The organism is Paenibacillus sp. SRL342, from assembly GCF_984798905.1.
This window is the reverse complement of sequence record NZ_OZ481790.1, coordinates 7,028,178-7,143,520: the sequence shown is the minus strand read 5'-3', so window position 1 is coordinate 7,143,520 and position 115,343 is coordinate 7,028,178. Positions and strand designations below refer to the sequence as shown.

Here is a 115,343-nt window from a genome sequence, read left to right as displayed (position 1 = left end):
CGATTGAGCTTTATAATGGCCACCTAGTCACAACAAAAACCCTCTATTCCAGAGTATTCAGCCTCATTTGTTATAGTGCAGTGGTTATATGCCTCTACTATTTATTTCAGTATGTAAGGAATATTAGGAGTGATTATCGTAAGCCGGGAATGTGGGTTCTCCTTCTGGCTACATTACCGTTTGTCCTGGAGATTATCAAATTTGTGAATCCTGAGTGGTCATCATGGTTACTTCCATTAACAGTTTACTGCGGATCTACAGGGACAATTATGCTGGTGATTATTTTGAGGATTAAGTTCTTCTCTACCGTTCCGATTGCCAGGAATATTGTACTTGATACGTTGCAGGAGAGTATTGTGATTGTGAATGGTTCGGGAAAGGTTATTGATAGCAATAATCGAGCTTCACAATGGTTCTCAGAGTTAGGCTACACCAATATTTCGGGTCGGAATATATCGGAAATCCTAGCGTCCTGGCCAGAATGGTATAAGCTGAGCAAGTCTATGCAACCGGGTAGTGTAGAGATTGATCAGTGGCTGGATGGAGAAAGAAAAATATATAGTATAAACGTATATCCGTTATATACACTGGGTAAGGCACAGGGTAATATTTCTCTTATTTTTGATATTACAGAGAAACAACGGCATCTGGAGCAGATGGCACAGTTGAACCAGCTGAAGGATCAATTGTTTACAATTATATCGCATGATATTCGCAGTCCGCTAGCGCTGCAGTTTCAACTCGTGGAGTTACTGGAGGCGGACAGGCAATCCTTCGCTGCGGATCATCAAGAGATCATTGAGCAGCTGGGTGACCAGATTCGTAATACACTTGGAATGGCTAATAACTTGTTAGAGTGGTTTCGCAGTCAGGTTGAAGACATGACACTTCGTCCAGAGTTACTGGAGCTTTCGGAGGTTGTTGAGGACTGTTGTCATATGTTACACATCAAAAGTGAGAGTAAACATATCAGTGTGATGAATAAGATTGCCATAGGCACCCATGTATATGCAGACCGGGAAACAGTTGGTTTAATTATTCGTAACTTATTAACCAACGCCATCAAATTTTCCGAATTGGGTGGTTTAATCGAAGTGTACGCTCAGTTGTCGGGAGACATGGTGATCGTGTCCGTTCGTGATAACGGAGTAGGTATGGAAGAGGAGCGAATTCGTCAGCTATTTAACGAGAAGCAACTCAACTCCATGGCGGGTACATTAGGGGAAAAAGGGGCAGGGCTTGGATTGCTCGTAAGTCGGCAGTTCGTACAACTAAGTGGTGGAGATATGTGGGCAGAAAGCACGGTGCGACAAGGAAGCGTATTTCACTTCACTTTGAGAGGCGGAACAGAGAGATGAAAGTTCTCATCGTTGATGATGAGCCTGCCATGCTGTTGGCAATGAAGCGGATGCTGTCGAATATGCAAGATGTGGAGATTGTCGGAAGCTTTCAGAATGCGGCAGAGGCACTCGATTTCGCTAAGAACAGGGAAGTGGATCTCGCATTCCTGGACATCCAGATCGCTGAGGACAATGGATTAGAGCTTGCACGTAGCTTGATCTCAGTTTGTAATGATCTTGACATTGTGTTTACCACTTCGCATGCAGAATATGCGATTCACGCTTACGATGTTTATCCGTTGGACTACATGGTTAAGCCGATTTCCAGAATGCGACTGGCTCAGACGCTCACTAGGGCGGCCAGCAGACGCAGATCTTCTTCTAATCTTGCTGACGACCTTGTGCCTAATCGGCTGACGGTTCATGGACTGAGTTGCTTCGAGGCTAGCAGCAAACAAGCGGGTACAGTGAAATGGAAATCCAAGAAAAGCATGGAGCTATTTGCCTATCTGCTTGTTCATCAGGGTCGAAGTGTGGCCAAATCCCGAATCCTGGAGGATCTCTTCCCAGGGAGGCCTCTCAAGCAGGCGGAAGTGTACTTGAATACAATTGTCTATCAGCTTAGAAAGGTGTTATCCGAGCATGGGTTCAAGGAGATGATCCTATCAGCGCAAGAGCAATATCGGGTAGATTTAGATCAAGCCGATGTTGACTTTATTCGATTCGAACAGACCATATTGGAGTTATTCGAATTCAATATAACTAATGAAGAAGCGGCCATAGCGTTAGAGAAACAGTTCGTAGGCGAGTTGTTTGAGGGTAAATCTTTTGATTGGGCGACAGGGGAACGTGAGAGATTGTTAACTGTGTACGTTTCCTATGCCAAGCGTCTTGCAAGCTGGTTGCTGGAAGGGAATCAATATAATGAAGCAGCACGCATTGCCAGAAGAATTGTATCCCGCAATGAGTTTGAGGAAGAGTCAACATTACTGTTATTAAGTATATTGGGAGCCATGGGAGATCGAAAATCACTACATAACCACTATGAGCAATATACGCAATTACTGCTTCATGAACTTGGATTACAGCCTTCGCTGTCTATTCAACAGCAATATGAACAATATCAATGATATCCTCCTGATAAACAAAAAAGAGCCGCACACCATGCGGCTCTCCATCTACTTTTAACGCCCACCCGTATTTGAAGCCCAGACAGGAATCCAACTATTCGGATAATTGCTATTGGTCAGGGTTGTGTTATAGAGAACTAAATTCCCATCACTTTGCATGACCAGTGTATCACCTGTTGTGTTAGCCGGTAAGTTGCTCCCGTGATGACCTGGAATCCATGAGGTGGTATTGGGAGACCAAGCAGCTACCTGTACGGAAGTATCAATCATCAAAACTTTATCCCATCCCCAACCGGTGTAATATTCGAATTTACCTGTAGCCGGGTTGAAACCATAACGATAACCATATTGGTAAACGTTTTGATATTTCATGCCATATTTATAGATGACAGGCTTCCCGTACTGTGATTCAAAATTGAACGAAAGAGCCCCACTGTTACTAGTTCCGCTACTCCAGAGAGAAGAACCGTTTTGATAGATAACGAAGTTCCCATCATTCTGCCAAATGGCTGAAAATCTACCATCTTGGGAGGTGAGATAGTCACCCTTCGCCATGCTTTGGCCGATCGTGAGCTTATCCCCAAGATAGCCAGCAGAAGCTGTTGCTGGTACGGCAAATGCAAGAATCAACAAGCAAGCCATCAGAATGCGAAATGATCTGGGGAAAAGTTGTCTGTTCATTGGACACGCTCCTATGTTTTTATAATGGTTAAAGCTAAATGCATAGAACAACAAACCCTTACAGTTATCGCGTATTTCTGCACAGCGTTCGGTTAGGAGTGGTGAAAGAGCAATCAGCACATCCCCCAGTGGTAGTTATAGGGAAAATCGATTTACAATGCTCTTCGGGGTCACCTCCTTTAATAGACAATACATAGTATGAAAATGATATGTGTTAACTAAAGTTGAGGGGTTTGAGGTCCGAGGAAGCTTACTATCATAACTGCCGTACATGTGATCACAAAAACGAATATGACTTTTTATCCCATTATATCAACTTAAAAGATAAAATACATAATTTTCTATTAAAATCTTTCCGGGCGATAGTGGAAGGCATAAATGAATACTTTTAACTAGTCTTACTCTCGATTTACAGTTAGTAGTTCAGCTGTGGCAGACGATTTATTTTTATTTGTGGATATAGGAATTTGAACGAATGTGTCGAATGAATGATTAGATTGATTTGAAGTATTTCAGAAGGGTTTCAGATAAGTTTTTCATCCAGAGGAAAGATACGAGGAGGGTCATATGTATTTTGTCAAAAAGATAGGGAGCTTGGTTCTGGTATTATCTCTCATTACAGGGTTGTTGTACTTAAAACCATCGGATAAGGTGTATGCTGCGGCTCCAACGTCAACAATCACAATGGATAACACGCTGCTGAGAATTGGCAGCACATCACAGGTAACCTTTACGTTCTCGGAAGCGGTACAAGGGTTGGATACGGGAGACTTAACGGTTCCAAACGCTACAGTGACTGCACCTTCATCTTCAGATGGAGGCACTACGTGGACCGCCACTCTTACACCTAAACCCGACACTACAGATGCAACCAACGTCATTACTCTCGACAACGCGGGTGTGATGAATCAAGACCGTACTGTAGGTGTAGGTATAACCACCTCGAGTAATTATGCGATTGATACAATAAGACCCACAGCAAATATTATCATAGCTGGTACGGTCCTTACTGCCGGGGAGACATCACTGGTTACTATTACGTTTTCCGAAGCAGTGACAGGTTTTGACGTCGCTGACCTTTTAGTTGAGAACGGTACGGTGAGCGACCTTAGTTCCTCCGATGGAGGTATTACATGGACTGCGACATTGACGCCAGCTTATGGTATCACTGATGAAACCAACATCATCACGCTTGATAATAGAGGCATTAGCAATGATGTAGGCAATGCTGGCATAGGGACAACGATCTCGAATAATTATGAGGTCTATACCGCCCGGCCAACGGCAACGATTGTAGTAGCCGATACAACACTGATCATTGGTAAAACATCACAGGTCACCATCACATTCTCTGAACCAGTTACAGGATTTACTGTTGCAGACCTTGCAGCGATGAATGGAACCATTAACAATCTGGCTACTAACGATAATATTATCTATACAGCAGAACTAACCCCGACTGTCGGCATGACTGCTGGAACCAATAAGATTACACTCGACAATACGGGTGTGATGAATCAAGGCGGCATAACAGGTACGGGTACAACGGATTCCAATAACTACGCCATTGATACGGTTAGACCTACAGCAACGATCGACGTCACCGAAACGAAACTGACTGCCGGGAAGACATCGGAGGTCACCTTCACGTTTTCCGAAGGAGTTACAGGATTTACCAATGACGACCTGACCGTTGCAAACGGTACGCTGAGTGCCGTTAGCTCTTCCGATGGAGGCATTACATGGACCGCGATATTGACGCCGGCTGTTGGCACCACGGATGGCACGAATATCATTACGCTTGATAATACAGGCATCAATGATATTGCCGGCAATGCCGGAACGGGTACGACGGATTCGAATAATTATACGGTTTATACCGCCCAACCAACGGCAACGATTGTTGTAGCCGATACAACGCTGACCCGTGGCAAAACATCAGTGGTAACAATCACATTCTCTGAGGCTGTGTCGGGTTTTGATAATGCAGATCTGACGGTTGCAAGTGGTACACTGAGTGCTGTTCATTCATCCGATGGGGGTGTGACGTGGACCGCAACGTTAACACCTCAAGCTAACGTGAACAAATCGGTCAATGTCATCACCCTTCAGAATAATGGAGTGTCCAATGGTGCCGGTAATGCAGGACAGGGTATAACGGAGTCCAATCCGTATTCAGTTTCCACTGTACAGCCCGTACAAACAACAAGTCCGAGTACTCCTTCAGCACCAATGGCTACAATAGACAATACAGTCACTTCAACAACGGGTAAAATAACCGTTCCGGTGGGCAAATCAGGGTTGGTTAGCTTGGGCAAAGAGATTCAAATTTCAATTCCAGCAGGGGGATCACCTCAAGAACTGACTTTATCGATTGATAAAGTGTCGAATACCGAAACTTTGCTAACAAATAAAGAGATTCTGGCCAGCCCAATATTTGAGCTTCTGAAGAATTTTCCGGAGAACTTCCTCAAGCCGGTAAAAATGACCTTTACATTTGATTCATCAGGTCTTGAGAATCATCATTCGACAGCTGTATATTATTATGATGAAGTGAACAAGGCATGGGAGAAAGTGGACGGAGGCATTATAAAAGGGAACCAAATCATAGTCGAGGTCAATCACTTTACGAAGTTCGCCGTCCTTGTTGTAGACAAAACCAGTGGAAAGCCGGTCTTGAATAATCCAGTTGAACCCACCACGGAACCTGGTTTTGGCGATATCTCGGGACACTGGGCTGAAGCAAGAATTAACCAAGCTTCAAGCAACGGCATCATCAACGGTTATCCGGATGGAACGTTCAATCCAGGGAAGAACATCACACGTGCCGAGTTCTCAGTCATGCTGATGGGTGCGTTGAATTCACAAAAAGCAGAAGTGGAACTGGTATTCTCAGATAAAACCGAGATCGGAACTTGGGCCAAAATGGCAGTCTCGCAAGCCGTGCAAGAAGGCATTATTAGCGGTTATCCGGATGACACGTTCCGTCCGAACACCAACATAACACGTGCCGAGATGGTAGTGATGGTTGCGAATGCGCTAAAGGTATCTATTACAGGCAATGCTACAACGTCTTTTGCAGATGACAAATCTATTCCTCTTTGGGCGAAAACCTCTGTGGAAGCTCTGAAGGAACTTGGTCTTGTAGAAGGCATGGGTAACAACGATTTCAAACCTAAAGCACAAACCACCAGAGCAGAGGCTGTAGTTATATTAATGAACATGATAGATAAAACCAAAGCAGAATAGTAGTTAACCGAGAAACATCTCTACCTCTATAAAGAGGAAAGCAAGTTGGAGTAAGAGATAGATACCTCGTCGTCTGAGTGTTTTGAGATATTATATGAAGAAACTAAGGCACCCTGCAGGGTGCCTTTTTTTAGCTAGTGCCATTGTACTATGTTGAACGTACCCAGTAGGTGATAGCGTAAGAAGAATTGAGCTGCGTGTCAGAGCACCCATAGTGAAGTTTTGGCTGAAATGTAACATGTCATGTTGTTGTTCTATCAATCTCTCAACTTTTTACATCCATTTTATATATTTAATGATTTTTATGAATTGAACTATGGTAAAATATCTCAGGATCTAAAATTGGAGAGGGGTTTTTTCATTCATGTTTTGGAAAAAAGTTTTGGGCAAAAGCACACTGCGTGTAGCTACTGCTGCACTATTACTCACGCAACTATTGGGGGCAGCAGGTTCTGTCTCTGCCGCAGGTAACGATGTAGAAGTACACTTGATTGGAATCAATGATTTCCACGGTCAGTTAGATACGACATCAATCGTGGGTGATAAGAAGGCAGGAACGGCTCCAATTCTAGCAACCTATCTCAAAGAAGCTCAAGCCAAATATGAACACTCCCTACTCTTCCATAATGGGGACTCTGTTGGTGCATCTGCTCCAGCCTCATCTTTGGATCGTGATGAGCCTACCATGGAATGGATGAATATGATGGGCTTTGATGTAGCATCTCTGGGTAACCATGAGTTCGATCAAGGAATTGCAGCATTAAAAGCACAAATCTTTGGTGGCCTCGATCCAAAAGAAGGTAAAGTAACGCATGCCGGTGCAAAATTTGATTACGTCAATGCAAACGTGATTGAAACTACCACAGGAAAAACATTGATTAAGCCGTATGTGATTAAAGAAGTGGGCGGAGTCAAAATTGGATTTATTGGACTAGTGACGAAATCCACACCTGCCAAAGTATCTCCATCTGGGACAGCTGGCGTACGTTTCTTAAGCGCAGAAGAAGAAGTGGAAGCTGTTAATAAATATGCCAAAGAATTGCAAGACCAAGGCGTAGAAACGATCATTGTTTTGGCACATGATCCAGCAACAACCAAAGAAGGCGTAACCACTGGAGAAGCAGCTGATCTGGCAAAAGCTTTACCGGCGGACTCCCCTGTTGACGTTATCGTTGCAGGTGACAATCATGCTTTGGCTAACGGTGAAGTGAATGGAAAGTTGATCGTTCAAGCTTATTCCTATGGTACGGCGTTTGAAGATATCAAGCTGATGATTGACCCTGCCACCGGGGATGTAACTGAAAAATCAGCGACTGTTACAACGACTTTCCAAGAGGGTGTAAAAGAAGACCCTGAGACGTTGGCTATTATTAAAAAATCATTGGACAAGCATCCTGAGCTGACGAAGCCAGTAGGTACAACGGATGGTTCTGTTACCCGTACAGATGCTTATAATAACGAGGCCCCTCTAGGCAACCTCATTGCAGATTCAATGCGTGAAGCAGACTTTGGGGATAAGGCCAGTGCTGCTGACTTTGCATTTATGAATCCAGGTGGTATTCGTGCGGATCTGCCACAAGGCGATGTGACCTTTGCTGATCTTGCCAAAATCCAACCGTTTGGTAATACTCTAGTAAAACTTGAGCTGACTGGCGAACAGGTTAAAACCTTGTTGCAGCAGCAATGGGGTACCAATGCTGACGGGACACCTAATACCAAAACACTCCAAATCTCTGGTTTGAAATACACTGCAGATTTCAATAAGCCTGTCGCAGAGCGTGTTACTGGTCTCAGTCTTGAAGATGGAACAACGATTGATCCTGCAAAAACATATACGGCTGTAGTTAACAACTTTATGGCTGCAGGTGGAGATAACTATAAAGTGCTGCTGGATGCTAAATCATCCCTGGCAGGTCCTATCGATCTGGATGTATTCTACCAATACATCGTAGACACGTATAAAGGTGGTAGCATCGTAGCTAAAAATGAAGGACGTATCACAAACCTGGCTGCATCTACCGAGCCAACAGAAACACCTGTAACAACAGAAGTCATTTCTCGTGCTGAATTTGTAAGTGCTCTGGTCGACATGTTGAAACTTAACGAAGTAGCTACAGCACCTGCATTCAAGGATGTTGCGGCTAATGCTGCATATGCAGATGCGATTGCTGAAGCTACGCATGCTGGATTCATTCAAGGTTATGGTGGAAACTTCTATCCTGATCGGGATATTACACGTGAAGAAGCAGCTACCATTCTTGCTAAATTGGTAAAAGATCAAGCGACTGATAAAGACGCTGCTACGATTATTGCTAGTTTCGAAGATGGTAAATCCGTGTCTGCCTATGCAATTAAACCTATGGCAAAACTGATTGACAAAGGTATTTTTGCTGGAACAGATAAAAAATCACTTCAACCTAAACAAGGTCTGACTACTAACGATGCAAAAGCATTAATTGAAAAAGCTGTTGCAGCAAAAGCTTCATAATGTAGAACTTATTCAAACTTTATATTAAAACAGAGAAACACATCCTATCGGGCGAATGAGCATTCCTCTACGGATAAACCCTCTCATCAAGTAGTTCTTTAATTGGTGAAAAGGGTTTATCCAGGAGAATGCCATATCCCAATTTAGGATGTTTTTTTATGCTTATAATCCACGATTCTATGGAGAAATCCATGTCTGAATTGGCTCTATGCTCTGGTTACCGCGTAGTGTTCAGAATTTGGTAAGGGCTCTAAAGTAAAATGGTAAGGCAAGCCATATGAACTTGATGAATTTTATCAGTTTCTGTTGTAAGGATGGAATGGCCAAAGGAAAGGGAAAAAGTTTCTGGTTGCTGCAAAAATTTTAGAAGTGGAGGAGATTTTCGTTTGAAACAAAAACGCAATATAGGTAAACCGTTATTGTCTTTATTTCTGGCAATGTTGCTCGTCTTGCAGACAGTGATATACTCCACCGCCGCATATGCGGAGAGTGTGCCAACCGATTCCGGAATGGAAGCGGTCAGTGAATCTGACTCGCCGAGTGCCGATGAACCACTTTCGGTACCTGAGGCAGTGTACGAAGCACCGAACAATTTCGTAGCGATGGCGGCAGTCCCAACGGACAAAACAGCGGTATTTATGGAATCTAATTCAACCTTTCCGCTGGAAGTGACACAGGGGAATGTTGTTATTAATCCGAACGGTATTATTCAGGGTAGACAGCCCTTTACTCTCAAATCGGAAGGTCTCAAGGTACCAGTGAATGGTGATGACCCAAATCCAACTAATGCAGATCCTGAGAAATACATCCAAAAGGGTGACTGGATCGAGCTGAAAAGAGAAGATTACTTCAAGGAAGTGATGCTGCCAACAGCTACTAAAACCTTGAATGCACAGACGGAATCAGGTACAAAACAGCTGGGTACCGCCTATTTCACTCCAAATAGCATCAGGATTGTATTTAACGGTGATGATTATTTTTTCAATGGTGTTGGACGAGGCATTGCCTTCAGCTTTGAATCTACTGCCAATGCAGATATAACGGGATTGGCGTATGGCGATAAAAAGCCAATCAACATCTTTGGTGGTGCATATCAGCTAGAGAACCCAGATGTTACAGCAGAGTATAACATTACTTTAAGCTCGCCTGGAATGATCAGGTGGGATCAGTATAGCTATCGCGGAATTCAACCAGCACAATTTGTTGAGGGAGCTGTTACCTGGCAGTCAACCGTATCTACGTTTGATCAGTTTGATAAAACAATCAAATTGCCACTAGACGGAAAGACCTTTTATACGAATCCCTCAACGTACAATACCAGCCCTGGAAATTCCCGCGGCACCTATATGGAGAATTCATTTAAAGTAAATGATCAAAATGTAACTCCAGTCGTTGGTCCAGACGGATCACTGACTTACACTTTTCCACAGGGAACCGGTCTAGATCCAAAGGTTGAATATAAAACATGGATTTCTAAGGAAGCTTATTATTATGAGTATCGGAATCCGCCAGCCAATCTTGGTCGCGGCCATCGGGATATGAATGGCAAGGTGGAACTGAGAAAAGACAATGACATGTTGGTACAGTCAGGTTTGGAGATTTCCTTTGCTCCCGACTGGATTCAAGCCAGCGCTTCGTATGACCATGCGAATGAAACCATTACATGGAAGGTCACGGTTAACCAATATAACAAAAAAGGGTTAAAGGACTTTACCATCACAAATGTATTACCGGCTGGGCTAGAATTTGAATCAGCTGCATGGCAGACATGGGTAGATGGCGCTGTATCTGAAGAAACGCCAATTACACCAGATTCGAACGGCGTTTATTCCTTCGGGGATATTAATGGAAAAGTCGAATTGTTGATTAAAAGCAAGGCGATAAGTGGTTCCAGCTTCCAAATTGACCCTCGTGCCAACTGGAATTTGGATACACCAGGTGGTATACAGAACAACGATGTAATGACGGGTAAAAGACCAATTGCCGTGACGGATGAGGCAAGCGTCAGCATTGGCGCACACACGTTTACAAAAACAGGCACAGTATCACCCGAGGATTATAACCTGGGTAGTATCACGTGGACCGTTAATCTAGCACCACAGTATGCTTTACCTAACGCGGCAATATACGATGTCCTTGTGCATGGCGGTGACTTGAACGTCTTGGACAACGCTGTAGATGAAACCAGCGAGGTGAGTGCGGATACAATTGCGAAAATTAAAGCAAATATCACTTCTGCGCAGCTTTGGAAGCAGTACAAAGCGGGAACTCTGAAGTCGAATGCAACCGGTTTGACGATGAAAGCTATTCCATTAACCGTGGACGGTAAAGTGGTGGCGGATTTGATCAAGGTGACCGGATACACCGAAGAAGCTGCATCCTTCAGCTTCCGTGCACTTGAGACCAACCCGAACATTCTCTTCAGACAGGAAATTAACGCAGGGAAAGCAAGCTCGAATCGGGCTTTGCTGATTGATGGCGAAAGCGTAAAACAAGCAAATAACAGTGCCAACCTACACCTGCGTATGTTGAACAAAGATATGCTCTTTGCTTCGAAGCCATTAAAAGTAGATGGTACCTTTGAAAATGTGACGCCGAATAACGTTAGCAGTTACATTAGAAATGATAACAGTGAAGCATGGACAATTTCTGGCTATGACAGGACAACCAAAACGGTCACATTCCGTTTAGGGGTTAATATGCCAGGATATAACACAGAAGAAATGGCTAAGGATGGCGGTAATCGAGTCATTAGTGATATTAAGCTAGTAGATACACTTCCCGAAGGCTGGGAATTCGTTCCTTTCTCTGAAACTAAGGACTTTGAGCTGTGGAAAGGATTTTCGGACAATGGTGCAGGAACAGAATATGGTGTTAGAAACGATGCTAGAACTCTAATTGAACCAGGTACTAGTTCTCATGTAGTCCAGTTTTCACACATTGGAAACGAGGGTACTTTCACCTTCTCCAAGTTGGAAAGTCCTTATGTCATTCTGGTGAAGGCAAGACCTTCCAATGATGCTCTGCAGAAGTATTTAGAGGAATACACCATCAACGGCACGGACAAACAGGTGCTGTATAACAAAGCCGACCTTCATATGACATGGGGTGGAGTGGAGAAGGTTGTCACCGAACAGCGCAAAGTTATTGTACCTATTCAGACCCTTGGAAAGTCGGTAGCTAAGCCAGTTCCAGGAGTGCTGGAATGGACGGTGAACTATACCCCGCCATTTAACATGAAGCAGGGTGTTTATTTGCAGGATACCCTGGGTACAGGCATGAATTTGCGTTATGAAGAAAACGGGAAGCTTGTGCTGACATCACCTAGTATGGCAGTCTATCCTGCTAAATTGACCGCAAGCGGCACTCTGGAACGAGAGGGCGCAGCACTGGACCTCAGCGACCCGAATGCTGAAGTTCAAGTAGAAGCTGCACCAGGCGCGGGTGGCACTACGGTTCTAACATTTAAAATGGACGACCCTAATCAGTTGTACCAGTTTGTGTACCAAACAGAAGTTGATCCATCTAAAGCGAAAGCTGGAGACACAATGGGCAACGAGGTAAAACTGGAGGGCGATGACAATCTGAAATCTGTCAGTGCCAGAAGTGAAAGCACACTGGACAGTTCGGACGTGGCCGGCAGTTCAAGTTCCAATGCTCTGTTGCCTCTGAAAAAGGTAGATCCCAATGGCAATCCGCTAAAAGACGTAGAGTTTACACTCTATAAGAAAGACGGCGGAACTATAATCACCAAAGGAAAAACCGATAGCGGAGGGAAACTTAATCTGCTATTCCCTGATCCAGGGTATTATGAGCTGAAAGAAACTTATATTGACACCAATACTTGGCTGCCAACTACAAGGGTATACCAAGTATATGTAGGGAATACGCCAGGGAAGCCCATCTGGGTAGACGGGGTGAAATTAACCTCTGATAATCCGCTGATCGTGCCTACACCGGCCCAAGGCAAGCTGACCATTACCAATAAGGTGGAAGGCAACGGCAGTAATCCGGACAAAGAGTTCGAGTATACCGTGACCATCACTGGCGAAGGTAAGGACAGAGAGTATACCTATAAGAGGTCAGATGATACGTTTGGCAAGATCAAGAGCGGAGACAAGATTGCTCTCAAGCACGGGGAATCTGTGACGTTCCCAGCATTGCCTGCGGATCTGGTCTATACCGTAACCGAGGACGATTATACATCCGTTGACGGTTATACGACGATACCGGGTACGAGAGAACTGTCTGGCTCAATCATGAATAAAGGTGATCACAAGGCGGACTTCATCAACGAACGGACCGTTAACAAGCTGACCATCAGCAATACGGTCATGGGCAACGGCGGCGATAAGACGAAGGAGTTCGAGTACACCGTCAACTTTGAGGATGCAGGCAAAGAGGAAAGCTACACTTACGTGAAGACGGACGGTAGCACAGGTACGATCAAGTCCGGCGATACTTTCCGCCTCAAGGATGGAGAGACACTGGATATTCTGGGCCTGCCTAAGAATCTGAAATACACCGTTACCCAACAAGACTACACAACCGATGAATATATGACTACTCCTGAGGAACGGTATTATGCCGGATTCATGAAAGGCATTGATGAAGATGCCCCATTCACGAACGTGCGAGTTTTGAAGGGCGGCCTATTAATCAGCAACACAGTTAAAGGCAAAGATGAAGACAAGAAGAAGCTGTTTAAGTACACGGTTGCCTTCACAGGCGAGGGATCGGACGAATCCTACGTCTATGAGAAGTCAGACGGCAGCAAGGGCATGATCAAGAGCGGTGAGAGCTTCGAGCTTACAGATGGACAGACGCTCATTGTCCAAGGGCTTCCAACCAATCTTCAGTATAAAGTGACCCAAGATGACTATACGGAAGATGGCTATGTGACTGATCCAGAGAGTCTCATTCACATTGGCACTATTCCAGAGAAAAAATGGTCTGAAGCACATTTTGCCAATACCCGACCGTATCTGGAAGGCGTGCTGCGTAACAATAACACAGGAGAAGTCATTCCGAATGCACCGATTACGGTAACCGATCTGAAGACAGGTGAAGAGATTCAGACGCAAACGAATGAGAAGGGTGAATATTCAATCCCAGCCGTAGCGGATACCGACTATACGATCAGATATACAAAGATGTATCGGGTAGGCGGTAAGGATGTACCTGTTGAGTTTACGCAGAAAGCAAATGTGAAAAGCAGTGTAACGGACGAGACTGTTCCAGCGGACATTACGGCCGTGGGGATCATTCTGTTCAAACAACTGGATGGAACAACAGTGCTATTCAACGATTTGTTGACTAGCCAGATGCATATCTATTTGAAAGACAAGGATGGCATTTATATTAAGGAAAACGGCCAACCTAAAGCATTTCCTATGGCTACGAATGGAACTTTCTCTGTGGAAGGGCTAAGCGAGCAGAAGTACACAATGGAAGTTCGCTATCAAGCTGAGACCGGCGAGGAATTGCTCCTCAAAGTGGCGCAACTTGACGTTAAAGCTAACGGAGAGCTGAATATTTCAGAGGAATTAGTCGACCCTTATGGTACGGTCTATGATGAAACGACAGGAGATGCCGTCACTGGCAAAAAAATTGATGGAGCCAAAGTTACACTGTATTATGCGGATACGCAGCGGAATAGAGATAACGGCCGCATTCCGGGTACGAAAGTAACGCTTCCAAAGGTTCCAAATTTCCCGCCGTACGACAACGAGAGCCCGGAGCAGAGTAGTGATGCAGATGGCTTCTATGCGTACATGGTGTTTCCTGAAGCGGATTACTATCTGATCGTAACGAAAGACGGATACGAAACGCACACAAGTGGTACGATTTCAGTTGATTTTGACATTGTCAGGTACGATGTGCCAATGAAGCCGATTAGTTCTGGAGGCGGCACCGGCGGCAATGGTAACAACGGAGGCGGCACCGTAACACCTGGTCCAGGTACCGTAACGCCAGGTCTAGGAACGGTAACGCCAGGTCCAGGCACGGTAACGCCAGATCCAGGCACCGTAACGCCAGATCCGGGCACTGTAACGCCTGAACCGGGCACTGTAACGCCTGAACCAGGCACGGTAACGCCTGAACCGGGCACGGTAACGCCTGAACCAGGCACTGTAACGCCTGAACCAGGCACCGTAACGCCTGAGCCAGGCACCATAACGCCAGATCCGAGCACTGTAACGCCTGAACCAGGCATCGTAACGCCTGAACCAAGCAATGGTAACGATCAGCTTAAGAACGATAGCAACGAGTTGGACGATGCTCCGAAAACTGGAGATAACAGCGTATCGCCATTCTTGTATATGATTTTGGCGCTGATGTCCTTAATGACGATCGGGTTCTGTCTGCTTGGGTACAAGAAGAAAAAGCACATCCAGTAATGGAAGGGAAGGCGGTAAGAAAATGAGCAAAACTAAAAAAATTCTTATCGCTGTTTCCTTGCTTGTGTTGGTATTTTCACTTGTCAGTCTTGCGAGGACTTTCTTGCGAGATTATGCCGAGAAGCAGAAAATCGAAGAGTTAACAAAGGTTTGGAAAGAAGGATCAGAACAAGGTGGAGGGGATGTATTCCCCTCCACCTTGTTCAATAAAGGCAATGAGCCGGTTATGCTTCCCGAATTTCGAGATCTTTACGAGAGGAACTCAGACATCGTCGGCTGGCTGAAGATTGACGGTACCCGAATTGAGTACCCGGTCATGCAGAGCCCACAGGATTCGGAGTACTATCTCAATCATGATTTTGATAAAAATGAAAACCAAGGCGGGCTTCCTTTTTTGGACGAGTCTAGTACGACCAACAATTCGGACATTTTGCTGATTCATGGTCATCACATGAAAAGTGGTTGGATGTTTAAAGATTTAATGAAGTACAAGAACAAAAGCTTCTATCAAGAACATGCGACGTTCCAGTTCAGCACGCTTTACGAGAAGGAAGAGTATGAGATTGTTGCCGTTATTCTGTCAAAAGTTTATCGCAAATCGGACGACGTGTTTAAATACTACCAGATTGAGAATGTAAGTACGCCCGCCGAGTTCGATTCATATGTTCAGAATATCCAACAACTCTCTCTTTATGACACAGGCGTAACAGCACAGTATGGTGACAAGCTTATTGTACTGTCCACATGCGAGTATTCGACCGAAAACGGTAGGCTAGCGGTGGTGGCCCGAAAGCGTTAATTGACGATGCTGAAACACAAAATCAATCTGCTTTATTTTGCGTTCTCTCCTTAGAGGACGCGATTTTTCTTTTTCTCGAAATAAGGTGCTCATGGACATGAAGGCCTGTTCCAGTCGTCAAAATGGGAAATGGCGTGTTAAATCGACAAATCGATGTTTCTATGATAGGGTTGAAGCATCCCATAGGCATTCTACTCTTCGGAGTAGAGTGCCTTCATGTATATTATGGTTGCTTACATTAAATGTATTTTAAAATCAATTGGATCGTATATGGAGGTGGTGATGCTATGTTTCTCTCTTTAGCCCCAACAGGGGATGGTTGGATGAGTATAAAAAATGTGAAAATATCATTTAATAAAGAGGAGCGAACATAGCATGACTACTAGTTTTCAAGCGGAGAACCGCAGTCCATTAAATACATCCCGACTTAGGGATTTACGTAAATCCGGGCGTTTGCCAGGTATTGTTTTTGGCAAAAATACGGAGAATGAAATGATTCATATTCCAACAATACAATTTCAAAAATGGTTGAAGCAGGGTACGTCTGGTTTTATCGAACTGCAGTTTGAAGAGAAAGACTCATTGACTGTATTGTTGGAAGATCTCCAGCGTGATCCAGTTACACGGGATTTACTTCATGTGGATTTTCAACAGGTGCAGACCAATGAGATCCTGCGTACTAAAATTCCTGTGAAGTTCAACGGCACACCGATCGGTACAAAACAGGGCGGAGTCGTGCAGGTTCAATTATCTTCTATTGAAGTGGAGGCATTGCCGAGACACTTGCCAACGTCGATTGAATTTGACATTAGTACTATGGAACTTGGAGAAACGTTACATGTAAGTGATGCAACGTTTGCACCAGATGTGACGGTGATCTCTGAGGGGAATGAGTCTCTTCTCTCTGTAGTTAAACCTTAACAATTCCAAATTCGCAAAGCTGAATAATTCAAAATTAGCCGTACGGGTGATCATCCGTACGGCTAATTTGTGCTGATTACGAGATGTTGGCGTGCTCCCAACCTCACAAGGCGGGTAGTCTGGAATTCACCTCACGTATGTTTTTTGCTCGCGTACAAGCGCAATGATCCTTATATTTCGCTACCTTTTCAAAGTTCATTCGCAAAATTCAGGTGTAAAGTAGGTAGACTCAGGAAAGGTAATCACTATAATGGAAATAAGATACATATATAGTTGAACCTGAACCGCTAAGGTCATTGGCATAACATTTCTAAACAGGGCGGTGAGCGAAAAGAAATGGACAAATTAAAGAATAGCGGATTCTATAAACTGAGATTCTTCATCACTCCTGAAGAGTTTAAAAGCCTTTTGCAGCTTTTGGAGCATCGGCAAGCGCAATTCTATCGTACCAATGCTGCCCGAACAGAGCATGATTATAATCAGGTGTACGAGGAGTATCAGACGTTCTATCAGTATTTTGTGGCAGGAGAAAAGAGAGATGACATCCATCCCTTCTTTGTTTACTCTATTTCTATTGCATCAGATCAAGAAAGTTCAGGATTTTTTGTAAGAAATGAAGGGGTTTCTTTTCCATATCACGGACAATGGGCAGAGGATGAACTGCCGTGTATCTTGCTTTCATTTCCGAAAGGTTTTCAAGTTAATTTGGAAGATGAAAAAGGAAAGTACTATATTTATGAGGATATCCGGGACCATAAGCCGCTGACCTATGCATTTTTCGATGAAATAAGAGAAACTATCAAAAAAATGACCAAACCCCTTCGCTTCTCAGCCCTTGATGCAGATGCGATGAAGGAGCAAAAGCCCTCTGTGCGTATAAGCCATGATGCAATGCACGAATTGAGCCAATCGTGGATCTTCAGTAAATATAGACTTGTGATTCATGGCAAATAGGAGGGGGACGAAATGACGTTCGCCCTAAATATTATCTGTACCTGGGTACTGCTAGTTGCCTCATGTTCCGCAGTGTGGTGGAGTTTCAGAACAGAAAAGCTTATAACCATCTCCTGGCTGGCATTTTTGCTACCGGCTGTCTTCCAGCTTGTTACGGCTTTCCGGATTGGTCCAGGCCAAGCAAAGTCACTCATCGTGTTTGGCTGCATCAATCTGGTGTCTGCTGCCCTTGTGGGTGCGGGTGTCTGGTATCTAGTCCAAATAGCCAATTCATATCGAAGGGGCAAATGATCAACGAATGGAAAGGGGAACTCTATTCATGAAGCCAATGCAAGAAATAGAGACACTGGCCATAGAGATCGCTGCTGCCGCCAGAAAGTCTTTTTGCACCCTTTTTGAAAATGGTGAACGTTACTATTATTGTACGTTATACACTACTGGCGAAGGACATGTGCCAAGCATTTCTGCATGGTCGTGGGAAGCTTTGGCGTTGGAATCGGCTAGACAAGCAGAGGAAAGTGATACGCCGGTATCCACGATTGCGGATCTCATCAAATGGTCGTATGCGGATTCGCCCTATTGTTGTTTTGGGGATGATCACTTTGACGGTGTCAAACAACGATATAACGAGCGTCCTTTCATTGCGGAACTGGAGAATGATGATTGGAATCGCGAGTTGGATGTGAGGCTGAAAGCCATGGAGCTGGCGATGAAAATGCTCGATGATGAAGGCATATTTGCCTTAAATCAACCGCGAGAGTCCGTATGTGTCCTTGTTGAAGTCATGCCGCCGGATAAGATCAACACTGAAATCGCCTTACGTTTGAATCGGGCGGAATCTCCGGCTATGCAAGCATGGTTGGCGAAGCGGCAGAGTAGAAGCATCTGCAATTTGGAGAGTTTTGACCGTCTATGATGTACTGTTTCGACGGAATTAGTTCATTAAAATGATACTAACAGTAGGTCTATAATTCGCAAACCACCTTTGTACATTAAAGGGTGGTTTTTTTCGTGTTTGTCAACAGTGTACAAACACACTTTTTCTACCTTGTCCACATTTATACCTCACCAAAACTATTTAATTGCATTTAATAGACTATCAATAAAAAAGGAGGTTTTGAGAATGGGAAATAGAAGACCTGGAGCACCTAGAGGTGGTTATGACCCTGTTCAGATCTATAACTCGACTTCGTTTAATGCGAGTGGAGTAGTGGAGTATGCATCCATCTTTTGTAGCAACGACAGATATAGTGTTCAGCGTGACGAGACTTGGAGATCTTCCGACCGTGGTGTGTGCCTGGTAACTAGAATCACCGCGACGGTTAGAACACCGAGTGGAAATATTGAGGCTGAACCGTATACCTCTTCTGGTACTTCGTACAGCCAGTTCGCCATTATACAGGTAGGGGTAAATCAGTTCCGAGTGACACGTGTTACAAGTACGATTAGAAAATGCCGGAAATAACCGAAGAGGATTAATATCGAGATTAGGTACGAAACATGAAGAGACGACTTGCCCGGGCTAGCAGGCAGGTCGTCTTTTTTCGTTTTAGTGTTTCTTGTACCATAATATTCTGCGGTGCATCGAGGAGTCTTTCATAAGTCGGAAAGGGCGCAAATCCGGTTGATAATTGCCTTCGATAATCCAAATTCGCCGTTTCTTGTCGATGGCTATATCGAACCCAACTTGTCTAAGCATGGGGTAATGCTCTCCCAATCGTTTGGCAGCTAATCGTGCAACTTGTTCCGCTTTGACAAGTAAGCGCCGATCTCCAATTCGAGCTAGTCTCAGTGCTTTAATAACGGGAATGGGGCGGTTATTCACATTGGTGACTTGGTATCCTTGTGCTGCGACTTTAGCATAGGAACCTGTCACGTTCCAAGTGGACGAGGAACCCTTTTTGCGCTGAACCATAATCCGAATGTCGAACGGCCTGTGTTTAATTTGAGCAAGCTGCAGACGCTTTTGGATAATATATTCATCACTTTTGATTGTTTGTTCGAACCATTCGACTAACTGCACGTTGTCTCTCATGGTGACTGAGTTATTTTCATTTTGAATACGATAAGCATTTGCACCGCTTCGTTTAATGAACAGGATACCCCTTCCGTAACTGCCATTACGAGGTTTCAGTACAACGCTGGAATACTGAAGAAGCATCTTCGTTAGCGTATCCTTCTCAAGCAACTGTGTCTCTGGCAACAGTTCTGCAAGAGAGGGCTCATCGCGCAGAATGCCATACTGCAACCATTTGTCTCTTTCGAATAACATTGGAATCACAGCCTTTTTCAATCGTCTACGGTCATTCTAATTCAAATTCGTGATCCGCATAAGTGGCCATTCGTCTAGATTTGTAAGTGGGAAGCATGTCCAATCGGTCGATGGAGACAGAAGATGAACTAATACGAGGAACGACTGCATTCTGGGGAGGCGTTCATTCACGCCATGCTGGTACATGTGCTGAAACGAGAGCCAAATGTGCAATTGTTTGAGTAGTGCTAGACTAACCCTCTACTAGTATTTTTCGCCTATGAATTAGCTTATAAAAGAGTGCAACTTTTTTACCAATATATATACAAGTTATTCGTTTACTGTATGCCTTTTCGGTGTTATACTCACAATATTCAAAAAAGAATCTGTGAAAATATGTCGAATTGAGGCTTATCAGGATGATTATAGGTAGACAAAACGGCGAAACGATCATCCTCATTCCATCGCTTGAACCGGATGAGAGACTTCCAGCCTATGTAAGGCAATTGCGAGAGTATGGATTTACTAATATTGTTATTGTGGACGACGGATCTGGTGAGGCCTACCAGTCGATTTTCGAGGAGCTTCGCGAGAACGGTTGTGCTCTGATGACACATGCGGAAAATCAGGGGAAGGGTGCGGCACTCAAGACCGGATTTGAGTATATTGGTCAGCAATTCGACGCATCTTCCTTCGTCGTAACCGCTGATTCAGACGGACAACACGCAGCTGAGGATGTATACCGCATAGCCCAAGAAGCAAGGCTTCATCCGGATTCGTTGGTGCTCGGGGTAAGGAACTTCAGCGAGGGGAATATACCCCCAAAGTCCCTGTTAGGCAATCGGATGACCTCCTTTATTTTTGCCATGCTGTATGGTAAAAAGCTGTCAGATACCCAGACTGGGCTTCGTGCCTTCGGTCCAGGGTTACTTGCGTTTATGCAGGATGTTCGCGGCACTCGATTTGAATATGAGCTGCAGATGCTCATCTCGTGCATCCAATCGGGCATTCCGATTCATACCATGCCAATTCAAGTCATTTATGAAAATGGCAATGCGGGCACTCATTTTAAAGCGATCCAGGATAGTGCTCGGGTCATGGGGGTGTTGTTCTCCAATTTCCTGCGGTTCATCTCATCGTCGGTGGCGAGTTCGGTCGTGGATTTGGGCATCGCCTGGTTTTTGATCGACGCATTGCGGCCCATGTTGGGTGAGCAGCACTATTTAAGAATTCTGCTGGCAACCGTGATTGCGAGAATTATTTCCATTGTAGTCAACTATGTACTGAACAGACACTTTGTATTCCGCAAGGAGGATAGCCAGGGCAGTCTATGGCGCTATCTAACGTTATGCGGAGTAGTGATCTTGCTGTCCAGTACCGGTGTTTATATATTCCATACCGTTCTCTTCGTAGATGAGAAATTGGCGAAATTCGTCTGTGATGCCTTGCTGTTCCTGCTCAGTTTCCAATTGCAGCGAAGATGGGTATTTGCAGCAAGGAGGAAGCAGTTGTAGTGCAAAACGAAAAAAGGCAGAATATCTTTTTTGTCATCACGATGATCCTGATGTCGATTTATTTGGTATGGCGTACGTTCTTTACGTTGCCATGGGGTGAGGGCGTTCTGAACGTCATTTTTGGTATGCTGCTGATTGTGGCTGAGACGGTCACCGTACTGACAACCTTTGAATTATTCTTTCAAAAAATGCAAAAAGAACGTACACAGCTCGATTTTCCAATCGTTCCGCCGGAGTATTATCCGGATGTGGATGTATTTATTGCTACGCATAATGAGCCTGTTGATCTGTTATATAAAACCGTTAATGCCTGTACGTTCATGGATTACCCGGACAAACAGAAGGTTCATATCTATCTCTGTGATGATGGAGCAAGACCTGAGGTGGAGGAGCTTGCCAAACAGTTTGGTGTGGGATATCTGGGGTTCCCCGGAAACAAGGATGCCAAGTCTGGTAATCTGAACAATGCACTGAGCAAAAGCTCTTCGCCGCTCATTGCAACGTTTGATGCGGATATGATTCCACAGCACACCTTTTTGATGAAAACGGTACCCTATTTCATGCTCTCCACGTTTATTAAGGAGAATGAGGTATGGCGTCCTCGCCGAGAGGACGAGATGGACCCTAAGTTCAAGCTTGGTCTGGTACAGACCCCGCAAAGTTTCTACAATCCGGATCTATTCCAGTTCAACCTGTATGCAGAGCAAGGTATTCCGAATGAACAGGATTTCTTCTCCAGAGAAGTGAACATCCTGCGTAATGCCTCCAATGCGGTAGCCTATACAGGAAGTAATACGATCATTTCCCGGCAGGGCATGGAAGACATCGGAGGTTTTCCACTCAATACAATCACTGAGGACTTTGAGACAAGCATCCGCTTGCAGCAGGAAGGTTATATTACCTACGCAACTCAAGAGGTTCAAGCTGCCGGGCAGACGACAACAACAGTGAAGAGTATGATTAAGCAACGGATTCGCTGGGCAAGGGGTATCATTCAGAGCCTGCAGAATACGCGTGCACCCTTATCTGGCAAGCTTCCTTTCTGGACGAGGGTGACCTACTTAAGCAGTTTCTTATACTGGTGGTCCTTCTTTAACCGGTTGATTTTCATTTTGGCACCTATTTTGTTTGCGTTATTCGACTTCCAGATTGTGAATACAACCTTCTGGCAAATCCTAATATTCTGGCTTCCATCTTATTTCTTCTATAGTGTATCCATGCGATATCTGTCCAGCAATATTCGGAATCAGCGATGGAGTCAGGTTATCGATACCATATTCATGCCTTACTTGATCTGGCCGGTTCTCCTGGAGACGCTGGGTATTCGTGAGAAAAAATTCAAGGTCACCAACAAAAGCAGAGCAAGCGGTCGACAATGGATGTCTGCTCTGTTATATGCACTTCCGCATATCTTCTTGCTGTTGCTTTCCATTGCAGCCGTGATTCGGTATGTGAATGGCAAGTACGGCATTGCGCTGTTCTTCAGCAGTATCATTATTTTCTGGCTAATTCATAACATGATTGCGCTATGTTACGCCCTGTTCTTCATGGTTGGCCGCCGTGCGTATCGGGAGACAGAACGGATTCGGGCGCAGGAAGATGTCACGATTCACGACCAAGCCAACAATCTGCGATATCAGGCCAAAACGGTGGATGTATCTGAGCAAGGTATTGCCTTCTATGTTCCTTATCCCATTTATTTGGCTGAGCAGAAGATCATCTCTCTGGTTGTCAAAACCGACCGGTATGAGGCCAATCTCGATGCAGTCATCGTTTATGTGAAACAGGATGGGGAGGGCTGGCGTTACTCCGCAACGGTTCAGCCGATTGATGAGAATGATAACCGCCAATACATGCAAATCATCTACGACCGTAAACACTCATTGCCAGAGCAGATGAATCTGTGGGATACGGCTTATGACGATATGTTACGTAATGTGAAAAAACGGATTGTTCAACCCAGATCGGATCAGCGAAAAATGCCGCGGCTATCCCTTCAGCTTCCAGTTCATTTCACCAATGATGCTAGCTGTACACTGCGCAGCTTCAATTATCGTTTCTTCTCCGCGACGGGTTTCCATGGTGATATTGCGGCAGGAGCGGTCGTTACCTTTTATACGAAGAGTAATATTGAAGTCATTTTGCAACATACGGGAAAAACGACAGCCCGTGAGCGTGAAGTGCTTCTCTCGGTGGAGAATATCGATGATATTGTGGAGAAGGGCCTGATCGACCAATTGCTGACTGATTTGATTCAGCCACATTCCGATCGTTCCACCAGAGAGGGTTAGGAGAGATAGAGATGCTCATTGTGCTTCATTTTGTGATGGGAGTTTTATTGATATTCTCCTTTCTTGGTTATATGCAGTTTGTACGGAAGGCTCTTTCACTACGTTGGGAGTTCATCCCTGTATTTGTGTTTTCCTCGATTGCTTGCTTTGTTTTTCTGAGTGGTTTGGCAGGGCAGCTCTTTACGGGCAGCCTTGTCATCCTGATTGCAGGTTTGCTTTTATATGGGGGAATGTTGTTTCTCAGGTTGCGCCGAGGGGCATCATTAAGGATGTCCTTTTCTATATTCCAATTTTCATTCCTGGCAGGGACTTTTGTTTTCTTGCTGGTGCTCTTTCAGAACCAATTAACACATTACGATAATTTCTCACACTGGGCTATCGTACTGAAGCAGATGCTGAGTACAGATGCCTTTCCAACGCCAGACTCCAACCTGATTGATTTTAAAAACTATCCGCTTGGGACTTCGTCTTTCATTTATTATGTCTGTCGCTTCATGGGGCACTCCCAGTCCGTAATGCTCTTGGCACAGGGATTACTTATCTTCTCCTGTTTTTATGCCATGTTTGGCATTGTTTCGGAGAAGAAACGCTTTCTTCTGTACGCTTTTCTCGGGCTCGGGTTATCTACACTTTCGTTTTTCAATCTTACGATTCGGATCACCAACCTGCTCGTGGATTTCTTGCTTCCGATCTACGCGCTCGCAATCCTGGCGGTGATCTACCAATATCGTAATGAGATCAAAAAGGCATGTATTGTTGTTCTTCCGCTTGCGGGATTACTGACCATCATCAAAAGCACGGGTATTATTTTCGCTGCGATCGGTCTGATTTTCCTAGTGTATACATGGCTAAAACATAAACAAAAGTTCGATTGGAAAACAGCGCTCGCTGTAGTGGGTACGATCTGCGGTGCGCTGATTCCCTACTTTGGCTGGAGCTGGCGAATGGCGACGGTGTTCCAAGGGATTGATAACAAGTTCGATGTGGCTACCTCGGGGATTCAAGCCGGCAAAACGCCAGAGCAGATGCGTGAGATTCTGTGGACTTTCCTGAAGGCCAGTACGGATCTGACGACACGGCCAGTGATCGGCATTGTTATTTTCCAGCTTATCGCGATTGCAGCATCTGTATTTGCCATCGTTGTGCTCAAGAAGAAGTGGAACTTGTGGAAAGCATTAATTGCTTTGGACGTTGTGCTGTTACTGTACTATGCGGGTATTCTGGCGTTGTATCTCTTCTCCATGCCATTGGATGAAGCAATTGTCCTGGCTGGATTTGAGCGTTATGCATCAAGTATCGTGGTGCTATTCGCCGGTGGGCTGGTGTTGTGCGCTGCGATCGACCTGGAGCGATCATTCCACTATCGGATCGGTGAAGTACCAGATTATCAGTCCTTTAAGACAGTTGAGACAAAAGGTCATTATCAAAAAGGCATTATCGGCTGTATGGCGGTTGCAGCCACCATCCTTTTGTCCGAATACAATGGTATCGTGTCTATCGCCCAAAGCTATGATACAACGCTTCCTTACAAGATTCATGCGGTTACTGGTGATCGGTGGTACTCAGGTGGGCAGGAGGATAACAACAGATATCTCTTCTACGCCTCAGACAGGGACCAACAGGTCACGAACTATTACATGCAATATGTAGGGAAGTATTTCTTGTATGCTCCTCATGTGGACGGGATTGTGTTGTTCTATGAGGATAATATGGATAACCTTCTGAGCGGCTACGATTATCTGGTGGTTGTCGAGACCGATCTCAACGCCAAGTGGTTGCTGAAAAAGCATTATGGCATCGACATGCAGGAGGGTATCTACAGAATCACCCGTTCCGGGGATCAGATCGTTCTTACGTTGACTTGAGATCATCGATGTTGAGATCCTGTTCCGGACATCTGGTCAGGTAAGATTGAATACATGATTGTATATAGATTCTCCTTAAATATAGCCCGCTATAGCTAATACCTATAGCGGGCTATAACTCTTTCGTAGAACAGCTATTCCGATCGGATATGTTATATTTAATTCTATAATGATAAACGGGGAGATTAAACTATGAGCGTACAAACAGGACCTAAACAACGAACAGTCACTCCATTTCGATATGATATTGTGGGCAGTTTCCTGCGCCCGAGTGCGTTGAAGGATGCCCGATTAAAATACCAAAACGGCGAAATTACCACGGAACAGTTGAATGAAGTGGAGAACGCCGAGATTGTGAAACTTGTACAGAAACAAAAAGAGGTTGGCCTTCAGGCTGTAACGGACGGCGAATTCCGCCGCTCTTGGTGGCATCTGGACTTCTTCTGGGGACTGGATGGTGTAGAGCGGACAATCATTGAGGAAGGCTACCGATTCAACGGTGCGACATCCAGACCGGAAACAGCTCGTCTGAGCGGCAAAATCAGCTACAGCAGTCATCCATTTGTAGCTCATTATGCCTTCTTGAAAGAAGCGGCTGGGGAAGACGTTGTTGCCCGTCAGTCCATCCCAGCAGCTGCACAGTTCCTATTCGAATTGGACCGGGCAGATAATAAGGAAAGCACACAGGCCATCTATCCGAACCGCCAAGAGCTTCTCTCGGACATTGCTGGGGCGTACAAAGCATCCATTCTGGCTTTTTATGAAGCCGGCTGCCGCAGCATCCAGATTGATGATTGTACGTGGGGTGCATTGTGTGACCAACAGTTCATCACAGTGATGGAGCAGATTGGTGTCAATGTGGAAGAGTACGCAAACGAACTCGCAAAACTGAACGAAGATGTGGTATCTGGCCTGCCGGAAGACCTCGTGGTAACCACTCATGTCTGCCGCGGTAATTATGTTTCGACATTTGCAGGAGTCGGTGGCGGTTACGAGCCGATTGCGCAGACACTTCTGAGCATCGATAACTACTCTGGTTTCTATCTGGAGTTTGATACGGAACGGGCTGGTGACTTCAAACCACTTCGTTTCCTGAAGGACAATCAGCAGGTTGTACTTGGGCTCTTCTCTTCCAAATTCGGAGAGTTGGAGAACAAGGAAGATATCCTGAAACGGATTGAGGAAGCTACACAATATGTTGATCTGGATCGAATCTGCCTGAGTCCACAATGCGGCTTCGCTTCCACGGAAGAAGGCAACCATCTGACCGAGGAACAGCAATGGCGCAAGCTTGCCTTCATTAAGGAAATTGCCGAAGAGCTTTGGAAGTAAGGAAGTAAAATTTCTTATCTTCATTCGTCACTAATCACATGTTGTGTATGAACAAAAACAACTGCGAAATAGCTGTACGGACAACATCCGTATGGCTTTTTAGTGTAATCTTTTTCGAAGTGAATGTTAATATTAAATGTGCTCATCCGCTTCAATAATTTGATCAGAATCCATAGTATGCAGGTCACCAAATAAGATACAATGATACTGTAGAAATACTGTAGAAATCCATTCAAAAGTGGTGAATTCATGAAAGAATTGCACAGTCAGATGAATCGGAAAACGTATTATATTTCAATGCTAGCGATTATTGCTCTGATGTTATCGGGATTAATCCTGTCCACGACAGAATTGAATGGGATTACCGTGGGTTATATGATCCATTGCTTATGCGTAACCGTTCTCACTGTATGTTTATTGATATATCCCAAGTTTGAGACGTTTCCCTTCAGATTGAGCATCATTCTGATCGGATTTGCATACTTCTATACGCTTGCTCTTTTATATCCCCAGTCTTGGACAACCTACATTCTCATAAGTCTACTTCCAGCCCTCGCCATCCTGTTCTATGATCTGAAATTATTTTATTTCTCGTTAATTCTCAATGGAATATTGCTCCTCATTACGTTTGGTTATAATCTTCTGTATAACCAAGGGAATGAGTATGCATATATACATACAGATGTGGTAGGCAATTTTATCAATATTATGGGAAGTCAGGTCATTTTATTTCTTATTTTTCATCTGAGCGTTTCTCGAATGAAAAAGCAGGAACTTTATTTTGAGCAGCTACAACAAACAGAGCGTTTGAAGATGATCGCTCATCTAACAGCTGCTGTCGCTCATGAGATTCGTAATCCAGTGACGGTGGTGCGAGGTTTTTTGCAGCTATATCGAGAGGATCACTCTTTTGAGCAGCCGGTGAGGAATAAGTTTGCCTTAATGATTGATGAACTGAATACTGTCGAACAGGTGACCTCTCAATTTCTGACCCTTGCCAAACCCAATAGAGAACTGAGACCAGAGAAGGTCGATGTAAGGGAGGTCCTTGAAGGTGTGACGGGTCTGCTCAGCTCCTATGCGATGTTATCGGACAAACATATGGATGTGAAGGTGGATGAGGATTGCATAATTCTCATTAATACAATTGAGTTCAAGCAGTTGCTGATCAATCTTATCAAAAATGCATTAGAAGCTTCGGATGCGGGTACAACCGTCCACGTAACAGCGAAGCGAGTGAAGCAATGGGTAGAGATAAGGATCTCGGATCAGGGAAGCGGCATGACGGAGGAAGAGGTGAAGTCACTGGGGACTCCGTTTTATTCATTGAAAACAAATGGAACGGGGCTTGGATTGATGATCTGCTATAATATCGTGGAAAAGTATGAGGGAACGATCGAATATCACAGCGCAAAAGCTCAGGGGACCTCGGTGACGATTCGCTTTATAGCTAAAATGGATTAGACCAAAATAAAATAGCGACAGTAGGACAAAGGGATCTTTGTCGCAACTGCCGCTATTCGTCTATCTAGCATGATATCGCCCTTTCGGCACCACCATCGGTGATCCCGAGACGGGGTCTTCTATGACCGTACATTCCAATCCAAAAATGTCTTTCACTTGTGTTGCGGTTATCACCTCTGCAGGTTTACCCTCAGCAACAAGTTTTCCGGTATGAAGTGCAAAGATATGATCTGCATACCGTGCTGATAAGTTGATATCGTGTAGTACCATTACAATGGTCGTTCCGTGTTTGCGATTCAGCTCGGTAAGCAGATCCAGAATCTCAACTTGATACGTGATATCCAAGAAGGTTGTAGGCTCATCGAGAAAAAGGATATCCGTCTGTTGCGCTAGCGCCATCGCAATCCACACACGCTGACGTTGGCCGCCCGAGAGTTCATCAATATTGTGATTGGCAAACTCGGTAATGTTCATGATGGTCATGGCTTCAGCGACAGCCTCGTAATCCTTCTTGGTCCAGCCACTGAACAAGGATTGGTGTGGAAATCTTCCACGCCCCACCAGATCCGCTACCGATATGCCTTCCGGAACAATGGGAGACTGTGGGAGTAATCCGATCACACGAGCCAATTGCTTGGGCGGGATCTTGCTGATGGCTTTGCCGTCCAGCGTAATGCTGCCAGATGTAGGCTTAATGAGCCTAGCCATGGTTTTCAAAAGGGTAGACTTTCCGCAACCATTAGAGCCAATAATGACGCTTATTTGGTTACTCGGTATTACGATGTCCACACCGTGGATAATGGTTTTATTTTCATATCCCGCAACCAGTTGTTTCGCTTCAAATACATGTGTCGGTTTCATTATAACTCTCCCTTACGATTCATTCGGATTAACAGGAAGATCAGATACGGTGCTCCGAGCAATCCGGTAATGACGCCTACGGGGAATCTGTACTCAAAAGCAAACTGTCCGATGAGATCTGAGGCTAGAACCAGATTAACGCCAACCAAACCAGCCGGGATGATGTTCGAGGAGCCAACACCTACGAGCCTCTTCGCGATAGGTCCCGCAAGGAAGGAGACAAAGGCGATCGGACCTGTAGTCGCGGTAGCAATGGCAACCATGCAGACGGAACTCACAATAAGTGCAATTCTGGTTTTGTCCGTATCCACACCTAGGGAGAATGCCGATTGTTCTCCGAGTTCCAATATACTGAGGTGTTTGCCCAACATCATGATGATAGGTGTGCAGATCAGTACGGTAATCACGAGAGGCGGCAGTGCACTCATCTGAGAACCGTTCAGACTGCCTGTGAGCCATCGGATTGCAGCAGGAATATCCTTTTCAGAACTAACCAGTAAGAGATAGGAGATTACTGCATCAAGCATAGCTTGAATACCAATCCCGATAAGTATTAACCGTCCGATGGAGAACACTTTTCCTCTGGAAAGTACATATATGAACAATACCGTAGCCAGACCTGCAATCACTGAAGCCAAGGAAACCATAGCTCCGCTTGCATGAAGTACGACGATACAAAACACAGCAGCAGCGCTTGAACCTGACGTGATCCCGATAACATTAGGATTGGCCAGCGGGTTCCGCAACATGGTCTGGAAGGTATAACCTGCAATGCCGAAGGCAAATCCGGCAAAGAGACCTGTAAGCATTCTTGGTAGACGTATCGTATTCACGGCAAAAGACACACCTTTGATCTTCTCTCCCGAAAGGGAGCTAATGACATCTTTGACCGGATAGATTGTGTTGCCGAGCAAAAGCATGGCGCAGCAAAGAGCACATGCAAGTATGGCAAGGAGACTGGTGACAAGTATCCAGCGGCGACGTCGATGACGTCTGCCCGCCATAATAAATTCAATCGATTGATCTCTCATAATGAACGCACTTTCGATCGCATCGCGAGGATGATTAATATTGGAGCACCTATAAAGGCAGTAACGACACCGACTTCAAGCTCTCCAGGGTTGCTGATGAGTCTGCCACCAACATCGGATATCGTTAGAATGATCGCTCCAGCTATGGCTGACATGGGTATGACAAAACGTAAGTCGGGCCCCAGTATAAGGCGTATGACGTGGGTGGATAACAATCCGATGAAACCAATCGGTCCAGCAAGAGCAGTAGCTGCTCCGCATAATAAAACCCCTGCAAGGGCTGCAATGAATCGAAGTGTTCCTGTGCGAACACCGAGTCCTGTTGCAACATCATCACCCAGCGCCAGCGCATTTAGTGCCGGAGCCGTAAGAAATGCAATGAGTACGCCGATGAGCAGAAACGGGATGAACGTACTGATTCCACTCCAGGTTGCCGATCCTACGCTGCCCACTTGCCAGAACCTGAACTGGTCCATGACATACGAACGAGGGATCATAATGGCGGTGACGAGTGAGGAGAGCGCGGCGCTAATGGCTGCTCCGGCCAAAACAAGCTTAATGGGCGTAGCTCCGCCACGCCCCATTGAGCCGATTCCGAATACAAACACAGCCGTTATTGCAGCCCCGGCAAGTGCCAGCCAGATATATTGATTGGCGCTGCTGATGTTCAGAAATGCAATACCGATAACCACAAACAGGGATGCCCCTGTATTGACGCCCAATATGCTTGGGTCGGCAAGTGGGTTCCGGGTAACGGCTTGCATCAGTGCTCCTGATACGCCGAGTGCTACCCCGCATAACAAGCTGAAGACTGTTCGGGAGATCCGTTTGCGCACGATGTTTGCCCCATAAGAGTCTACTTCCGGGTGAAATAATCCGTCGATTAACTCATGAAACCTCACGGGTCTAGAGCCAAAGACCAGTGAGGCAATCATAGTTGCAGCGAGCAGAATGAAACAAATGACTAACACCAGGATGAAGTTCTTGGGGACATGTGCTCGTATGTGATTATCGTTCGAAAGCGATGTACTATTCATTGATCTTGTCGATAGCTCCGCTAATTAGTTTCAGGTAATCATCGATCGTGTAGGAAATGGACAGTGGGTTTGGCGTTCCAGCAGCAACCAAAGGTGTATCTGCTTCAATGAACGCTACAGAACCACGTTTAACCGCAGGGATTTTACCCAGCAAAGGATCAGCTTGAATAGCTTTTAGCAACTCAGCATCTCCGTATCCAACAAGGATATCTGCATCATTAAGGGCTTCAGCATTCTCTGCGCTTAAGCTCAGGGAGTAGCTGTTAGGGTCTGTAATTTGGCTAGTGACACTCTCTGGAACAACCAACCCTAGCTCACCAAGGAAGGCCACGCGTGAATCTACAGGTGTATAGATATGAAGTTTGGACATGTCTTCAGCGGAGAAGTTAACCCAAACCACTTTTTTGTCTTTGATCTGAGGATATGCTGCTAATTTTTCGTTGACCATAGCCTCAGTATCTTTGATCAATTGCTCACCTTCTGCTTCCATCCCCATACCCTGCGCATTGAAAGTAACCTGCTCACGCCATGTTGTTGCCCATGGAGCCGTTGGATAGGCTACAACTGGAGCAATTTCACTAAGAAGATCGTAGTCTTCCTGCGTAATACCGGAGTATGCTGCAAGAATAACATCCGGATTGGAATCGGAAATCGCTTCAAAATCAAGTCCGTCTGTATCTTGGAAAACGTTCGGGTCGGTTACACCGAGTTCATCGAGTTTCTTAGCTGTCCAAGGCAACAGTCCGCTGTCGTCCTGAACACCAAAGTTAGCTGCAGAGAAGCCTACAGGAACTTGTCCAAGCGCGAGAACGACATCTTGGTTCGCCCATTGTACAGTAGCTACACGCTCAGGCTTTTTCTCAATAACCGTTTCGCCCAGTGCATGCTTGATCGTAATTGGATATCCGGCATTCTCATCTGTAGCGGCTGGTGTTTCTGTAGCTGGAGCTGCCGAGTCACTTGCAGCAGGAGTTGCTGCTGGCTCAGCTGTTTGGTTGCCACAACCTACCAATGCCAGGATAAAGACTAGTGAAACCAGTAACGCCGTTAATGGAAACTTTCTCTTTGTGTTCATGTGTTTCCCCTTCCTGAATCTTAAAATGTATTTGGTAGTGCTTAACATCCTGATTGATCCATTACATCCATGGGGATGTGAACAAGTAGATATATAAAACGTTTTATATACCTGATAATGATTATCAACATCAATAAATATATCTTTTTATCAAAGGGAGTGTCAATGAAAAAATTGTAAAGGCTCATATCATATTAGGGGTTTCTATTAGAAAGGGATGAACATATTATCGATGTATTGCATTCCAGATCATGGTATATTTCTAGTATTAAATAATGTAAGGAGATAACTATGAGTCGCACACTAGTTTTTTCACTAAAAGTAATACCTCTGCTGTTAACTACGATTCTGCTGTTTTCCCTAATTTCTGTACATCCTGCCCAGGCAGAGGGTGAAGTTGCGAACATTGAGGATGCTGTAGTAAAAAGTCAGTTGAGCCTTAATTGGTCTTCATTGGATGAGTTAAATAGTGGAGTTTCCCATTCCATTGCCTATGGTGGAGGGATTTATATGATGCCAGCTGCCGGAGGTTATGTGAAAACCTCTAAGGACGGAGTTACATGGAAGACAATCTATACCGGGAATCCAGTAGATTTTAGTTTGATTATTCATGGAAAGTCAGAATTCATGGGTTTTCGTGAGGAAGCAGATATCATAACCGTATGGACATCCACTGATGGTCTGTCATGGGAGAAGTTAAATAATTCAATACATATAAGATTTTTAAAAGACGCCGTATGGAACGGGAAACGATATATTGCAGTTGGTGGAACAACATATGAAGGAAAGATTTTCTCTTCAGAGGATGGATTAACGTGGACCGAGCGAAAAACAGGTATCTCCACCAATTTTACAGCCGTAGCATGGGGCAATAATACCTTCGTGGCTCAAGGTTATGAAGGCGGAGTCGTAGCGGTATCCAAAGACGGAATCACCTGGAAAAAGGTGAAGACCAATCAGCCTAATTATGAGCAAGTTTGGGATATGACCTATGGCGGTGGAGTTTTTGTTGCTGTAGGGGATGCAACGATCATGACCTCGAAGGATGGACTGAAATGGACATACGTATCGTCCAAAGCCTTTTGGTCCAAGGTGTACTGGGCAAAGGACAGGTTTTATATGTTTGGTTTTGAATATGTGAATAAAGCCAATCATGTCCTGAAGGAGGTCAACTGGACATCCAAGGATGGTAAGAGCTGGAGCAATGCTGGGTTTGCAACTAGCCCTAAGCAGAACCCGTTTTTTACCATTCACAACGGCAAACAGTATATAACGATTACGGATGCTGGTATTCAAACATCTGCGGATGGGCGCAAATGGAAGCTGACAAAGCGATATCCTTTTGTGCTTCCAAGTAACGTATATGAAGCAGCAGTGAGCAAGGATAGGCTGGTGCTGGTGGGTGGGTATCGTAGCCAGCTTAACTTCCTTTCCGTCAGCTCGCAGGGTTCTGCAAAGATGAACACGGCTGGCAAATGGCAATCTTCTTATGTGGATCAAGCGTATCCACTTCGGGGAGTTGTATGGTCAGGGAAGGACTTTTTTGCGGTAGGAGATAACGGGAAGATGATGTCCTCTGTTGATGGGGGAAAGTGGAAGGACATTAAATCCCCGACAACTCAATCACTTACGAGCGTGCTGTATGCCAATAATACGTATTACGTGGCAGGTGAGGCCGGCACGATTCTTTCTTCCAAGGATAGGAAGACGTGGAGGATCCTAAACACTAATGTAAAGAAAAAAATCAATGCGATGGCATCAAACGGCACAACACTGGTAGCCGTTGGAGAAAAAGGACTTTTGCTCGTCTCCGAGGATGGTCTGAAGTGGAACGAAATCCCGGCACGATTTCCTGGACATAATTTCGATGTGGTATGGGGTGACGGAAAATTTGTCGTGACCACTGCCAGTTACTATGGGAATGCACAGAGTGCGGTTATTTTGACTTCAGAGGACGGTAAGAAATGGGCGAGGACAGAGTTCCGTGATGAATTATATGCTCGTGGAATGAACACTGGATTCTTTGGCATCTCATACGTGGGCAATCTCTTCATTGCTGTCGGCAGTGAAGGTTCCATCTTCCTTTCCGATGACGCTGAGAAATGGACCAAGCAGGATGTCTTGACGGTAGACGATTGGTACGATGCGGTGGAGTTTAAAGGGAAAGTGTACGTCTTTGGAAATACAGGTAAAATCGTTACGGCTGACCTCAACTCCTTGAAACGGAGCCACTAATTAAGATGCTTAAAGGGAGAATCTATATGCGTAATCAATTCATCAAAAGTATGATCGTTTTATGTTTGGTTTTTGTACTATTACCGACCACTATTATCTCGGCTGCATCGCTTATCAAAGACCCGGTCCTGGCCAAAGTTATTCGAGCAGATCTGAAGATGTCGGCTAAGAAGGAAATAAAGGCTGCCGATTTGAAAAAATTAAAATCTCTATATGCTATGGAATTAAAAAGTAAGATTTCTAACCTGCAAGGTCTTGAACATGCCGTTAATATGACGGATATATTCTTGCCTGATCAAAATATAAAAAATATTAAGCCACTCCACAAGTTGAAAAAATTGACGTTCTTAGCTGTTGAAGGCAATCAGATTGCAGATATCTCACCACTTTTAGGTCTAACTAATCTGCAAAATCTGGTTATGGACGATAACAAAATCAAAAGCCTGGCTCCATTAAAAAATATGCGTAAGCTGACCAGTCTACTCGCCAGTGGTAATCAGGTGACTGATCTAAGTCCTCTTCAGAAGTTAAAGCTGGAATGGGTCATTATGAACGATAATAAAATTCAGGATCTGACTCCTTTAAAAAATCATCCGACCTTGGAGTATCTATATGTAGAAGATAACCTCATCGAGGATATTACAGTGCTCGAAACCATCCCACATCTAACAGAGGTATATTTGGCTAACAATCCGTTGAATGAGCGTGCAGAGCAGGTTGTGAAAAACTTGGAGAAGAAAGGCGTCGTTGTAAGTCTGATAAGCGATGAAGAGGGTCAGGCGAAGTAGTTTTGATTAGAGAAAATGTATATGTATATGTAAGAAAGAAGTTAATCCCTCATTATATTGAACAAAAACAAAGAAGGCCGCAGATATTCTGACGGCCTTCTTTAAGTATGTTGGACAGAAACGCTCGGTAACAACTTAACGCTCGTCCCACAACAATATTATTCCACTACGATCTCCTTCACCGTCTCCCCCTCAACCAGCACCGGCTGATAGTAGGTGTTCGTTGGCAGATCCTTTTTGCCTTGCAGATTCTTGATCACCCAGTCGGCAGCATCGCGGCCCATTTGCTCTTGGGGATGGGTTAGCGTTGTTAGCCGGATGTTGGCGTTCTTGGCAATATACGAATTGTCCTGCCCAATGATGGATAACTCATCCGGGATCGAGATGCCGAGTTGCCTACAGGCGTTCACGACCTCCAGTCCCACCTCATCGTTGTAACAGACAATCGCGGTGAGCGCATCCCTGTTTTCGTCCAGATACGTGGCTACATTATAAGATAAATCCGGTTTCGATGCGGTATCAAAGGAAAGCACTTGCTCAGGATGGAACCGTAACTTCGCTTCACCCAGCGCCTTGATGTACCCCTTCATCCGGTACTTGCCTTGTAGATCATCCATTTTGGCAATAATGCCGATCTGGGTATGGCCTTTAGAGATCAATTCCCGAGTGGCAAGATAACTGGATTGCACGTCATCCAGGCAGAAGAACGGAACCTCCAGCTCCTCATAAAATGCATTAATCATCGTAAACGGCACATCCTGCTCCTTGAAGGACAGGTAGTACGCAATGTTGGGATTGTACAGATTACTTTTGGTCGGTTCGACAATCAGGCCATCCACGCCGTAGGAGAGCATCATTTCGAGGGCTTTTTTCTCCTGTGCCACATCATTATTGGTGCTGGCCAGCAGTAACGAGTAGTTGTCCTCATTCAGACGACTCTCGATGCCACGGATAATGGATGGAAAGATGTAATCCGAGATGTATGTCGTGATCACACCAATCGTTTTCTTCGACGTGTTTACGCCTGATCGTGATCGATACTGATTGCTAACGTAGGTCCCTGAACCCTTTTCACTTCGTAAAAACCCTTCGTTTGACAACTCCAAAATAGCCTTCCGCACCGTCTGGCGACTTACAGTGTAGCTTTCCTGTAATGCCAACTCGGTGGGGATCTGTTCGCCTATGCTATATGTTCCCGAAAGGATATGACTCTTTATATCATCAATGATGACCTGATATTTTGGCTTCACGTAGTCCACTTCTTTCATCGTTACTCATCTATATAAACGTAGTTGTTCAAATAGTTGTACGTACATATTTTAGCATGATTCAGTTTGAATGCATATAAAACAGCACAATTTTTGAAATAAACCGTACATATCAGGTCTTTTTAGAAAGAGGTGTACCTTACAACATAGCCAATTTATAGCCATTTAAGTCCTTTTATTGATCAAATAGAGCACGATATGTGCCCTTTGTAAGTATAACTATTATATATTATTGACAAATGTACGTACAAAAAATATACTAAGGCTGTCAGAAAAGGAAAGCGCATTCTTTGAAAACACAACAGAAAGCATTTATACAAAATTCATTATTAGCTATCGCCATAAGTAAGAGCTTCACCTTATATATGCATCCTTTGGGATGTGAAATCGCGACCGGAGAGGGGATACACGTGATTATGAGTCAATTGGACTTGAAAGAAGCCATTACCAAGGGTGCTACTTCACTTGGAATTGAATTTGGATCAACGCGGATTAAGGCGGTGTTGATTGACGAGCGTTTTGAAACCATCGCGTCAGGCAGTTACGAATGGGAGAACCTCCTGAAAGATGGATATTGGACGTACAACCAGGAGGATATCATCACCGGTTTGCAAGCGGCCTATCGTGAGATGAAGCAAGATGTGGAACAGAAATACGGAATCACGCTGCGTACGGTCGGTTCAATTGGATTCTCGGCCATGATGCACGGATATATCGCATTGGATGGCGCGGGCGAAATGCTGGTACCTTTCCGCACCTGGCGTAATGCTACTACAGGAGCAGCTGCAAGAGAGCTAACGGATCTTCTGCAATTCAATATTCCTGAACGCTGGAGCATCGCCCACTTGTACCAAGCGATTTTGAACGAAGAGGTGCATGTGCCACAGATCGATCACCTGACAACTTTGGCTGGATACATCCACTGGTTGCTGACGGGCAATAAGGCGATTGGGATCGGCGATGCTTCTGGCATTTTCCCAATTGACGAGTCTACGCATAATTACCACCCATCCATGATCCAACAGTTCGATGAACAGATCGCAGGCAAAGGCTATCCGTGGAAGGTTGAAGACCTTCTTCCCAAAGTGTATCTCGCTGGTGAGAATGCAGGTGAGTTGACGGAAGCGGGAGCCAAGTTGCTCGACCCTTCGCAAGATCTGCAAGCAGGCATTCCGCTCTGCCCGCCAGAAGGCGATGCCGGAACGGGTATGGTGGCAACGAATAGCGTAAGAAAACGTACGGGGAACATCTCCGTCGGCACATCCGTATTTGCGATGATTGTACTGGAGAAGGAATTATCCAAAGTGTATCCCGAGATCGATATGGTCACCACGCCGGATGGTAGCCCAGTAGGGATGGTACATGCCAACAACTGTTCAAGTGATATCAACGCATGGGTTGGGTTGTTCCGTGAATTCTCGCAAGCGATGGGATATGAAGTGGATAACGGCAAGTTGTTTAGTGTGTTGTTTAACAAAGCTTTGGAGGCAGACCCTGATGGTGGCGGCTTGCTCAGCTACGGTTACTACTCAGGTGAGAACATTACGGGACTTGAGAAAGGCCGTCCATTGTTCGTCCGCTCCCCGGAAAGCAATTTCAATCTGGCAAACTTCATGCGGACACATCTGTTCAGTGCCTTCGGTGCACTCAAGCTGGGTATGGACATTTTGACGGAAGAAGAGAATGTAGCCATTGACAGCATTTTGGCTCACGGTGGTCTGTTCAAAACCCCTGTGGTCGGACAACGGATTGTAGCCGCTGCGATGAACGTGCCGGTGTCGGTAATGTCTACCGCTGGTGAAGGCGGCGCATGGGGCATGGCACTTCTGGCTTCGTACATGATCAACAAAGATCAAGAGGAGAGCCTGGATGTGTTCCTGGAGCAGAAGGTCTTTAACGATGTTGAGGGAGTCGAAGTGGCGCCGGATGCATCCGATGTGAAAGGGTTTGAAGCATTTATCGAACGCTACCGGAGTGGACTTGTGATTGAGCAGGCAGCTGTAGATCATCTGGTAGAGAACGGGAGGGAATAACATGTTAGAGCAACTGAAAGAAGAGGTATTCCAGGCGAATCTGGAACTGCCAAAGCACGGACTTGTGAAATTCACATGGGGTAACGTCAGTGCAATCGATCGGGAAAACGGTCTGTTCGTGATCAAACCAAGTGGCGTCAGCTACGATACGATGAAAGCTAGTGACATGGTTGTGGTCGATCTGGACGGTAACGTGGTGGAGGGTGAAATGAGACCTTCCTCGGATACCGCAACACACGCCGTACTATATAAGCATTACTCGGAGATTGGTGGCATTGTGCACACACACTCCACATGGGCGACCATCTGGGCGCAAGCCGGACTGGACGTACCTGTGATGGGCACCACGCATGCAGACACCTTCTATGGGGCGGTGCCTTGTGCACGTTTCCTGAATCAGGACGAGGTTGATCGCGGATACGAAGCGGAGACAGGACGCGTCATTATTGAAACGTTTGAACAGCGTGGAATTGATGTTATGGCGGTTCCAGCTGTACTGCTCCATGGTCACGCACCGTTTACGTGGGGGAAAGATGCCAAGTCTGCGGTGGTGAACAGTGTCGTACTGGAGGAAGTGTGCAAAATGAACCTGTACGCGCGGCAATTAAATAACTTCGCGAAAGAACTGCCGCAAGGCATCTTGGATAAACACTATCTGCGAAAACACGGAAAAGACGCGTATTACGGACAGAAGTAATTAGGTTATAACAGTGACTGGAAGCATGTCCTGGCTTCCAAGTGGTTTAGTGTGGGAATGATTTGTTCAACTATACTTTTTACACGATAACGGAGAAGACAGAAGAAAGCTGGAGAAGCGGAGCGTTCGCGTTTATCACAGGATTTTCCCTTTAAAAAAGGGAATCAAAAAAATCCGGGGATAACCAGCGATCGAAAGATTATTCTGGCTGCGCAGTGTGCTAGTGTAAACCCATTGGTTCAACTATAAAATAATGAAATGAGGATGATTATATGTCAGCAGCAAAAGAATTCTGGTTTGTGGTCGGTTCACAGCACTTGTACGGAGAAGAAGCACTGGGCGAAGTAAAAGCCAACGCACAGAAAATCACGGATGCCCTTAATGCAAGTGGCGTACTGCCGTACCCGCTCGTATTGCAGGATCTGGCGGTAAGTGCAGATAAAATCACGAGCACGATGAAGGAAGTCAACTATCGCGACGAAGTAGCAGGTGTGATTACGTGGATGCATACGTTCTCCCCGGCGAAAATGTGGATTCGTGGTACAAAATTGCTGCAAAAACCTTTGCTTCACTTGGCAACCCAATTCAACGAAAGCATTCCGTGGGCAACCATCGATATGGACTTCATGAACTTGAACCAAGCGGCACATGGTGACCGCGAATACGGCTTCATTAATGCCCGTCTGAGAAAACAAAATAAAATCGTTGTTGGCTACTGGGAGCGCCCAGAAGTGCAACAACAGGTTGCTGACTGGATGGACGTAGCGGTAGCTTATAATGAAAGCTTTAACATCAAAGTAGCGCGCTTCGGTGATAATATGCGTAACGTGGGTGTAACCGAAGGTGATAAAGTGGAAGCACAGATCCAATTCGGATGGACCGTTGATTACTTCGGCATTGGTGACCTCGTGCAATACGTGAACGCTGTAACAGAGCAGGAAATCGATGATCTGATCGCTCAGTATGGAGACCTGTATGAATTCGATTATGGCACGAACAGCAAGGAAGCTTGGGAAGCCAGTGTACGTGTGCAAGCGAGCTATGAGATTGCCATTAAACGTTTTCTGGACGAAGGTGGTTACAGTGCCTTCACTACAAACTTCGAAGATCTGCATGGCATGAAACAACTTCCGGGTCTGGCTGTACAACGCCTAATGGCTCAAGGGTACGGATTTGCCGGTGAGGGTGACTGGAAAACAGCTGCGCTGGATCGCTTGCTGAAAATCATGGCCCATAACGAGAACACAGGCTTCATGGAAGATTACACATACGAGATGGCCGCTGGACAGGAAGCGATCCTGCAATCTCACATGCTTGAAGTAGATCCTACACTCGCCAGCACGAAACCGAGAATCATCGTGTCTCCACTGGGCATTGGCGATCGTGAAGATCCGGCTCGTCTCGTATTCGATGGTAAAGCAGGCGAAGGTGTCGTGGTATCCATGGCAGACTTCGGTACACATTACAAACTGCTGATCAACGAAGTATCTGCATTTGAGCCAACCGTTCCAGCGCCTAACCTGCCTGTAGCGCGTGTATTGTGGAGCGTGAAGCCGAACTTCCAGGACGGGGTAAAAGCATGGATCGAAAATGGTGGCGGTCACCATACGGTTGTATCCTTGAACCTGACGACAGATCAGATCGTGACGTATGCGAAGCTGGTGAATCTGGAGTACGTTATTATTAAGTAAAAGTTGAGTGGCAGCTACTGCCTGAACTTATACAAATCTTTCTCTGTGGCCGGGGGTTAACCCTCGGCCCTTTGTTTGTTATGCTGAGAAGCATGATGTGAAACTGAGCATGGGTTTACTTTTTCATCGAGAAGAGATAAGAAATGTAGGAGGTAAGGAAAGGATATGTACACAAAAGAAAGCTTGATGCAGCATCTAGAACAGCTTGGTGTGGATAGGCAAGGCACGTTGCTCATTCACTCTTCCATGAAAAGTATAGGCGAGGTTGAAGGTGGAGCAGATACGGTGCTGGATGCCTGTAGCGACTATATGAAAGACGGATTGTTGGTGCTTCCCACTCATACGTGGTCTACCATTAATGCGGATAACCCAATGTTCCACGTGGAAAATTCTACCTGTTGTGTCGGTATTCTTCCTGAACTGTTTCGTAAACGTCCGGGCGTGGTTCGTTCGTGGCACCCAACGCACTCGGTAGCAGCACTTGGAAGGGATGCAGAGGCATTTACGAAGGATGATCATCTCTTCGACACACCATGTGCGAGAGGTTCAGCATGGGGGAAACTGCTTGACCGTAAGGCGACCATTCTTCTGGTAGGCGTTGATTTGAAGCGGAATACATTCATTCATGGGGTCGAAGAGTGGGTGGACATCCCTGGCAGAATGACGGACGAGCATGAGATGCTATATACGGTTTTACCAGATGGAAGTCAGATTTCAGTACCATCCCGCAGACATTGTGGGTTGCCATGGTCGGAGCATTTCTGGAAAGTAGATGAGGTACTGGTTCGCGAAGGTGCGATGCGTACAGGAAAGCTCGGCGATGCGGTCGTAAGAGTGTGTGATGCGGCTAAGACAGCAGAGGTAATTACGGAGATGCTCAAGCATAACCCAGACTTGTTCTCGGACAACGAACCATTCCATTCACCTAATTATGAAGTAGATCTAGTTGGGATGAGTCATGAAGCATATCTCAGAAACGAGGCGCGTTATAAGCTGCAATCGGAGCTGTTGGTCGCAGAGAAACAGGTCGCTGAAGGCGAACGGTTACTTAATCATGAGCAAGTTATAACCAAAATACTAGAAGAGTAGATGCAGCTTGATCAGCAGGTGAAGTATTACTGCCGGAGAGGTTAACTCCGCGAATAGTTTGGATTTTTTGAATAAAACAGGTTGCTGGCTGGCCGCTCAGTTGGACATGGGCGGTTTTTTTTGTGGAACAATCAGATTCCTTCACAAAAGCGCAAAATAGATCAACATTTCGATCAGAGGTTGGTCGGACTTCCAGTGTATGGGCTACTCACCCTCATAGTGGTGTGATAAGATATGGTTAAATTAACCAATAAGTTTGGCGTAGCAGAATTGTATAGGTGTTTATTGAAGTTTTATATACGTATCACTTAGAATCATGAACAACCACGTTGTCATTGTAGCATCTAAGAAGGAGAAGATTCGTGAACCCATTAGTATGGTATGATCTCTTTTTATTTGTCCTATTGTTTGGTGTAGGTGTATATGTGTTTGCTACGGTTAGAATTACGAACTTACATAAGGTATACTTTTTATTTCACGGGTTGATGATGCTCTGGCCTTTCTGTCAATTTGCGAGTACGCTCACGGATGATTCCGGTCTGCAGTTATTCTACATTACCTTATCTTTCGTCGCGGTCTCTCTGCTTGGGAGTGGGTGGCTTCTACTGACGATCTTTATTACCGGTTATTCAGAGCGTTTGAGTGCAAAAGGAACCTTCTTGCTATTTGTCCCTGCGGTGATCGGGGCTATATGTGTGGTCGTTAATCCATGGAACGAGTTCGTCATTCCACTGGAGGGCGGGTACATCGAGCGGGATTACGGTCTTTGGTTCTGGGTTGTGATGACTATTCTGGTGAGCTATTTCTTGACTTCTCTCGTGGTTCTATTCCGGGCGGTGTATTCTTCGCATACGTCTGCCATGATCAAAAAACAGGTGAGAATCACCCTGTGGGGCATCTTGGTGTTGGCTATTTTTGCAACAATTGATGCGATTCTGAATGTCGTTCTAGCCCGCTGGTTGCCGATCATTCCTGGCATGACTTCGCTGGGGATCTTTCTGTCGGACCTCTTCTTCGTCTATGTGATCAAAAGATACAATGTGTTCGATCTGGTCTCCATCGCTCATGAGGATGTTATCAATACCATTCCATATGGCATCCTGGTACTGGATGAGAATGAAGTCATTGTTGAAGCGAACAAAGCCTCACGATCCTTTATGGATCTGCATGTGGGGGATTCTTTTGATATGGAAGCCTTTCTGGAGTCTGTTCATGTTGTGGGCAGCTGTCGAGAGTTCGTGAATCATTATAAGAAAAAAGAAAATACCCTCTCTCACATTGAAGTGATCGTGGAGCGGGACAACAATATCCGGCACTATATCCTGCAATCTTCTCCGATTGTGGATTCGGCTCTTGTGCCGATCGGTCATATCCTTACGTTCCAGGATGTCTCGCAGGAGCGTTTCTACGTGAAAGAGATGAATCGCCAGAACGTAACGCTTCAGGAGCGAAATCAGGCGCTAGACCTGATCCGTCAGGAGTTATCCGAGGCCAATCGCAAACTGGAGGAACTGGCGCTGACGGACAGTTTAACCAACTGTTACAACCGTCGTTATCTGACCCAACATCTGAATCACGAGGTCATTACCAATATTCAATACAAAACACCATTTTCACTCCTGTTGCTCGATATCGACTACTTCAAAGCCATCAATGATCGCTACGGACATGTCATCGGGGATGAGGTGCTCGTTCGCACGGCGGAGGCCGTCAAACAATCGATTCGCAGTACCGATATCCTGACGCGTTATGGCGGGGAAGAGTTCATGATCTACCTTCCGCATACCGAGCATGACTTGGCGAACCAAATCGCAGAGCGCGTGAGAACAGCTGTGGAGTCCAACTTCATTATGGTGGATCACGAGAGTTTGCAGGTGTCGATTACGATTAGTATTGGAATTCTGGCCTTTGAGGATTTTGAAGTTGTGCATGTACCGGACAATCCGGAGGGGTATTTGACGCAACTGTTCGCTGCGGTGGATAAGGCCTTGTATCAGGCGAAGCAGAATGGGCGGAACAGAGTGGAGTTTGCGGAGTTTGAGCGGGAAGTTATTTGAAAAGAGAAATAAGAGAAGAGTGGAGACGTACTCCACTCTTTTTTGGTATTAAAGTAATGATGTTGATACAGATATATTTATTCGGAATTTTTATGTGATTTTTCGATAGCAATTAAAACTTCTTTGCTGATTTTAGTCAATGATAGGATTTCATCTGTACTTTTGCTGCTTATTAAAGTTATATGTTCGTCCAAGGCTCTTTTGTACTCAGAGTCTTCTTTGAATTTAAAGATTTCTTCAGCAGTGACCTGCAATCCATTGATTATTTTCTCAAGAGTCTCCAAAGAAATGTTACGATCTCCCCGTTCAACTCCACCAATATAGCTGTAATGAAGACCTGCTGCTTCCGCCAGTTGTTCCTGAGTCCAGCCTTTTGCCTTCCTTAACTCACGTATTCGATTTCCTACGTCCTCTGGTAAACTCATTTGATCACCTCCACTTAAGGTTAGAAGAGGTTATACAATCCTTACAGACTAATATACGCAAAGGAAATAATTATTAAACAGTACTTATGAGTACAATTTATATTGATCTTCTTTTGGTTTATCTATACAATTATAAGAAAATCGATAATTAAGGAGGATTATCTTTGCGGAAATCTATCCTAAAATCACTCAAACCTGACATCATTGTTGAAATGTTGGAGATGGCTGTGGCTTTTGAAAATTGGAACAAGGTGATGGAGAGGGCGAACATGTTATATCAATGTGTTCAGTCGATCCATGAAGAGCGGCAGGAGTATCAGTCAAAGGGAATGCATGCACTACATATACACATCGAGCGTCCCTTGGTTTACTATTACGGGTTCAGTCACTTAATGCGGGGTAGGGCTCACCAGAAGATGGGACAGGTAGATCAGGCGAGGGCATGTATCGATCAATATGCAGAACTGGGGTGGATGGAGGATCTGGATGAGGTAGGTATGCAGGTGGTTCAGGAGTTCAAGCATAAGGCACAGGTGAATCGGTATGCTCTTGAGATTGAAGCTGGGCAGGTGGAACTGCTGGAGGAGTTTGTGAACTTTTTGCTTGAGCATCGGGAGGAATGGTTGATGGGTCTGAAAGTGATTACGGAAGCAGCAGTGCGGCATAGGTGGCAGATTGATCGGGTTTTACATGTGTTTGAGGATCAGATGCTGGGCGATGGCACAGAAATGAATTCTTCAAACAACGATGATATGTACCATTTCTGTTATCAGCGAGCATTGTATGAACAGTGGATGGGAAGACCACAGGAGGCCGTGGAGTTCATTTTACAGGCGATCAGGTTAGCGGATAAGCTTGGGATGGATCGGTATTTTATAAAGTGCACGGCATTGTTGGAATCATTGCGGGAAGAGGCGACAGCGGAGCAGATTGGGCGGTATCGGGTGATGCTGGAGGAAATGAAGTAGGAGAGGTATTTACTGAAACTGGTAGGATATGCCTTGAAGTGGGTATATGCATATAGGACCATAGCACCGATAAGTAGCACAGATTGTGTTTTTAGCATGGTGAAATCAGGATGTTAGCCGGATAGTTTACATATTACACTTCTGCTAACATAGGATAATCCTATTTCGAATGAGCGGAGAAACGTATGAGTACAATCAAAGTTACCCCTGAACAACTACATCACGTATCGAATCAGGTGGATCAAGCCAGACAACAGTTGGAGAGTATACGAAGTGAACTGACGAGACAGATCATGTTCGTTCAGATGATGTGGATGGGCGCGACGCAGGAGCGATTTTACTATGAGTTCGAGCAGTCACGACCTATACTGGATAAAGCGCTGGAGAGTATGGTGAACACATCGAAGGAATTGAAGGATATCGCCACGCGTTTCCAAGATGCAGATGCTCAGAAGGGAAGTCTGGGTGGTGCGTTTGGAGCAGTCGGTGCTGCAGCTATGATGACCAAATCATCAGGTGATTCAGGTTCGGGTGACAAGGGCTATCGGATGGCGCAAGTCAATATGTTTGGTAAGTGGGTGTGGATGCCTGTCAACGAGAATGGTGTTGCGGATCAGGCTGCTCTTCAGGCTTATCAGAGGGATCAGGGAAATCTGGACTTTAATCGCATGCAAGCTGTGAACGTTGAACCGCCTGGAGAAGATATTTTTGCGTTACAGATCAAGGCATTTGAGATGGGCATTCATCCTACGACAGGAGAGGCTGTATCCGATAAGTATGCTCAGATGATGGTGACCTCTCTGAAGTTTAGTCAGATATTCATGGCGATTCAGATGGTTCGTGGGAATATGCCGGGACGTTCAGGACCATTTAAAACGTCGTCATCTGGTTTGGCATCTAAGATTCAGAATAATATAAACAAAGCTGAACAAAAGGCAGGTATAAGCAATAACAATGGCAATGACTTATATCGTAGAACTTCCAATACGGGAGCCTTCAAGGACTTATCTGAGCCTATGCAATTAAGACATGTTGATAAGGTAGCAGGAGATGCAGGAATAGGACTCAAAGGGGTAAAGATAGAAATAGTCCGGGATGCTGAGCTAGTAGGGAAGGATTTATATGGATGGGCTGATCCGAAAGGTAACAGGATAGTTCTCTATCCGGATGCATTTAGTAGTAAAGAGAATCTAGTTAAGACCCTAGGGCATGAGAGAATTCACATATATCAGACTAAGGTCTTTGGTAAGCCTCAAGATCCGGAAACATTGCTTGAGTATGAGAAAGGAGCCTATGGTTCAGAGAGCTCTTGGTGGGAGTATTATCAACGAAGGGAAAGATAACTATGACGAACTCTAAATTTAAAGATTGGATCAAGGTAAATACAGAGATCATTGAGAACTATCAAAATATATCTACTATTAAATGTCCTAACTGCCAAGAGACTAAAGTTAATTATCAGTATGTGGGAGACACACGTTCAAGAGTAGGTTTTTTAGACATATGGTGTAATTCTTGTCTTCAAGGAGTCCACATTTCTCGAACGAAAGTACCTGAACGCTTAAGTATGATTTCATTTGAAGAGGTAGATGAATATAAAAGAAGAGTGCCGAAGTATACTGCAGTAGAGCCTTTCTAACAATATTGAGCTAGAAAGCAAATCGTTAACAAGATAAGCCCTCATATGTAACAAAAAACATGAAGAATCCGCTCTCATTCGAGAGTCGGATTTTTTCTCGTTCTAACACCAATATAACTCTTGTCAAAACGTAATCATTACGATATGATAATACTCATTGTTTAGATCATAATGATTACGATTAAGAGAGAGGGGCATTACCTTGAATAAAAAGACGCCACTGCTAGCGCTGGTCTCCTTGGCCTTGAGCGCTGGACTGTTGAGCGCCTGCGGATCATCTGAGTCCAGTCCCGCTGCGCAACCATCCACTGATAATAAAAATGTTCACTTCCTATATAACTTCTCCACCAGCTCGCTAGATCCACATGTGGATTCCAGCTATGTGCCGCTGCGCGCGGGCATTACGGAAACGCTGGTTCGTCTCGATGAAGAGAACCTGACGGTTGCTCCATGGCTCGCCGAGAGCTGGGAGAGCGAAGATGGTCAGCATTGGACGATCGACCTGCGAGATGATGTGACCTTCCAGAACGGCAAGCCGATGACGGGTGAATCCGTTAAGGCATCCCTTGAGCGGGCGCTGGAAGAGAGTGTAGCGATCCAGAATGCGCTCAAGATCGATACGATTGAAGCCGAGGGTGACAAGCTGGAGATTACCACAACTCAGCCGTTCCCGGAGTTCGCTTCGGAACTGGTGAACCCCAACACGGCGATTATCGACGTGAGTGAGCCGGACATTGTGAACAAGCCCATTGGTACGGGCCCGTTCAAGCTGACCTCTTTTACCCCAGGCAGCAAGCTGCAACTGGATCGCTATGATGAATACTGGGACGGAGCATCGCCTCTGGATTCCATCACGTTCTCATTCAATGAAGATGCCAATGCCCGTACACTAGCGCTCAAATCTGGGCAGGTTGATATCGTATACCGTCCGGAGGTAGAGAGTCTCGAATCGCTCAAAGCGCTGGACGGCATGAAGGTTGAGTCCACATCGACATTCCGCGTGCATCAGCTAACGATGAACATGCAGCGGGAGAGTATGAAGGACCTCAATGTTCGTCGTGCGCTGGACGCGCTGATTGACCGTCAGGGTATCGTTGACACGATCCTGCTCGGCTACGGGGAAGCAGCCGTCGGTCCGTTCCTGCCATCGCTGCCGTTCGCGCCGAATTATGCAGAGACTGCTAAGCAATCCGGGCCTGACGCCGCAGTGAACTATCTTAAGGAAGCTGGATACGAGCTGCAAAATGGCGTGATGACGAAAGATGGCAAGCCGCTGCAATTGACGCTGCTGACGTATTCAGCTCGTGCCGATCTGCCACTGATTGCTCAAGTGTTCCAATCTGATGCCAAGAAGATCGGCATCGACGTGCAGATCCGCCAGATCGACACACCGGAAGATTATATGGCATCCAACCGTGACTGGGATATTGCAACGTATAGTAATTTGACAGCTCCGCGTGGGGATGCAGGCTATTACCTGAATGCGACGTACCATCCGAAAGGTGCTCTTAACTTCAGTGGATCGGAAGATCCAGAACTGACCAAGATCATCGACGAATTGAATCTCACAGTTGCACCGGAGAAGCGCGCAGAGCTTGCCGAGAAGGCAGCCAACTACGTGCATGACAACGTGCTGAATTCATTCGTGCTGCATCCTGGTACGATCGTTGCCTACAACGGCAAGAAGATCAAGAACTGGGTTACCACCCGCAGTGAATATTACATGATTACCAATAAGCTGGATGTGATGTAATGTTTCGCATTTTGCTTCGGAAGTTTCTTGAGGTATTTATCTTTCTGTTGTTCATTATGTTTGTGAGCTTCCTCTTCATTCGTCTGGCTCCGGGTGATCCCGTGCTGACGATAATGAACGTAGACGAACTGTCCGTCAGTCAGGAGCAGGTCGAAGCTGTACGCGAGGAGATGGGCTTCAACGATTCCCTACCTGTCCAGTTTGGCAACTGGTTGCTCGATTTCGTTCGGCTCGACTTCGGTGTATCGTATTCGACAGGCCAGCCTGTCATGCAGACCTTGATGCGTGCGCTGCCAGCCACAGCTGAACTGACGATTGGCGCACTGCTGGTCATGCTCGTCATAGCAATTCCTCTTGGCTCGCTATCAGCGCTCCATCGTGGCAGTTGGATTGACCGTGGCAGCCGGATGCTCTCCATTGTGGGTGCGGCGGTGCCAAGTTTCTGGCTGGGTCTGATCCTGATCGACATGTTCGGCGTACGCTTCGGTAATCTGCCAACCATGGGCCGGGATGGATTCACATCGCTTATTCTGCCATCTCTGACGCTGGGACTTGCCATCTCCAGCGTTTATGTGCGTCTTTTGCGTTCCAGCTTGCTGGATTCACTAAGTCAGGAGTTCGTTCGATCCGCCCGGGCAAGAGGGTTATCCGAAGGCCGGATCTTCATGCTTCACGCGTTTCGGCACAGTCTGCCGCCTGTCATTACGGTATTCGGCGTCAGTCTCGGCAGCCTGATTGGCGGAGTTGTTGTGATTGAAGTGTTGTTCGCTTATCCGGGCATCGGCAAGCTTGTCGTTGACGCCATCCGCCAGCGTGATTATCCACTGATTCAGGGTTACATTCTGATCATGGCTATCGTGGTATTTCTCGTGAATACGGCGGTTGATCTGTCGTACCGTTATTTGAATCCTGAAATGAAACTGAAGGAAAAGGAGGCCCACCGATGAAAACCATACCCCTGCCCATTCCAACGACAAAATCTAAAAAACATAGCTGGCAGGCGATCGTTGGTTTGCTATTTGCACTTCTGGTCATCGCGGCCTCCGTATATGCCTTTTTCGTTCTAAAACATGATCATACCTTAACTGATCTGCGCGGACGATTGCAGGGCGCAAGTGCTCTCCATCCGTTCGGCACCGATCATTTGGGCCGCGATGTACTGACACGTCTGCTGCTTGGCGGCGGCCAAACACTGGGTTATAGTCTGCTGGCACTCGGTGCTGCACTGCTGATCGGTATTCCGTTTGGACTGATCGCAGGATACAAACGTGGCTGGGTCGATAAGCTGTTCATGCGGATCGCTGATGCCTTTCTTGCTTTCCCTGATACCATCGTGGCGATTGTACTAAGTGGCTTGCTTGGCGCGGGAATCGGTAATTTGGTATTAGCGATCGTAATCGTAAAGTGGGTCAGCTACGCCCGTCTCGTTCGGAGTACAGTTTTATCTGAGTCACAAAAGGATTACATTCGCATCGCCCGGACCAACGGACTATCGGACGGTCGTATCATGAGAAAACATCTGCTTCCGCACATCGCAGGGCATGTGCTCGTGTTAGCCAGTCTCGATCTGGGCAAAATCATCCTGCTCATCTCTTCGTTGTCCTACATCGGCCTTGGTGCACAGCCACCAACACCTGAATGGGGTGCGATGCTGAACGACTCACGGCCTTACTTCCAGTCTCGACCAGAGCTGATGATCTATCCGGGCCTTGCCATTGTCTCGGTAGTCCTGCTTGCCAACATGCTGGGTGACTATCTGCGAGACCGGTTTGACGTGAAGAAGGAGGTGCAGCCATGATTCTCTCCATTGAGGAACTGAGCATCTCCAGTCGGGATCGTACGATTGTAGATCAAGTCTCTCTGGCTGTTCGCGAAGGTGAATTCATGGCATTGGTTGGTCAGAGCGGTAGTGGCAAAAGCTTGCTCTCGCAAGCGATTGGTCGTCTGCTGCCGCCCAACCTGCATGCGTCGGGACGAGTCATGTTCGAAGGCAGCAACCTGCTCGAACGGAAGCCGAAGGAGATGCGAGCCCTACGGGGAAGCCGCATCTCATATATTTTTCAAGACTATCAGGGAGCGTTTACGCCATTTCGCAGTATTGGTGGGCACTTTGATGAATACCAGAAGGTACATGGGGAAAAGTCTTCTGCCCTCCGTAAGAAAAGGGCTGAGGAAGCGCTGGAATCGGTTGGCCTTAGCGCTGAATTGCTGCGCCGCTATCCGTTCCAGTTGAGCGGTGGACAGCTTCAGCGGGCTTCAATTGCTACGTCACTGATGCTGTCTCCTCGTCTGCTGATTGCAGATGAAGCAACAACGGCACTGGACAGTGTGTCTGGGCATCGCGTATTGGAGTTGCTGGCACGCAAACAAGCGGAGACGGGATGTGCCATTCTGTTTATCACACATGATTGGCGCCATGTACGCCGCTATGCCAGCCGTTTGGCTGTGATGAAGGAAGGGCAGATTGTCGAATCTGGCGGAAAACATCGCATTCTTGACCATCCCCAGCATGAATATACGCGCCAGCTGATTGATGCGGCTCCCGTCCTGAGTCGTTCGCTGAAGTCAGGCTTGAAGGAGGCAGGAACGGAATGAAGATGAACGAAAATGAAAAACGCCGTGGACTCGTGCAGTCCGAAGATTCCGGTGTGCGAAGCCATGATTTTGCTAGAGACTTAAACCATACAGACACAGACAGTACAGTCATAGATATTACAGATACAGATCATGCAGACACAGATGCTGATATAGATACCACGGGTACAGGCAACGTTTCATCGCTCAGCATTTCCGGCGGCCCTGTGCTTCACGTGGAACATCTCAGCCGAACGTATGCAGGTGCAGACCGACCGGCTGTGAATGATATTTCCTTCACTCTGAACCACGGTGAATGCCTTGGCCTGGTTGGGGAGAGCGGCTGCGGCAAGAGTACACTCGCACGCTGTCTGTTGAGGATCGAAGATGCAGATGCAGGCTCGATTACACTGGGTGGACAGGATATTGCACGGCTGAGCGGCCGACGGTTGCGGCCACATCGCCGGAAGATTCAGATTGTTTTCCAGAATCCAATGGCTGCACTAAACCCGAAGCTCAAGATTGCTGATTCGCTGATTGATCCATACGAACAACTTGGACGGAACGCCGAGCTGTCCCACTTTACCTATACGTCGAAGGATGCTTACGTCCAAAAGCTGCTTGAAGCGGTCGAGCTTCCGAGCGATTTGGCTGGACGATACCCCCATGAGCTAAGTGGTGGCCAGCGTCAGCGGGTCACGATCGCACGTGCTATTGGCATTGAACCGGACGTTGTTGTACTGGATGAACCGACGGCCAGCCTGGACGTGATCTCGCAAGGTGCAGTTCTGCAATTGCTTACGGATCTCCGCACATCACTTGGTCTTTCATACGTGTTCATCTCTCATGATCTGGCTGCGGTACATCGCATGAGCCAGCGCATCATCGTTATGCGGGAAGGTGAGATCGTTGACCGCTTTGGCGCAGATGCGTTGTTCGCTGGAGAACGCCATGCGTATACAAAGGAACTAATTTCAATTTTCTGAGTACTCCCGGAAACGCCGGGGTTTGTAATCGTTAATTTATATATGAAGCCGCCTTACGAAGAGATTCGAAAGCGGCTTTTGGTGCATCCATTTGATCACCCAAGTCCCCCTAAAACCGGGTTCCTTTCTTTGTTTTGAACAAATATATCTTTCAGGCCTATAACCGGGCTAACGTTCCGATGTAAACTAGCGTATACTGATTGAATAGCAAATATCTTGAAATTGCATATTTAAATTGCTCTATATTATTGATACACTAGATCAAGGTTATAATCATTCAGAGAAGGTGCGATCCCGTTCAAGAATGGGCTTGCTGCAAATGCCAAATCGATAACGCTTACATCCTTTTGGCAAATATAGGATATAAGGACGGTAGACATGAGCCAGGGACAAACGAGTACAGATGTTATCTTGATTGGTGCCGGAATTATGAGTGCAACTTTGGGAACTTTGCTAAAAGAATTGGCACCAGACTGGAATATTAAGGTTTTCGAAAAGCTAGCCACTGCAGGAGAGGAAAGCTCCAACGAATGGAATAATGCCGGAACCGGGCATGCTGCATTGTGCGAACTTAACTATACCGTTGAACGACCAGACGGAACCGTAGATATTAGCAAAGCGATTAAAGTGAATGAACAATTTCAGATCTCAAAGCAATTTTGGTCCTATCTCGTCAATAGCCGTCTGATTCGTAATCCGCGGGACTTCATTATGCCGATTCCTCATTTGAGTTATGTACATGGAGAGAGCAATGTCCAGTTTTTGAAAAGACGGTATGACTCCTTGTCGAATCACCCGTTGTTCGCAGGCATGGAATTCTCGGATGACAAGAAAGAGCTGGCGAAATGGATGCCGCTGATGATGAAAGATCGTACCAGTAATGAACCTGTTGCAGCGACCAAAATTGACTCCGGTACGGACGTTAACTTTGGTGCTTTAACGCGTATGCTGATCAAACATTTGAAGGAACAACACGTGGGCATCCACTACCAACATAGCGTGAAGAATATGAAACGCACCAGCGATGGACAATGGGAATTATCCGTGAAAAACCTAAAGAGCGGTGCAGTCGAACGCCATAAGGCCAAATTCGTCTTTATCGGCGCGGGCGGTGGGAGTCTGCATTTGCTCCAGAAGACGGGCATTCCGGAAGGTAAACATATCGGTGGATTCCCGGTCAGTGGGATCTTTATGGTGTGCAAAAATCAAAAAGTCGTGGAACAGCATCATGCCAAAGTATATGGCAAGGCTTCGGTAGGCGCTCCGCCGATGTCGGTTCCGCATCTGGATACTCGATTTATCGACAATAAGAAGTCGCTGTTATTTGGGCCGTTTGCCGGGTTCTCGCCGAAGTTCCTGAAGACGGGTTCCAATGCTGACTTAATCACGTCGGTTAAGATGCATAATCTGCTTACGATGCTCGCAGCAGGTGTCAAAGAAATCTCTTTGACCAAATATCTGATCCAGCAACTGATGTTATCCAAAGAACAACGTATGGCTGAATTGCGTGACTTTGTTCCGGGTGCGAAGAGCGAGGATTGGGATATGGTTCTGGCGGGGCAGCGTGTGCAGGTGATCAAGGATACCGTCCAGGGCGGAAAGGGTACGCTCCAATTTGGTACGGAAGTGGTCACGTCTGCAGATGGAACGATTGCGGCTCTGCTAGGTGCATCACCGGGTGCATCCACCGCGGTTCAGGTCATGCTTGAGATTCTTCAACGGTGCTTCCCGCAGCATATGGAGGCATGGGAGCCGAAGATCAAGGAAATGATTCCTTCCTATGGCATATCCCTTGTGGAGAACCTGGATCTCCTCAAAAAGGTTCATTCTTCAACAGCCAAGGCGCTGGGATTATCGGATGAAAAACATGTCCTGCACGTATAACGATTAATCTAATCGTGTTAACAAGGATCAAGTCCAAAAAGAGAGCTAAGCCGGGATGAAACCCGTGCTTAGCTCTCTTTTGGTTTATTAGGTATATCTGAACCTGAAGCTGAACCTTTCCTTCACCATCGCATTCACGTTAGACCTTACACAAAACATACGGACACGGACTGTACGGAATGCCAGTTGTAGAGTTACAGAACGATCGTATCGCTTAGACTCCTGTGTTGCGGTCCAAAGGGATGACAAAGGAAACTTTTGTACCTTGGCCCGGCGAGCTGACGATGGTCAAACCTTGTCCGTACATCTGGGTCAACCGGCGATGTGTATTGGTTAATCCAATGCCTCCGGTTCCGCCGGGACCTTTCTTGGGCCAAGCCAGGGCCCGCTCGATCTGCTCGGGCTGCATCCCCACACCATCATCCTCGATTTCAATCAAGGTGGACGCTGCTTGGTTGATGATTCGGATATGCACGGTTCCACCCTCCACTTTGCTGAGAATACCATGTCGAACAGCATTCTCAATGAGCGGTTGAATGGTGAGTGGCGGCAGGGACAGATCAAGATCCTCTGGAATATCCCAGATAACATTTAGCCGGTCCATGAAACGTTCTTTCTCAATGTAGAGATAGGCGCGGGAAAGATCCAACTCATGAGTGACCTCCACCATTTTCTCCGAATTGACGAAATGAAAGCTGGTCTGAAGATACTCGATAAAAGCGTCACCCAGCTTCTGCATTCGCTCCGTGTCCATCTCACTAAGAACCATAATTGAATTGAGCGTATTAAAAAGGAAGTGTGGCTGAATCTGTGCTTGTAAGTAAGCAGCCTCCATGCGCAGTCGCTCATCAATGGATTGTTTCAGTACGATCAGAGACCCGATGCGATGCCTTAATTCAACGGCATCCACGGGCTTGGTGACATAGTCCGTAGCACCGGCCATGAATCCGGCGTATACATCCGCTGGTTCGTTACGGGCCGTCAGTAACAGGATGGGAAGCTCCGATACCGAATAACGCTTGCGTACGTTCTCGGTCAATTCATAACCGGACATATGGGGCATCATGACATCCGCAATCAGTAAATCCCAAGGCTCCTTATCCAGCAACTCTAGTGCTTCAAGTGCGGAAGCTGCTGGTTGAATGTGGTATGGTTCATTCGCAAGCATGGAGACTAGTACTCGCAGGTTTACAGGATCATCATCGACGGCAAGAATTCTTGCGGCAGTCTTATCTTGAGAGATGGTCTGCTGCTGCGGCTCTACAATCGCAATTTCATCGAAGCTGTGAGCGTCCCATTGCTGCTCAGTCTGGTCCGATAGCGATGCGGTACCTTCCCGTGGAAGCGAGATCTGGAAGGTTGATCCTTGTCCAGGTACAGATTGCACGGTGAGCTGACCGCCATGGAGCTCGGTGAGCTGCCTGCTGATATTAAGACCGAGGCCGATTCCTCCGCTTAAACGAGCCTCTGGGGTCCCTTGTTCATACGCCTCGAATATTCGCTGTTGTATCTCCTCACTTATACCAACACCTGTATCTGAGACTTGAATTACAATGCTTTCTCCATTTTCCCGGACAGATACGGTAATCGTACCCTCATCGGTAAATTTCAGTGCATTATGCAACAGGTTGTAGAGCACCTGAACGAGTCTTCTCTCATCGGCTTGAATTAAAGGCAGTGATTCAGGAATATCTACCTTCATGTGGACAGGCCTTCCCTCTGCCATGAATCGGAACATACCGATCACGCCTGGAATGACAGATGCAAGAGATAAAGGTTTCTTCTGAAGCGTAATGCGTTTTTCCTTCAAACGAATGACATCCAGGAGGTCATCAACGAGTTGAGACATGCGACGACCGATGGTAACTAACAGTTTCATGTCTTCTGCCTGCTGCCCACCTGATTTACGCCGTTCACGGACTGCAATACTCTCAGCAATGTTGATGATGCCATGCAGCGGTGTACGCAGCTCATGAGCCGTATTCACAAGAAATTGATCCTTCTGCCGATCCTCCTCTTTGAGCTGTTCGTACAACTGCTCAATCTCACTTGAATTGCGGAAGTATTTCCTGAACCAATAGGCGGAGAAGCCGAATATGGCCGCGATCACATCGATCGGATAATACACGTTGGTAATCTCGCTACGCGAGTTCACAATTCCCCATAACACGCTTGATAGGCTGCTAGTTGCCGCAAAGAGCAAAAAGCTGGCGTCACTTCGTTTCTCGGCTGCCATTCGGAAGAACAGGTACACAGACCAGCCAATGGCAAACAGATAAAGGATGTCAGATAGTCCAATCTCAAGTACATGGTAGATCAGGGTCACTGGTGCGACTAGCAGAAATAAACAGTAAGCGCCAAGCACGCTGGCATAGATACGGAACAGTGTACGCCCTTGTAGATTATGGGAGAAGCTTCTAGCCATCTGTATAAGGAAGAATGCGAACAACGGATAGGACAACGCTTTGGCCTTAACGATCCAAGTGAAGTTGAGTGGCATCCAACTCAATAACAGATTGTCATGGTCGGAGGCGACCGTTAGGGCAGCTACCAATGTTAGCATTGAGAACGTCAGCAGAGCTCGTTCCTTCCGGATAAACAGAAACATGACAAAAGCATATAAACTGTGCAAAACCAGTATGGCGAACGTGATCTTTTGCAGATCGATAGACAATCCTCGTTCACTTCCAATGGCTTCTGGAGAACCAAAATAGAGGGAGCGTGTGATCCCGCCGCTATAAGGGTCATCAAAGTTAGCTGTCTGCACCAGAAGATTGATTTCGGTGGAACCATCAAGCGCATAGGAAGTCGTAAATGCAGTCCTCTCCGGTCGATAGGCTTCAGCATGGGTAGCAGGTTGGCCGAATTCGGCCACAATGGTCCCGTTCATCTCGATGATCGATGATGTCTGGATTTTCTGACCCCAGAGAGCGATTTCCTTCACAGATGGATCTAAAAGTATGCGAAGATGATACGTTCCATATCCGAATGACGATGAGGATTGTGGTAATGCATTCCGCCAGTCACCGGGAACTTGAATCCGTGTGGATGGGTTGTCCGCTATCTTCGCGTCACGATTAGAGATTAACGCCTGGGGGTAAAATTCCCATTCTCCATCCAGGGATATGGGTGAAGCGTTGGCGAGGTCCCAGCCTCGGAGGTCCAACACGCCTTTAGCGGGTTCAGGATGTGCGGGTATAGTGAAAGACACGGACCATATCCAACGAAAGCCAAGTAAAATAGTCAGAAATAGAATTGACAACATTACATATCGGGGTATTTTTTTATAGGTTAATAGTTTCATGGCAGACTTTAGTTTTCGACAGTTTACTTCAAATTCCTGCATGCCCTCCGCCAAAGAAGAACATTTTTTTGAATACCGGAACATAGATTCTATATTTAAATGATAGCGGTCCCACGTCAGGATTTATGGTAAAATTATAGATTAAAGGGTGATCAGTGAGCCAGAGGAGTTGTGCATATGAGAGTGATTTTGGTAGATGATGAATATCTCGCTCTGAGCAGGTTGAACAAACTGTTGCAAGAGAGAGAGGATTGCGAAGTTATCGGCTCTTTTCTGACGGCACAGGAAGCCATAGATCAGATCGAAATTCATCTGCCGGAAATCGTCTTTATGGACGTTCAGATGCCGGGGATGAATGGGATTGAGGCGACCGAACGTATCCATGAGGTTTCTCCTGGAACAGAAGTTATTTTTACAACCGCATATAACGAACATGCACTCACGGCCTATGGGCTTGAAGTGCTGGATTATATTATGAAGCCTGTAACGCGTGACCGTTTGGAAAAAACGATGAAGATGTATCAACGCCGAACGGTGTCAGCAATTCTGAATATAGCAGAAGGGCCATCCATGTTGATCCGTTGTCTGGGGATGCTCCAAGTCCAAGTGCACCCCAATGAGCCGCCAAAACATATGAAATTCAGAACAACCAAGATTAGAGAGTTATTCGCTTATCTGCTCCACCATCGGAACAAGCCGATTAAGCGGGATACGTTACTTGAACTGTTGTGGCCAGAGTTGGATGAGCGGAGAGGTATATCCAATCTGCACAGTGGGATCCATCGCTTACGCAGCATGATGAACGAACTCATGGGTGAGGATAAGATGTCCATTCGCTATCAACAGTTTGGTTATCTATTGGAAACGGGTGAATTCAGGATTGACGCGGAAGAATGGGAGAGCCGTCTTAACCGATTGCCTCTATTATCTTCGTCTACAATAGCTGAACATCGACAGACCTCAGATCAATATGAAGGCAAATATTATGGTGAGGACGATTACATATGGGCTGAGCTGGAGCGTCAGCGCTTGCATGCACTCTGGCGTAATCACGCCATGCAACTTGCACAATACTATATTGAAATGGGACAGAATACGGAAGCACTCACGTTATATCACCGGGTACAGCAATTTGAGCCATCATTGGAGCAAGTTGGATTGGCCTTAATGAAGACCTATGATCGATTAGGCAATAAAGATCCTGTAATCGCACAATATAATCAGTTGGTCACTACGTTAGAACAAGAGGCGGGCATACGTCCTGGTCTGGAAGTTGAGTTGTGGTACCAGCAATGGAAACAATCAAATAGTTAATTGGAAATATACAGCCTTGCAGCTTCGTTTGCAAGGCTGTTTTTTTGTCGTATTTGCTAGCGAAAGGTTTGGTAAGAGTTTGGTAAGAGGCTATGTGTAGAATAAGCAAGATGAGGGTCAACATTATGTTTTGAGTCAGTAAGCAGTCCAAAAATAACATATTAAGTAGGAGGAACCTATGTACACAGCAAAAATTCGGAAGAAACCATGGCAAAGAATGTCCATGTTAGTTCTTTCCTTTATTCTGGCGATTGGAACGTTACCCATGAGTTTGGCTCAAGCGGAGGCGACTAACGAGACTCCTGTTGGTCCGGGCGGAGTTGGATCCCCTTCACTATGGCTACGACCAGAGCGGGTAAACGGAGTTGCCAGCGGCGAAAAGGTGAGTATGTGGGAAGATCAAGGCAGTAAAATAAATAACGCAACGCAAGACGTGGTCGCGAATCAACCGACCTATTGGGATGATAAAAATCATAATATCAATTTCAATCCGGTATTGGAATATAACGGCACAAGTAGTTTTATGAATCTGGATGTAAGTAAGCTCCCTCAAGGGAAGAGCCCCAGATCGATCATTACCGTTAGCAAAACCAATAAAACAGGAGGCCTCAATTATATTATTTCATGGGGAGTACAAACGGGCGGTTATACGGGCATGGGGATGCTTCAAGTTGACGCAAGAGGCGGCTTGACGACATTTAACAGTGACCCTAACCAGACTTTATACACTCCCGACAAGTTTATGGGAATGACGTTCCCGACCGAGCTATTTGTTACTTGGACAGGTGGGGACACTGGAACGAATATAGCTAGATTGTACAGTAAAATGAAGCAGGTACAGGAACTGGGTGGTTGGGGAAAAGAACTTAATAAGGCGTGGAATACTGGTAACTCGGACGGAGCCGTAGTTGGTAAGCTAATTCCGGCAACTGCGGCCAATAGTGGATATTGGCAGGGTTCGATTGAAGAAATCATCGTATTTGACCATGATCTTACGGACGTAGAACGCCAAAAAGTCAGCACATATCTGGCGATCAAATACGGCTATACGCTTGATCAGACGACAGCCAATTCATATGTCGATTCAAACATGGCTACGATCTGGGATGCCCAGGAGAACGCAGTCTATACCCATCGTATTACAAGCATCGGTCGAGATGATCAGAGCGGCTTGATGCAGAAACAAGCCAAAGCGCAGGAACAGGAATCTACGTTGACGATTGCTTTGGGCAACAGTGTTGAGGATGCCAATTCTGCAAATAAAAATGAATTCTCAAAGGATTCTTCTTTCTTTACGTTTGGTGACAATGGAGCAAGTACTGAATTCAAAACACCAATTACGAAAGATGGGAAAAAACTACTTGGGATGGAGCGTGTCTACAAGGTACAGAAAGCAAACTGGACTGAATCACAGATTACACTTCAGGTAGACGAAGCGGGAGCTAACCCGGCTTTGCCTCAATATGTTGTGATCAGCAATGATGCTCAATTTGATGGACAAGACTCATTCCATTTAATTGAGAACGGCCAAGTAACTCTTAATACCTCAAATTTTGGTCCGAACTCTTACTTTACCATTGCAACTGCTGCTACTCCTTTGACGGTACCGGACGTCACACTGACCGACGATGAGTTGACATGGGAAGCAGTTGCGCATGCAGATAAATATGAAGTAACGATTGAACTGGAAGACGGCACGAAGCGGACGGAGGAAGTAACCGGAACGGCGCTTAACCTGTCGCAATTGGTACCATCGCTAGAAGTTGGTACCCACAAAGTGACAGTAACAGCGAAGACGAACAATCCAGCCTATTCTGATTCAGAAGAGTCGAATTCGAAAAGTTATGTTGTTGCTATTGATAAGTCGAAGTTGAAAGCTAAAGCCGATGAGATTAACGGTAAAATCGAATCAGGCGAACTGGACGAAGAGGAGTACACACCAGAAACATGGCAAACGCTGCAAGATGCGGTAGGAGTTGCTGAATCCGTGTTCGACGACGAGAATGCAACACCGGAACTCGTGGAAAAGGCTTATCAAGATCTGGTGGATGCCCGAAAGGGGCTTACCAAAAAGCCTGGTACTGGTGTCGACACGTCAGTGCTGAAAAATGAACATGATAGAATCAAGGGTGAAAATCTAACTGAAACGGAATATACGGTAGAGAGCTGGGAAGCACTCAAAGTTGCGATGAATGAAGCAGAGCGAGTGTTGAATGATTTGACAGCGAATCAAGCGCAGGTAGACAAGGCACTTCAGGATCTGACTAACGCTAGAACGGGACTTACCAAAGTAATTGGTACAGATGAATCTACGTTGCAGACACTGGTCCCTTCCGTGGGAAGCTTATCCCCGGCATTTGATCCGGCTAAAGACACGTACACCATCTCAGTACCAAATAGCGTATATCAATTTCAGTTAACGCCAACGGCACTTGATCCACTTGCGAAGATTGAAATAGCTGTTGGAGATGGAGAATGGAACGAGGTTTCAAGTGGCACTGTTAGTGAGAATCTACCGCTCCAAGTCGGTGGGAATAAGATCGTTGTTAGAGTAACCGATTCACTTGGAAATGTTACGGCGTATAAAATCAACGTGACTAGAGCATCTAGTGACAATGGTAACAATGGTGGAGGCAACAATGGCGGCGGTGGAAATACGGGCGGTAACAGTGGAAGCACACCAGCACCAGCACCTACACCTGCGCCTGTACCAACGCCAACTCCGGCACCCGTGAAGGATAATTTGGAAACAACTCGGGATGGTAGCCATCAACCATTTGCTACATCCAAACCATCTGACAACAAAGAAACATTGGTTCAAGTTGATCCAGCCAAGCTGAATGTTGCCATGTCACAAGGCACAGGACAGCAGTTCGCCATTCATTCACCAAATGATGGGCATATGAAGGTGGACGGGTTAACCCTCGAAACTCTGAAACAATTAGTGGATCAAGGTTCCAAACTAAACATTAGCAATCCGCTGGCGATCTATCCGGTACCTGGCGGTAAAATGGACGTGAATGGTGTGTCCAGACAGCTTGGTAATGCAGCGTTGAATGATATTGATGTCCATGTTGATATCGCACGTTCCTCGGATGCTTTGATTGACAGTGCCGAGACAAGAGCCGCATCCCAAGGATATGAGCTACTTGTGACACCGGTTGATCTGGATCTGACGTTTACGAAAGATGGCCAGACCGTGCGATCCGGCCAGCTGAACGGCTATGCACCGAAGTATATTGCACTTCCGGAAGGTATCGACCCGAACCGGATTACCACAGGTGTAATCATCAATCCGGACGGTAGCATCTTCCATGTACCAACGGTTGTAACCAAGATCGATAGTCGTTACTACGCACTCATTAATGACTTGCGTAGCAGCGGAAGTTACTCGGTCATCTGGAATCCGCAGGATTTTGAAGATGCCAGATCCCATTGGGGTAAAACGGATGTGAACAACATCGCTGCGAGATTAGATCTGCAAGGTAACGGAGATAACACATTCTCACCGAACCGTCAGGTTACTCGTTCTGAGTTTGCCGAGATTGTTGTACTTGGACTGGGCTTAATGCGTCAGGATGCACCACAGAATCTATTCCCTGACGTTAACGATTCCGCATGGTTCCGCTCCGCGGTAGCCCTTGCGAATGAATTCGGTATCGTTCGCGGTTATGATAATGGGAACTTCTACGGTAATCAGGAAATCACACGTGAGCAAGGATTTGCGATGGTTGCTCGTGCCTATCGTCTGATTGAACCGGAAGCGGCAATCAACCCGGATCAGATGAACTCTGAACTGGAACGTTACAGTGATGCAGCGGATGTATCGAATTGGGCGAAAGAAGATGTAGCCCAGTTGATTGCAGCCGGAATTATCCAAGGTAACGGGCCGGAGGTGCTGAGTCCAAAGACCACGATGACTCGTGCCGAGGTTACTGCATTGATTGCAAGAATGTTGAAAGTAACAAACTTGATTGATCAATAGACACAATCTAAAATGAAAAGCCTTTGCTGACATTGGGGGTCGGCAAAGGCTTTTTTCTTTTTGGAATGACGTTGGAGTACTGAACTCTATTTGTTTCCTTCTACCGATCAGTATTCATTATCGTATAGCTTGGTAAGAGTTTGGTAAGAGGCTCAGTGTAAAATAAGCGGTGAAGCATTTCAAAATTAACACAATCTAGTAAATCAGACATCCTGAAGGGATTATGAGAAGAATGATTTAGCTAAATTAGTTATAGTCGAAAGGTGTGACAAGTGTTTGAAGAACAATAAGAAATTGCGCAACAGCAAAATGACAAGAGTATGGTCAAGGGTGCTTTCTTTGGTGATGGTAGCGAGTATATTGCCTACACCAATTTTGTTTCCAGCCATAGAAGCTCATGCAGATACTGAAAATCCTGCATCCAACAGTACCGCGATTACCGCAGGGGGATATCCGGGTGGTGTAAGCGACGGACTCATATCATGGATTGATGTTGAGCGAAGTATGAATCTGGCAGCTGACGGCAGTAAAATCACTTCTTTGACCGATCTGGTAGATCTGGACCCCAATGTAGAACATGATAATGTATGGAGTATCGTAAATCCTAACACCTTAGTTACAGGTGCCATTAACTTTAACAGCGGTATATTAATTGATGGTAACAAAGGATACTATATCAGGGCGCCTTTCCATACAACGGATGTCGCTCGTGAGGCATTTTCCATTCAAGGAGCTGCTGCGAATGGTTTCCCATGGCATTTTGGCGGCCAAGGAAGCACCGACACGTACAGTACAAGTGTAATCAGATCTTCATTTGGCAATGCAGGGAACGACGAATTGATTCGAAATAATGCAGGTAACCCGTATCAGTTAGGGCAAGCAGATATTTTCAATGTACTTCGCACTGAGGATTACTTTGGGATGTATTTAAATCATACGAAGTTAATCGATAAAACAACTGCAGGAACAGCGAGCTTTAATAGTGCCACGAGTGCTACGGGTTACTACTTCGGAGCAGGGCATAATCGAAGGTTTAATGGACTAATATCGGAAACGATATTATATAATCGCGAGTTACAGGACGTTGAAAGAACTAAAGTGTACAGTTACTTGGGGTTAAAATACGGAATCACTCTGGCAGACAACTATGTTTCCAGTGATTGGAACGGAGAAGAAGGTACTGTTTTCTGGAATTCGTCGAACCAGGCAGATTACAAGAATCGCATTACCGGGATTGGCCGTGATGACTTAGGTGCCCAGAACCAGAAACAATCCAAGTCACAAGGAGTCGGCTCAAATGTAGCCATTGCTCTTGGAGATACGATTCATTCAGATAATGTCGACAATGAGAATACGATGGATAACAACTCCTTCTTTATGTTTGCAGACAAGAGCGCGAACGATACCGTATCTTATGTAAGTGCACCCATCGTGAAAGATGGCTTTCGTGTAAAGATCATGGATCGTTCGTATCAGGTGGACAAAACAAACTGGAGTGATCAAGATATCACACTTCAAGTGGATGATGCTGAAGGCTTAAAACCAAGCTACATCATTCTTAGCCAAGATGACTCTTTTGACAACAATGATACCTTTTATCCAGTAACGGATGGAAAGGTTACATTAAACAGTTCCAACTTTGCGGACGGTTCTTACTTCACGTTTGCAGCTGCTTATCCAGACCCTAAAGATGCTCACTTGCTAACATCGCAAGTCAATGACGATGGAACTTTGAATCTAACCTTCAATCGTGACGTGAAATCGGATGATTTGAAGGGCTTCACCGTCACAATTGGAGGTACCGTGTATGATGATCTGAGTCAATATATAGCTAATGGATCTACGATTTCCATCCCTCTGACGGAAGCTCAGCTTGAATCGGGAGGAGAAATTACAATTAACTATGACGGTAGTGGCACGTTGAGAGACGCGTTAACCGGACTCAAGGTTGATGAATTCGATCAGGCTATTCATGCAGTCAATACAATGCCATTAGCGAAAAAAGTGAAAGAAGCCTTAGCTTTATCGAATGATGATTACACGACTGATTCATGGAATGCATTGCAAACCAAAGTCCAAGAGGCACAGACACTTTTGAGCAATCCTTTGGTAACACAGACTCAAGTAAATGACCTGTTAAGTGTATTGGATAACGCAATCGATGGATTGGTCAAGAATCAACCCAAAGCGGACAGCGGCAGCTTCATCGAGGGCGAAAGCACGATATCCATTCATTTTAATAAAAGTATCGAAGTAGTTTCTGAAGTGGATCTAAGTAGTTCATTTACAGTTACGGTAGGTGGGCAAGCCGTAGAAGTTGTCGGAGCTGTCATCGATGGATCTGATCCTACAAAATTGATTTTGACCTTGCCCGAATCGGTTAAATTATCAAGTGATGAGAAGGTTAACGTTGCTTACAATGGAACATCTGGCTATCTAAAAGGCGAGGGAGCAGAAGGAACATTGGTTCATGATTTCCAATTCGATTTGGAAGACCCATTCGCGAGCGCGCTGAAGATTATTGAACCAGCAGGGAGTACTTCAGATAAGAAGCCAGCAGTCTCGGGTACGGTCCATACGGATACAGATACGCTGAGTGCAGTGTTGAAAGATGCAGAAGGTCGTGTAATTGATGTTGCAGGAAGTTTGATCTGGAATGCTGGGGACCCAAACTGGTCCTATCATCTGGATGAAGATCTTGCACCCGGCACTTATACCGTTGAGGTAACAGCAGTGGACGGAGGACGTTCCGTTACGAAAACGAAAACATTTACTATTGTAAAAGAAGCACTGACACAGCTCAGTCTGACCGATTCATTTGGGAAAAATATTGCGTTGAACCAAGCATTTGATCCAAACCAATTCAACTACGCAGCAACGGTAACCAATGATGTGTACAATCTACGTATTTACCCGACTGCTCCTTATGCTGCAGACAAAATTGAGATTTTGCATGATGGAATCTGGAAGGAAGTGGAGAGTGGCAATAGTAGTGATGATCTTGCACTTAAGGTAGGTTCAAACACAATTGTCATTAGAGTTACAGATACGAATGGTTTGCAGACGGAGTACACTACGGTCATCACCAGAGCATCCAATGACAATGGTAACAATGGTGGAGGCAACAATGGCGGCGGAAATACGGGAGGTAACGGTGGAAGCACACCAGCACCTACACCTGTGCCAGTACCAACGCCAGCACCCGTGAAGGATAATTTGGAAACAACTCAGGATGGTAGCCATCAACCATTTGCTACATCCAAACCATCTGACAACAAAGAAACATTGGTTCAAGTTGATCCAGCCAAGCTGAATGTTGCCATGTCACAAGGCACAGGACAGCAGTTCGCCATTCATTCACCAAATGATGGGTATATGAAGGTGGACGGGTTGACCCTCGAAACTCTGAAACAATTAGTGGATCAAGGTTCCAAACTAAACATTAGCAATCCGCTGGCGATCTATCCGGTACCTGGCGGTAAAATGGACGTGAATGGTGTGTCCAGACAGCTTGGTAATGCAGCGTTGAATGATATTGATGTCCATGTTGATATCGCACGTTCCTCGGATGCTTTGATTGACAGTGCCGAGACAAGAGCAGCATCCCAAGGATACGAGCTACTTGTGACGCCGGTTGATCTGGATCTGACGTTTACGAAAGATGGACAGACCGTGCGATCCGGCCAGCTGAACGGCTATGCACCGAAGTATATTGCACTTCCGGAAGGTATCGACCCGAACCGGATTACAACAGGCGTGATTATCAACCCGGACGGTAGCATCTTCCATGTACCAACGGTTGTCACGAAGATCAATAGTCGTTACTACGCGCTCATTAATGACTTGCGTAGCAGCGGAAGTTATTCGGTCATCTGGAATCCGCAGGATTTTGAAGATGCCAGATCCCATTGGGGTAAAACGGATGTGAACAACATCGCTGCGAGATTAGATCTGCAAGGTAACGGAGATAACACATTCTCACCGAACCGTCAGGTTACTCGTTCTGAGTTTGCCGAGATTGTTGTACTTGGAATGGGCTTAATGCGTCAGGATGCACCACAGAATCTATTCCCTGACGTTAACGATTCCGCATGGTTCCGCTCTGCGGTAGCCCTTGCAAATGAATTCGGTATCGTTCGCGGTTACGATAATGGGAACTTCTACGGTAATCAGGAGATCACACGTGAGCAAGGATTTGCTATGGTTGCTCGTGCCTACCGTCTGATTGAACCGGAAGCGGCAATTAGCCCGGATCAGATGAACTCTGAACTGGAACGTTACAGTGATGCAGCGGATGTATCGAATTGGGCGAAAGAAGATGTAGCCCAGTTGATTGCAGCCGGAATCATTCAAGGTAATGGGCCAGAGGTTCTGAGTCCAAAGACCACGATGACTCGTGCCGAGGTTACTGCATTGATTGCAAGAATGTTGAAAGTAACAAACTTGATTGATCAATAAACACAATCTAAAATGAAAAGCCTTTGCTGACATTGGGGGTCGGCAAAGGCTTTTTTCTATTTTTATTAAATTCTTAAATTCATGTCGTAATACTTTCGCCCTGTTGGCAGATCGTGGAATCTGAGATGATGGGTTCACCAGAGGTTCGGGCGACAAACTTTGAACTGCTGGCCTTCAGGCTATTGCGATCCTTCCTTCTACAATCATTGGAGATCATAGGGTCGCAGCTCTCCTGAAGATTTTATTTCAGAGAGGAGGCGTCCAGGCTATCACATTCCTTCCTTCTAACCCTAACCTTTCACGTTATATAGGGATGTGGCTTTCCTGGACTCTTTTATCATGAACAATACAATCTATTTGCGCAGAGCGAACAAACTTATTATCGAATCAAACGAAGGGAAACAACAGTTGCCGAAGACACATCTGGCGACTGCCCTCAAAAATATTGAAGCACTCGGATACACCTTCTCGGATGAGCTAATGCAGGCGATGCGGCAGCTGTCCAAGGAACAGTTTGAAACAGTATATCATCAACTGGTGGCTGATCTGAGAGTCATGGTCGGCGCATATGTGAAGTATCAACCAATGTATGCAGGATTCCCGATGCAGGTGATGCAAGCGGATGAAGCGGAGTTATACCTTAATGCAATTATTCATTATCTGACCAACCTGACTGTGGTCTATCCGGATCAACAATGTGTGGAAAGAATGCCTTTGCTGGAGAAGACGGACTTGAAAGTCATTGGTTTGGGAAACCAGCAAGCATTCCAGACGCTCATCCGTCAGATCATTGAAGCAAAAGGTTCCATCTCGGAAACGGACAAGGCGGATATCGATATGGTATTGGAGCATGCAAACCCGGAAGACGTGGATGCGCTATTACCCGCTGAGATTCCGTTCAAAGAAAATGTGGGCTTTGTGGTCGCCTCGCTGTTGAAACATGAAAAAGCGAACATCGAACGGATCGGTCCGTATTTCAAAACGGCAAGTGATGTCCTCCGTCTGGCTGTTGCCTGGTCCAATGGTGATGTCAGCCTCGCTGCGGCTTCTCCCTTCCGGAAATTCAAACGCCGCGAGAGACGCCTTTTGCTCGGATTATTGGAACAATGTGGTTCCATCACGGAGGATATGCTCCGCTATAAGAATCGCTGGATTCGCCTTGGCGAAATTCTGCATCCTTCGGAATATAAGCTTCGGTATCCACGATGTGAAGAAGCCTTTGCTATTTTGCGTAATAATAAACCTTATTCGACTTTCAACGGAAGTGTGGAACTTGCATTCCAATATCGAAATGTCTGGAGTCTGATCGATCTGTTATCACAGCGTCCAGGTGAATTCGCGAGAAGACTGGATCACTTGTTGCGGATGACCGAAGATGAAGCGTATGTACTGCTGGCATTTGGTGAGGTTTTGGAGCAGGTATCTACCCCGGTCTTGTTGCAAGTGAGACAGCATTTTACACAGCGTAATGAACCGCAGGATCTGCGTGTCTTCTTCCCAAAAGGCAATGTAGCGAAAGCCTTTGCTGTTCCGAATGAGTTGCCAGACATCGATGAAGCCACGTGTCAGGAGGTCGTGCAATTATGCGAACAGGCGCTGATAGAGCGCTTCGCTGTCCTTCCCACGCTTGGAAAGACCTATGTCGATCCACAGCTTCATGATTATCTGGTACCGTTTTCCCAGAGATCGGCAAGCAAGGCTCTACGTACCATCGTTCGTGGAAGCCGTGTGCCGATGGCAGAGGGTGATACCATTCGTTTCTTCAACTGGTGGAAAGAGGGGGACGTGGATGGCAAATCTACAGGGCGTGTGGACATTGACTTGTCTGCGGTGATGTACGATAAGGACTGGAACTATGTGGAGCATATTTCTTATACGAATCTGCGATCCTCCAACTATAAGGCTGTTCATAGCGGAGATATCGTGACCGCACCTTATGGCGCAAGTGAGTTCATTGATCTGCATATTCCATCCATCGTGGCTTATGGTGGACGATATGTGGTGGCGACACTGCTTTCGTTTACCAGTCATCCGTATTGTGATCTGCCGGAATGTTTTGTGGGCTGGATGATGAGGAAGAAGCCGGGGTCTGGCGAAATTTTCGAACCATCTACCGTAGCGAACAAAATCGATATTACCGCGGATACCCAGATTGCGATCCCTGTCATTATGGACCTGGTCGAACGTACCGTCATCTGGACAGACCTGGCGCTGACAAGCCATCCCGATTACTACAATAATGTGGAAGGCAATCAAAAAGGCATGGTCCTGATGGGGAAAGCACTAACGAATTTACGCAAACCCGATCTGCATGACTTGTTCATGCTCCATGCCAAAGCTAGAGGAGAGCTGGTGGATACAATGGATCAGGCGGATACAATCTATTCGGTGAATCAAGGCATTACGCCGTACGATATCGAGCAGATTATGGCAGAGTATCTGGTTTGACCTGTTTGACTTGATTACTGGTGTTATGTGAATATCAAGGTTAGAAAAGAGTAGCTGATGCTGCTCTTTTTTCTGTTTAGATGCAAAGAGCCTACAGAATGGTGCAGGTAATGTCGGATGCAAAGAGAATGAATTTGCTAAGCTTGAATTAACGTGGGAGGGATGATATGGATACGCTGAGGCGGTTAAATGAAGCCTTGAATCATATTGAGGAGCATCTGATGGATGTCGTGGACATGAAGGAGATTTCCCGAATTGCCTGCTGTTCGGAGTATCATTTTACACGCATGTTCTCTTTTCTTAGTGGTGTAACGCTCTCGGAATATATTCGACGTCGCCGCTTGACACTTGCAGCTATGGAGTTAAGCCACAGTGACAGCAAAATCATTGATATTGCGTTGAAATACGGGTATACATCGCCGGATTCTTTCTCTCGTGCTTTTCAAAGCATGCATGGCACTACGCCCTCCGAAGCGCGAAACCATGGTCCATTTCTTAAAGCCTTCCCACGGATGACATTTCAACTGACCATTCAAGGAGGAAGCGAAATGAACTACCGCATTGAAGATAAAGAGGCGTTTCGAATCGTGGGTATTCGTAAAAGGGTGCCAATCGTATTCAACGGGGTTAATCCGGAGATCGCTGCGATGTACCAGAGTCTTACACCGGAATTGATTGATACAATTAAGGGGGCATCGAACGTCCAGCCTCTGGGCTTAATTAGTGCTTCGGCCCATTTCAGTGAGGGGCGGATGGCAGAACAAGGAGAACTGGATCATTACATTGGCGCTGCTACGACAAAAGAAGTGCCTGAAGGACTGGAACAGCTCGAGGTTCCTGCTTCGACGTGGGCTGTATTTACTGTCGTTGGCCCGTTTCCAGGCACGCTACAGGAGGTGTGGGGCCGGATCTACGCGGAGTGGTTTCCTTCATCGGACTATGAGCTGAGTGAGGGTCCGGAAATGTTATGGAATGAGCACAAGGATGTTACTGTAGAGCAATATAGAAGTGAGATTTGGATACCTATTCGGAAGAGATGATACTGTCTCGAGCTTGGTATCTGCTAGCGCAGCTTTTTGAAGCTGCGTTTTTTATTTTCAGAATTCACTATCGGATATACGAGCCGTTTTCATTGCAAATATATGTAATATAATGGTATTATTTTATTGGAATTGTAAGAATACTTGTATTTAGAAGAGTGATTTAAAAAGGGGGTGAAGAGATCTGGTTTACATGAAGTGATGATTTTATTTTATACGCACGCAGACATAACATTTCAGTTGATTATGGACATGCCCGCATAGCAGACATATCGATATGAGACGAAAGTGTCAGTTATTATACATTATAATGTAAGCGCTTTATTAAATGAAATCCAGGGAGGGATTTACTCATGACCAAAAGTATAGTGAGAAAGGCGCTTGGTTTGTTTTTAATTGTCGTTATGATTGCAACAGCTGTTGTATACCCTGCATCTACCGGACACGCGGCCACCATTAATGTTACGGATAACGGCTCCAGAATTGAAGTAAACACCGGTTCAGGATTAGTCTATGTGGTGAACAAAACCAATGGGGATATTATCTCAGCCAAAATGAACGGTACGGAGCTGAACAGCAATAGAGGATCACATATCGGCTCAGGTTTGGGCTCCTCGGCCAATGTGACGTGGAATACCTCACCTTCCGGATCAACCGTGTTAATCACGGTATCCACAAGCACACTGACCCACTATTATGCTTCACGTGGTGGGGAGAACATCATATACATGGCAACGCATATCACGGCTCAACCTTCGATCGGGGAGCTGCGATACATTTTCCGTAGTAATGGTAGTGTTTTGACAGGTGTTCCGGCGAATTCAAACAACCGAGGTAACACTGGAGCGATTGAAAGTCAGGATGTGTTCGGGTTTGCAAATGGACAGTCAGCCTCCAAATATTATGGTAATGATCAGGCCAAAGATTTATCCGTTCGTGGAGTTACGGGGAATGGCGTCGGTGTATTTATGGCCTACGGCAATCGGGAAAAAAGCTCTGGTGGTCCATTCTTCCGCGACATCCAGTTCCAAAGTGGAACAGAGACGGAAGTGTATAATTATATGAACTCGGGACATGCACAGACGGAGAATTGGCGCCTGGGTCTGCATGGGCCGTACGCTTTGATCTTTACAACCGGAGGTACGCCAAGTGTACCCGACTTCAGCTGGATGTCTGGTCTGAATCTGCAGGGTTGGGTATCCAGTCGGGGGAACGTGGTACTTAATGGTCTCTCCGGGATGGATACAGGGTATGCTTACACAATTGGATTCGCCAATAGCAATGCCCAGTATTGGGTAGGAACTTCTTCAAGTGGGGCGGCAGCCAAATACAGCATGATTCCGGGCACGTACACCATGACAGCCTATAAGGGAGAACTGGCTGTATATACGGAAACGGTTAATGTCACGGCAGGACAAACGATGACATTGAATACACGTACGATCAACAATGACCCAAGTAAAGCCTCTAACATCTGGCGAATTGGCAATTGGGATGGTACACCACGGGAGCTCCTGAATGGACAGACGATTCCGATTCGTCACCCATCCGATAGTCGCAACCCAAGCTGGGGGCCTGTCACCTATGCTACCGGTAGCGCGACCAATCGATTCCCGGCAATCCAGTTCCGTGGTCAGAATTCTCCAACCACAATAACGTTTAATTTGAATGCATCTCAAGCGGCGTCTTCTCATACGCTCAACATCGGTATTACCGCAGCTTACAATAATGGCAGACCTAGTGTAACGGTTAATGGACATGCTTTAACCAATCCTGCTGCATCTTCACAGCCCAATTCTCGCAGCTTCACCATTGGTACGTATCGTGGGAACAACACAACCTTTAGCTGGAATGTTCCAGCATCCTACTTCGTGAATGGTTCCAATACCATCACGATTACGCCAATCAGCGGTTCAAGTGACTTGGGTAACTGGTTAAGTGCAGGTTGGGTGTACGATTGTGTTGAGTTGCTGAATTGAATGAAGAATGCAATGTAGTGGAAGGAATATAAGGAGGTAGCCTGCCTGGTTTTCTTAACCGGGTTCAGGTTACCTCTTTTAGTCTTGTCATCCGAAATGAAAAGATATCGATTCATGATATCCCTAAGGATCTTGCTTTGCTGGAGATGGTGATCCGGATAGTGGTATAATTTTCAATACGTAGTCATGAGTGAATGAACGGGAGGAAAAGAGAATGAGAGACGATCTGTTGGTTCAACTGCAAGAGTGGCATGAAGAAGATGAATTTCAGGAAATTGTAGATGCAATTCAAGCGATTCCTGTGGAAGAAAGGGATTATGAGCTGGTTAACCATCTGGGACGAGCGCTGAATAACCTGGAACGATATGAAGAGGCAGTCGAACAATTCCTGACGGTTGCTAAAGAGGGAACAGGTGACCCACTCTGGCATTATCGGATTGGACTGGCTTATTACTATCTAGAGCAATATGCGCATGCGTTGCAGGCGTTCGAAAGAGCGGATGAATTGGATCCTGAAGATGAAGATACGCTGGAATTTCTGGAGTGGATTCGAAGCAAAATGGAGGAGCTGTCCGAATCTGCAGAGAAGCCCGTGGATACCGTCCCATCAGTCTCTGAAATCTCAATTGCACCTGTTCGTGTTAGCCATCTGGAACCAATGGGTTTTTGGAATGACAGTGCTGAAGCTGCGGATCAATATGTATTGGCCCCGCCTACCGATGGACAGATCGAGTCAATGGAGGAGCAGTTGGTGTTCAAGCTGCCAACTTCCTATATTAACATGATGAAATTACATAATGGTGGTGTTCCCCACTATCGGCATTATCCTGTCGGCCAAGTAGAGGCTGCCAAGAAGGTCCGCGTGGAGATCAAGGGAATACTGGGTATTGGACGTGAGAAAGCACATTCGTTGGGTGGTCAAGCGGGTAGCCGATATATCATCGAGCAGGGGGGGTACCCCGAGATTGGTGTTGTACTATGTGAGTGCCCTTCCGATTCAGAGATCGTGATGCTGGATTATCGTGAATCCGGCAATGCGGGTGAGCCCGAGGTTGTTCATGTGGATAAAAAAGAAGGCTACAAGATCACTTGGCTTGCGCCCAATTTTGAAACCTTTATCCAAGGTCTGGTGAATGAGGAAAATCAACCTGCAAACCTTCAAGGTGCACTGTAAGTAAAGGTATGAGCTTCTTTTTATACAAACCGTTGAAAATGAAAAGGCTGCGCCCTAACGAAGGGAGTAGCCTTTTTTACTGCCCAGTTATTGGGATAAACGCCATGTTGCCGAACGATATTTTTGTCAAGGAATGAAAATGGATGAATTATATTTGTTATAAAAATCCAAAATAGGCATATAGAGGTGTGCATATTGCATAAAGGCAGTTCCTCTGATATTATTTAGACATCTAATATTTAATTGTGTAGATTTTAGATGTCTAAATAATATATTCTCTTCAAGGCAAAATTGACAGCTGAATTAGATTCATCCAAATAAATCAATACGTTAGGAGCAATTCACATGGGAAAATTAGATAATAAAGTAGCCATTATTACTGGCGGAGCCTCGGGAATCGGGGAGGGCATGGTTGATCTTTTTGCGCAGGAAGGCGCCATCGTCATTGCAGCAGACATTAATGAGGAAGCACTGGAGAAAGCAAGCCAAAAAGAGAATGTGTACGGAATGAAGTTGAATGTATCTTCGGATGAGGATTGGCAGGCACTGGCGAAAGTAGTGAATGAACGTTTTGGTAAAATTGACATTCTGGTCAACAATGCAGGCATTTCTTCGGAGAAGCCATTTGAGGAAATCAATGCACAGGATTGGGAGAAAATGCTCTCCATTAATGGCTTCGGCCCATTCGCTGGCATGAAACATGTCACTCCTTATATGGCAGCCCAGAAGAAAGGTTCCATCGTCAATATCTCATCATACACCGCTTTGATTGGACAAGGCTTTAACCATTACTCGGCATCCAAAGGCGCAGTACGTGCATTATCCAAAGCCGCTGCAACCACCTTCGGACGTCAAGGTATTCGGGTGAATGCTCTTTTTCCTGGGATCATCGAAACACCAATGACCCAATCCTTGAACACCTCAAAAGAACTGCTTGAACGATTAATTCAGGCAACGCCTTTGCAGCGTCTGGGTCAGGCTATCGATATAGCCAAAGCCGCGTTGTTCTTGGCGTCGGATGATTCTTCGTACATTACAGGATCTGAACTGGTGATCGATGGTGGCTACTCAGCCCAATAGCGTGTAAAATGATGACAGCCCTTAAGTTGAATTAGGGCTGTTGTTTATTTTTTCGAGGAGGATCTAATGGAAGAACAGAACATTTTTGAGCTTATACACAACATGGATAATTTCACCAATAAATTGATCATACAATGGAATAAATCATTCAATGAGGACCTGGGTGTCTCTCATGTGCTTGTACTCAGCCATCTCCATCAAAATGGAAAAAGCCGACCTTCGGATATTGCAAAAATCTTAGGGTTCACTCCGCCTACACTCAGTTATTTATCTGACAAGATGGTAGCCAAGGAACTAGTTGTTAGAATGGTAGATGAGGCGGACCGTCGCATTATTTATTTGAACATTACAGATAAAGGTGCCGAAGTCCTCGGAAGAGCAATATTGGAGGGCCAGAAGCTGCGTAAGAATTTGTTCGAGAAATTAAACGAAGCGGATCGAGCGCAATTAGTCCATATTTTTGAGAAGATGAATCGGGAAGATTGATCAATAGCCTGGAAGGGAGACAGAAGGTGATATGGAGGAACCGCTCAAAGTATATAACACCGCAGTAGAAGCTTTTCTTGAAGTAATCGGGGGAAAGTGGAAGCCTGTTATTCTATTCCATCTTACCTTTGGCAAGAAACGTAATGGTGAGCTGATGAAACTGATCCCTGCGATCACCCAGAAAGTGCTGACCCAGCAACTTGGTGAATTAACGGAGGCGGGAGTTATTGCCCGTATTTCCCATCACCAGGTCCCACCTAAAGTGGAATATGAGTTAACAGCGTATGGATGGAGTCTTAAAGAGATTCTTCATCTGATGTGTAGGTGGGGCGATATACACGTGGAGAATGTATATGGTGATCGAGGAAAAATTCTGTTTAAGCCACCAACTACTGACCGTTGAATGACTTAAAATAAGCCGATTCTGCAATTCAGGAATCGGCTTATTATGCATTTTATTTACTTTACGGAAGGATCTTGCGATCACGTAGATTTCTGAAAATATCCATAAACATAGTCTCAGTGTCAATGAAATCATGGAATCCGAAGCGGCGAGCTTTGGAACCATCTGCGAAGAAATCGTAATCCCACGAGAAGACAAAATCACCAAATGCCCAGGAAGAGACATCATCATAAGGGGTGTTTATCAAATCATACTTTTCAATCATTGAATTCCAAAGATTTTCTTTATCTGCCATCACTGTTGCAAGTGAAAAGGGCAGTGGAGGTGCTGTTTCCAATTCGAAAAACGCAGCGATTTTGGGCCATAGTTCGTTCCAGCGAAACAGATCACCATTGGTGATATTAAATGCCTGATTGGCACATTGCGGATTGGTTGCTGCCCATACGGTTGCATGAGCCAGCAATGTCGCATCAGTCATTTCAAGAAGCGAATGATATGCTCCTGGTTTCCCAGGGAATCGAAGGGGCAAGCCAAGTTCCTTGGAGATAGCAGCATAAACGCCAATAACCATGGCAAGGTTCATTGGATTACCCAGGGCAAATCCACATACAACAGACGGGCGCAGGGCTGACCAGGTCCAGCTGCTTCCGGGTTGCCGATCCTCGAGAAACTGTTGCTGATCGACATTGAATTCAGGGGGCATATGATATGCGTCCGTTTCTTTGGCAGGTGTTTTGAATGGCCCCAGATGTGCACCGTACACTTTATAACCTTGCATTAGGCTAATATGTTGGAGGTTTGGAGCGATCGGTTCGATGGTATTCACGACATTGACGAGCATGGCCAGGTTGGGCTGTACCAATTCGGCCCAAGTTGGGCGATCCTGATACGCGGCGTAGAAAATATGCGTAACGGTCGTTAAATGACTCAGTTTGTCTTGTGTGTCTGTTTCGTTCAGTAAATCAGCTGATATATAACGTAACCCAGGGGCATCTTCCCCTCCGCGGCGAGATGCACCAATGACATTCCATTGTGGAAGTGTCATCAGATAATCAATAAGGTTCCTTCCAATGACGCCTCCAGCACCAATGACAAGTGCGGTGTGACGGGTAACGGATTGTTCGGGTTTCAATGGACATGCTCCTCTCTTCTTCTACTCCTATTGTGGGTCAGAAAAAGAGGGATGAGAAGTACGCACCTCAAAGTCATATACGTACTTTAAAGTAATATATGAGCCTGGTACAGGATATGAGCGTTATAATTGGCACTTTAATGGATGTTAGTTGCCTATAACCACAAGAAGCTGTAAAAGGAACAATCGTCCTTTCACAGCTTAGATGTGTCTGTATATTCGTGCAATAGATCTGTTGTAAATATCGTTTATGCCGGGAACCCGCCACCTGGAGGCGGCCATGCGCCGTAGAAGCGACGCAGCAGAACAATCTCACCCAAATGGTACGAGTTATGGGATGCGATATTGCGCAGAAGTCCTGCCTTGGTTTCACCCGGGAAATAGAGCAGTGGATCATCTAATTGTGCAGACTCTGCAATGGCTGCGGCTTGATCAACCCCATCCAGGAATGCCTGAATATCTGCCTTCCACGTGGCTTCGTCTTGTGGACCCTTCTCTTCAGGCCAGCTCTCACTCACGTTAGCAGGGAGCTGTGGCTTGCGTCCTTCCAAGTGTTCGAGCATGAATTGCTGCCAATAATGCATATGCTTCACCAACTGATAGATCGTATATGGCATAGCATCGTGTGTACGAGCAGCAAGTGTGACATCGATATCGGGTAGAGCACGGGCGATGCGGATATGACCGCGTTCCCCCACTAATGATTTGACAAGGGCTTGCCCAAAGCTTTGATTAGCATCTGACATATGGTACCTTCCTCTCTTCCAAGACCGGATCTGATAACCTGTCTTCTATTTAGTATTATACAATTAAATTGCTAAAAATTAAAAATGGATAACCAAGAACGCTAAATACTTAAAATGCCTATGATATAATAGTGGAAATAAATCTCAAGGCCTCAGGGTCGAGGAGGAAGCTCCTGTGAAAGTGATATTGGTTGACGACGAACGTCTAGCGTTGATAGGCCTTCAAAAATCACTAGAAAAAGAAGTAAGCGGCATTGAAATTATTGCTACATATATGAATCCAACAGAGGCTGTGGCGGGTATTGTGGAGCACCGTCCCGATGTTGTATTTCTGGATATTCATATGCCGGAGATGGATGGTATGGATCTGGGAAGACAGATTCAGGCGGCAACACCGGGCACCGAAATTATATTTGTGACCAGTTACGATCAATATGCGGTGCATGCTTTCGAACTACAGGCTTTGGATTATGTGATGAAGCCCATCCAAAAGGACCGATTGAAGCAGACGGTAAGCCGTGTAAGAGAGAAATTGAGCGTGAAACGCGAGCAGCAGTCAAAGGATACAAACGTACCTTTAATTTGCTGTTTTAATCAGATTCAGTTTAAGCTTCCAGGAAAGGATATCCAGGTTGCCAAATGGCGTACAAGCAAGGCGCAGGAGCTGTTTGCATACTTGCTTCACCACCGGAACCAGGTCATCCATCGCAGTGTTCTGCTGGAGCTTCTGTGGCCGGGAATGGAAGAGGAGAAGACGGCACACCAACTCTACACTGCAATTTATCATGTCCGCCAAACCCTGAAAACTTGCAATATGAATATGATCAAGATTCAGAGTGGACACCTGGAGGCAGGGTATCGACTCGATTTGGGTGAGGCTCAGTTGGATAGTGAGCAGTGGGAACGGGAAATCAGGCAATGGAAAGTCGTAAACGCAAGTACCGTTCATGCCTATGAGCAAGCGCTCCATCTATATAAGGGTACCTATCTTGGTAATTATGAATACATGTGGGCTGAACCTGAGCGGGAAAGATTACGCTATCTGTGGTTGTATCATATGAGACAACTAAGTCTGTACTGCCAGCAGCATGGGCTGGCGGAGAAAGTGATCGAGAGTACACAACGTATCCAGCATATGCTTCCGGATGAAGAAGAAAGTTATTTTATGCTAATGAAGTTATATGATGAAATGCACAACGATCTCGGTGTGGAGGAGCAGTATCGTCTCTTAACCACCAGAATGGAGCAAGATTTGGAGATACCGATCAGTGAGAACATTACCGAATGGTATCAGGACTGGAAGCTCGGTTTAACCAAAGTCATGAGAAAATAATTAATGAAATTACTTCAAACGAAACGTAGGGACCGTTACAAATATTTGATCATCATGCTAATCATTTTTGGAGTGTTAATTGGCATGCGCTCGGTATGGTCAGAGTTATTCGACACAGTAGATGAGCATCGCGCCGTTAACGGGGTGCTTGATCTGAGAGATGTGGATCTGGATCAATCCCCTGTCATGTACTTGAATGGGGAATGGGAACTTTACCCGGATGAGTTACTAACCCAACAAGATATTGCGAAGAGGAATGGCGGTGCGAAGAGTGTTCAGATCCCAGGAGACTGGAGGATTGGACAGAGTCAGGAACAAGAGAATTCGTTCGGATACGGAACGTATCGATTGCGCATTTTGACAGATCCGCTTCAGACGCCGGTAACCTTTTGGTTCAAAGGGATTCAAAGTTCATCCGAGGTTGAGATGAATGGATACAACGACGGGGGGATGGGTGAGGTCTCTGCGGATAGCAGTACATATATACCCCGAAGCACTTCGTATACAGCGACCTATGATCAGGAAGGAACAACCTCCATTGAACTATTGGTCCGTGTAGCCAATTACGACAGCCCGTATATGGGCGGAATTAGCAAACCTGTTCGCTTTGGTTCACAGGCAGCCGTTGATTTTTCGCGTTGGTATTCCATTGGTTTTCAGATGCTCACCTTTCTGGTTATGCTCCTCCACGGCATGTATGCCTGTATTCTTTACGCATTTAATCGACAGGAACGTTCCTTGCTGGTTGGAGCCCTATTAACTTTATCTGTTGGCATCACGGTTACGATGGGTCATGACAATATATTGATGTTATGGCTTCCAATTAATTATACCTGGGGCATTAAAATTCGATTGATCTCATTGTTGCTGCAAAATGCTTGTATCCTTCTGTTATTCCAGAGATTAACGGTGGTTCATGTACGAAAGGCATGGCTAAAGTGGCATGTTGTCATGACCTTGATCTATACGGCCGTGATTGTGGCGGTGCCCATTCATATTACATATGCCATGATCCATTACAACGTTATTAACCTATTCTTTCTTGTATCTCTGATCTGGTTCCTATATATCGTCGGAACGATGATCTTCAGGAAACAGGCGGACCGGGATATTGTTTTTCTGCTGCTTACTGCAGGAGGCATTACATCCAACCTGTTATGGAGTGTGGCTGAGACAGCCAGAGATGTGACAACCGTCTATTATCCTATTGACATCATTTTTGCCATTACCGGCTTCTCCGCCTATTGGTTCAAGAAATACTTCAGGAATGCCAAAGAGAATATGAAGCTGAATACAGAACTGCAGAAGGGTGACAAAATTAAAGATCAATTCTTGGCAAATACATCACATGAACTGCGGACCCCGCTGCACGGGATCATTAACATCGCTCACAACGTGATCACCCGAGAGAAAAGCCGGTTGGATGAACGGAGCCTGGAGGATATGGAGTTGCTGATTACGATCGGTCGACGGATGTCACATCTCCTTGGTGATCTACTGGATGTAGTCCGGCTGAAGGAGCACCGCATTGTGTTACGTCAGGGGCCTCTTTCCATACAATCGGTTGTGCCTGGCGTTATCGCCATGCTGCAATTCATGGTAGAACGAAAATCAGTCCGCCTTCATATGGAGATTCCGGAATCGTTCCCTCAGGTGATGGCTGATGAAGAAAGGCTTGTTCAGATTTTGTATAATCTGCTGCATAACGCGCTTAAACATACAGAGGAAGGAACGATATCCGTAAGTGCCGAAATTCGTGAAGGACATGCTCTGATTCATGTGACGGATACAGGCATTGGCATGGATGAGGATACACGGATGCGCATTTTCCTCCCGTATGAACAAGGGTCGTATGGAATCAGTGATGGACAAGGCATCGGGCTTGGACTGAACATCTGCAAAGAGCTCGTAGAACTACACGGCGGGGCACTTACGGTTCACTCGGAACTCGGAAAGGGCTCGGTATTCAGCTTCGATCTGCCACTCGCGGATGAAGCCGCCGATCAGGCTCAGTCGCAGCTACCTCTAATCTGGGAACAGGCAATGGAGATGATGGAAGATGCACCTGGCGGATTCCTGTTACCTCGCCCCGGTATGAGCGGCGTAGAGTCCTCGGCGACAGCGGAGATGGCTCCTTTGCTAAAAGAAGGGAGAGCTACCATTCTGGCTGTGGATGATGATCCGGTTAATCTGGATGTGCTGGTCAGCATTCTTTCGACGGAACCTTATGATATAACTACAGCAGGTTCGGGTCAGGAAGCGATGGAATTGCTCGGCACACGTCAGTGGGATCTGCTCATTACAGATGTGATGATGCCCAATATGTCCGGATATGAGTTAACCCAGAAGGTGAGGGAACAATTCTCGATGTCTGAGCTTCCTGTGCTGCTGTTGACGGCACGAAGTCAGCCGCCAGACATCTACACGGGGTTTGCATCGGGGGCCAATGATTATGTCACGAAGCCTGTAGATGCGGTGGAACTGAAATATCGGATACGTGCATTGACCATGCTAAATCAGTCTATCCAAGAACGTCTGCGTATGGAGGCCGCCTATTTGCAGGCTCAGATCCAGCCTCACTTCCTGTTCAATACCCTGAATTCACTTATGGTTTTAAGTGATATTGATACAGAGCATATGCGGAAGCTTGGTGAAGCTTTCTCATCTTATTTACGGATCAGCTTCAACTATCTCAATACAGGGGAACTGGTGAAACTATCATACGAGCTGGAACTCGTTGAAGCTTATCTTTTTATTGAAAAAACAAGATTTGAAGACCGATTGTCGGTGGTATTAAACGTAGAGCCGGACCTTCCGTTGCTTCTCCCGCCGCTATCCATTCAGCCCTTGATTGAAAATGCCGTCAGACACGGTCTATTAAGCCGCAATGTTGGCGGTACGTTATACCTATCCATCACTCGTCATGAGGGTTATACCCGTATTGAGGTGAAGGATAATGGCAAAGGTATGGAACCGGAGAAGGTTGCAGAACTGTTACATGCTACGCCAGGTGGAAAAGGCGGAATAGGCATTGTGAATACAAACCGCAGATTGCTGCAACGGTATGGTCGGGGATTATCGATTGTAAGTGAGCCGGGTGAGGGCACGATGGTTTCATTTGATATTCCGGATGAGATATAAGGAAAAGGCCGCAGAAGTGAAACTTCCGGCCTTTTTGTTTTGCTTGCGTGTTCATTCCCTAATTTTAATTATTTCTAATGCTTCTTTCATATGTTAGTATGTTTAACATTAGAAGCGCGGGTTCCGGCATTGGGCGCTAAACGTTGTTATAGTGGGTGAAGAGATCGATGCGCAATTGGGTCAAAAATGAGAATGTGCAGATGACGGCCATTGCCTTTGCCACAGCGGTAGGGGCGCAATTCAAGATAAATCCGTTCCGGGAAGATTACTTCCGAATCGGGCTCGGGGTTAGCATCCTTTTATTTCTGCTGATGATCATGCCACACTTGTCTTATGTGAAGACAGGAATCCTGACAGGCATCGCGAATTTGCTGTTTCAGTCGGCAGATCTCATCAATCATGTACAGACCGTGTCCATTCTGGAAAGCATGCGGGACAATCTGGGGGCAGGTGTGTATTATGTGGTCTTTGCCTATGGGCTTAGCAAATTCAAGCATCGATTCCATGAGATGCAGCCTCTTCTGCTCGGTGGGCTGATTACCTGTATTGATTTCTCCTCTAATCTTGTTGAGCTGTTTCTTCGTGGAATGTTAAGCGGGACCAATATCTTTTATATGAAGGAATGGTTGTATCTGCTTGTGGTAGGCGGTCTGCGAAGTTACTTTGTGATTGGGTTATATAACAGCATTGCGGTGAGGCAGATGCGGCTATTACATGCAGAGCAGGAGAAGCGGATGGAGCAGATGCTGAGTGTGAACTCAGGTCTGTACAGCGAGGTATTTTACCTGAAGAAAGCGATGAATACAATCGAAGGTATTACGGCAGACAGCTATGATCTATATCGCGATCTCCGGGAGCAGGACATGAATCAATACAGTCAGCGCACCCTGGGCATTGCTCAGCAGATTCATGAAGTGAAGAAGGATTCACAACGCATTCTGGCGGGTCTGCTGAAGCTGTATGATAACGAAAAAGCAGTCAACATGAGCCTGTCTGAAGTGCTGAACTTTGCCAGTAAAGCAAACCGAAAATATAGCGAAATGCTGCATAAGCAGGTCGAGATCGACATCGAGCAACAGTATAATTGTGAGTCTCCGTATTACATTCCTCTTCTCACGGTAATGAATAACCTGATTGCCAATGCGGTAGAAGCGATTGAGCATGACGGGACGATCCGAATTCGTGTGTATGAGAAGGAAGATGACGTACATTTCGTCGTGATGGATTCTGGAAAAGGCGTACCCGAAGCCAAACGGGATATCATCTTTGAACCGGGCTACACAACGAAGTTCAATGAAGTCGGCATTGCCGCGACGGGCATTGGCCTGTCCCATGTACGTGATATCGTTCAGTCGTTGGCGGGACAGATTACGGTGGAATTGGCGCCTCCGGGAGCGAGCGGGACTACATTTAGTATTGTTATTCCCAAGATGAATTTAATAAAGGGGGCCGATGTCGATGACACTTTCTATCATGATCGTGGATGATGATGTGGTGAGCCGGAGCATGCTGCATGATATCATTGAATCCTGTGGTATCGGCGATCTTGCGGGCATGGCTGAGGGCGGTATAGAAGGCGCACGGATGATCATGGATCTGCGTCCTGATGTGGTGTTGATTGATCTGCTGATGCCGGATCAGGATGGAATTGAGACGGTAGCGAAGCTGAAGCAAGGCGGTTATACCGGTAAATTCATCATGATCTCTCAGGTGGAGAACAAGGAGATGGTGGGGGCGGCCTACCAGAACGGCATTGAATTCTTCATTCATAAACCGATTAATCGGGTGGAAGTGGAGCATGTGCTCAGCAAAGTGAATGAACAGTGGAAGTATGAGCGTTACGTGCTGGAGATCAAGCAGTCGATGGCTCGATTGAATCTGGTGGAAGCACCAGCCCCTGCCCAAGGTCGTACGGTGCGAGATGCGGTAAAAAGCATTCTAATGGATCTGGGGATCATTGGAGAGAGTGGTAGCAAGGATATCATTGCACTCATGGAGTATGCGATTGACCAGAAGCAGGTCGCGGAGTGGCCACCTCTGAAGGAGTCATATGAAGCGGTGGCCCAGACTTACAAGTCTACGCCGAAGGACGTGGAGAAAGAGAGCAAGGCGATGGAACAACGCATTCGCAGAACGGTAATTGCCGCGTTAACAAACATGGCCTCGATTGGACTCAACGATTATAGCAACCACAAGTTTGAGCACTATGCTCCCCTGTACTTCGACTTCCAGGATGTTCGAATGAAGATGAGAGCCATGGAAGAAGATCAGGCAGGCGACAAAGGCAAGGTTAATATCAAAAAGTTCCTGCATGTGTTCTATATGGAGACGCTTGAAAAGATGAATAATTGAGGCATCATATGCCTCTGTCTGTTGGAGGATATGAAAACCCGGGAAGGTGACCATCGGCGGTGTCGAGGTCACTTTACCAAAGACGGGCAAGCCGAAGGGGTTATTATTTTAATCCAGAATGACTTCTTTATCTGGTTGTTCAAGAAATTCGAACATGATTTTAATTTGTTCCAGCGTATTTCTTTCCAATGATAATTCAGGTAAAGCGTCGATAGCAAAAAAATCAACTGCGCTGGTTTCTACACCTGTTTCCGCATGCCCTCCCACAATGTCACAGCGGATAAACATCTTATATACGTGATAAGGCTCAGGTGGGTGTCCATGGAATTTTTTGTCCAATACTGCTAACAACCGCATCGGCACAACATCAAAACCGGATTCTTCTTTAATTTCTTTCACAGCTACTTCTGATGGTGATAGGCCGATGTCACTCCATCCCCCTGGTAATGCCCATGCGCCATCTATTTTCTCTCGAACCAAAAGCACTTTGTTTTCCCTGAAAACAACACCGCGAATATCGACTTTAGGCGTTGCGTAACCTGAATCACTTGCAAATGTAAGTGATATTTTCTCTTTGTTAACAGAAGTATAGTTACTTAAGATATCAATACTAATGCGCCTCAATTCCTCATATCGCTCGATATCATAAACATCCTTGGCATAGGTTAAACCTGTTTGTGAGATAGCTTGAATCTGTTTTGCCCATTCTAGCCACTTTGTGTCCATGGACACCTCTTTTCTTCGCAAGTCACGAGATTTAGTTTAGTTAGGAAATAACCCCATTATATCATATGAATTACAGTCTATAACTACTAAGAAAGGACAACTCGAAGTTAATTAATCACGCTAATGATTGAACGCACTCTACGATTATTGCTTTTTATTATAAAACTACGAGATATTATAAAGAAACGATGTTCAGAGGAGGAGAAAGTGAAATGAACATAACCATTGATCAGCAAGGCAATTCCAAGGTCGCCATTATTGAAAGTGATGGCATCGTCATCAACAATGCTCAAGATGCACTGGATTTGATGGCTTCGGTAAGGTATAGCGATGATGCCGATAAACTCATTATCAACAAATCCAACATCACGGAAGAGTTCTTCGAACTGAAAACCAAGCTTGCAGGTGAGATTTTGCAGAAATACGTAAACTATCATGTTAAGCTTGCTATTGTGGGAGATTTCGATGGGCATAACAGCAAGAGCTTGAGAGATTTCATCTATGAGTGCAACAATGGCAAGCATGTTTTCTTTTTGAAAACCAAAGAGGAAGCGCTTCAAAAGTTGCATAATATCCGTTAAGCGCACATCTGAAGCATGTAGAGAGCCTACTTATAATTTGAGCCAAACGTAGGAGGTTTGCACCGTGATATCTAATGAGAATTTAAAGGTATATGCTCTGCCTGAGATCGGAAATCTTAAAGTTCATGGCAGAACAACTGGAGAGCGATCGCCGTTGACGTTATTTTGGACGGGGAGTGCAGTTGAACTTAATGTACGGGGCTCCGAACTATGGGTTGAGGTAGAGTCGCAGTATGACATGTATGAGTCATGGATCAGCATTCTGATCAACGGTGTTCCGGTGAGCAGACAGATGTTAACGGCGGGAAGGTACTGGGTCTGTGTATTCCGAGGTATGAACGCAGATGTGGTGAAGAATGTACGGATCGTCAAAGATGTTCAAGCGATGAGTGGTGACCCGGGTTGTGCCTTGCAGATTCATGCGTTGAAATCGGATGGAGCGTTCCTGCCTGTGCAGGAACAACCGTACAAGATCGAGTTCATTGGTGACAGTATTACATCTGGCGAAGGTGCGATTGGAGCGAAAGCGGAGGAAGATTGGATTCCGATGTGGTTCAGCGCCATACATAATTATACGTTTATGACAGCAGAGGCATTGAATGCGGAGTATCGGGTCATCTCGCAAAGTGGCTGGGGTGTGCTGACAAGTTGGGATAACAATCCAAAAGGGAACATCCCCGAGTATTACGAAAAGGTCTGTGGCTTGCTTACTGGTGAACGTAACGATGCGCTAGGCGCAGGAGATCAGCATGATTTTAGTTCCTGGCAGCCGGATGTGGTAGTCGTGAATCTGGGTAGCAATGATGGGGGCGCCTTTCAGTCACCTGAGTGGAAAGACCCCGACACGGGCAAGGTGTACAAGCAGCGTTTGAACGAAGATGGTACGTATCATGAAGAAGATCTGGCTGCTTTTGAGAAAGCGGTGGAACAGTTCCTGTTCAAACTTCGGAAAAACAATCCGGATGCACATCTCGTATGGGCTTATGGCATGCTGGGTTTTCCCATGATGCCTGCCATCTACCGTGCGGTTGATGCGTATACAAAGGGGACAGGGGACCACATGGTCTCAATCATCCAGCTTCCTGATACAACCGAAGAGACGGTAGGGGCGCGTACCCATCCAGGCGAGTTATCTCACCGTAGGACGGCAGAGGTGTTAGCGGAATATGTACGAGGACTGATAGGATAACTTGATACATGGTAATGGAAAGACCACTCTTTCATGAAATGTACCCCAATGGTTAGATGGTGTCTAACTTGATGAGGTCCCTTCATCATAAGAATGGTCTTTTCCATTTCTACTTATCTAGACATTCGAAGGTGTGTCCACTGTGCCGCTGTTCTGTACCTCATAACGAATCGAAATGATCTGTCCCAGCGTCTGGGTCCGGACCATTTTGAATTGACTGGGCACAGTGCCTGTCGGGAATAAGGGGATGCCTTCACCAAGGATTTTGGGAATGATAGCGACTTCAATCTCATCCAGTAATTTTTTTGCTAACACAGCTTGAACCAGTATTCCGCCACCTACAATCCACACGTCTCCATCAGAAGTTTGTTTTAAACGGGGAATGAGTGTCTCTACCCCCTCAGTTGTAAACTGTGCATGCGGAGCGAGCGGCTGTTCCGAACGAGAAAGCACATATGTTGGCCGATCTGCATAGGGGAATTCTTCAGACAGTGTGAGCACCTCTTCATACGTATAACGTCCCATAATAACGCTACCGATCGTTTCATAAAATGCAGCATACCCGTTGTCTCCACCATCACCCTCCACATCAAATAACCAATCTACCGAACCATCCAGTCTTGCGATATATCCATCCAAACTCATGGCAATGTACAAAATTGTTTTGTTATCAGACATGTTCATCGCTCCCTTCTAAAATGTATGATACACTTTAACTATGACAAAAGTTGACGTAGTTAGGATGGTGAATTCATGAATCATCGAAAACTGGCTATTATGCGCCTGATGGATTCAAGACAGAAGTTCACTGCCCGGGAACTGGCAGAACGGTTCGACGTTTCGGTTCGTACGATCCAGCGAGATCTGGATGCATTGCAGGCGCTGGGTTTTCCTTTGTACACAGAAGTTGGCGTGAACGGAGGATACCGGGTGTTGCCCAATCGGATTCTGCCACCTCTTCAACTCACACAGCAGGAGGCATTAGGGCTGTTTATGATGCTGGAATACCTACAGCAAGTTCCGGATTTTCCGTACGGATCCATGCGTGAACATCTGGCTGAACAGTATTTCTCTACTTTGCCTGAGGATGTACAGGATCTGATTATGCAAATGAGAGAGCATATCACCTTTGTCCAGCACCCCGGTGAGCATGCCGAGCTTTTAACAACCGAGATATTGAGTGCAGCGGTGGAAAAGAGAGAAATGGAATTTATGTATCATGCCCGCAGTGGGCGTAAAAAAGTCCAAGTCTTTCCCTATGGCATCTACTATGAGCAGGGAAATTGGTACATGCCAGCCCGAAATAGGGAACGCGTATTGTTGTATCGGGTGGATCGCATGCAGCAATTGACGGTTAGGGAATCAGTGGATAAATCTGTTCCAAGTCTAAAGGCATGGCTAGCTGCCACAGAAGACAGAGCAAGCGTAGAAGTGGTGCTGCATTTCACGGAATTTGGAGCGAGGATTGCCGCTTCAGATGTGTTGTTCAAGTCGGTTGAAGGCCAAGAATGGCGTGGATTGGTTCCGCCGGAGGAGTTCTCTTTTACAGCGCGAAAGTTACTCTCCTATGGGCCGGAAGTGAAGGTGGTGTCTCCGCTCGAACTGCAACAGCAGGTTAGAGGGATGCTGGAACGGAGTTTAAGCCAGTATGGTGGGGGATAAAAGCTTTCAAACGCTGGATATTAGGGTATCAAGGAAGAGATAAGAAAGGTGTGTAGATAAATGAGCGAAGTTTGGACTAAAGACATCATCCCGACTGTATCCGATAAAGTAGTGATTGTGACAGGTTCAAACGGCGGGTTAGGGTATGAAACGGCATTAGCGTTAGCTGAAAAAGGCGCAAAAGTTATCCTTGCAGTTCGTAATATGGAAAAAGGTGAAAAGGCAACTAATAAAATAAAGTCGTCTGTGCATGTAGCTGGAGAGGTAATCGTTATGCAGCTCGACCTTAGCGATTTAGCTAGTATCCGTAAGTTCGCAGCCGCTTTTCTTGAGCAATACGATTCTTTGTCCATTCTCGTTAATAATGCAGGAATTATGAACCCTCCTTTCCAGTTGACGAAAGATGGCTTTGAATTACAGTTTGGTAGTAATCATCTAGGCCATTTTGCGCTTACGGGTCTACTATTGCCTCGATTGATCTCTACTCCGAAATCGAGAGTTGTCACTGTAAGTAGTATGGCAGCTCATAATGGTGCGATTGATTTTAATAATTTAGATGGCTCCAAAGGATATAATCCCATGAAGTTCTACAGTCAAAGCAAGCTAGCCAATCTGATGTTTGCGAGAGAGCTGCAGAATAAATTTAATTCCGCCCATATTGATTCCATGAGTATCGCCGCTCATCCAGGGATTTCGCATACCAATCTATTTTCCTTTGGTTCGGGGAAACAGACCAATATATTCATGCGCAGTCTTTTGAAAATCATTAGTCAACCGGCACATATGGGGGCATTACCTACCTTATATGCTGCAGCAGATCCGACGATCACGGGAGGGGAGTATATTGCTCCCAGCGGTATGGGCGGCACTAAGGGCTATCCCAAGAGCGCTAAGATCATCGAAAAATTATATGACGCTAACATTTCAAACAAGCTATGGAGCGTATCAGAAGAATTAACAGGGGTATATTACAGATTCGACGTGTAGATTTTGCCATTAGGGAAAGTAAACCTTATTATGGTATAGACAGTTAAAAGTTCTTCAGCACGAATAAGATTAACTGAATGGGGGGCTACCATGATTCGATTCATAATAAATTTAACGACCCGCTCTATGCAGAGTCCATGTGATGAACAACGGCGGTTGTTTGCATAGAGCTTGAAATTCTTTTCCGCCATATCATTGTAGTGCATATCCAATGTGTTCATTGTACGACTCTGCTGCCTTAAAGATTTTAACTTTTAAGGAGTGGAGCAACGTGAAATATATTAATGCGGATACAATCTTCCCGGAAGAATTACTCAAAGAAATACAGCGTCATATCTCTGGTGGCTTGATCTATATTCCGAGGCCCAAGGATGCCCACAAGAAGTGGGGCGAGAATTCGGGTGGCAGAAGGATTGTCAGGGAGCGGAACGACGAGATCCGCCAGCTTTTTGCTGCCGGAACAACCATCGATAAGCTTGCGGACCAATACTGTTTATCCATCGATAGCATCAAGAAAATTGTGTATTGCAAAAAGGGATGAAACTATAAAAGCCATGTTCGAGCAATCGATGGTATTATCCCCTTTAAGTAGACACTTGAAAAAGCCTTCATGTTATCATGAGGGTTCAAGTGACACTTGGAGGGGATATTTTTATGGCAAAAAAAGGACAAACATTTCAGACGTATACCGAAGAATTTAAATTGAATGCGGTTAGATCCTATGTCGAAGGGTCTTCAAGTTATAAAGTGGTAGCTGAACGCGAAGGAATTCGAAACTGTTCACAACTGAAGGTGTGGGTGAAAAAGTGGAAAAACGGGGAAGCGTTCGATGAGCGAAAAAACAATGTTCCGAATCCAATGAAAGGACTTCCCCGTACTGCCTTTAGCAGTGTAGAAGAAGAACGTGACTACCTTCAAGCACAGGTGGATTATTTAAAAAAGCGGTATCCAAATCTAGTAAAGGAGAAGCGCTGAGCCAACGGGAGAACTACGATATCATAGACGAATTGCGCTGCTCGCATAGCATTACACGCCTATTATCGATTACAGGAATACCCCGTTCCAGTTATTACAAATGGCGAGCAACACAGCCGCAGCGAGACGCAAGACAAGACCGTGATCGTGAGATCAAAGAACACATGATGGCTATTCATTTTGCAAACCGAGAGTTTGGTTATCCTCGCATGACAACGGCGCTCTGGGAGGCTGGTCTGAACGTTAATCACAAGAAAGTATGGCGAATCATGCGGGAACTATCGATCCAATCGGTCATTCGTAAGAAGCGGAAGAAGTCCAGCTATACGCCATCTGTGATTTATCCGAATCGCCTGAAGCGCAAATTTCATGCCACAGCCCCCCAGCAAAAAATGGTGACGGATATTACTTATATTTCGGATGGAAACACATTCGTTTATCTGTCTGTCATTCAAGACTTGTTCAACAACGAAATTGTAGCTTGGCAATTATCTAAACGGAACGATGTTCAGCTCGTATTGGATACGGTGGAACAATGGACACAAAAAAGAGACGTTTCGGAAGCCGTGCTCCATTCGGATCAAGGCTTCCAATACACGTCTCAGGCGTACAACACACGATTAGAAGCATTCGGCGTGAAGGGCAGCCACTCTCGCAAAGCAACCTGCCTGGATAACGCATGCATCGAATCCTTCTTTTCGCATCTCAAGACAGAGAAGCTGTACCTTAACCAGTGTAATTCAGAAGCAGAGATTCGACAAGCCGTGGAAGATTATATGTACCATTACAACTACCGACGTTTTCAAGCCAAACTCAAACAGCGCGCACCGATTGAATATCGATGCGCACTGGCAGCATAGCTTTTTTCCATCTGTCTACTTGACAGGGGTAAGACCACGAATGTGGCTTTTTCCTGTAAGAATAAAGAATAGTTATTAAAGCTTTTTTACATATTCGAGGTTGTTAATTACGCGTACAATTCATTTGACGGTACAAGGATATGCGTTGAGAGTTCTTGAAAATAACTCCTTAAATCATCTGGTAAGGTTGGTGAATATGAATAATATGAATATAGAAGTGAAATTAACGAATAAAGACGAGGCGTATGTGATTAAAAATATGTACCCGCTATACCTTCATGATCTATCCGGACATTATGGTCTGGGTGGAGAGCATACTCCGAACGAACATGGCATTTTTGAGCCAAGTCCTGATTATATAACTTTGCAGGATCAGTATAACGTCCAGAACATATGGTGGGAAAAACCGGAGTGTCTTTATCCGTTCCTCATGATTGTGGATGGCATACCGGCAGGTTTTGCGTTCATAGCTACTCCGCCATATTGTTCACAAGGCACGAATTTCTTTGTACATGACTTCTTTCTGATGCAGCCGTTTCGAGGTGTAGGCGTTGCTGAACACGCGGCATCGACGATCTTCGGAATGTTTATAGGAAACTGGGAGTTGTTCACCAATCCATCGGAGAAAAATAAGATTGGCCAATCTTTCTGGCGGAAAACAGTGAATAATTATACCAAAGGTAACTATCGGGAGATGTACGGGCAAACGTTCGATGGTTATAAATTGATTTTTCAATTCTCCAATATATAAAAAGAGAGACCGTCTCCCTTTGCGGAAAACGATATCTCTCTCCACTGCCTTTTATAAACTACCGTTGAAATAGTGATACTCAGAATTTACTTCAAAACCAACACTGCGGTACAGATTCAAAGCGCGTTTGTTCTCGGTAACCACAGACAGGCGGATATCTGTGTAATTTTGTTTCCTTAGGAGATCAACCAGGATGCTAAGCGCAGTGCGCCCCAGTTTCTGTCCCTGATAAGCAGGCAAGATACAGAAGTTATGAATAAATGCGGTTGTTGCATTAATGGAGTTGACCCGTACCAGCCCAACAGGCAGTTGATTCTGCCATGCAATATAGGTGACTCGGCTGGGTTCATTTGTTTGCATAAAGTACTCGCGTGTCCAGTCCTCCGAATCTCCAAAGGCTTGGGAGGAGCAAGTGACCATAAACTCCATATCCTCGGCTTCTGCCAAGGACAACGTTAGTTCAGGAGGCTCCACAACCGAAAGGACCTCATTCACAAGTTGCATCGAGTACTCCGCACGATCATAAATGGCTCCGAGGGATTGGGCAGTATGAACACCCGGAGATAATCCCTGAGGAACGCGATAACTGAGTTGGTTGATTCCCTGTGGTTGCATGTCTAGGAGGGCTCGTTTCAGTAAGTGGAGAAACACACCTTGGCGACGAAAATGCGGATGTACGATGGCATTAATATTTCCGGTTACGTCATCCGAAGGGTACCAACTGAGAAGTCCGACCAATTCACCATCACGATAACAGAGGAGTGCATGGTCCCCGTCTTTTTTGCTGATATGGTCAAGGTCCGCCTTGAGATAAATCGAATCAAGCTGTTTACATTGTTGTTCGAGCAAAATAATAGCATCAATCTGTTCCTTGGAATTATAGATCATAGGAACGACTTGATAAGTTGACATAGCTTTCACACCTTCATTGTTGAAGGAAACACGCAGTTATTGGACCCGCAGGCGCTGTCCTTCGAGAGTTGGTCCATTTGTAATTTTGATCATCATTATTATCTCCTCCAAATCACTTCCCGATGACTATAACACAATCTATGATGAAGATGACACCCAATGGATGTAATTCACTGGGTGTCTGTTCAGATGCGCCCAATAACTGGACATTATATCCTATTGAAGGGATAATTGAGAGTAATACTGACGAGAAAGGGAGGGATTAACCATGCGCAAGTTGGCATATGTGATGGGTATATTATTTCTTTCCGCCGCCATGTTAATGGGATGTACATCATCTGAACCAGCGGAAAGCACGGAACCCGTCACTCCACCAGCAACGGAACAGCCAAGTGATACGGGGGACCAGAAGGCGACTGCGGAGGAGCAGCAACAAGCGCTCGAAATGTCACTGGAGTATAAGACAACAGAACTCACTGTGGATGGCAAGGACTATGAGGATACGTTAGAGATGGAAGGGTTATTGGCCAAAGGAGAGACGATGAAGCCATTCCTGACCTCCAGGAATTATGAGGCTTACATGGCTAATCGATATATTGTCTTGCCTCTTCAGGTTGCACACATCGAACAAGCGAAGCTGCATCCTGAAAATATACAAACCAAGATCAAAGATAGCAAGAGCGACTGGATTCTGGTGGAATACACGCTTGATCTGAAATTTACGGATAAGGATGGCAAAGAGTTCAAGTCCATTCCGCTATCGGGCGATATCACCTTTTTGCAGGATCAGGGCGAATGGCGCATTCAGGATGATACGTACAACAGGGATGCATTCGCAGACATCATTAATAGTTCTTTATAGTTCATGAAGTGTCTGTGATTCTGGCACATGGGGTTGTACTTGAATTGTCCATTACGAATAAGCTCCTTCAAAAAAGTACGCACTTCAAAGTGCGTACTTTTTTGTGGGTGTGTCCAGCTAAGCGTGCGTCGTCAAAAGGGCTTCATCGTGATGATTGTTCTTGTCTCTTCCTAGAAATTTGCAGGGTACATTCTCCTGTAATGATGATATCATTTGGATAAATAAACTTACTTATTGCGCTTTTAGAGATTGGGGTTGGATTCATCATGAGGGGAATTCTCCGAGTCGGTTCTCGTAAGGTGTGGTTTTATATCGTTGTTGCCGTTATTGTTGGCTTGGTTGCAGGCTATGTCGTCCTCTCTGAGCCGGACTCTCCTAAGTTCCAAAGTGAAAAAGGTATTCTGGATTTAAGGCAGGTTCAGCTCAGTACGAATCCGCAAAAGTTAACAGGGGAGTGGTCGTTCTACTGGCAAGAGCTACTGTCGCCTGAGGACATACGGGTTCGTTCGGCAAGGGAAGGAAATCAGGACCACTGGATCAGCATCCCGAGCTCCTGGCTAGGCTATCCGTTAGAAGGTCAGCGGCTGAGTGGTACAGGCTATACAACCTATCGACTGATGATTAAACTAAGCGAGCAGGATCGAAACGAGCGGCTTACTCTGCGGCTGCCCAGCATTTTTCATGCGTACAAATTATGGGTGAATGGCGAGCTGCTGGCGGAAGTTGGTGAGGTAGGTCAGGACAAGAACCACGTGACCCCGCATCTGGAAACAAAGCTGGTGTATTTTCAGCCTGAAAGCGACACGTTAGAGCTGGTCATGCAAGTATCCAACTTCCAACATCATCGGGGCGGCATTACCAAGGATATCGAGCTGGGTGGCAGTGACGTACTAACGACCAAGACCAATCTGAATCTTGCCAGGGATATGTTCATCACGGCAAGTTTGCTAGTGATCGGTTTGTATAATCTGCTGTTGTTCATGCTGCGACGTAAGGATAAAGCTCCATTATATTTTGGCCTGTTTACTGTACTGCTTGGTATTCGATCCTTGTTCAACGGCGAACTTATCTTTACACAATGGTTGCCTCATTTTCCTTGGGAATCGCAGTTCAAGATCGAATATCTGATTCTTTGCCTCAGCGGTTATATCATCACCATGTATTTTGATTGTATTTTTCCGAATTATGTGTCGCGATGGTTTCGTCTTGGCACCCGGATCGTAACTGGTGCATTCTGTATCCTTGTAGTGGTAACCCCTGCAATTATATATACAAAATTTTTGCTGGTAATCGGTGTGATGGTAGTTCTACATATGATTTATCTGATGATCGGGCTGGTTCAGGCGGCTGTGCGACGTATGGAGGGAGCGCTGATCTTCCTGCTGGTGTCGGTGGTTACTTTGGTCACGGTTGTCAACGATTTTTTATATTACAACGGTTGGTCGCTGATCGGAAATACATCCCCGCTTGGCTTATTGATATTTACGATGGCACAGATGGTTCTGCTTTCTTCGAGATTTACGAGGACAGCATCCAATGAGGAGAAAATATCACGTGAGTTGCAGGACGTTAACGACAAGCTGATCGAAATGAATATGAATCTGGAACGGACCGTGCAGGAGCGAACTCAGGCCTTATCTACAGCTCATGATGATCTCCGCACTTCGTATGACCGGTTGCTTCACTCCGAGCAAGGGAGGAAGAAGCTTCTTGCCTACATTACGCATGATCTGCGTATGCCGCTGTCCAGCATGCTTGGATATGTAGAAGCTATACAGGACAGGGTCAAGCCGGAACGTAATGAGCAATATCTGAAGTACATCCGGGAGAACACGATAAGGATTAACCGTATGATCGAGGAGCTGACCTTCTTGTCTCATTTGGAGACCGGACAGGTCTCGTACCGAATGGAGCCGGTTCAGATGATTCCTTTCTTGCATGGTTTTTTTGAACAATATGAGTTGGTAGTGCGCGACGCAGGATTAGACTTCATACTGGATATCGGAGATACCGAGGATAGACGAACTATTTTGCCAGTTGTCGAGATGGATGCGAAAAGAATAGAGCAGGCCTTATTTAACCTAGTGTCGAACGCTATGAAGTTCACCTCCAGGGGAGGGCTGGTGCGTATTGCACTAGCTGTGGAAGAGATAAATCGTACTCGCCATGCGATCATTAGCATACAGGATTCTGGCATGGGTATTCCTCCGGATCAGCTTGAGCAAATCTTCGAACGTAATTACAGATACGATCGGCCGGGCTTGGGGAATGGAATAGAAGGCAGTGGGCTAGGGCTAGCGATTTGCAGAGAAATCGTACTCGCACAAGGAGGGACAGTTCGAGCGGAGAGCGACGGTAAGATGGGGGCGACTTTCTATGTAACGCTTCCTTGTATCGGCAATGAAGGAAGGGGATGATGGGATGGACACTCACAAAATAATGATCGTCGATGATGATCCTCATATATGCGAGATTGTTCAGGTGTATTGCGAACGGGAGGGGTTTATCTCCACCTGCAGTCATAGCGGGACAGAAGCGATGGAACTGCTTGCATCGTTCGAGCCCGATTTGATTGTACTGGATATATTGCTGGCTAATGAAAACGGCATTGACTGGTGCAGGAATGCGCGTAATCTCACCAGTGCGCCGATTGTGTTTCTGAGCAGTCAAGAGGAAGACGAAATAAAAATTAGCGCATTATCCTATGGTGGCGACGATTATGTGACCAAGCCGTTCAGTCCGGGAGTGCTCATGGCCAAGATCAAGGCGCACCTTCGCAGAGTAGCAACGGGCAGAAGGGAACAACTGCTGGAGTTACCGGGTTTGACACTGGATTTCTACACGCAGTCCGTCAACATGGGGAGTATGCCTATCTCTTTATCGAAAAAAGAATTCAGTCTGCTGTCCTATATGGCACAAAACGTAAATCGTGTCGTCAGTGTCGATACGTTGTTTCAAATCATCTGGGGAATGGAAAGTCTGGAGGATACAAGAACGGTTGCTGTACATATCAGTAATTTACGCAAAAAAATTGAGTCTGACCCTGCCGACCCCGAGCGAATCATTACGGTTCGGGGGAGCGGATATATGCTGGTTTCTAACAGTACATCACAAGCATGAATATAGCAGTAAGGGTAGTCTATTATAAATGGGTAAATGGCGTTGGAGCAGTAACTGACGCTATTGGCCCATTTTTTGTTCTTTCCACTAGCTTCGTAATCGACTCAAGATATTGAATTCCTCAACACCAGTCTGCGCTTTTCCATCCTCTTCAAAATGATTTGCATTGTGAGCACGATTTTAAAGTTTTCTTTAGGTTTCTCAAATAGGCTAATCCACCATGATAAAATCACAGTGTCCAATATAACGATTACACGTGAAGAAATAGTTGTCATGCTGTCCCGCATTAGTACTTAAAGAAGGAAGTGGCTCCAATGGCACGAGTTATATGTATCACATCAGGGAAAGGTGGAGTTGGCAAGACGACGGTGACGGCTAATCTGGGGACTGCCCTTGCCTTATCGGGGAACAGGGTTTGCCTGATTGACGCTGATTTTGGATTGAGAAATCTGGATATCCCGCTTGGTTTGAGCAATAGGGTAAACTATCATATTTCCGATTTCCTGACCGGTCGTTGTGCTTTGCATCAAGTAATCGTCAAAGACAAGCGAATCAGCACTTTGTTCTTTATCTCCTGTAGTAACGACGTGATGCATCACGATGATCCGCAAGTGTTTCGCAAGGTTGTGCAGCAAATAGCCCAGGGTTATGATTATGTGCTGATCGATTCGCCGGCAGGCATTGAAAATGGATTCTGGAATACATCTTTAGCGGCAGATGAGGCTATTGTCGTTACTACGCCTCATCGTACGTCGCTTCAGGACGCGGATCGTGTAATCGGATTATTAGAAGATAGGATTCCGGCTCCTCCACAGCTCATCATTAATATGGCCGACGGACAGGAAACCCCTTCGACAACGGTAAAGATGGAGGATATCATCGATATTCTCAATATTGGTGTGATTGGCGTGATCTATAGCGATGTAGAAGTTATACGTTCCGTACATAAAGGAATCCCGATTGCGCTTGATCCCGAGCTTGAAAACGGACTGCGCTTCCGGCACATCGCCCACAATGTGGCGAAGAATCAGCAGGAGCCTTTTATCTCATTAAAATCCAAGAAGCATAGAAGTATTTTTTCGCTTTCTCAAAGACTGCGCTGGGGGGAGAGTAGTTCGATATAGTCGAATTTGGTATATGAATTGTTTAGACGCGAATCATCTAAAATGAATTACAGACTAGCATACCGAGGTTGGGCAAGGGGGAGTCTCCTATTGCCCATCCTTTTTAATATGACGGATTGTCCAGCCGAGTGAGACAGTGCTTCCATGAAGGTTTCTTGAGCAGATTCCCAGTTTAGACATTTACGAGGATGCTGGTTGATGATGTTCTCGCTTGCAAGTTGTTGCTTACTTAAAGTTTTCTTTATAATTCACAAGCGGCTCATTTAGCATGATAGAATTCGAGGAGAAAAATCGATAGAATTAGCCAATCTGCATCCATTACATTGCGGTTGTTAGCAAGAAGAGTATTGAGTTTTGCCTAACGAAAGTGTCTTTAACCATGATGAATCTGCTCTTTGTCAGGTTCTAGAAAGTCGGTTCTTTAGTTTTATACATAGAAGGGATGAATGATTGTGAAGAAAGCAACAAAACGGTTGTGGAAGTTGAGCTCACAGATTCTATTGTGGATGCTGGTTATCAGCTTAATAGTGTCTGCTGTGCCCGTATTTCCGGCGCAGTCGGCGGCAGCGGCTGAACTGCCGATGCAGCAGACAGCAGTAACCAAATCCAGTGGGTTCCAGGATGTGAGTCCGACGGACTGGTTCCACGATGCGGTCATCCAGGTGCAGGAGAAGGGGATATTTAGTGGCACGACTGCCAGCACCTTCTCGCCAAAAGGGACGATGACGCGTGCCATGTATGTGACAGCGCTCGGACGAATGGCTGGGGTAGATACAGGAGCTTATTCTACTTCTAGCTTTGCTGATGTACAAGCGGGCAGTTGGTATGCCCCATATGTCGAATGGGCAGTTAAGGAAGGAATTACCGACGGTACGGGCGGAGGAAAATACTCGCCGAATGCCACTGTATCCCGGGAGCAGATGGCAACGATGACGTTGCGATATTTCGAAAGCGAACAGATTCCTTATCAGACCGAAAATCCGGTCACGACAGAGCCGGGCGATCTCGCGGATGTATCGCCTTGGGCGGCTGGCGCGGTCATCAAGCTGTGGCAAGCCGGGGTGTTCACCGGGGATGAAAAGGGTAACTTCAACCCGCTTGTGCAAGCGACTCGCGCGGAAGCAGCGGTTCTCTTCATGCGCAACAACGCGGTTGTAGAGGCGTGGAAAAATCAGAATCAAACGCCGGTTACGCCTACACCAACACCGGCACAACCGGTGACACCAACACCGACATCGCCGGTGACATCAACGCCAACGCCGTCACCCGGCGGTAATAGTGGTGGAGGAACGCCTGGAGATAACGGGGGTAACCCCGGCACGGGTTCCACTACGTATACGCTCACGTTTGAGAGCAACGGAGGCACGGCGATTGCTGCGCAGACGGTACGAAAAGGCCAGGTGCTAAATAACCTGCCGGCTCCAACAAAAGAAGGATATATATTCCAAGGATGGTTTACAGATAGCGATTTCTCGCTCATCTTTGCAGAGGATAGTGCGATAAGTGCGGATACGAAGTTGTATGCGAAGTATACAGATAGCATAGATAATGCCGTACAGAGCACACCAAGCTATTCGGTGCTGGATGTGGCACCGGACTTCACGATTGCAGTACACGATGCATCAGGCAATCTGACAGTACCTGAGGTCCAAGCGGGTATGACGTTCACAGACACGGCGAATCCCGACTTCGCAGGTATTACCGTCACTGGCGGGAACGGGGCCTTCACGGTAGCGTCTGCAGCCGAAAACGGAAAATTCGTCGAAGGTAATACGTATCAACTTACATTGACGGATGACAAGTTGTCCTTCCAAGGACAAGACGAGACGACAAGCATCTACGTGTTTAGTGTCGCTAAGCAAGAGGTTTTAGACATTCCGCTGAACCCGAACATGATCTACCTTCCGTACACGGATGTCACGGATATGATGCTGAATGGCACAGAGGTGGGTTCACCAGCGATTTCGGTAGTTGCCACGACGGTGGGCGGTAGCGAAAATGCGCTTGCCGAGGCGAATGCGAGCAGTGGAACGTTCGTGTATTCCGGCAGCACCGTGATTCAAGTCGGCAATACAGTCGCCATCTATCAAGGGGTTCGTCCCGATCAACGCACGTTAGAAACCACCGACGCTGACGACGGCGATGTGGCCTATGTCCAGATTACGGCGGTAGACGGAAGCACCTATACCTACGATCATGCGGATATCAAGCAAGTGTTGCTCAAGGCGGATGTTCTGCCGGTGAGTGAGCAAGCGGACACAGATGGAAATCCGAACAACAACTCCATCACAGTTGAGCATACCAAGATGAACTACAGCGACAGCATGTATGAGCCTTTCGGCTTGGATGAGTTAACCACGGTGGATGTGGGTGATTTTATCGGGTTCTATAAAGGTGAATTCGGCGCCGAAACAGGTTTTGAGACCGTTGGGTACGGACGTATCACTTCGATTACGCCTGAAGCTGAGATGGACGTCATCGAATATACTGACGCCACGATTGAAGATATTGAGAATGTCTTCAACATCTATCAGAAGCAAGCAATTGACGGCGAAGATCTGTTATCGGAAGAGCAGATCGCGGAGCTTGAAGAGCAGATCGAGCAGCAAGCGAGAGACAGCGGATTCGTCGATCAAGCCGCAGATTATCTATCCGATCTAGCTATGGAAACGAAGGATATCAAGGATTTGAAAGAAATTCAGCAGATCAAGGCTCAGTCTTCCCTGGCTTCGGGCAAAAGTAGCCGGGTGAGCGTAGAGAACCTGACGGTCGTTGCCTCACTCGGGACGAAACTGAAGAATATTAACGGCCGAAGTTCCGGCGTCAGCGCCACACTGCAAGTTGGCGCCGATATCGTCGTGAATATTAATGAAGACAGCGATCTGGTTATCCATATGACTAGTACATTCGTTCAAGAAATGAGCCTGGATCTCGGCATTAATGGTGATATGCAAGGGCATTGGCTGAAAAAGTGGGGAATCCCTTACTGGTATAGCATCGACGATTATGTGATCACTGCCAATCTGGATGCCTATAGCTATACCGGGCTTAATATTACAGCAGAGATGGCCCTCATTGAACACGATAAGTTGCAGGCTGCACTGAATAACTGGGCCGGAGAGAAAAAAGCTGGCAGGTTAGGTCAGGTACAGGACATCGCCACACAGATCAAAGCATCTATGGATGGTGTACAAGGTACCTCTGTGGATACGGAGGAATTGAAAGAACAGTACCAAGAGATGTTGGAGCAAGATACGGAATGGGTTCCTTTGGTCAAGAAAGAGCTCTTTGAAAAAAGTGTGCGCGTGGCTTACGGGATTGTAGAAGTCAAATTTGAAGCAGAGTTTGTAGTCAGTGCTCAGGTTAACTTAACGATGGGTGCAGATTTCTACTACAAGATGGCGAAGCGCTACTCGGTGACCTTGCGTGTGTTAAGTTTTAGTGGTACGAGCAATACGGTCAGCTTGCCGGGAGACGGCGATTACCAGTTCACCTTCTATGTGATGGGGACGCTCGGGTTGCGAGCCGGCATTCATATGGAGGTCAAAGCGGGGATTGGCAGTGTCAAATTAAATAGTATTGGACTTGCCGTAGAACCTGGTGTGTATATCAATCTATGGGGTTACTTCTACTATCAGTTGACAAATACAAACGGGGTAAGATCTACAAAGTCTTTAGGTGCTCTGTTTGTTGAGATCGGTATCTATTTGGAGGTCGAACTCGGTGCCCAGTTGGGTGATGGAGCGCTCTCGGGCAGCGTGGGGCTGGTTGATGAAGAGTGGCCACTATATACGATTGGTGAACAATACAACGTCTCCGACTTCGCTTATCCGCAGGATAAGAATCTTTTGCTTGGTCTGGCAGGTGTTGCGGCATCCCTTGATGTACCGCAGTCGATGCTCTCGATGAGTATGTTCGATTTGAAAACAGGCGATACCGATACTCAAGCGTTTGGTGCTTCAAGGTTCGATATATACGTAGACAATGCGAATTTCAGGTATAACTTGGGTACGAATAAGGTCGAAGTAGTGAATACCAGCCTTCCGGTAAGTAAGGGTAATCTGGTCATCACTTGGAAAGGATCGCCGCTTTCATTCACGTCTCGTACGCTCAAGCGCACGATACCGTTGACGTGGCGCGTTACGGAGGGTGAATATATCCTCCAGTTGGATCCACGAAACGGCAACGCGACTCAGGTTCTTCCATTTGTTTATAATGCAACGGTTAATGTGCCTACTCCGGTCTATCCGGGCTATACATTTGACGGATGGTATACGGCAGCTACAGGGGGAACAAAGGTAACGATTCCGAGCCGCATGCCTAAGGATGATTACCAACTGTATGCGCACTGGACAGCGAACCAGAATACGCCATATACAGTGGAGCATTATTTGATAGACCCGAATACAAGAAAGTCGATTTCGACTACGCCGGATTATAAGGAACTGTTGACAGGAACGACCGATACGGAGATTCGCATCAACTCTGACCGATACAAGGATCGAGGTTATGCGAACGGAGAAATATACGGACGCCTGATCAAGGGGGATGGTTCGACGGTCGTAAGGGTTGAGTATTATCCGACGAGTCCGACTATCACTTTTAATTTGAGCTATCCGGGCTCTCCGCGCAGCACCTTAACCGAACCGTCCGGCCGAAATATCGAGGGGCGTATACCGGTGCCGACAAGACCGGGTTATGCGTTTGCCGGTTGGTCGCCGGAGGCGCCAAGCGTGATGCCGACTTCGAATACGGAGTATACCGCAATATGGACAGCCAAAGAAGATACGCCTTACCAAGTCGTGTATTTGAAGCAGAATATGGCGAGTGACACCTATACGGTGGCAGATACGGAAACGTATCGCGGAGCTACCGATACAGAAGCCAATCTGACGAATATAACTCCAAGGTCCTATGCTGGGTTTAAACTGGATGAAAATATTCCCGGAACGGTGTTAACAAGTCAGATAACCGGCAATGGAAAAACGGTTCTGAAGCTGTATTATAAGCGTGATGCTCATACATTGACGGTCGATTACAATGGTTCCGGCCAAGAGACCAAAGTTGTAGAAGTTCCATTTGGAGCGACGACGCAGCTCTATCTGGGCACACCGATCTGGCAGGGGCATGTCTTCACAGGATGGTCACCAACTCCTCCGACAACCATGCCTGGGGAAAGCATTATGTTCACCGCGCAGTGGACGACGAACGCTTATACGGTGAGCTTCAACAGCAATGGCGGAGCGGAAGAAGTGGAGAACCAGACGGTAGGGTATGGCAGTTTGGTCAGCACACCGGTTGAACCGACAAATGAAGGTTATGTCTTCGGCGGTTGGTACAGCGGCAGCGACCTGACGACTCTCTACGACTTCGCGGCACCGGTGACGGGTGATCTTACATTGTACGCGAAGTGGCTGCTCCGTTATACGGTGAGCTTCGAGAGTAACGAAGGCTCAATAGTAACGAGCCAGATGGTGAACGAAGGGTCTAGGGCTGAAGCTCCAGTCGCTCCGGAGCGCGAAGGTTACGTATTCAGTGGTTGGTACAGCGACATTGATCTGATCACCCCTTACGACTTCACAACAGCAGTAGTGACGACGGATCTTACGTTGTACGCAAAGTGGACGGTTTATGTGCCGAATACCTATACGGTGACTTTTGAGAGTAATGGTGGGTCGATCGTAGATGCCAAAACGGTGAACGAAGGCGCTGTGGCTTCCGCTCCTGGCGTTCCTTTACGGGGAGGCTATACGTTTAACGGTTGGTACAGCGATATAGACTTGACGATTGCTTATGGTTTTACAGCAGGAGTTATGGAAGATATAACGCTCTACGCGAAGTGGACGAAGAACAGCTATACTGTGAACTTCAGCAGTAATGGCGGATCATTGGTGAGCAGCCAGTCCGTGAACGAGGGCGATACGGTTATAGAACCTACCGCACCGATACGCGAAGGCTATGTGTTCAGCGGTTGGTACAGCGACCTTGCCGGTACGCAAGCTTACAGCTTCACAACATCGGTGACGACAAACATCACGTTGTACGCAAAATGGACAGCGATCTATACAGTGACCTTTGACAGCAATGAAGGTTCGGTGGTTGATGACCAGACGGTGGAATACAACGGAACAGCTACAGAGCCAGCCGCTCCAACAAAGGAAGGGTATATTTTTAACGGCTGGTACAGTGATGCAGGTCTGATCGAGGCTTACAGCTTCACGACACCAGTGACGAATAACTTAACATTATACGCGAAGTGGACATCCAACAAGCTCACGGTGAGCTTCGACAGCAACGGCGGGTCGGATGTAGAGAACCAAATGGTAAGCCCCGGCGGCAAAGCGATAGTACCGACTACGCCAACATGGGAGGGTTATAAGTTCGATGGTTGGTACAGCGACATTGCCGGAACGCAAGCTTATGATTTCGACACGGAAGTGACGGCATCCCTTACCTTGTACGCAAAATGGTCAGTGACACCGTGGTTCAACGTAGGTGGTTTGTTAGAAGGCAGTACAACTTATCAAGTGTTAACCGACAGTGAGGGTACGGTGTATGCTTCTTATCGATCGAATGACCTGCGCCTGGACAAATATGAAGGAGGCGTGTGGAAGAACATCTACCAAGGCACGGGTGACAAGTTGAGCTATACGCGGTTTGTCTTTGACAATGAGGACAATCTTTACCAGACTTCGTCCAGCGGCGAAGGCGTATATGTGCAGAAGTATAACGGCACGGAGTGGGAAGATATAGCCCGCAACGGATCTCTTCCGGGGGAAGGTTCAAATATTGCGTTTGACCAAAATAACGTGCTTTATCTGGTTTATAATCATTTAATTAGCAGCAATAAGTATGAAATGAGAGTGGTTAAATACGAAGGGAATAGTTGGGTTTCCGTAACTGGCGGCGATAGTCTTGGCGGGAAGGCGCTTAATCCAGTTATCCAATTTGATAGAAACAATATCCCATATGTAATGAACGATGTGTCCGAATTTATCGATAGAGGGAATCCTGCTATAAACGGACGAGGTTCACGTATCACAGTTTCGAAATATGAGAATGAAGCTTGGGAGCATATCGGCAACTTGGGTCTCGTAGAAGTAAGAGCTCTTGTGGAACCAGCAGAGTTTGCGGTTGCTCCTGATGGCGTGCCCTATGTCCTTTACTCAACGCCTGGCTCTTGGGTTCTGACGAGCTACAACGGGACGGATTGGGAAAAGGTCGGTGAGGGCAGGGTACCGACGTCCGATTATAGAAGGTTAAGACTCGCTGTTGACGACTACGGTGTTCCTTATGTTTCTTATGATGATCGATCAAATGAGAAACTGGCAACCGTAGTGAAGTACGAAAGTGCGTGGATCAAAGTTGGCGAAGAAGGTTTTTCCATAGCTAGTCCGCTCACTTTGAGTTTCGCTAGGGGTAAAGACGGCAACCTGTATATGATTTATAGAGAGGAAGTTTCAGGAAAAATAGTTGTGAGGAAACATAAGTTGCAATAGTGTAAGATGTTAATCAAAAAGTATAAGAAGAGTCTACTTCCGAAGGGAGCAGGCTCTTTTTTTTGCGTTAGCAAGGCGAGGGAAAAGCGTCGGAAAGCACAATGTAACTGAAATGTGCAAGCTGGCAAGTCTGCGGTTCGAACCAAACTTTTGACGCTTATTATGTTCCATCCAAGGTATCTTGAAGGACACGCTCCTCAATATTCGAGAGACGGGGGAATTTGTCATCAATATGGTTCCGGCTTCGTTGGTGGAGTCGATGCAGCGATCATCTGGTTCTTGGAAAAGTAGAGCATATACGGGTGAATGCAGAGGCATATGCCGGTCGTTATAAAATATCCATGGAGAGCTGGCTGGCGATTACGCGCTAATTAAATCTATATTTTCAGTCTGAGATAGGGTTACGTAATCTATATCTAAAATAGTGCAGCAGAAAGAACCGCTTCTTCAGTTGTGACTCCTGAAAAAGCGGCCTTTCTCTGAAATTTAAATTGTAGATGTAGGTGGCTAAATCCTCATCTGTAATTCATTTGTTTAGAAATTGGTTCGCCCAAACGTGGCGTCACTCTTCACCGTTGAACTGCTGGATGCATTGATGGCATCGAGTTGTAATACGTAATCATAATGCCGGATGTAATGTCCAGGCTGACTATACGATTGAAGGGATACTTTGGTGCTGTCAGCCCAACCTGGACTGCTTAGGAACGTAGCATCTCCCTTATAGGCGGAGGTGTCGGCATAAGCTTCAAGTACAATTTTATTGCTGGTGTTGCGCTTCAAAAAGTAACCCGGGAAGTTGATGGACTCCAGTGAAATTCCCGTGGAGCTGGCAAGACCCGGTACGACGCGGAACTGGGAATCCAGAACAGGGGAGACGTTGGCATCCACGCGAGCAGTGTAATTGGCATGACGGATGTATCGATCCGGAATGTTGTGTGAACTGAACCGACTGTAACCTGTGGCTTCCGGTGTTGCAGGACCCAACATTTTGACCTCGTGCAGGGTTGGGGTGTACCAGTTACCCGGATTATTCCACAAGACCGCGTTCACCATATTAATCCGTACATAACGGGCTGTGAAATGCACAGCATCTGTTGTAAAGCCATAGGTCAGATTGTTGGTGCGATCCAAGGTGGAGTAATTGACACCATCGTTGCTAATTTCAATTTTGTATTTGTAGTATCCTTCGGAACCTTTATACATAAACCAGGACGTGTCGATCTCGTTGATCGTCTTCGGTGCGCCGAAGTCCACCTGCCACCAGGCAGGCCAGCTATTGGAGGAAGCCACCCATGAAGTCTGGTAGTTGCCATCATTGACGTTGGATGCAGACGAGCCGGAGGCTGTGGAGCTGGCGGTAGCTGTTTTGCCTTGTGCATGATTGACGAGAGCAGGCGGTGTTACCGCACCCGTTACTGCGTCGATATTCCACGTTGTATACCACTCCAGTGATGCGGTTCCGTTCGAATCATTCAAGGTTAGTGGCAGCCAGATATGTTTGTGCTCTCCGAGGTTCATCGGATTCCAGCGATCCGCCATGTAGATGAAGGATGTGGTGTTGCTGCCTGTAATCGTGGCAATATCGTGAATCTGCGAACCGAAGGCAGATGGATTGCCATATGGCGTAAGCGCAGCCCATGGACCCGTCATGGAAGTTGCTGTAGCATAAGCGCCCTGATTCGGATACCAGCCAGCGGCTTGAGAGGTGAAGAGGTAGTAACGGTTTCCTTTTTTCACAACAGCAGGTGCTTCACGGTAGGCGTTCTCGAACAGCCAGCCCTCGAAGGACTGTATTCCGGTGTAACTTGCATTCATTTTAAAAATAGCCATCGTATCATTGGCACCGCCATTTTTGCGGGAAGCAGTAACCAGATAACCTGTGCCATCTGTATCAACAAAGACGGTCATGTCACGGGATTCATAATTCAGCGGGCGGAAGCTGCCCTCATAGGTGAATTTGCCATTCGGGGTATTGCTTGTTGCGACCGCTACACGCCCGAGGTTGTAGTCTGTACCGTTCTCATAGTGTGCCCAGAGCACATACTGATTGGTGGAGGCGTTATAGATGACTTTGGGGCGTTCGATCTTACTGGAGGCCAGCTCGGTTGCGGAATCTTTCGTCAGGATGGCATTGCTGAAAGTCCAGTTCTTCAGATCAGTGGAGGTGTAGACGTTCACGCTGTCAAACCTGCCGCCCACCGCATGTTCACCGTACAGATAATACGTCGAGCCTACCTGCAGAATGTTGCCACTATTCGCATGGATGGGGTTGCCTGCGGTATCGAGCCAATCGGTACCGTTGGTTATTGTGACACTTGCTGCGCTTGTCCGTTCAGGATGAAGTCCAAACAGGGTGAACGTGAGTGCAAAGACCAGAAACCAGACGGCTTTCCTGTTACCCATTACATACACCTCCCGAAAGATATCAGATTAAATGTAGCGCTTTCATTTATATTGTAGTTGGGTCAGACTCTTTTTCAAGTGAACAATCCATCCATTGCTGAACAAACCTTCATTTCATCGTGGCTGAGCGGTGAGAGCGGAGGAAATGTTCCTAAATATCAAGTACGATGATGTAGAGAGGATCAGGTACACACGTTAAAATAAAGCTAGACTGAATTCACATCATGGTTGGAGGGTGAACCGTCATGAACAAGTTTATTGTAGATGAAGACCTTCAGGTGATATTGCATAATGACGAGGATAGAACGAGCACTCCGATTAAGGGAGGCATTACTACTCAGGATTTTGAAGTCATCTCTACTTATCAAAAGGGATGGTTGACCTTCGCCTATCTACGTGATCGTCAGGGAATATGGTGGTTCAATGCCCGTAAGAACAAGGCGAGTTTGTTCAGTTGGGATACGGAAGCTTTTCGTGTGATCGATGAAGATTACTGCTGCGACTCTCAGTACGTCTATCTGGAAGATCGGGCCATGCCTGACTCCGATCCGAGCAACTTTCGGCTATTGCCGGATACGCCCTACTTTGCTCAGGACCAACGTTATTTATATGTAAAGAGCAGCACGCATTTTCATCTATTTGAGGATATCGATACGAACTCTGTGATTGCTCATCACGACTATTGCACCGACCAGGACCATCTGTTCCATCTGTCCAGCTCTCTTCGTTACGCGAATGGGGAAAAGGATGAGGTGAGGGCATGGTTGCAAGAACATCATCCCGACGTACATGGCTGGTGGCATGCGCATTATGCCCACAGTGCAGAGGGCGCTACGCAGATCACAGGGAATTGGTATGAGACAGAGTCGTCTATTTTTTATAAAACCGAATGGGGCGGTACGGCTCATCGAGAAGCAAAAGAGGTATTCAACCTTGTTCGTGGAGCAGACAGGTCTACCTGTGAACCGCTGGATGAGCAGTTTGCACGGGACCGAAAACGTGTTTATTTTCAGTGGCGTACTGTACAAGGAGCAGACCCGGATACGTTCCAGTCACTAGGTGGACCTTTTGGACGTGATGGCAAACACGTGTATTACAACGGTTACCGTGTCGACGAGGCAGATGCTCGGCAATTTGTAGCGTTTGCCGGGACGGAGCATCTTGGACTTTCCATGGATCAGCAACATGTGTATCGTGCCGAGGTTGTTCGGACAAGTCAGCCTTTCGGTCATCCAGACGATGTGCTTCAGATCATCAAGGGAGCTGATGCTGCAACGTTTGAGTTAATAACACCTTCCGGCAGTTGGGCGGTGGATGCCAATCGTGTGTATCTATGGGGTAAACCAAATAAACATATCGATCGAGCCAGCTTTACACATCTATTCGATGCTGATCCCCAGAGTTGGGCAATGGATCAGAATGGTCTATATAATGCCAATGGCAACCGCACGGTAAAGGGTGTGAGCGGTAGTACATTTGTCATGCTGAATCAATATTGGGGTAAAGATGAGCGTGTGGTGTTCAGTTTTGTGACGGGTGGGGTTTATAAGTCGGGAGATGTAGCAACGTTTCAGGTTACGGATGATATCGGGGGCGCCGAAGATGCGCTCTTTCGGTATACGGTGGAAGGCGGTACAGTGCGGAAAAAGAAGAGGTAATGAAAACAGGGATAGCAGACTTAGAAAAGAGTCCACTATCCCTGTTTGAATTTCTATTTATTTGACCGTATTTACCAAACTATTTATGACCTTTGCGAACCTTGAGCTGCATCTTTTTGATCGTTGTGTTTTGCATGAGCTCCAGTACGAGGGGGCCTTTGCCATTCAGAATCTCTACATCCGTCACATTATCCAGAATCGTAATGATCCCGATGTCGTCTGCGGTTACCCCTTCGAGCTTGGCTATGGTACCTACAAAGTCTACGGCGCGAAGTTTCTTCTTCTTGCCTCCGTTGAAGTTCAGCTTCATGATCTGTTGGTTAAGCTGTTCACGCTTGTCCTTTTTACGTTCAGGAACGATCTTCAATCGTTTCTCAAAATCTTCTCTGCGGCGATCCACAGCTTCTTCAGAAGGTGCTTTCACGACAGGGATTTCGAATCCAATATAGGATTCAATCTCAGCCAGACGTCTGCCATCTTTCGGTGTGATCAACGTAATGGCTTTACCTGTTTTGCCTGCGCGACCCGTACGGCCTGTACGGTGAACATATCCCTCTTTTTCCAAAGGAATATCGTAGTTGATGACATGGGTAATATTTGTGATATCAATACCACGTGCGGCTACATCCGTTGCGATCAGATAACGGAATTGTCCCCGTCTGAATGCGTTCATCACTTCGATCCGCTCATCCTGCTCCATACCACCATGGATACGATCTGCTGGGTAGTCAAGATCAGCCATAACCCGGAACAGTTTATCCACATTCTCCTGCGTACGGCAGAACACGATGCAGCTATCCGGATTTTCCACAATGAACAAGTCTTGAAGCAGTGCGGTTTTGTTCACCTCGGGTACGTTAATCACAGCATGTTCAATCGTGGCTGTTGTCAGTCCACTTGCCTTGATTTCGATCTCCACCGGTTTGTTCATGTATTTGCGTGACAGCTTGGCTACATCTTCAGGGAACGTAGCGGAGAACAACATCGTTACTCGCTCCTGCGGCAGTTTCTGAATGATGGACTGTACTGTCTCAATAAAGCCCATATTCAACATCTCATCCGCTTCGTCAATAACGAGATAGGCGATCCGTTCGAGTGGCAGCGTGCCGCGTTCGATATGATCCAGTACCCGACCTGGTGTACCAACAGCCACGTGGGTTCTTTGTTTTAACTCTGCTTTTTGGATATGAAAAGGGGACTGTCCGTATAGTGCGGTTGCTTTAATACGCTTAAAGCGGCCGATATTCGTAATATCTTCGTTAACCTGCAAAGCCAGTTCCCGGGTTGGTGTAAGAATCAAAGCCTGTGGCTTATTCTCATTCCAATCCACCAGCTCGCAGAGCGGAATGCCGTAGGCGGCTGTTTTACCACTGCCTGTCTGTGATTTGACCACAAGATCCTGATTCTCTAGTGCTACCGGAATAACTTTGGTTTGAACCTCGGTTGGTGTCTCATAGCCCAGACTGTCCAGTGCTTTTACGATCTCTTCACCAAGTCCATAATCTTTAAATTGTTGCTCGCTCATCGTTTACCTCTTTTGCGTTAGTTTTGAATACTCTACATACAAGCATTGCACCGTACATTTATCGTATACCTCTTCATTATACTCTATATGCAGGCAGGCTAACGGAGTAAATGCTTCAAGTGTGTAAATTGTTTTCATCATTTCCGATTTTAGTAGCAACCACCCGTTGCTGTTCGTATGTGTATCATAACGTTCCACGTGAAACGAAATGTATCGGCGTATTTTGCTTGGTGTTAATGAATGACCATTTTTACAGCTTTGGTTTGGGGAGGGTAAGATTGATCAATAACTCCATTGATCCATACTTCTGCACTTCGACCAACGAGTGTCTCATCCAAAGAGACGGTGACAATCTCTTCTTCGATGATGAGTTCGGCGTCCTTGCTGAGCGAGACCCAAATCGGTCCAGAATCAACACCGCCATCTTCTTTATTCTCGATGAGTACCTGACCTCTTTCTTCCTCAAAATCCGTAATAATTCCTCGCACATGTGGCTTCTCTTTCCCTTGTTCCTCGGATTTATCTGCGCATCCGAGCGTTAGCAGAAGCAAGATAAACGGGAATACGAATAATCTTCGTACAATGGACATCGGGTTACTCACCTCTCATCCTTTTTAATGCATCTATAACTATGGACGTTACCTGAGGTGACGAAGTTCCTGTATATCAATAAAAAAGAACCAAAATCATTCGATTCAGTCTGGTACTGAAAATTGGAATATGTTAGCATATAGTTAACTTACTGAACGGAGGGATACGTGTGGTAAATTTTTTTCGATTGAGATAGTAGCGGAACGTTTGCTTGCGCTTGCTGTTTCACTGCCTGTGTGCAGATCATCGGGAGAAGTTTGCCTGTTTACACGTATGCCGCTAGTCGTCATGAAAGGATCACTTTTTGAAGTGGTTCTTTGATGTACTACTATTTTTTTGTGAGCATCCAGGTATGCCAACTTCCGAAATGAACTGCACAGGCGAACATGTCTGTGTTTTTTATTTTATCCAGGAAAAGGGGAGTACCTGATATGACAAAACCGAACTTAAATGAAAATTTGGCAATTCATAAGGAACTATTAACTTTAGCAAAACAGAACGGACTACTTATTGTTGAGAAATCCTTGGAGATCAACGAGTCGGGTATGGATTTTCGAGTAGCATTTGCCACGGATGAAGAAGGCCGCAGATGGGTTCTGCGCCAGCCGCGACGCGAAGACGTGTGGGAGCGAGCCGAGAATGAGCGCAAGGTGCTGGATGTGGTCCGAGGAAATATACCCGCACAAGTACCGGATTGGAGGATCTTCACGCCAGAGTTGATAGCTTATCCTTTACTTGATGGTGATCCGATCGCAGTTGTGGACCCCGCAGGGGGAGGGTATGTATGGCGATTCCCTCAGGAGAGCTTATCGGATACATTCCTGGATTCACTGGCTACGACTCTCGCCATGCTGCATAACATCGATCCCGACAAGGCGAAGAAAGGTGGAGTGCGGATCAAGACACCTATGGAAGCTCGCAAAGAATTTGCAGCCAATATAGAGGAGGTTAAGCAGAATTTTTCGGTGCCAACCGAGTTAGTTGAACGTTGGACGGTATGGCTTTCTGTAGGTAGTTATTGGCCTCAGCACTCGGCGTTCATCCATGGTGATCTGCATCCGCCGCATATTATTGTCGATGATGCCCAGCGAGTAACTGGGCTTATTGATTGGACGGAAGCGGAGATTGCAGATCCGGGTAAGGACTTTGTCATCTACTACGCACTCTTTCAGGAGGAGGGGCTGCGTGAGCTTTTGAGTCGTTATGAGAAGGCAGGGGGAAGAACATGGCCCCAGATGCTGGAGCATATTCGGGAGCAGTGGGCAGCTTATCCTGCAATTGTTGCCAAGTTTGCACTAATTACAGGAAAGGAGTCCGACATGGAGATGGCGAGAGGCATGCTTGCGAATTGGGATGTAAAGAGAGGTTGAGCATCGAAGGCATATATAATTGGTTCACCCGTTATGGCACGTACTCTCGCAAAGCAGTTACAGCGTTACTCTAACGGTTCGTTAACATAACAAAGGGCGATCCCGACCATGAGTTCCATGGGAGAATCGCCCTTTTTCTTTTTCATTAAGCGTGGTGCGTCACGAATGTGTTTATTTCATTATACTCACGTATTTCCCGTATACAAATGCTACACGTCCATCCAGCTTCACTTTTACCCAACCATACTTGTCTGTACTGATCACTTCAAGCAGGGTGCCTTTCGGTACAGCAGCAATGACCTTGGCTTTGGATGAAGCGCCGGCGCGTACGTTCAGGTAAACCGCAGTAACCTTGGCTTGTTTGCCTTTGGTGACAGTTCCTGGTTTACCTGTGTTCGGTGTTGATGGCTTGCCAGGTTTCGACGTGCCTGGAGTCGGTGTTGGTTTTGGTTTCGTTGGCGTTGTCGGCTTCTCAGGTGTAGGAGTAGTTGCTCCCTCGCCATTGCCTGCCGCTTTGCGAGCTTTATTCAGCTGTGATAGAACGCTCCCTTGGTTTTCGCGCCTGCGAATTGTGCCGCACTCACATCTGCTTTGGCAGATAGCGTATCAATCTCTTCCTGAGTCACCGTATCCAAAATGTTAATGGAGGCAATGTTGGTGTACTTGCCATCTTCTGTTGTTGGCACAGACATAATGCCATCGTTAATTAACTCCACTACATCTGCACGCTCCGGTGCAGTCAGGTCTACGCCAGTGATTTTCCAGTTGTGTTGAATCTTCGGTTCGTAGACACCTTTCATGACATCTTTCAGATAGGCGATGGACAGGTTGCGAATTGTACCTTGAATCTCACCAAATGCCGAGGCATCCTTGGAGGACCAGAGCTGCTTGAACTTGCGCCCTTCCATGGCGCCGCCTTTGGCAATCAGGGCTTCCATTCGATAGGCGTTCATGCCAAGTTTCAACGTATCGTCTTCTTTTACTGTTGTACCGTTGCTGTACTTGAGATTTGTAATCCGACTGCCGTATGGTTTGGTCAGGTCAATCTCATACGTTACGCCGCCAAAGAAATCATCTGTGCTGTATTTGGAAGCACGTCGTTTCGGATCAAAGCTGATGGTCACATCACCCGGGCGTGTGGAGTTGAAGTATCCCGCAGACCACTCCATATAGTCCATCAGATCGCGTCCGGTCACTTCATATACGGTCACTTCACCAAAGGTGTATTGGTAGTTGAATGCAATATCCTTTTTCTTGATCGGGCCTACATCCAGCTTGGCCTTGTCGTTATCAATCTGGTGCGCGACCACATCGGCATCACTGTAATGCAACATCACTTCGGTGAAAAAGTCAGACAAAGGTGTTTCCTGGATCTGCACCGCAGGGATACCCTTAATCTCAT

Annotated in this window: 77 protein-coding genes and 3 pseudogenes (2 of these 80 cut by a window edge); 61 read left to right on the top strand and 19 right to left on the bottom strand. The window is 46.1% G+C overall.

Annotation, left to right across the window (positions count from 1 at the left end; all coding sequences use genetic code 11):
- Both AC4E8D_RS31545 and AC4E8D_RS31540 read left to right on the top strand, forming a co-directional pair.
- Window positions 1–1,358 carry the 3' portion of a sensor histidine kinase gene (locus tag AC4E8D_RS31545; protein ID WP_221820194.1) on the top strand. It extends 373 nt beyond the left edge of the window, so the window shows 1,358 of its 1,731 coding nt (coding positions 374–1,731); its start codon lies off the left edge, out of view; it ends in the stop codon at window positions 1,356–1,358.
- Entirely contained in the window at window positions 1,355–2,470 is a 1,116-nt protein-coding gene (locus AC4E8D_RS31540) for a response regulator (protein WP_221820193.1), read from the top strand. The genes AC4E8D_RS31545 and AC4E8D_RS31540 overlap by 4 nt, the downstream gene beginning before the upstream one ends.
- A gap of 54 nt (window positions 2,471–2,524) precedes the next feature.
- Here AC4E8D_RS31540 and AC4E8D_RS31535 read toward each other — a convergent pair whose 3' ends face one another.
- Complete coding sequence (locus AC4E8D_RS31535; RefSeq protein WP_221820192.1) at window positions 2,525–3,151, bottom strand: hypothetical protein; 627 nt, start codon at window positions 3,149–3,151, stop codon at window positions 2,525–2,527.
- A 567-nt stretch (window positions 3,152–3,718) separates the two neighbouring features.
- Between AC4E8D_RS31535 and AC4E8D_RS31530 the strand changes: the two genes are divergently transcribed.
- The 3 genes and pseudogenes from AC4E8D_RS31530 to AC4E8D_RS31520 all read left to right on the top strand — a co-directional run.
- Window positions 3,719–6,400, top strand: coding sequence for an Ig-like domain-containing protein (locus tag AC4E8D_RS31530; RefSeq protein WP_490205690.1), 2,682 nt, complete (start codon window positions 3,719–3,721; stop codon window positions 6,398–6,400).
- A gap of 364 nt (window positions 6,401–6,764) precedes the next feature.
- Window positions 6,765–8,888, top strand: coding sequence for a 5'-nucleotidase C-terminal domain-containing protein (locus AC4E8D_RS31525; RefSeq protein WP_221820190.1), 2,124 nt, complete (start codon window positions 6,765–6,767; stop codon window positions 8,886–8,888).
- Between the two features lie 314 nt (window positions 8,889–9,202).
- A pseudogene (locus AC4E8D_RS31520) lies at window positions 9,203–14,029 on the top strand (DUF7601 domain-containing protein); the annotation flags it as partial.
- A gap of 656 nt (window positions 14,030–14,685) precedes the next feature.
- Here the strand turns inward: AC4E8D_RS31520 and AC4E8D_RS31515 are convergent.
- A complete protein-coding gene (locus AC4E8D_RS31515) occupies window positions 14,686–15,066 on the bottom strand; it encodes a hypothetical protein (protein WP_397376251.1) in 381 nt (126 codons plus the stop codon).
- Between the two features lie 245 nt (window positions 15,067–15,311).
- On the opposite strand from AC4E8D_RS31515, the gene srtB reads away from it, so the two are divergent.
- From srtB to AC4E8D_RS31485, 6 genes are all read left to right on the top strand, one after another.
- A complete protein-coding gene (srtB, locus tag AC4E8D_RS31510) occupies window positions 15,312–16,088 on the top strand; it encodes a class B sortase (RefSeq protein ID WP_221820188.1) in 777 nt (258 codons plus the stop codon).
- A 375-nt stretch (window positions 16,089–16,463) separates the two neighbouring features.
- Window positions 16,464–17,009, top strand: coding sequence for a 50S ribosomal protein L25 (locus AC4E8D_RS31505; protein WP_221820187.1), 546 nt, complete (start codon window positions 16,464–16,466; stop codon window positions 17,007–17,009).
- 336 nt (window positions 17,010–17,345) lie between these two features.
- Window positions 17,346–17,963 carry a hypothetical protein gene (locus AC4E8D_RS31500; RefSeq protein ID WP_221820186.1) on the top strand — a complete coding sequence of 206 codons (618 nt, stop codon included), beginning with the start codon at window positions 17,346–17,348 and terminating at the stop codon, window positions 17,961–17,963.
- 12 nt (window positions 17,964–17,975) lie between these two features.
- Complete coding sequence (locus AC4E8D_RS31495; protein ID WP_221820185.1) at window positions 17,976–18,254, top strand: hypothetical protein; 279 nt, start codon at window positions 17,976–17,978, stop codon at window positions 18,252–18,254.
- Window positions 18,255–18,282: 28 nt separating this feature from the next.
- The gene (locus tag AC4E8D_RS31490; protein WP_221820184.1) at window positions 18,283–18,879 is read left to right on the top strand and encodes a DUF4303 domain-containing protein; all 597 of its coding nucleotides are present in this window, start codon (window positions 18,283–18,285) and stop codon (window positions 18,877–18,879) included.
- A 207-nt stretch (window positions 18,880–19,086) separates the two neighbouring features.
- On the top strand, window positions 19,087–19,428 hold the full coding sequence (locus tag AC4E8D_RS31485) for a hypothetical protein (RefSeq protein ID WP_221820183.1): 342 nt from the start codon (window positions 19,087–19,089) through the stop codon (window positions 19,426–19,428).
- An 84-nt stretch (window positions 19,429–19,512) separates the two neighbouring features.
- Here the strand turns inward: AC4E8D_RS31485 and AC4E8D_RS31480 are convergent, their stop codons facing one another.
- Window positions 19,513–20,235 carry a YheC/YheD family protein gene (locus AC4E8D_RS31480; RefSeq protein WP_221820182.1) on the bottom strand — a complete coding sequence of 241 codons (723 nt, stop codon included), beginning with the start codon at window positions 20,233–20,235 and terminating at the stop codon, window positions 19,513–19,515.
- A gap of 398 nt (window positions 20,236–20,633) precedes the next feature.
- Between AC4E8D_RS31480 and AC4E8D_RS31475 the strand changes: the two genes are divergently transcribed.
- The 5 genes from AC4E8D_RS31475 to AC4E8D_RS31455 all read left to right on the top strand — a co-directional run bounded on the left by AC4E8D_RS31475 (window position 20,634) and on the right by AC4E8D_RS31455 (window position 28,680).
- Entirely contained in the window at window positions 20,634–21,728 is a 1,095-nt protein-coding gene (locus AC4E8D_RS31475; RefSeq protein ID WP_221820181.1) for a bifunctional glycosyltransferase family 2/GtrA family protein, read from the top strand.
- Complete coding sequence (locus AC4E8D_RS31470) at window positions 21,728–24,019, top strand: glycosyltransferase family 2 protein (RefSeq protein ID WP_221820180.1); 2,292 nt, start codon at window positions 21,728–21,730, stop codon at window positions 24,017–24,019. Before AC4E8D_RS31475 ends, AC4E8D_RS31470 begins: the two co-directional genes overlap by 1 nt.
- Window positions 24,020–24,030: 11 nt before the next feature.
- Window positions 24,031–25,884: a hypothetical protein gene (locus AC4E8D_RS31465; protein ID WP_221820179.1), complete on the top strand. Its 1,854-nt coding sequence runs from the start codon at window positions 24,031–24,033 to the stop codon at window positions 25,882–25,884.
- 192 nt (window positions 25,885–26,076) lie between these two features.
- Window positions 26,077–27,216: a 5-methyltetrahydropteroyltriglutamate--homocysteine S-methyltransferase gene (locus AC4E8D_RS31460; RefSeq protein WP_221820178.1), complete on the top strand. Its 1,140-nt coding sequence runs from the start codon at window positions 26,077–26,079 to the stop codon at window positions 27,214–27,216.
- A gap of 249 nt (window positions 27,217–27,465) precedes the next feature.
- Complete coding sequence (locus tag AC4E8D_RS31455; protein ID WP_221820177.1) at window positions 27,466–28,680, top strand: sensor histidine kinase; 1,215 nt, start codon at window positions 27,466–27,468, stop codon at window positions 28,678–28,680.
- Window positions 28,681–28,740: 60 nt separating this feature from the next.
- Here the strand turns inward: AC4E8D_RS31455 and AC4E8D_RS31450 are convergent, their stop codons facing one another.
- Genes AC4E8D_RS31450 through AC4E8D_RS31435 form a run of 4 tightly spaced genes read right to left on the bottom strand, consistent with a single transcriptional unit; the run spans window position 28,741 to window position 32,684 of the window.
- A complete protein-coding gene (locus AC4E8D_RS31450) occupies window positions 28,741–29,541 on the bottom strand; it encodes an ABC transporter ATP-binding protein (RefSeq protein ID WP_449003763.1) in 801 nt (266 codons plus the stop codon).
- Complete coding sequence (locus tag AC4E8D_RS31445; protein WP_339180804.1) at window positions 29,541–30,572, bottom strand: FecCD family ABC transporter permease; 1,032 nt, start codon at window positions 30,570–30,572, stop codon at window positions 29,541–29,543. Before AC4E8D_RS31445 ends, AC4E8D_RS31450 begins: the two co-directional genes overlap by 1 nt.
- On the bottom strand, window positions 30,569–31,609 hold the full coding sequence (locus AC4E8D_RS31440; protein WP_449003764.1) for a FecCD family ABC transporter permease: 1,041 nt from the start codon (window positions 31,607–31,609) through the stop codon (window positions 30,569–30,571). Before AC4E8D_RS31440 ends, AC4E8D_RS31445 begins: the two co-directional genes overlap by 4 nt.
- Entirely contained in the window at window positions 31,602–32,684 is a 1,083-nt protein-coding gene (locus AC4E8D_RS31435) for an iron-siderophore ABC transporter substrate-binding protein (RefSeq protein WP_221820169.1), read from the bottom strand. The genes AC4E8D_RS31440 and AC4E8D_RS31435 overlap by 8 nt, the downstream gene beginning before the upstream one ends.
- A gap of 291 nt (window positions 32,685–32,975) precedes the next feature.
- Here AC4E8D_RS31435 and AC4E8D_RS31430 point away from each other — a divergent pair, with 291 nt between their 5' ends.
- Entirely contained in the window at window positions 32,976–34,919 is a 1,944-nt protein-coding gene (locus AC4E8D_RS31430) for a DUF6242 domain-containing protein (RefSeq protein WP_490205689.1), read from the top strand.
- Window positions 34,920–34,945: 26 nt separating this feature from the next.
- Window positions 34,946–35,707: a leucine-rich repeat domain-containing protein gene (locus tag AC4E8D_RS31425; RefSeq protein WP_221820165.1), complete on the top strand. Its 762-nt coding sequence runs from the start codon at window positions 34,946–34,948 to the stop codon at window positions 35,705–35,707.
- A 158-nt stretch (window positions 35,708–35,865) separates the two neighbouring features.
- Here AC4E8D_RS31425 and AC4E8D_RS31420 read toward each other — a convergent pair whose 3' ends face one another.
- Complete coding sequence (locus tag AC4E8D_RS31420; RefSeq protein ID WP_221820289.1) at window positions 35,866–36,957, bottom strand: GntR family transcriptional regulator; 1,092 nt, start codon at window positions 36,955–36,957, stop codon at window positions 35,866–35,868.
- A 434-nt stretch (window positions 36,958–37,391) separates the two neighbouring features.
- Here AC4E8D_RS31420 and AC4E8D_RS31415 point away from each other — a divergent pair, with 434 nt between their 5' ends.
- The 5 genes and pseudogenes from AC4E8D_RS31415 (at window position 37,392) to AC4E8D_RS31395 (ending at window position 44,542) form a co-directional block, all read left to right on the top strand.
- Window positions 37,392–39,008 carry a xylulokinase gene (locus AC4E8D_RS31415; protein WP_490205688.1) on the top strand — a complete coding sequence of 539 codons (1,617 nt, stop codon included), beginning with the start codon at window positions 37,392–37,394 and terminating at the stop codon, window positions 39,006–39,008.
- Window position 39,009: 1 nt separating this feature from the next.
- Entirely contained in the window at window positions 39,010–39,705 is a 696-nt protein-coding gene (locus AC4E8D_RS31410) for an L-ribulose-5-phosphate 4-epimerase (protein WP_490205687.1), read from the top strand.
- 272 nt (window positions 39,706–39,977) lie between these two features.
- Window positions 39,978–41,396, top strand: a complete 1,419-nt coding sequence (araA, locus tag AC4E8D_RS31405) for an L-arabinose isomerase (protein ID WP_017691494.1) — start codon at window positions 39,978–39,980, stop codon at window positions 41,394–41,396.
- 165 nt (window positions 41,397–41,561) lie between these two features.
- A pseudogene (locus tag AC4E8D_RS31400) lies at window positions 41,562–42,311 on the top strand (AAC(3) family N-acetyltransferase); the annotation flags it as partial.
- A 536-nt stretch (window positions 42,312–42,847) separates the two neighbouring features.
- Complete coding sequence (locus tag AC4E8D_RS31395; RefSeq protein WP_221820152.1) at window positions 42,848–44,542, top strand: histidine kinase N-terminal 7TM domain-containing diguanylate cyclase; 1,695 nt, start codon at window positions 42,848–42,850, stop codon at window positions 44,540–44,542.
- A gap of 77 nt (window positions 44,543–44,619) precedes the next feature.
- Here the strand turns inward: AC4E8D_RS31395 and AC4E8D_RS31390 are convergent, their stop codons facing one another.
- Window positions 44,620–44,967: a helix-turn-helix domain-containing protein gene (locus AC4E8D_RS31390; RefSeq protein ID WP_221820149.1), complete on the bottom strand. Its 348-nt coding sequence runs from the start codon at window positions 44,965–44,967 to the stop codon at window positions 44,620–44,622.
- Between the two features lie 164 nt (window positions 44,968–45,131).
- Between AC4E8D_RS31390 and AC4E8D_RS31385 the strand changes: the two genes are divergently transcribed.
- The 8 genes from AC4E8D_RS31385 (at window position 45,132) to AC4E8D_RS31350 (ending at window position 54,771) form a co-directional block, all read left to right on the top strand.
- Window positions 45,132–45,935, top strand: coding sequence for a DNA-binding protein (locus AC4E8D_RS31385; protein ID WP_221820148.1), 804 nt, complete (start codon window positions 45,132–45,134; stop codon window positions 45,933–45,935).
- Between the two features lie 185 nt (window positions 45,936–46,120).
- Window positions 46,121–47,278 carry a WXG100 family type VII secretion target gene (locus AC4E8D_RS31380; protein ID WP_221820146.1) on the top strand — a complete coding sequence of 386 codons (1,158 nt, stop codon included), beginning with the start codon at window positions 46,121–46,123 and terminating at the stop codon, window positions 47,276–47,278.
- A 498-nt stretch (window positions 47,279–47,776) separates the two neighbouring features.
- Window positions 47,777–49,327, top strand: coding sequence for a nickel ABC transporter substrate-binding protein (gene nikA / locus AC4E8D_RS31375; RefSeq protein WP_490205686.1), 1,551 nt, complete (start codon window positions 47,777–47,779; stop codon window positions 49,325–49,327).
- Window positions 49,327–50,274 (top strand): nickel ABC transporter permease, encoded by a 948-nt coding sequence (gene nikB, locus AC4E8D_RS31370; protein ID WP_339306263.1) that lies wholly within the window; start codon window positions 49,327–49,329, stop codon window positions 50,272–50,274. Before nikA ends, nikB begins: the two co-directional genes overlap by 1 nt.
- The gene (gene nikC, locus AC4E8D_RS31365) at window positions 50,271–51,125 is read left to right on the top strand and encodes a nickel transporter permease (RefSeq protein WP_339306261.1); all 855 of its coding nucleotides are present in this window, start codon (window positions 50,271–50,273) and stop codon (window positions 51,123–51,125) included. The genes nikB and nikC overlap by 4 nt, the downstream gene beginning before the upstream one ends.
- A complete protein-coding gene (locus AC4E8D_RS31360) occupies window positions 51,122–51,922 on the top strand; it encodes an ABC transporter ATP-binding protein (RefSeq protein WP_490205685.1) in 801 nt (266 codons plus the stop codon). The genes nikC and AC4E8D_RS31360 overlap by 4 nt, the downstream gene beginning before the upstream one ends.
- Window positions 51,919–52,887, top strand: coding sequence for an ABC transporter ATP-binding protein (locus AC4E8D_RS31355; protein WP_490205684.1), 969 nt, complete (start codon window positions 51,919–51,921; stop codon window positions 52,885–52,887). The genes AC4E8D_RS31360 and AC4E8D_RS31355 overlap by 4 nt, the downstream gene beginning before the upstream one ends.
- Window positions 52,888–53,265: 378 nt before the next feature.
- Entirely contained in the window at window positions 53,266–54,771 is a 1,506-nt protein-coding gene (locus AC4E8D_RS31350) for a malate:quinone oxidoreductase (protein WP_490205683.1), read from the top strand.
- A 214-nt stretch (window positions 54,772–54,985) separates the two neighbouring features.
- Here AC4E8D_RS31350 and AC4E8D_RS31345 read toward each other — a convergent pair whose 3' ends face one another.
- Entirely contained in the window at window positions 54,986–58,075 is a 3,090-nt protein-coding gene (locus AC4E8D_RS31345; protein ID WP_490205682.1) for a hybrid sensor histidine kinase/response regulator, read from the bottom strand.
- 177 nt (window positions 58,076–58,252) lie between these two features.
- Between AC4E8D_RS31345 and AC4E8D_RS31340 the strand changes: the two genes are divergently transcribed.
- The 10 genes from AC4E8D_RS31340 to AC4E8D_RS31295 all read left to right on the top strand — a co-directional run bounded on the left by AC4E8D_RS31340 (window position 58,253) and on the right by AC4E8D_RS31295 (window position 76,442).
- Complete coding sequence (locus tag AC4E8D_RS31340; RefSeq protein WP_490205681.1) at window positions 58,253–59,389, top strand: response regulator; 1,137 nt, start codon at window positions 58,253–58,255, stop codon at window positions 59,387–59,389.
- Between the two features lie 178 nt (window positions 59,390–59,567).
- Window positions 59,568–63,374 carry a DUF8202 domain-containing protein gene (locus AC4E8D_RS31335; RefSeq protein ID WP_490205680.1) on the top strand — a complete coding sequence of 1,269 codons (3,807 nt, stop codon included), beginning with the start codon at window positions 59,568–59,570 and terminating at the stop codon, window positions 63,372–63,374.
- A 309-nt stretch (window positions 63,375–63,683) separates the two neighbouring features.
- Window positions 63,684–67,832 (top strand): DUF8202 domain-containing protein, encoded by a 4,149-nt coding sequence (locus AC4E8D_RS31330; RefSeq protein WP_490205679.1) that lies wholly within the window; start codon window positions 63,684–63,686, stop codon window positions 67,830–67,832.
- Between the two features lie 339 nt (window positions 67,833–68,171).
- Window positions 68,172–70,280 (top strand): TerD family protein, encoded by a 2,109-nt coding sequence (locus AC4E8D_RS31325; protein WP_490205678.1) that lies wholly within the window; start codon window positions 68,172–68,174, stop codon window positions 70,278–70,280.
- A gap of 167 nt (window positions 70,281–70,447) precedes the next feature.
- Window positions 70,448–71,320: an AraC family transcriptional regulator gene (locus tag AC4E8D_RS31320; protein ID WP_490205677.1), complete on the top strand. Its 873-nt coding sequence runs from the start codon at window positions 70,448–70,450 to the stop codon at window positions 71,318–71,320.
- Window positions 71,321–71,673: 353 nt separating this feature from the next.
- Window positions 71,674–73,299, top strand: coding sequence for a rhamnogalacturonan lyase B N-terminal domain-containing protein (locus tag AC4E8D_RS31315; protein WP_490205676.1), 1,626 nt, complete (start codon window positions 71,674–71,676; stop codon window positions 73,297–73,299).
- A 214-nt stretch (window positions 73,300–73,513) separates the two neighbouring features.
- Complete coding sequence (locus tag AC4E8D_RS31310; RefSeq protein WP_221820133.1) at window positions 73,514–74,473, top strand: SMI1/KNR4 family protein; 960 nt, start codon at window positions 73,514–73,516, stop codon at window positions 74,471–74,473.
- A gap of 345 nt (window positions 74,474–74,818) precedes the next feature.
- Window positions 74,819–75,553, top strand: a complete 735-nt coding sequence (locus AC4E8D_RS31305) for an SDR family NAD(P)-dependent oxidoreductase (protein ID WP_221820132.1) — start codon at window positions 74,819–74,821, stop codon at window positions 75,551–75,553.
- A gap of 66 nt (window positions 75,554–75,619) precedes the next feature.
- Window positions 75,620–76,039, top strand: a complete 420-nt coding sequence (locus AC4E8D_RS31300) for a MarR family winged helix-turn-helix transcriptional regulator (RefSeq protein WP_076320261.1) — start codon at window positions 75,620–75,622, stop codon at window positions 76,037–76,039.
- Between the two features lie 31 nt (window positions 76,040–76,070).
- Window positions 76,071–76,442 carry a winged helix-turn-helix transcriptional regulator gene (locus AC4E8D_RS31295; RefSeq protein ID WP_221820131.1) on the top strand — a complete coding sequence of 124 codons (372 nt, stop codon included), beginning with the start codon at window positions 76,071–76,073 and terminating at the stop codon, window positions 76,440–76,442.
- Between the two features lie 61 nt (window positions 76,443–76,503).
- Here AC4E8D_RS31295 and AC4E8D_RS31290 read toward each other — a convergent pair whose 3' ends face one another.
- Both AC4E8D_RS31290 and AC4E8D_RS31285 read right to left on the bottom strand, forming a co-directional pair.
- Window positions 76,504–77,574 (bottom strand): SDR family oxidoreductase, encoded by a 1,071-nt coding sequence (locus AC4E8D_RS31290; protein WP_221820130.1) that lies wholly within the window; start codon window positions 77,572–77,574, stop codon window positions 76,504–76,506.
- Between the two features lie 248 nt (window positions 77,575–77,822).
- Window positions 77,823–78,320, bottom strand: coding sequence for a DinB family protein (locus AC4E8D_RS31285; RefSeq protein WP_221820129.1), 498 nt, complete (start codon window positions 78,318–78,320; stop codon window positions 77,823–77,825).
- A 175-nt stretch (window positions 78,321–78,495) separates the two neighbouring features.
- Here AC4E8D_RS31285 and AC4E8D_RS31280 point away from each other — a divergent pair, with 175 nt between their 5' ends.
- The 4 genes from AC4E8D_RS31280 to AC4E8D_RS31265 all read left to right on the top strand — a co-directional run bounded on the left by AC4E8D_RS31280 (window position 78,496) and on the right by AC4E8D_RS31265 (window position 85,146).
- Window positions 78,496–79,653: a response regulator gene (locus AC4E8D_RS31280; RefSeq protein ID WP_490205675.1), complete on the top strand. Its 1,158-nt coding sequence runs from the start codon at window positions 78,496–78,498 to the stop codon at window positions 79,651–79,653.
- Window positions 79,654–79,656: 3 nt separating this feature from the next.
- On the top strand, window positions 79,657–82,794 hold the full coding sequence (locus AC4E8D_RS31275; RefSeq protein WP_490205674.1) for a hybrid sensor histidine kinase/response regulator: 3,138 nt from the start codon (window positions 79,657–79,659) through the stop codon (window positions 82,792–82,794).
- Window positions 82,795–82,949: 155 nt separating this feature from the next.
- Window positions 82,950–84,281 carry an ATP-binding protein gene (locus AC4E8D_RS31270; RefSeq protein ID WP_490205673.1) on the top strand — a complete coding sequence of 444 codons (1,332 nt, stop codon included), beginning with the start codon at window positions 82,950–82,952 and terminating at the stop codon, window positions 84,279–84,281.
- Complete coding sequence (locus tag AC4E8D_RS31265; protein WP_490205672.1) at window positions 84,253–85,146, top strand: response regulator; 894 nt, start codon at window positions 84,253–84,255, stop codon at window positions 85,144–85,146. The genes AC4E8D_RS31270 and AC4E8D_RS31265 overlap by 29 nt, the downstream gene beginning before the upstream one ends.
- Window positions 85,147–85,254: 108 nt before the next feature.
- On the opposite strand, the gene AC4E8D_RS31260 is transcribed toward AC4E8D_RS31265, so the two are convergent.
- Window positions 85,255–85,872: an NUDIX hydrolase gene (locus tag AC4E8D_RS31260; RefSeq protein WP_339180703.1), complete on the bottom strand. Its 618-nt coding sequence runs from the start codon at window positions 85,870–85,872 to the stop codon at window positions 85,255–85,257.
- A gap of 212 nt (window positions 85,873–86,084) precedes the next feature.
- On the opposite strand from AC4E8D_RS31260, the gene AC4E8D_RS31255 reads away from it, so the two are divergent.
- Together AC4E8D_RS31255 and AC4E8D_RS31250 are read left to right on the top strand one after the other, a co-directional pair.
- Window positions 86,085–86,453: a DUF4180 domain-containing protein gene (locus AC4E8D_RS31255; protein ID WP_490205671.1), complete on the top strand. Its 369-nt coding sequence runs from the start codon at window positions 86,085–86,087 to the stop codon at window positions 86,451–86,453.
- 64 nt (window positions 86,454–86,517) lie between these two features.
- Entirely contained in the window at window positions 86,518–87,642 is a 1,125-nt protein-coding gene (locus AC4E8D_RS31250; protein WP_490205670.1) for an SGNH/GDSL hydrolase family protein, read from the top strand.
- A gap of 117 nt (window positions 87,643–87,759) precedes the next feature.
- Here the strand turns inward: AC4E8D_RS31250 and AC4E8D_RS31245 are convergent, their stop codons facing one another.
- Complete coding sequence (locus AC4E8D_RS31245; protein WP_490205669.1) at window positions 87,760–88,326, bottom strand: dihydrofolate reductase family protein; 567 nt, start codon at window positions 88,324–88,326, stop codon at window positions 87,760–87,762.
- Between the two features lie 69 nt (window positions 88,327–88,395).
- Between AC4E8D_RS31245 and AC4E8D_RS31240 the strand changes: the two genes are divergently transcribed.
- The 6 genes from AC4E8D_RS31240 to AC4E8D_RS31215 all read left to right on the top strand — a co-directional run bounded on the left by AC4E8D_RS31240 (window position 88,396) and on the right by AC4E8D_RS31215 (window position 92,877).
- Entirely contained in the window at window positions 88,396–89,304 is a 909-nt protein-coding gene (locus AC4E8D_RS31240; protein ID WP_490205668.1) for a helix-turn-helix transcriptional regulator, read from the top strand.
- A 60-nt stretch (window positions 89,305–89,364) separates the two neighbouring features.
- A complete protein-coding gene (locus AC4E8D_RS31235; protein ID WP_221820119.1) occupies window positions 89,365–90,291 on the top strand; it encodes an oxidoreductase in 927 nt (308 codons plus the stop codon).
- 271 nt (window positions 90,292–90,562) lie between these two features.
- Window positions 90,563–90,832 (top strand): CD3324 family protein, encoded by a 270-nt coding sequence (locus tag AC4E8D_RS31230; protein ID WP_221820118.1) that lies wholly within the window; start codon window positions 90,563–90,565, stop codon window positions 90,830–90,832.
- Window positions 90,833–90,945: 113 nt separating this feature from the next.
- Entirely contained in the window at window positions 90,946–91,266 is a 321-nt protein-coding gene (locus AC4E8D_RS31225) for a transposase (RefSeq protein WP_221819655.1), read from the top strand.
- Window positions 91,263–92,126, top strand: a complete 864-nt coding sequence (locus AC4E8D_RS31220; protein WP_405132428.1) for an IS3 family transposase — start codon at window positions 91,263–91,265, stop codon at window positions 92,124–92,126. The genes AC4E8D_RS31225 and AC4E8D_RS31220 overlap by 4 nt, the downstream gene beginning before the upstream one ends.
- 196 nt (window positions 92,127–92,322) lie before the next feature.
- Window positions 92,323–92,877, top strand: a complete 555-nt coding sequence (locus tag AC4E8D_RS31215) for a hypothetical protein (protein ID WP_339180685.1) — start codon at window positions 92,323–92,325, stop codon at window positions 92,875–92,877.
- 51 nt (window positions 92,878–92,928) lie between these two features.
- On the opposite strand, the gene AC4E8D_RS31210 is transcribed toward AC4E8D_RS31215, so the two are convergent.
- Complete coding sequence (locus AC4E8D_RS31210) at window positions 92,929–93,789, bottom strand: GNAT family N-acetyltransferase (RefSeq protein WP_221820113.1); 861 nt, start codon at window positions 93,787–93,789, stop codon at window positions 92,929–92,931.
- A 268-nt stretch (window positions 93,790–94,057) separates the two neighbouring features.
- Between AC4E8D_RS31210 and AC4E8D_RS31205 the strand changes: the two genes are divergently transcribed.
- From AC4E8D_RS31205 to AC4E8D_RS31180, 6 genes are all read left to right on the top strand, one after another.
- Window positions 94,058–94,651 carry a hypothetical protein gene (locus AC4E8D_RS31205; RefSeq protein WP_221820111.1) on the top strand — a complete coding sequence of 198 codons (594 nt, stop codon included), beginning with the start codon at window positions 94,058–94,060 and terminating at the stop codon, window positions 94,649–94,651.
- A 266-nt stretch (window positions 94,652–94,917) separates the two neighbouring features.
- Entirely contained in the window at window positions 94,918–97,068 is a 2,151-nt protein-coding gene (locus AC4E8D_RS31200) for a sensor histidine kinase (RefSeq protein ID WP_490205667.1), read from the top strand.
- Window positions 97,069–97,072: 4 nt separating this feature from the next.
- A complete protein-coding gene (locus AC4E8D_RS31195; protein ID WP_221820107.1) occupies window positions 97,073–97,771 on the top strand; it encodes a response regulator transcription factor in 699 nt (232 codons plus the stop codon).
- A gap of 314 nt (window positions 97,772–98,085) precedes the next feature.
- A complete protein-coding gene (gene minD / locus AC4E8D_RS31190) occupies window positions 98,086–98,895 on the top strand; it encodes a septum site-determining protein MinD (RefSeq protein WP_221820105.1) in 810 nt (269 codons plus the stop codon).
- Window positions 98,896–99,347: 452 nt separating this feature from the next.
- Complete coding sequence (locus AC4E8D_RS31185) at window positions 99,348–106,394, top strand: InlB B-repeat-containing protein (protein WP_221820101.1); 7,047 nt, start codon at window positions 99,348–99,350, stop codon at window positions 106,392–106,394.
- Between the two features lie 221 nt (window positions 106,395–106,615).
- Complete coding sequence (locus AC4E8D_RS31180; protein WP_221820092.1) at window positions 106,616–106,765, top strand: hypothetical protein; 150 nt, start codon at window positions 106,616–106,618, stop codon at window positions 106,763–106,765.
- 163 nt (window positions 106,766–106,928) lie between these two features.
- Here the strand turns inward: AC4E8D_RS31180 and AC4E8D_RS31175 are convergent, their stop codons facing one another.
- Window positions 106,929–108,797, bottom strand: coding sequence for an AbfB domain-containing protein (locus AC4E8D_RS31175; RefSeq protein ID WP_221820090.1), 1,869 nt, complete (start codon window positions 108,795–108,797; stop codon window positions 106,929–106,931).
- A gap of 245 nt (window positions 108,798–109,042) precedes the next feature.
- On the opposite strand from AC4E8D_RS31175, the gene AC4E8D_RS31170 reads away from it, so the two are divergent.
- Window positions 109,043–110,455, top strand: coding sequence for a DKNYY domain-containing protein (locus AC4E8D_RS31170; protein ID WP_221820089.1), 1,413 nt, complete (start codon window positions 109,043–109,045; stop codon window positions 110,453–110,455).
- 79 nt (window positions 110,456–110,534) lie between these two features.
- Here the strand turns inward: AC4E8D_RS31170 and AC4E8D_RS31165 are convergent, their stop codons facing one another.
- Together AC4E8D_RS31165 and AC4E8D_RS31160 are read right to left on the bottom strand one after the other, a co-directional pair.
- Window positions 110,535–111,980 (bottom strand): DEAD/DEAH box helicase, encoded by a 1,446-nt coding sequence (locus AC4E8D_RS31165; protein WP_076320241.1) that lies wholly within the window; start codon window positions 111,978–111,980, stop codon window positions 110,535–110,537.
- A 233-nt stretch (window positions 111,981–112,213) separates the two neighbouring features.
- Complete coding sequence (locus AC4E8D_RS31160) at window positions 112,214–112,570, bottom strand: YobA family protein (protein ID WP_221820087.1); 357 nt, start codon at window positions 112,568–112,570, stop codon at window positions 112,214–112,216.
- 432 nt (window positions 112,571–113,002) lie between these two features.
- Here AC4E8D_RS31160 and AC4E8D_RS31155 point away from each other — a divergent pair, with 432 nt between their 5' ends.
- Window positions 113,003–113,941: a macrolide 2'-phosphotransferase gene (locus tag AC4E8D_RS31155; protein WP_221820081.1), complete on the top strand. Its 939-nt coding sequence runs from the start codon at window positions 113,003–113,005 to the stop codon at window positions 113,939–113,941.
- A gap of 171 nt (window positions 113,942–114,112) precedes the next feature.
- Here the strand turns inward: AC4E8D_RS31155 and AC4E8D_RS31150 are convergent.
- Window positions 114,113–115,343: pseudogene (locus AC4E8D_RS31150) on the bottom strand (5'-nucleotidase C-terminal domain-containing protein) (it continues 1,063 nt past the right edge of the window).

Bases quoted from the DNA above. Each gene is read 5' to 3' on its own strand.
- AC4E8D_RS31540 (WP_221820193.1), top strand. From the start codon at position 1,355: ATGAAAGTTCTCATCGTTGATGATGAGCCTGCCATGCTGTTGGCAATG.
- AC4E8D_RS31535 (WP_221820192.1), bottom strand. From the start codon at position 3,151: ATGAACAGACAACTTTTCCCCAGATCATTTCGCATTCTGATGGCTTGC.
- AC4E8D_RS31530 (WP_490205690.1), top strand. From the start codon at position 3,719: ATGTATTTTGTCAAAAAGATAGGGAGCTTGGTTCTGGTATTATCTCTC.
- AC4E8D_RS31525 (WP_221820190.1), top strand. From the start codon at position 6,765: ATGTTTTGGAAAAAAGTTTTGGGCAAAAGCACACTGCGTGTAGCTACT.
- AC4E8D_RS31515 (WP_397376251.1), bottom strand. From the start codon at position 15,066: ATGGTGCCTGGCTCAGGCGTTACGGTGCCTGGTTCAGGCGTTACAGTG.
- srtB (WP_221820188.1), top strand. From the start codon at position 15,312: ATGAGCAAAACTAAAAAAATTCTTATCGCTGTTTCCTTGCTTGTGTTG.
- AC4E8D_RS31505 (WP_221820187.1), top strand. From the start codon at position 16,464: ATGACTACTAGTTTTCAAGCGGAGAACCGCAGTCCATTAAATACATCC.
- AC4E8D_RS31500 (WP_221820186.1), top strand. From the start codon at position 17,346: ATGGACAAATTAAAGAATAGCGGATTCTATAAACTGAGATTCTTCATC.
- AC4E8D_RS31495 (WP_221820185.1), top strand. From the start codon at position 17,976: ATGACGTTCGCCCTAAATATTATCTGTACCTGGGTACTGCTAGTTGCC.
- AC4E8D_RS31490 (WP_221820184.1), top strand. From the start codon at position 18,283: ATGAAGCCAATGCAAGAAATAGAGACACTGGCCATAGAGATCGCTGCT.
- AC4E8D_RS31485 (WP_221820183.1), top strand. From the start codon at position 19,087: ATGGGAAATAGAAGACCTGGAGCACCTAGAGGTGGTTATGACCCTGTT.
- AC4E8D_RS31480 (WP_221820182.1), bottom strand. From the start codon at position 20,235: ATGTTATTCGAAAGAGACAAATGGTTGCAGTATGGCATTCTGCGCGAT.
- AC4E8D_RS31475 (WP_221820181.1), top strand. From the start codon at position 20,634: ATGATTATAGGTAGACAAAACGGCGAAACGATCATCCTCATTCCATCG.
- AC4E8D_RS31465 (WP_221820179.1), top strand. From the start codon at position 24,031: ATGCTCATTGTGCTTCATTTTGTGATGGGAGTTTTATTGATATTCTCC.
- AC4E8D_RS31460 (WP_221820178.1), top strand. From the start codon at position 26,077: ATGAGCGTACAAACAGGACCTAAACAACGAACAGTCACTCCATTTCGA.
- AC4E8D_RS31455 (WP_221820177.1), top strand. From the start codon at position 27,466: ATGAAAGAATTGCACAGTCAGATGAATCGGAAAACGTATTATATTTCA.
- AC4E8D_RS31450 (WP_449003763.1), bottom strand. From the start codon at position 29,541: ATGAAACCGACACATGTATTTGAAGCGAAACAACTGGTTGCGGGATAT.
- AC4E8D_RS31445 (WP_339180804.1), bottom strand. From the start codon at position 30,572: ATGAGAGATCAATCGATTGAATTTATTATGGCGGGCAGACGTCATCGA.
- AC4E8D_RS31440 (WP_449003764.1), bottom strand. From the start codon at position 31,609: ATGAATAGTACATCGCTTTCGAACGATAATCACATACGAGCACATGTC.
- AC4E8D_RS31435 (WP_221820169.1), bottom strand. From the start codon at position 32,684: ATGAACACAAAGAGAAAGTTTCCATTAACGGCGTTACTGGTTTCACTA.
- AC4E8D_RS31430 (WP_490205689.1), top strand. From the start codon at position 32,976: ATGAGTCGCACACTAGTTTTTTCACTAAAAGTAATACCTCTGCTGTTA.
- AC4E8D_RS31425 (WP_221820165.1), top strand. From the start codon at position 34,946: ATGCGTAATCAATTCATCAAAAGTATGATCGTTTTATGTTTGGTTTTT.
- AC4E8D_RS31415 (WP_490205688.1), top strand. From the start codon at position 37,392: ATGAGTCAATTGGACTTGAAAGAAGCCATTACCAAGGGTGCTACTTCA.
- AC4E8D_RS31410 (WP_490205687.1), top strand. From the start codon at position 39,010: ATGTTAGAGCAACTGAAAGAAGAGGTATTCCAGGCGAATCTGGAACTG.
- araA (WP_017691494.1), top strand. From the start codon at position 39,978: ATGTCAGCAGCAAAAGAATTCTGGTTTGTGGTCGGTTCACAGCACTTG.
- AC4E8D_RS31390 (WP_221820149.1), bottom strand. From the start codon at position 44,967: ATGAGTTTACCAGAGGACGTAGGAAATCGAATACGTGAGTTAAGGAAG.
- AC4E8D_RS31380 (WP_221820146.1), top strand. From the start codon at position 46,121: ATGAGTACAATCAAAGTTACCCCTGAACAACTACATCACGTATCGAAT.
- nikB (WP_339306263.1), top strand. From the start codon at position 49,327: ATGTTTCGCATTTTGCTTCGGAAGTTTCTTGAGGTATTTATCTTTCTG.
- nikC (WP_339306261.1), top strand. From the start codon at position 50,271: ATGAAAACCATACCCCTGCCCATTCCAACGACAAAATCTAAAAAACAT.
- AC4E8D_RS31360 (WP_490205685.1), top strand. From the start codon at position 51,122: ATGATTCTCTCCATTGAGGAACTGAGCATCTCCAGTCGGGATCGTACG.
- AC4E8D_RS31355 (WP_490205684.1), top strand. From the start codon at position 51,919: ATGAAGATGAACGAAAATGAAAAACGCCGTGGACTCGTGCAGTCCGAA.
- AC4E8D_RS31350 (WP_490205683.1), top strand. From the start codon at position 53,266: ATGAGCCAGGGACAAACGAGTACAGATGTTATCTTGATTGGTGCCGGA.
- AC4E8D_RS31345 (WP_490205682.1), bottom strand. From the start codon at position 58,075: ATGAAACTATTAACCTATAAAAAAATACCCCGATATGTAATGTTGTCA.
- AC4E8D_RS31340 (WP_490205681.1), top strand. From the start codon at position 58,253: ATGAGAGTGATTTTGGTAGATGATGAATATCTCGCTCTGAGCAGGTTG.
- AC4E8D_RS31335 (WP_490205680.1), top strand. From the start codon at position 59,568: ATGTACACAGCAAAAATTCGGAAGAAACCATGGCAAAGAATGTCCATG.
- AC4E8D_RS31330 (WP_490205679.1), top strand. From the start codon at position 63,684: ATGACAAGAGTATGGTCAAGGGTGCTTTCTTTGGTGATGGTAGCGAGT.
- AC4E8D_RS31325 (WP_490205678.1), top strand. From the start codon at position 68,172: ATGAACAATACAATCTATTTGCGCAGAGCGAACAAACTTATTATCGAA.
- AC4E8D_RS31320 (WP_490205677.1), top strand. From the start codon at position 70,448: ATGGATACGCTGAGGCGGTTAAATGAAGCCTTGAATCATATTGAGGAG.
- AC4E8D_RS31315 (WP_490205676.1), top strand. From the start codon at position 71,674: ATGACCAAAAGTATAGTGAGAAAGGCGCTTGGTTTGTTTTTAATTGTC.
- AC4E8D_RS31310 (WP_221820133.1), top strand. From the start codon at position 73,514: ATGAGAGACGATCTGTTGGTTCAACTGCAAGAGTGGCATGAAGAAGAT.
- AC4E8D_RS31305 (WP_221820132.1), top strand. From the start codon at position 74,819: ATGGGAAAATTAGATAATAAAGTAGCCATTATTACTGGCGGAGCCTCG.
- AC4E8D_RS31300 (WP_076320261.1), top strand. From the start codon at position 75,620: ATGGAAGAACAGAACATTTTTGAGCTTATACACAACATGGATAATTTC.
- AC4E8D_RS31295 (WP_221820131.1), top strand. From the start codon at position 76,071: ATGGAGGAACCGCTCAAAGTATATAACACCGCAGTAGAAGCTTTTCTT.
- AC4E8D_RS31285 (WP_221820129.1), bottom strand. From the start codon at position 78,320: ATGTCAGATGCTAATCAAAGCTTTGGGCAAGCCCTTGTCAAATCATTA.
- AC4E8D_RS31275 (WP_490205674.1), top strand. From the start codon at position 79,657: ATGAAATTACTTCAAACGAAACGTAGGGACCGTTACAAATATTTGATC.
- AC4E8D_RS31265 (WP_490205672.1), top strand. From the start codon at position 84,253: ATGACACTTTCTATCATGATCGTGGATGATGATGTGGTGAGCCGGAGC.
- AC4E8D_RS31260 (WP_339180703.1), bottom strand. From the start codon at position 85,872: ATGGACACAAAGTGGCTAGAATGGGCAAAACAGATTCAAGCTATCTCA.
- AC4E8D_RS31255 (WP_490205671.1), top strand. From the start codon at position 86,085: ATGAACATAACCATTGATCAGCAAGGCAATTCCAAGGTCGCCATTATT.
- AC4E8D_RS31245 (WP_490205669.1), bottom strand. From the start codon at position 88,326: ATGAACATGTCTGATAACAAAACAATTTTGTACATTGCCATGAGTTTG.
- AC4E8D_RS31240 (WP_490205668.1), top strand. From the start codon at position 88,396: ATGAATCATCGAAAACTGGCTATTATGCGCCTGATGGATTCAAGACAG.
- AC4E8D_RS31235 (WP_221820119.1), top strand. From the start codon at position 89,365: ATGAGCGAAGTTTGGACTAAAGACATCATCCCGACTGTATCCGATAAA.
- AC4E8D_RS31225 (WP_221819655.1), top strand. From the start codon at position 90,946: ATGGCAAAAAAAGGACAAACATTTCAGACGTATACCGAAGAATTTAAA.
- AC4E8D_RS31215 (WP_339180685.1), top strand. From the start codon at position 92,323: ATGAATAATATGAATATAGAAGTGAAATTAACGAATAAAGACGAGGCG.
- AC4E8D_RS31210 (WP_221820113.1), bottom strand. From the start codon at position 93,789: ATGTCAACTTATCAAGTCGTTCCTATGATCTATAATTCCAAGGAACAG.
- AC4E8D_RS31205 (WP_221820111.1), top strand. From the start codon at position 94,058: ATGCGCAAGTTGGCATATGTGATGGGTATATTATTTCTTTCCGCCGCC.
- AC4E8D_RS31200 (WP_490205667.1), top strand. From the start codon at position 94,918: ATGAGGGGAATTCTCCGAGTCGGTTCTCGTAAGGTGTGGTTTTATATC.
- AC4E8D_RS31195 (WP_221820107.1), top strand. From the start codon at position 97,073: ATGGACACTCACAAAATAATGATCGTCGATGATGATCCTCATATATGC.
- minD (WP_221820105.1), top strand. From the start codon at position 98,086: ATGGCACGAGTTATATGTATCACATCAGGGAAAGGTGGAGTTGGCAAG.
- AC4E8D_RS31175 (WP_221820090.1), bottom strand. From the start codon at position 108,797: ATGGGTAACAGGAAAGCCGTCTGGTTTCTGGTCTTTGCACTCACGTTC.
- AC4E8D_RS31170 (WP_221820089.1), top strand. From the start codon at position 109,043: ATGAACAAGTTTATTGTAGATGAAGACCTTCAGGTGATATTGCATAAT.
- AC4E8D_RS31165 (WP_076320241.1), bottom strand. From the start codon at position 111,980: ATGAGCGAGCAACAATTTAAAGATTATGGACTTGGTGAAGAGATCGTA.
- AC4E8D_RS31160 (WP_221820087.1), bottom strand. From the start codon at position 112,570: ATGTCCATTGTACGAAGATTATTCGTATTCCCGTTTATCTTGCTTCTG.
- AC4E8D_RS31155 (WP_221820081.1), top strand. From the start codon at position 113,003: ATGACAAAACCGAACTTAAATGAAAATTTGGCAATTCATAAGGAACTA.